Genomic DNA, 112,489 nt, shown 5'->3' with positions numbered 1-112,489 from the left:
GCGGGAGTCGGTGATGCGCCGCAGCGCCCTGGCGCCGTCGGCCTCGGTGACCAGCAGCGTGTCGTAGCCCAGGTCGCGGGCGGTGTCGGTGACGCCCAGGATGTACTGCATCATCGCGGGCGCGAACTCGTCTTCGTGGAACTGGGCGAGCAGACCGAGGACCTTGGTCTGGGCTGTGGCCAGCGCGCGAGCGCCTGCGTTCGGCGTGTACGCGAGCGCCTCGGCGGCCGCCAGCACGCGGCGGCGGACCTCCTCCGAGATGGGCCGCTTGCCCGACAACGCGTACGACGCAGTGCTGCGGCTCACCCCGGCCTCCCGGGCCACGTCTCCGATCGTCGCCACTCTCACCTCCTGTAGTTGAACCGGTTCGACAGCTGCGTTGCCAACGCCCTCATGTCGTTGAACGGATGCCGCCTTTTCCTGGGAGTGAGCAGGATTGATCCGACGCGGAGCCGGACAGTCTCAACCTGCGGTCGCCGGAATCAGCGAACCGGTTCAACGATGTGGCTCGACTTTTGCTCCGGCAGGCAGCAGGCGTCAAGAGCGAGGGCGGCCTGCGATACAGAATCGTGACATGCCGGAAACACAAAAGACCGCCCCATTGACGCGCGGGGCGCGGCTACGTAACCTACGCGAAACCCTCAGTTGCATTGCCGACCGTCCTCCCTGAGATTTGTTAACGCTCACACCTCCCAGGGACATCGTGATGACATTCACCAAGGCCATGCGAGCCGGGCTGCTCCCGGCCGCCCTCACCATGGCGTTAACCACGGGCCTCGCGAATGCGGCGACCGCGGATCCGCCCGCCCCCGCGCTCGTCTACGCGTTCGACACCGACGACCTCTCCACCGGCACGATCAGCGACTCCTCCGGCAACGGCCTGGACGGGACGCTGGTCAACGGCTCCACCGCGTCGCTGGTCGACGGCGCGGGAGGCGGCCACGCGCTGAACCTGCCGGGCGGCGCGCCGACCTCCGACGGCGCCTACGTGCGGCTGCCGCTGGCCGCGATCAAGGACAAGACCGACCTGACGGTGTCGGCCCGGGTGAAGTGGGACGGCACCGCCTCCGCCTGGCAGTGGATCTACGCGCTGGGCAAGGACACCAACCGCTACCTGTTCAGCACGCCGTACAACGGCGACGGCCGTCTGCGCACGGCGGTCACCACCTCGTCCGGCGGCGGCGAGGCCCAGGTCACGGGCTATGCCCCGCTGCCGGCCAACGTCTGGAAGACGCTGACGGTCACCCTCGACACCGCCGCGAAGCGCGTCACCACCTACCTCGACGGGGCCGCCGTCGCCTCCGCCTCCACCACCGTGACCGCCGCGCAGCTGATCGACGCGGCCACGACGTCCGCCGGTTTCATCGGGCGCTCGTTCTATCAGGATCCGCTCTTCGACGGCGCGATCGACGATTTCCGCATCTACGGCGCCGCCCTGTCGGCGGAGCAGGTGGCCGCTGTAGCCGGAGGCACGAGCCCCACGCCGACGGGCCTGGCCCAGGACGCCTTCGCCGTGCGGACGACCATCGGCACCGCGCCGTCCCTGCCGGCCGCGGTCCGCGCCACCTTCACCGACGGCTACGACCGCGACCTGCCCATCGCCTGGTCGCCCGTGGACCCCAAGGACTACGCCGCCGCCGGCACCTTCACCGTGAACGGCACGGCCGCCGGCCGCCCCGTCACCGCCACCGTCACGGTGATCCGCGAGGGACAGCTCGTCATCGACCTCGCCAAGGACACCGGCCCCTTCCACGGCGGCGCGTCCGGCACGCTCTACGGCCTGTACGGGCCAGGAGTCCCGACGAACAACCTGATCGAGGGCATGCGCCTGCGAACGGTGTCGACCAAGGCCCAGGACGGCCCGCAGCATCCGGGCGCCGACGCGTTGGAAGTGGTCAAGCCGCTGGCCGACAGCACCGACGGCGACGTGTACATCTACATGACCGACATCCACCGCGGCTTCCCGTACCAGTGGCCGGGGAGCACCCCGGAGGAGAAGCTCGACCTGTTCAAGCAGAAGATCGCCAAGCAGGTGGACCAGGTTCTCCAGCTTGAACCGAAATATCGCGACAACATCGTCTTCGTGCCGTTCAACGAGCCCGAGGGCAACATGTTCGGCACCGGAGAGTGGAGCTACAACCGGATCAGCTGGCTCAGCGACCCGCGCGACTACTTCAAGGCGTGGGACGACGTCTATGCGCTCATCAAGGGCAAGCTGCCGGACGCGCGGATCGCCGGGCCCAACACCAGCGTGCTGTACGCCCAGGTGAAGGGCTACCTCCAGCACGTCGTCCAGGCGGGCACCGTCCCCGACGTGATGACCTGGCACGAGCTCAGCCACCCGGAGCAGGTCAGGGAGAGCGTCAAGCGCTACCGCCAGATGGAGGCCGAGGTCTTCGCGGGCACGAAGTACGCCGGGAAGCAGCTGCCCGTCAACGTCAACGAGTACGCCTTCAACTACCACACCTCGGTGCCCGGCCAGATGATCCAGTGGGTGTCGGCCATCGAGGAGTCGAAGGTCGACGCCGACATCGCGTACTGGAACATCGACGGCAACCTGTCCGACTCGGCCGTGCAGGCCAACCGGGGCAACGGCCAGTGGTGGCTGTTCAACGCCTACGGCAGCATGAGCGGGCACACCGTGCAGGTCACGCCGCCGTACCCGGGGCAGAACTACACCCTGCAGGGCGTCGCGACGCTCGACCCCGGCAAGAAGCAGGCACGCGCGATCTTCGGCGGCGCCGACAGCGCCGGGCACATCCGCTTCGAGAACGTCCCGGCGGGCGTGTTCGGCCGCGAGGTGCACGCCTGGGTGCGGGAGATCCCGTGGACTGGCCAGATCGGCGACTCCGCGCAGCCGGAGATCGTCGCCGAGCGCGACGTCGCGGTCAAGGACGGCACCGTGGTCCTCGACTTCGGCAGCGGCGACCTGCCGAGGCTGAAGGAGTCGTCGGCGTACGAGATCGTCCTCACCCCCGCCGGCGCGGGCACCCTGACGGCGCCCGCGCCCAAGCTGTGGGAGCGGTCGTACGAGGCGGAGGACGCTAAGTACACCGGCGGCGGCTACAGCCGCAACGGCCCCGAGGGCTCACCGGCGGACGTGTCGAAGTTCTACACCTCCGGCCGCTACGACGTGGGCGGGCTGCGTACCGGCTCGGACGGCGTGCTCGACTTCACCGTCGAGGTCCCGCAGGCCGGCCGGTACGACCTGGGCGTGTTCGCCAACTCGCTCAACACCTTCGACCGGGTGCGCGAGCAGGGGCCGACGAACGTCTTCGTCCGCGTCGACGGTGGCGCGGAGCAGGAGCTGTACCTGCCGCTGGGCTACAAGTGGGTGGTGTGGGACCACGCGGACACCACCGTGGAGCTCCCGGCGGGCAAGCACGTCATCTCCCTGGCCGCACGCAGCCTCGACGGCACGAAGGCCACCAAGGGCGACGCGATCGTCGACCGGATCCGGCTCTCGCTCCCGAACCCGGGGGCGGCCACCTCGATCTACGAGGCCGAGCTGGCCGACCTGCACGGGACCCGCCCGTCGTACGAGGACCGGCACGAGCGCGGCATCTCGGGCTCGGGGGTCGTCCCGGTCGGTCGCGGCCAGTCGGCCACCTTCTGGGTCTACTCCGCCCAGGACGCCGCGGCCTCTCTCGGCCTGAAGCTGCTCGGCTCCGGCAAGGCGTCGGTGACCGTCAACGGCGTGCCGGTGACGGACGCCAGGCGTGGCTCCTCGGCCGCGACGGTGTCACTGTCCGGCGGCATCAACAAGGTCACGGTCACCGGCAGGTCCGGGACGCCGCTCGTCGACCGCCTCGAGGTGCGGCAGGCCGCCGGCGCGCTCCCTGCCACCGTCTACGAGGCGGAGTCCGCCCGCCTTGCCGGCACGGCGAAGGCGTCGCAGCTCTCCCTGGCCGGCGGCAAGGCCGCGGTCACCGGGATCGGCGGCGCGCCGGGCAACGCCAACACGCTCACCTTCACGGTGCGGGCGGCGGCCTCCGGCACGTACGCCATGCGCGTCCGCTACTCCAACCCGGAGCAGTCGGCCGCCACGCACTACAACCCGGACCCGCTCGCCAGGCACGCCGACATCTCGGTGAACGGCGCCGCCGCGCAGCGCGTCATGTTCCCCCACACGTTCCACGAGAACAACTTCTGGGAGCTGACGGTCCCGGTGAGGCTGAAGAAGGGCGAGAACACGGTGGAGTTCTCCGCCGCGGAACTGCCCGACTTCGACGGCACCACCTACGCGTCGGAGACCTTCCCTGGAGTGCTCCTCCGCTCGCAGTACGCCCCCGTGATCGACAAGATCACGGTCGCTCCGTACAGCGACTGATCCATGTGAAACCGCCCGTGCCCCGGACCCCCGGGGCACGGGCGCCCGGCTCACCGTCCCCCTGCGGGTATTCCTGGACTACCGTCACCCGGGACCCCTCCCCGGACCGGTCGGATAGTCCTGTGGCACCGGCACTCACCCGACGCCGGCTCCTCTATCGATCGGAGGGACGCGACCATGCGCCGGCTCCCCGCGATTACTCTTCCCGTGCTCGCCCTGTGCGCCCTGGCGGGTTGCGGCTCACCAGAGGCCGGCCCGCGAGCGGCCTCGCCCAGCAGCACGACCTCCCCGTCGAGCGCTCCTGCCACGAGCACACCGCCGCCGCCCACACCCACACCGACTGCGAGCCCGTCCCGCACGCCCACCTCCAGGGTCAAGGACTGCTTCGACGGGGACTGCCTGTTGAAGCTGTCCAGACCGGTCACGATCCGGCTCGACGCCAAGAAGTTCTATTACCCGAAGTTCGAGGTCGTGGCCGTCAAGGCGAACACGATCACGTACTGGGTGGAGTATCCGCACGGGGGCGGCGCGCAGCAGGTGCTTGGCAAGGGCGCGAGTTCCAGCTTCGGGTTCCGCTCGCGTACTCCGGTGGAGGTGAGCCTGGTGTCGATCGAGAAGGGAAAGGCGCTGCTCTCCATCTCACCGGGCAAGCGCAAGTGAAGCGAGGGGTCCCGGACAGATCGCGGCGTACGTCAAGCGCCGAGCAGGCGCGACCGTATCTCGGTGGTGCGCCTGCTCAGCGAGGCGTGGAGGTCATGCAGCCACTTCGGATGCCCGCCGGCGGCTTCCATGTCGAGCACCGAGCGCAGCATGATGAGGTCGCTCGCGGCGCGGGCCAGGTCGAACAGCGGCAGCAGCGCCAGGTCCTCCTCATGCAGCGGACGAATCGACCTGTAGCCGCCGACGAAGGAGTCGAACAGCGGCGTGCCCGCTCTTCCCTCCAACTCGTCGACGGCCTTGGCGACATCGGCCGCGAACCACGAGCGGCCGGACTCGTCGAAGTCGAAGGCGGTGACCATTCCGCCCTTCCAAGCCAGGTTGTCCAGCTCGAAGTCGTTGTGCGTCAGCCCGAACCGTGAGGCGTCCGTGGCCAGCGCGTCGAGCCGGTCGGCCACCGCCAGGATCGCGGCGACCAACTCCGAGTCGCCGGCGAACACCGCCGTCGCGCGGCGCAAATCAGGCACGGCCGAGGGCGGATCCGCGATCTCGCCCGAACGCAGATGCAGCCCGGCCAGGGCCGCCCCCCACACCGTGGCCTGCGCCGCGGTCAGTGTCGAAACCTCGATCCGCCCTCCGGGCGCGCCTTCCACCAGCATCACGTGATACACCCCCAGTTCGGTGGCGACGCTCTCGACCACCCGGCCGCCCTGCGACGGCACCGGCACGGCGACGCCCGCGCCCGCACGGCCCAGCCCGGCCACGAGCCCCGCCCTGCGCTCCACAGCCGGGAGGTCTCGATGCCAGCCTGGAACGGCACGCAGGAATCGGGCACCGTGCGGGAACGCGGTGTCTCTGACCACGAACACATGGGTGGCGCTCGAACGAAGAAAGTGAGAACGGCTCGGCCCGATTCCCCACGGGGCAGCGAGGGCGTCGGCGACGGGGCTGTGCCACGCCTCGTCAAGGGTCTTGCTCATGGCGTGGATCTCGCTCAGCGGCAGCATCACGGCCATTCTGCACCGCGCTGGCCGCAACAGGCACAACATTTTCCGCCGCTCCAGCAGCTCGCCGGCCACTTCACGGCTCCCACGGCGAGCGGGGGATTCGGGGAAGATCGATATACGCTTTCGAAATGGACGCCGACCCCAGGATCGACCATACGAAGCCGCATTCCGCCCGGGTCTGGAACTACCTGCTCGGCGGAGAAGACAACTACGCCGTGGACCGCGAAGCCGGGGACAACCTGCTGCGCATGTTCCCCGATTTCGCGCAGGTGGCAAGGCTGCAGCGGGAGTTCCTCAAGCGAGCGGTGACCTACCTCGTCACCGAGGCGGGCATCAGGCAGTTCCTCGATATCGGCGCGGGCTTGCCCACCGCCGACAACACCCACGAGGTGGCTCAGCGCATCGCCCCCGAGTCCCGCGTCGTCTACGTCGACAACGACCCGCTGGTGCTCGTGCACGCCCGCGCCCTGCTCGCCGGCAGCCCGGAGGGCATGACCGACTACGTCGACGCCGACGTGCGCGACCCCGGCACCATCATCGCGGGAGCGGCCAAGACGCTGGACTTCGCGGAGCCGATCGGCCTGATGATGCTCAGCATCGCCGGCCAGGTGCCCGATCCCGGCCTCGCCGCCGACCTCGTCCGCCGGTATGTCGCGGCGTTGCCGCCCGGCAGCCACCTGGCCCTGTCCGACGGCGTCAACGTCAACCCCCGTCTGGTGGAGGCGGTGAGCGTCTACAACGAGCGGGCCGCCTTCCCCTACACGCTGCGCAGCCCCGAGCAGCTGGCCGGCTACTTCGAAGGCCTCGAGCTCGTGGAGCCGGGCGTGGTCTCCACGCCGCTCTGGCGGCCTCCGCCAGGGTCACAGCAGCAGCCGTTGATCAACGCGGTCTGCGGCGTAGGGCGCAAACGGTAATCGTCGGACCTGAAGGCGCTGTCAACACGTCTGAGGCCAGCAGGTGAAGGGGTTCGAGAGAGTGGGCTGCGTCCACGTCGGACCGAATTGGGGGGTGGTGGTCTTGGTCTCGGCAGTCGGTTCCGGGGTGGGCCCGGCGCTCGGTTCGGGTGTCGAGCCCACCCTGTCCTCGTTACCCACTGACGTGCTCGCGGGGTTCTTGGTGCGAGTCCGCTTGGCTGCGGGGATCGACGTCTTGCGGCGGGGCGTCTGCTTGGGTGCCGAGGGGATCGTCCGCTGTTCGGCGATTTCGGTCTGTGACGGCAGCGTGCTCTGGGACCGCAGCGTGGGCTGGGCCGTGGTGGACGGCACCGGCGGCTGAGACGTCGAGCCCATCTCGGGGGGTGATCCCACTGGGTGGCCACCCGTGTTGATCAGCAGGCCGCCCGCGACGAGCAGCGCCGCGGCAGCAGCGCCGCCTGCGAGCGAAAGGATCACCGTACGGCGCCGCCCGCGCGCCGGCGGCGAGGGCAGCGCGGCCAGTGAGGCCATCGATGTCAGCCGGACGACCAGGTCGTCGGCGCTCGGCCGCTTGGCCGGATCCTTGGACAGGCTGGCGGTGACGAGTCCGAGCAACGTTCCGCTCAGCCCGGAGATGTCCGGCTCCTGGTTGAGGACACGGTTGATCACCGCCGCGGTGGAGTCCGCGCCGAACGCGGACCGGCCCGAGGCGGCGTACACCATGGTCCCGCCCCACGCGAAGACGTCGGCCGCCTCCGTCACCGGCACCCCGGCGAGTTGCTCCGGCGCGAGGTAGGAGGGCGTTCCCATCACCGATCCGCGCGAGGTGGTGCCCGGCGCGTCCAGAGCGCGGGCGACGCCGAAGTCGATCACGACGGGGCCCTCCGGCCCCATCAGGATGTTGCCGGGCTTGAAGTCCCCGTGCCGGATCCCGGCGCGGTGGATGGCTGCCAGCGCCGTGGCGGTGCTGATCGCCAGCCGGTCGAGCGCGGCGCCGCGCCGCGGCCCCTCGTTGGTGACGAGGTCGTGCAGCGAGGGCCCGGGCACGTACTCGCTGACGATGTAAGGCCGTTGGCCCGCGATGTCGGCGTGGAGCACGGGTGCGGTGGAGAACCTGGCCACGCGCTGGGCGATCTGCACCTCGCGCAGAAACCTCTTCCTCGCGTCAGGGTCGGTCAGCAGGCCGCGATGGAGGAGCTTGACCGCGACCTGCTCGCCGGTCGCCGCCAGCCCGAGGTAGACGATGCCCTGGCCGCCCTCTCCGACGCGAGCGATGATGTCGTACGAGCCCAACCGCCGCGGATCGTCCTCCACCAACGGCTGATTCACCCTAGACCCCCAATGCGGCAACAGACCGGTCCAGAACGCTATCAGCGTGACAGTTGGGATGTCTTGCACTCGCGATCAAGAAGAGAGGCAAGATCGATCGACCGCACCGCAACGGTCCGGGAATGCCCGACGGGGGCCACGCGTTGAGGCGGGCATCAGTTGAATATTCAACGAACAGGAGGGGTCATGCCCGCCATCACCGCCGACACCCTTACGCTGCCGCGCGTCGCCGTACCCGACCCTGCCTCCGTCGCACGGCGGCCCGTGAGGTCGGTGACGACCGCGCCCAGTGGGTTCGAGGGCGAGGGATTCCCGGTACGGCGCGCGTTCGCAGGCGTGCCGCAGTCCGCGCTGGACCCGTTCATCCACATGGATCAGATGGGCGAGGTCGAGTACGCGCCCGGCGAGCCCAAGGGCACGCCCTGGCACCCGCACCGCGGCTTCGAGACCGTCACCTACATCATCGACGGCATCTTCGAGCACCAGGACTCCAACGGCGGCGGTGGCACGATCACGAACGGCGACACCCAGTGGATGACCGCGGGATCGGGCCTGCTGCACATCGAGAAGCCTCCGGAGCACCTGGTGGTCTCGGGCGGCCTGTTCCACGGCGTCCAGCTGTGGGTCAACCTGCCCCGCGCCCACAAGTTCCACCTGCCCCGCTACCAGGACATCCGCGGTCGCCAGGCTGAGCTGCTCGCCTCGGCCGACGGCGGCGCGCTGCTGCGGGTGATCGCCGGTGAGCTGGACGGGCACGCCGGTCCGGGCGTCACGTTCACCCCGATCACGATGGTGCACGCGACGGTGAGCCCCGGCGCGCGGCTGGAGGTGCCGTGGAACCCCGGCTTCAACGCCCTCGCCTACGTGCTGGCAGGACAGGGCTTCGCCGGGGACGAGCGCAAGCCGGTACGCAAGGGACAGCTGGTCGTCTTCGGCCAGGGCGGGGCGCTCACCGTCGCCGCCGACCAGGCTCAGCCGCAGGCCGAGCCGAACCTGGAGGTGCTGCTGCTCGGCGGGCAGCCGATCCGCGAGCCGGTCGTGCACTACGGCCCCTTCGTGATGAACACCCGCGCCGAGATCCTCAAGGCGATGGAGGACTACCAGGCCGGCCGCCTGGGCGTCATCCCCGCCGAACGCCTTCCGCACACCGGAGAGGAGTGAACATGCAGTTCGAGAAGCTGGCCGAGGAGTACAAGCGCGGGCGCCGGTTCTTCGACTCGCAGGACTACATCGGGGCCGCCCGCATCCTGGCCCAGGTGGTGGCCGCGGCGCCGGACAACCTGGCGGCCCGGCTGCTGCTGGCCCGCGCCTACTACCACTCGGCCCAGCTCCGCCGGGCCGAGGCCGAGCTCCGGCTGGTCCTGGAGCGCGACCCGGCGGAGGGGTACGCCTGCCTGCTGCTCGGCCGTACGCTCCAGCGCCAGAACAGGCCGAAGGACGCCGAGCCGTACCTGCGCCTCCATGCCGCGATGACCGGCGAATGACGCGCTGAACGCGGTGGCCGCTCACCCCGGGAGGTGTCCGAGAAGGACGGCTTCCGGCCGGCGGCCTCCGCCGAGCACGCCCGGGACGGGTCCCCTGCGGCCGGGGCTAGTTTGACTCGAGCTCGGGTGCTCCTTGTGGGCCTCGGAGTCTGGACGTCACGGCTTGGCAGAAAGATTCCTGATGACACAGCAACCGGAAATTTCCGCAGATCGGCTCCATGGGGCAGAGATTCGCGAAATGCCGCCCTGCGCTCCCCTCACGCCCAGGGACCCTCGGCGGTTGGGGGATCTGGAGCTCCTCGGCAGGCTGGGCGAGGGCGGGCAAGGCGTCGTCTATCTGGCCGGAACCCCCGCAGGCGCGCACGTGGCCGTCAAGTGGCTGCAGCAGGATCAGTCGGACGACGCGGTCAGCGTCGGGCGCTTCCTGCGTGAGGCGGAAGTCGCCCGGAGTGTGGCGCCGTTCTGCACCGCGGCCGTTCTCGGCACGGGTGTCGAGGACGGCCGGCCGTACATCGTGAGCGAGTTCGTCAAGGGCACGTCCCTGCAGCAGATCGTGCAGGAGGAAGGCCCGCGCACCGGTCCTTCGCTGGATCGGCTGGCGATCGGCACCGCCACCGCGCTGGCCGCGATCCACCAGGCCGGGATCGTGCACCGGGATTTCAAGCCGGCCAACGTCATCGTCGGCGCGGAGGGGCCGCGCGTGATCGACTTCGGGATCGCCCGCGCGCTCGACGCCACTTCGACGTTCAGCGACACGCCGGTGGGCACGCCCGCGTACATGTCTCCCGAGCAGATCATGGGGCACACGGTCGGACCGGCGACCGACATGTTCTCCTGGGCCGGCACGATGGTCTTCGCGTCCAGCGGGCGGGCGCCGTTCAGCAACGACGCCCTGCAAGCGGTGATCAGCCGGGTGCTCAACGCCCCGCCCGATCTCGGCCGGCTCGACGGGCCGCTGCGCGAGGTGGTGCTGAGGTGCCTCTCCAAGGACCCGGCCCGGCGGCCGTCGGCCGAGCAGGTGATCAAGCGGCTGCTGGGGTACCCGGTGCCCGACTCCAGCCTCCTCGTCTGGGGCGCCAAGGAGGCCTCGCCGACCCGCCGGCCTGGCGTGATGGGGATGAAGGGCAAGAGGCCGATCGTCATCGGCCTTGCGGCCGCGGCTCTCCTGGCGCTCGTGCCGGCCGGGGCCGCGGTGACCGCCGCGCTGCGGAACACCCCGCCCGGGACCGGAGCCACGACCGCGGCACCGAAGGAGACGGTCCCGGCGCCGGCCACTCCCTCGAAGACGACGCTCCCCGGGGGAGCGATCACCCTTTATGAGCATCCGTCCGACCCGATCACGCTGACGGCGTACGAGATCTACAACAAGAACCTCGATGACGACGTCGATTACGCCAGGCAATCGCTGCACGGCGCGTTCGAGAGGTATCCCGCCAACTGGGAGTCGCTGGTCTCCCCCGACGGCCGCTACCTCGCGGGCAGGCCCCAGTACTACACCTCGGACGACCACGACTCCGTTCTCATCACCGACAGAGAGGCCGGCTCGAGTTTCCGGGTCAAGACCGTACGCAAACCGCTGATCAGCCCCATCCGCGCCTGGTCCAGGGACGGCTCAAAGGTCCTGCTCAACATCGAGCGGAAGATGAAGAACAACAACGGCGACGACTGGCTCACCCTGGGCTTCGCCATCATCGACGTGGCCCAGGCCAAGGTCAGCGTGGTCAACGTGGCCGACACGTCGATCCAGGCCGACTCCTTCGGCTGGGACGCCAACGGGGCAGGTGTCGTCATCACCTATGGCGATGACCAGGGGCTGCGCTTCTTCGACACCTCCGGCAAGCACACGCGCGACGTGCCGGATACCGGGGTGTTGGCGGCCGGGACCCACCGCGTCTTCTCGCCCTCGGGCAAGATGTTCGTGACCGACTGCCCCGGCGACACCCACGGCGACCACTGCCTCTGGGACACCGGCACCGGCAAGCAGGTCCGCAAGTTCTTCTCCGACTGCGACAAGGTGCTCGGCTGGTACGACGAGTCGCACCTCTATTGCTGGGAGCTGGACAACAACGCCTCACACAGCGAGGTTCAGGTCGTGGCGTTCGACGGCAAGCTGGTGCGCAAGCTGCTGGAGGTCCCGGAGGAACTCGACTTCACCCCATACTTCACGGCCAACCCCTCCAAAGGCTCCTGAACAAGACCGTTACCCACCGCCGAACGCGGTGGGCAAGGTGGCCGGCTGCGCGAAGTCGCGGGCGACGTTCAGCAGGCGCGGCCCCATAGGCTGCTCGCGCATGTGACCTCGTCCGGTGGCCAGGGCTGATCGCGTGTCCGGGCGCGTTCCAGCTGTCGCTCGTACAACTGCCGGGAGCGGCGCAGGAAGCCCGCCACCAACTCCAGATCCGCGGTGGTGTGGTCGCGCATGAGACTTTCCGGCCGCAGGAGTAGCCCCTTACAGGGGCGGTCGTCATGCCGAGCATCGTCTCGGAAACGTCCCGCAACCCCGGTGCCGACACACCGGTCGGGTACCCGGGTATCCACCCGCGGCCAAGACCACCAGTCCCAGCTCGACGCCCTCGCCGGAGCGCACTGCCGCGAGGTGGTGGTGGAGACGGCGAGCACCCCCGGCGAGCAGCCGAAGCTGCGCGCCGCCCTGGACCGGCTGCAGCCCGGCGACACGTTGGTGATCTACAAACCGGATCGGGTGGCCCGATCGATGAAGGAGCTGCTGGTCTTCGTCGAGGACGAGCTGCACGCCCGCGGCATCGTGCTGGCGGAAACTGCCGGCCGTCGCAGCACCATCCCCGCGCCGGCGCCGTGCGGGGACCTGGAATCGGGACGGAACCCGTCGCCTCCCGCCCGGCGGTCGACAGTGACCACCCCGTTGACGAGCACGACGTCGACACCGCTGGGCGCGGCGGGCGTGTCGAACGTCGCGTTCTCCCCGACGGTCGCCTCGTCGAACACCACGACGTCGCCGCGCATGCCTACGCGCAAGGTTCCGCGGTCCGCCAGACCCATCAGCGAGGCGGGGACCGAGGTCATCTTCCGGAGCGCGGTCTCGAGCGGCAGCGCGCGCTTGACCCGTACGTACTCGCCCAGCACCTTCGGGAAGGCGCCGTAGCTGCGTGGATGGCACGGGGCCAGCCAGGGCTGGTTGAACCCGTCGGTGCAGATCGCAATGTACGGAAGTGAGAGGTAGCGGCGGACCGCGTCGTCGCTCGTGCTCAGGTCGGACCCCATGACGGCGTCGTCCCGCTCGTCGGGCAGCATCTCCAGGATCAGGGCCGCCACCGTCTCGGGCGTCGGGGCGACACCGCGGGCGGCGAGGATCCGCGCCAGCGACATTCCCTGCCATCGCCGTCCCTCGCCGTCGGTCCAGTCGAACACCACCACCAGGTCGCCGTCTCCCCCGTGGTAGCGGACGATCCGGTCGACGATCCCGGCCTCGATCCGCCGACGGTGGTCTTCGTCGCGCAGGTAGCTGTCCATCAGGGTGGCTTTCCCCGCTGCCAGGTGCTCGCCGGGGATGAAGATGGACGGGTTCCAGCCGAAGAAGGGGTATGGGTACTGGTCTCCTGCCACGTCGATGCCGTCGGCCCGTGCCGCCTCGACGGCGCTGATCACCGCCTCGGTCTTCCACCAGTTGCAGGCGCCGTCGGACTTGAGGTGGGAGAGCTGGACACGGGCACCCGAGTCGCGGCCGATCCGGATCGCCTCCTCGACCGCGGCGAGCAGGTGGTCGCCCTCGCTGCGCATGTGGCTGGCGTAGAAACCGCCGTGCTCCGCCACAACCTCGGCGCAGGCGATCAGTTCGTCTGTGCGGGCGGAAAGCCCGGGAATGTATTCGAGCCCGGTCGACATGCCGAACGCGCCGTCCGCCATCGCCTTGCCGATCATGGCTTTCATGGCCTGGAGCTGCCCGTCGGAGAGCACCTCCTGATCGGCCGGAATCCCGCAGGAGGCGCGTGCGAATCCGTGGCCTATGAGCGTGCCGAAATTTACCGCCGGCGCCCGGAGATCCAGCCGGGAAAGGAGTTCTCCGGGCTCCATCCGTGACATTCCGCAGTTGCCGGCCAGAACCGTCGTTATTCCTTGCATGAGGTAGTTCTTGAAAAGCAGGTAATCCGGGTCGTCGAACAGGTCGAGATCGGTGTGCGTGTGAATGTCGACGAATCCCGGGCAGGCGATCCGCCCGCCCGCGTCGATGACGTCTGTGGTCGGGCCGATGTGCGGGGCGATGCGGTTCCGGCTGCCGACATAGCTGATCCGGCCGTCGTTGATCGCCAGCGCCTCGGCATGCGGTCGCGCGGGGTCCATGGTGATCACGCGGGCGTCGAGGACGACCGTGTCTGCCGGCCCGGTGCCTCCGGGCGCGCCTGTGCGGCTCATGTGCTTGTTCCTTTCTGGGGGTCCTGCCGCCCCGGTCGCTCCCATAAAGCGTCCGGGGCGAGGCGTGCGACGGGGATGCCGAGTTGCTCGGCCGTGAACCGGGCCAGGACGCGGCGCGCCGCCCGGGTGGACATGTCGCTGTAGCCGAGGGTGGCGCGCAGGGCCAGGCTTTCGGAGATGGCGACGTAACGTTCGCACACCTCTGGGAGCGGGGCCACCGGAGCGAACGTCCCGTCGGCGACGCCTGCCCCGAACACCTCCAGCACGGCGTCCGACCAGCGTCTCGACATGCGGACGCACTCGTCGAGGAAGGCGGGGTGGCGCCTGACCCGGCCCCACACCTCGAGCCACAGCAGGTACTCCTCATAGGTCCCCTGGTCGCTGGGGATGCTGAGGTCCATGAGGCGGCGCAGGCGGTCGACGGTGCTTACCTTCTCGTCCCGCAGGAGGTGCAGGGTCGCGTGCAACTGGTCGCCCGCCCAGCGGAAGGCCGCCAGCAGCGCCTCGTCCTTGCTTCTGAAGTAATAGTGGATGCTGGCGTTCGAGACCCCCGCCTCACGGGCGATGTCCGCGATGCGCGTCGCCTCGATGCCGCGCTTGGCCATGATCCGGCAGGCCGCGACGCGGATCCGATCCTCCGGACTGCCTGGGTCGGGGGTCCGTGCCGGCAGGTGGTGGCCCTGGTCCTTCCAGAGCCGGGCGAGCCGGCGCAGCAGCTCCGCGTCATCGCCCCCGGCCCGTACGACCTCCTCGACGCGGCGCGTCATCCGCCAGGCGCGCCGGTAGTCGATGCCGAGTGCCCCGGCCAGCCGGTTCGGCCGGGCCCTGCCCGGCGAGTCCAGCACGATCACGACGGCGTCCAGCCAGGCCGCCAGCTGGATCGGCGAGCCCGCGAACGGTGTGGCCGACGCCGGGTAGACATGTGCGCCGCAGCGGTCGCACGCGTAGGCGCGCCGCCGCGAGATCCGGTGGAAGGAGCGGTGCGTGGCGCACCGGCGGCAGAACGACGCCCCGCCGTCGGGGCCGTGGACGATCGTCCAGAGCACCGCCAGCGCGGCCTCCTCCCGGCCGGCGTCCGGAGCCAGTCGATCCATACTTGCCTCTACGGGTATTTCCACTTCTCCGGCTCTCCATAAACGCAAGGTCAGCCATACCTTGACAAGCCATCTTGGCAAATGCGATTGTTTCCCGCATCAAAAATATACCTTTAGAAACATCGGAGAAATAAATGCCCGGGGCGTTTCGTGGTCCTCACAACGACGAGGGCAGGTCCGGATGAGCGGGAGCTCCCCCGCTACGCGATTCATCACCAGCCTGACGTGGGACATGCTGCCTGGTGAGGTCATCGAGCGCGCCGTCATGTGCTTGACGGACACGCTCGCGGCCATGCTCGCCGGACGGGCGACCCGAGCCGCCCGCGTCGCCGCCGACCTCGCGCACGATTGGTGGCCGGGCGGCACGGCGACGTCGATCGTCGGCGGCGACCGGCTCGCCACCGGCGGCGCCGCCTTCGCCAACGCGGTCGCCGCGAACGCCGTGGACATCGACGACTGCGGCATCTACACCTGGGGTCATCCCGGCGCCCAGGTCGTCCCCACCGCGCTCGCCCTGGCCGAGGAGCGGCGGCTCAGCGGACGCGAACTGATCCTCGCCATCGTGGTCGGCTACGAGATCGCCTTCCGGGCCGGCCGCTGCCTCAACCACGAGCAGAGCACGATCCACTCGGCGGAACGCACCTACCGGGCCTGCGGGTCGTGGGGCTCGGTGGCCTGCGCCGCGATCGCCTGTCATGCCCTCGGACTCAACGAGGCCACCACCCGCCACGCGCTGGGTATCGCCGAGTACGACTCGCCCGACCTGCCGATGATGCGCGCCATTGACACGCCGGGCATGGTCAAGCACGGCGTCGGGTTCGGCGCGCTCACCGGTCTGCTGTCGGCCGATCTCGCGCGGCGCGGGTTCACCGGGATCGTGCCCGGCCTCGACTTCGACGAGTTCCGCCCGTTCGTCGACGACTTGGGCCGCGACTACTACCTGCCTCGCGGCATCACCTGGAAACGGTTCTCCAGCTGCGCCTGGACCCACCCGGCGCTGCTCGCGATCGAGGAGTTGCGCTCACGGCACCCGCTGGACCCCGGCGCCATCGACCGCATCGTCGTCGAGACCTACCCCGACGCGGCGCGGCTGGGCACCCGGATCCCTCTGACGACCGAGGAAGCGCAGTTCAACCTGGCCTGGCCGGTCGCGGCGATGCTGGTGGACGGCCGGGTCGGACCCGAGCAGGTGGCGGACTCACGCCTGGGATCGCCCGAGATCGCCGCGCTGTGCCGGCGGATCGACGTGGTGGTGTCGGAGGAGATGACCCACCGCTACTACCTCTCCGAGGTGAACGACCCGGAGGGCAGCGACTCCTCGTCGGTCACCATCACGCTGACCGACGGCACCGTCCTGTCGTCGGGCCGGCTCGACCATGTCCTCTACCCTGAGCCCGGCTGGACCTGGGACGAGATGCGGGACAAGTTCGCATGGCTGGCCACCGGCCATGTGGAGCCCGCCTCGATCCCCCGTCTCCTGGACGCGCTGGCGAACGTGGCATCCGCAGACGACAGCTCCGTGCTCATACGCGATCTGGCGTCGTCCCTGATACCGGTGCCTATCGAACAAGGAGCAGTTTCATGAAAGTGGCACCGACGCGTACGTTCCTGATGACCGCTGTGACGACAGCGGCCGGGTTGATCCTCTCGCTCGGCGCGTGCGGCCTGTCCGCGAGCCCGCCCGCCCCCGCCGCACAGACCGCCGACAAGGGGAACGGCACCTCCGCCACCGCGGCATCCGTGGCGGCCGACACCGCCCTGCACGACCTGCTGCCGCAACGGATCAAGTCGGCCGGCGTGATCCGGACGGCCACCAACATCCCCTACCCGCCGTGGGAGATGTACGAGACGGCCGGAGGGCAGCAGCCGACCGGTATCGACTACGACCTGTCCCAGGCGCTGGCGGCCAAGCTCGGCGTGCGGGCCTCGTTCGACCACATGGCCTTCGACGGCATGATCCCCGCGATCCTCGCCGGCAAGGCCGACATCGTCATGGCGGGCCTTTTCGACACCCCCAAGCGGCGCGCGTCGCTGAACTTCGTCGACTACGCCAAGGACGGCTACTCCATGCTCGTCGCCAAGGGCAACCCCGGCAACCTGAAGGACGTCGCCGACCTGTCCGGCAAGACTGTAGCGGTACAGAGCTCCACCTCGGAGGAGGCCTCGCTCGACAAGCTGAGCGCACGCTTGAAGTCCGAGGGCAAACCCGGCGTCACGCTCCTACGGTTCCCAGGCGACAGCGAGGCCTTCCTCGCCATCAGGAGCGGGAAGGCGGTCGCACGGGTGCAGGCCACCTCCGCCGCCGCGTACGCGGTCAAGACATTCGACAACGGGAACGCGTTCGAGCTGGTCCAGGCCCCGTCGCTGACCGCGCAGTTCGGCGGCGGCATCGAGGGCATCGGCGTGGCGAAGTCCGACGCCGAGCTGCAGACCGCGCTGCAGAAGGCGCTGCAGGCCTTGATGGACGACGGGACGTATCGAAAGATCCTCGCCAAGTACGGCGCGGAGAGCATCGCCCTGACCAAGGCTGAAATCAACCAGGGCACCGAGTAGCCATGAGTCCCTTGGCGCCCGCCGACACCACACCCTCCCCCACCCCTACGCGGCCGCCCCGCCTCGCCGTGGTACCGATCCGCCGGTACGGCCGCTGGGCCGCGGCGGCACTCATCGCGTACCTGCTGTTCGCGCTGGGCTGGTCGTTGTGGCACAACCCCAATCTCGACGTCGCAACGATCGGGCAGTACCTGTTCGCGCCCTCCATCCTGCGCGGGCTCGTCGTCACGGTCGAACTGACCGTCATCGCGATGATCGTCGGTCTCGTCGGCGGCGTGCTGCTCGCGCTGATGCGGCTGTCGGACAACCCCGTGCTGTCCGGGGTCGCCTGGGGCTACATCTGGTTCTTCCGCGGCACGCCTCTGCTGGTCCAGATCATCTTCTGGGGATTCCTCGGGGCGCTTTACCCGAACCTCTTCCTCGGGATCCCGCTGACCGGCGTCGTCTTCGGGTCCGTGCCCACCAGCTCGGTCATCGGAGCGGCCACGGCCGCGATCATGGCGCTGGCCACCAACGAGGCGGCCTACTGCGCCGAGCTCGTGCGCGCGGCGATCATCTCGGTCGACGCGGGGCAGCGTGAGGCGGCCATGTCGCTCGGCATGTCCGCGACGAGCAGGATGCGGTTCGTCATCCTGCCGCAGGCCATGCGGGTGCTGATCCCGATGCTCGGCAACGAGGCCATCTCCATGCTCAAGATGACCTCGCTGGTGTCGGTCATCTCCGGGCTGGACCTGATGACCAGCATCCAGCAGATCTACCAGCAGAACTTCAAGGTCATGCCGCTGCTGGTCGTCGCGTCGCTGTGGTATCTGCTACTGACGTCGGTGCTGACCATCGGCCAGCACTTCATCGAACGGTACTTCGGTCGCGGATTCGCCGGCAGGCACACCGCCGCGGCGGAACGGCGGATCCGCCGGCGCGCGGCCGGCCGGGCCAGGGCCAAGCCGGTCTCGACGCCCGGCGACGACGTGTGGGAGCCCACCCGGTCGGACGACGAGCCGATGGTACGGGCCGAGCAGGTGTGGAAGTGGTTCGGCGGCGTCGACGTCCTGCAGGGCGTGGACCTCACCGTCCACCCACGGCAGACGCTCGTCCTGCTGGGCCCCTCAGGCAGCGGCAAGTCCACTCTGCTCCGCTGCGTCAACGCGCTGGAGCGGGTCGACGCGGGCGTGCTGGAGGTGGACAGCGAGCTGGTCGGACTGCGCGAGGACGGCGGTCGGCTCCACGAGATGACCGCGGCACAACTCTGCCGGCAGCGCCTGCGCATCGGCATGGTGTTCCAGCGGTTCAACCTGTTCCCGCACATGACCGCCATCGAGAACGTGATGCTCGGACCGCGGCGGGTGCTCGGCGTTCACCGCGAGCAGGCCGAGGCGGAGGCCGAGCGGCTGCTGACGCGCGTCGGCCTGCGGGACAAGCTCGACTCCTACCCGGCGCAACTCTCGGGCGGCCAGCAACAGCGGGTGGCGATCGCGCGGGCCCTGGCGATGAAGCCGCACCTGATGTTGTTCGACGAGCCGACCTCGGCCCTCGACCCCGAACTGGTGGGCGAGGTGCTCGACGTCATGAAGGACCTCGCCCGGCGAGGCATGACCATGATCGTGGCCACCCACGAGATCGGGTTCGCCAAGGAGGTCGCCGACACCGTCGCCATGCTCGACGGCGGCGTCATCATCGAGTCGGGCCCTCCCGCCGACTGCCTGGTGAACCCCAAGGAGGAGCGCACCAAGGCGTTCCTGTCCAAGGTCCTCGCATGATCCCGCCGCCCGTTCACAACACATTTCCAGGAGGTCGCAAGCAGTGCCCGAAATCATCGTCGTCGGCGCCGGCGTCATGGGGTCATCCATCGCCTTCCACCTCGCCGAACAGGGCGCGCGATCCGTCACCGTCGTGGACGCGCGACGTGCCGGCGAGGGCATGAGCGGCCGCTCGTCGGCACTCGTCCGGATGCACTACACGTTCGAGCCAGAAGTACGGCTGGCGCTCGACAGCCTCGCCTACTTCCGTAACTGGCCCGAACGGGTCGGCCGCCCACCGGTCTTCCGCGAATGCGGGTTCGTCCGCATCGTGCCGGCAGAAGAGTCCGACCTCCTGCGCAAGAACGTCGAGATGCAGCAGGCGTGCGGCGCAGAGGCCGAGGTCATCACTGCCGACGACCTGCTGGGCATCGAACCGGGGTGGCGTGCCGACGACGTGGTCGCCGCAGCGTACGAGCCCCGCGCCGGCTACGGCGACGGTGCCGTCGTGGCCGGCGACTTCCTGTCCCGGGCCAGGGAGATGAGCGTCGCCTACCACCCCAACACCCGCGTGCGCTCTCTCATCGAGGACGGGGGCCGGGTCCGCGGTGTGGCCACCGACGAGGGCAAGGTCGTGGGGGACCTCGTCATCCTCGCCACCGGCGTGTGGACTCGGCCGCTGCTCGGCACAGTCGGCGTGGATCTGCCCATCGAAGCCGAGTACCACGAGGTCGCCGTCCTGCGCGACGCGCCCGACGGCCCGGCCGCCCATACCGCGTGCATCGACTCGGGTACCCGCACCTACTTCCGCCCGGAGTCCGGCGGCGGCCTGCTGCTCGGCGACTTCGTCGGCCCACGCGACGGGATCGACCCCGACCACTTCCCCCAGTCCCCCCGCGAGCCGAACGTGGTCGACATGGTCGAGCGCGCCGCGCGCCGGGTTCCGGCGCTCGCCGAGGCCGGCATCGCCCGCGGGGTGACCGGCATCTACGACATGTCACCAGACGCGCGACCGATGCTGGGCCCGGTGGCCGGGATGGAAGGTCTGCTCGTGGCGGCGGGCTTCTCCGGGATGGGATTCAAGATCTGCCCGGCGGTCGGCCGCGCCCTCGCCGAGATGGCGCTGCGCGAACCGCAGACCCTGGACATCTCGGCCTTCACTCCGGACCGCTTCGCCGAAGGGAAGTCGATCATTCCCCCGTACGGATACACCGACGACTGACAGTGCCACCCGAGCACCCGAACACTGCTCCTCGGCCCAGCTCGGACGGTAACATTCGATCATCACCCAGGGGCCCGCAGTGCCGCGGGGTGCTTCACGGGAGTGGTGGTGACGCCAAAGGCAGGTTTGGTGCCCGACGCCGGCGCGCCTTGGGTGCCGATTAATCATCCGGCCAGGTCAGGCGGCATGCGACAATCCTTCAGCACACCACCGAGTCGATCCTGTCGGCACTCCAGGACAACCTGGGCGCCCTCGACGTCACCCTTCCTGCGGACGCTGTCGCTCGGTTGGATGCGGCGGTGGAGTTCGACCCGGGCTACCCGACCGACATCAACACCGGATCGCGCGTCTGGTTGTTCGGCGACGGGGAGAAAGGCTGGAAGGCAGGGATCGGCTCGCGATCTAGGAGGGCGCTGCTCTCCGCTCAAGACCTATGGGAGTTCAGCAGAGCGGAAGCCTCAGCCCAGGCGTCACGGCCGACGGCGGTGAACTGGCACAGCAGCGCGTTCTTGGAGCCGCTGCCCACCAGATGAACCACCTCGACCGGGTGGCCGGACAGCTCGGCGGCCCGGCGCAGCGCGGCCCGATGGGCCGGCGCCAGGCTCTCCAACACGCAGCGAACGACGGCGGCGCGATCGGCGGGCGGCTCCTGGCCGGTGCGGCGGAGCCTGCACCAGCGGAGTGCGAGGCTCTCGCCTTGCTGGAGCACGTACTCGGTGCCCGCGTGATCGCACCACGTTGGAGGCCTCCGCGAACGAGACTCTGAGCGATTCTCGCAAGAGGGTGTCTTTCATCCTCCAGCGGCGTACGCGACCTGGGCGGAGGGCTCCGTGAGCTGCGCGACCTCAACGCCGCCGCCCATGAGGAGTAATCGTGGGCAGGGTTGTGGCGGCCGGCTGCTCCGTAGTCGCTCTTGTTCATGCCGATCTGCCTGCTTCCAAGGATGCTGGGCGGGACGGGTTCGGCGCGGGGCGGTAGAAGACTGCGGCCAGGGCTGCGCCGAGGAAGGCGACGCCTGCGGCGGTGGTGAAGGCTGTGGCGCCGTTGTCGCCGGGGCCGGTCAGGGCTCCGGCGATCGCGGTGCCCAGACCGTATCCGGTCCACATGAAGGTGTTGAGCCAGGCGAAGACCTCGGTGCGGTAGTGGGGAGGGGCATGCTCGGCGAGTAGGGCGGATTGCAGCAGTCCGGCGGAGGAGGCTGAGCCGAAGGCGGTCGCGGAGGCGACGGTGGCGATGCGCAGGCAGCCGAAGGAGAAGGTGCCGAACGCGGCGATGATCAGCAGGACGAGCGTGGGCCGGTGGGTGAGTGGTCCGGCCAGCCGGGCCATTCGTGAGGCTTGGGAGTTGCCATCCTTTGAGTGCTCGGGCGGTGGCGCGTCCCGTACCGCCCTGGAAGCGATCGGCAGCACCGTAACCAGCAGCACGGACGCACCTGCCCCGGTCACGACGCTCTGCGCCGGCATCACCAGCATCAGTGCCGACACCAGCACGGGCCCGGCGATGAACATCAGTTCGTTGATGGCGCCGTCGATCGCGTACGCGCTGGGCAGCGACGCAGCCGGAACCAGACGCGGCCAGGCGCCCCTGCGGTTTCCCACGATTCTGTAGTCGAATCGTCTGACCGTGAGACATACGTGAGTCACATGGTGGAGCGGCCTTTGCGCACCGTACGCGTGGTCTTGCGTGCCGCGTTCAGTTCGGGCTCAGTGAGGCGAGCGTGGAGGCCGCCGAGCCTGTCCAGGACGAGCCCCTGGCCCATCCACACCCGGTGAGGGGTGGATGGGCCAGAGAGCTGTCAGGCGCAGGTGTACCCGCTCGGCAGCGAGGTGTTCCCGTCGGGACGGCTGACCTGGAAGCCGAAGGTGGTGCTGGCGCCCGGGCCGAGGTTGCCGTTGTGGCCCGCGTTCCTGGCCGTTACGGTCTGCCCGCTCACGGTCAGCTGGGTGTTCCAGGAGCCGATGATGGTGTGCCCGGCCGGCAGGGTGAAGGTCACCGTCCAGCCGCTGATCGCCGAGTTGCCCGCCGTCACCCGGACCGGTTCGATGACGTACCCGTTCTGCCACTGAGTCTGCGTGGTCGGGGTCACGGTGCAGGAGCCGCCGGTGTTGCCGCCAGTGGTGGTGAAGGTCGCCGGCGCGGAGTTGGCCGACAGGTTGCCCGCGCCGTCACGCGCCTGCACGTACACCTGGTACTGGGTGCTGGCGGTCAGCCCGGTCAACGTGATCGAGTTGGTGGTCGACTGACCCAGCAGCGTGTCGGCCGTGCCCTGCTCGCGGTACACGTCGTAGCCGGCCAAGCCGCTGCCGCCCGCGTCCGTGGACGCGGTCCACGTCAACGTCGCGCCGGAGGAGGTCACGTTGGACGCGGCCGGGACGCCCGGCGTGCTCGGCGGCGTGGTGTCGGTGCCGCCGCCCGTCTGGGTGGTGAAGGTGACCAGCTGGGAGTTGCCGGACAGGTTGTTCGCGCCGTCACGCGCCTGCACGTACACCTGGTACTGGGTGTTGGCGGTCAGCCCGGTCAACGTGATCGAGTTGGTGGTCGACTGACCCAGCAATGTGTCGGTGGCGCCCTGCTCGCGGTAGACGTTGTAACCCGCCAGGCCCGAACCACCGGTGTCGGTCGACGCGGCCCAGGTCAGGGTCGCGCCCGACGCGGTCACGTTGGACGCCGTCGGGGTGCCCGGCGTGCTCGGCGGGGTGGTGTCGGGGTTCGGGTTCGCGCTGTTGAGGGCGTTGAGGACCGAAGTGTAGGCAGGCTTCTTGTTACCGTTGCCGTCGAACAGGAGTGGAGTGTCGCCGGAGCGCCAGGAGTCGCTGTCCCGGACGCCCCAGGTGGTGATCCCGTTGCAGCGGGCGACGGCCAGACAATCGTTGGTCACGTTGGCGTAGGTCGTGGCCGAGGCCCCCTGGATGTCCAGCTCGGTGATCTGGACGTCCACGCCGAGGGCGGCGAAACTCGAAATCGTGGTGCGGAAGTTGCTGTTGTAGGGGCTGCCGCTGTTGAAGTGGGCCTGGAGACCGACACAGTCGATCGGCACACCGCGGGCCTTGAAGTCCTTGACCATGTTGTAGACGCCCTGCGTCTTGTCCCAGGTCCAGTTGTCGATGTTGTAGTCGTTGTAGCAGAGCTTGGCGGCCGGGTCGGCGGCCCGGGCGGTCTTGAAGGCCACCTCGATCCAGTCGTTGCCGGTGCGCTGGAGGTTGGAGTCGCGCCGGCCGCCGCCGCTGTCGGCGTAGGCCTCGTTGACCACGTCCCAGGCGTAGATCTTGCCCTTGTAGTGGGCCATGACGCCGTTGATGTGGTCGATCATCGCCTGGCGCAGGGTGCTGCCGGACAGGGACTGCATCCAGCCGGGCTGCTGGGAGTGCCAGGCCAGGGTGTGGCCGCGGACCCGCTTGCCGTTCTGGACGGCCCAGTTGTAGATGCGGTCGGCGTTGGTGAAGGTGAACTGACCCCGGTTCGGCTCGGTGGCGTCGATCTTCATCTCGTTCTCGGCCGTCACCATGTTGAACTCGCGGTTGGCGATCGTGGTGTATGCCGAGTCGCCGAGCTTGCCCGCGGCGATGGCGGTGCCGAAGTACCGCCCGCTCTGCGCGGCCGCCGCGCCGAGCGTGGTCTCCGCGGCATCGGCGGGATGCGACAACGCCAAGGGGGCGATCGTGCCGGCTAAGCCGAGAACCCCGACCGCCACAACCCGGCGGAAGCCGGTGAAGGATCGTCGGATTTCAGGCGCGGGTAGGGCGTTTGTGGGCATGCCTGAGCCTCCATTGCTGAATTACGAACCGAACGCGGAGACACACCCCGCCAGATCGGCGCCGCACCCCTCATGAGACGCAGACCACCAGGGCGTCAGAGGCAGCGAGTCCTGCCATGTCCATCGGCCTGGCGGGGCAGTCACCTCGAGGATCCAGTGTGGAAACACTCCCGAAATATGTCAATGATGCTCGAAAAGTTTCGGCAGTCCCTGGATTTGTCTACGCACTTCACACGCCACTTCCAGCGGAAATGGAGCCTTGAAACTTTCGACCCTCGCCGACCGGCTTCGAGCCCACCCCGACGTGGGAGTGATCTGCCGAGACCGGGCCGGCAGTGCTTCATGAGGTGAGCCAGATCCACTTGTCACCGGCATGAATCAACCTGCGGGGTGAGTCTCCGCAGGTTGGTGTGGGATGCCTCCAGTGCCGCCAGGCGGCCGTGGTCTCCGCGGAGCGGTTTCCCGTTCATCGCGGCGACCTCACTCGGCTTGTCCATCCCGATCCGCTCGAGCAGCAGCCCGCCCAGGCGCCATGATCGGTCGCCGGCCTACTGCCGCAAGCCCCTCAGTCTGAGTGAGAGCCCGCCGGTCGGCGAGGCTCGCGACGACCAGCTCGCCCTCATGGGGATCGCCTGCTTACAGATCTCCGAGGTCGAGCAGCGCGTCGAGCAGTTCCTCGGGTGTCTCGAGTTGGGGCAGGTGGCCGGTACGAGGCAGCAGGGTGAACGTCGCCCCCGGGATCGCGGCGGCGTAGGCCTTGCCGTACTCCGGATCCACGATGCGGTCGCTCTCTCCCCACAGCACCCGGACCGGGAGGTCGAGGCGGCCGAGCCGCTCGGCCAGCGTCGGGTCGGTCATGGCTGGGCCGGTGTAGCCGATCAGCGCAAGGACGTCAGGGCTGGGTCCGGGGTCGGCGGTGCTCGGCGGGGCGGGCAGCCTGGTCGGGTCGTGGAAGGAGTACGTCCGGATCTGGGCGGGCGACATGCCGTTGAGGTCGGTCATCGGGTGGCCGGGGACCTCGATGCCGATCCCGTCGATGATGACGGCGCCGCTGACGCGGGGGCTGTCTTGCAGAGCGATCTCGGCGGCCAGCCAGCCGCCGAAGGAGTTGCCGACGACCGTCACGTCGCTGAGGCCGTATCTCTCCAGCATCGCGACGTAGGCGCGGGCCAGGTCGGTGACGCCGGTCAGCTCGGCGGCCTTGGGGGTGCCGTCGAAGCCGGGGTGGGTGGGCAGCAGCACCCTGCTGCGGGTGCGCTCGGCGAGCAGGTCGGCGAAGACGGTCATGGTCGCCAGGCCGGCCCCACCGTGCAGCAACAGGTACGGCCGGGTGCGGTCACGGTCTTGGACGGTGATCTCAATCGTGCCGAGCTCGTGGGTGTCGGTGCGGGTGGGCCGGAGGACGCCGGCCGGAGTGGAGGTGCTCATCGGTCCGTCCTTTCAGAGGTATATAAGGAACCTTATATCAGGCTCCTTATATAAGGAAGCTGGATTGGTCCGCTAGAATCGTCGGCATGAAGTACCGCCCGGCGGACGTCGCCCTGGCCGTCAAAAGGCTCCAGCACCGCCACCACCGCGCGCTGAGCCGGGCCCTCGCACCGCTCGGGCTCTCACTCGTGCAGTGGGACACCCTGCGCCACCTGCACCGCAAGCCCGATGCTTCACTCCATGACCTCGCAGTGCTGACCTTCCAGACCGACCAGTCCTTCGGCTCGCTCGCCGTACGGATGGCCGATCGCGGCCTGATCGAGCGCGTGCCCGGCCCGGGTCGCGCGGTGCGGCACCGGCTCACCGAGGAGGGAGAACGACTGCGGATGGCGGGCCAGGAGGCCGCGGACACCGTCATCGCGACCTCGTTCCAGAGCCTCACGGCCGGACAGCTCGACCAGCTGGGCGGTCTGCTCGACACCGTCCTGGGTCCCGACCCGACGGTTTAGGGCGACAGCACCGCGTGGGACATCCGGCCAGGCCATTGGCGATCTTGGCGTACTCGCACGAGCACCGGCCACTGCCCGAGCGGTACGGCTTCGACGTGACCCAGAGAACGGCTTTTCCGTCCTGTGCAGGCTTCGCGAGCTAAAGCTGGTCACCAGTGTGCTCGCGCACCTGGTCACTGCTCGTCCTCGGGGCTCCATTTCGGGTCCAGGGGCGTCGAACCCCCGCTCATTGGAGTTTCACCGGCCCTTCGCTGGTCCGGCTGATCCGACCGACGAGCATCGGGGCGATTGCCCGACCAGGCCTGCGTGACGAGCCACCAGTTCGCTTGACCACCCCAGATGACATCGGCACAGCCCGCCGTTGGAGGGCTGTGCCGATGCGCGAAGGAGGTGAATACCCTCGCGAAGTCCTCAAGACGGCCTCGAACATCAGCCAGGTCCGCCGGAGCCACGCGAAGACCGTCTCATCCCGGACCCAACGAAGTACTACTAGTCGGTGAGGAAGAGTTCGATGACCGGTACGGCGACGTCGGGGCGTTGAACCGGCAGGTCGAGGGTCAGGGTGTCCGCGGCCAGGGCGCCCATGGTCGTGTTCCCGGCCTTCTGGGTGGGGTCGATGACGCGCGTACGGATCTCCGACGCGTCGTGCAGGAACTGGGCGTACTTCACGCGCCCCGCCAGCCCCGGCAGGTGCAGGTGGCGGAACGGCCAGCTGAACACGTGCAGATAGAGCCGATCACCGCGCTGGGTGTAGCGGCAGTCGGGAGGCGCGGTGAAACCGCTGGGGCCGCAGCCGTAGATGGAGCGGGAGTTCAGCCCCATCCAGGCGCCGATGTCAGCGAGGCTCTGGCGGGCGCGCGGGTCGATCTGGCCGCGTCCGTCCGGGCCCACGTTGAGCAGCAGGTTGCCGCCCTTGGCGACGCTGTCGATCAGCATGCGTACGAGCAGGTCAGGGGACTTGTAGTCGAGGTTGTCCCGGTCGTATCCCCAGCTGCCGTTGAGGGTCTGGCAGGCCTCCCACGGCACCTCGCGGCCGTCGACGGTCATCGGGCCGGCGGGCTGGTACTGCTCGGGGGTGACGAAGTCGCCGGGGATGTCGAGCCGGTCGTTGACGATGATCCCTGGCTGGAGCTCACGCACCATCTCCAGCAACTCGGGTGAGCGCCAGTCGTCGGCGCCCTTGCCGCCCCACTCGCCCGGCCTGTTCTTGTAGGAGAAGTCGAAGAACAGGTAGTCGATCCGGCCGTACTCGGTGAGCAGTTCGCGTACCTGGGCGTGCAGGTAGTCGGCGTACTTGGAGACGTCGCGGCCCGCGGTGGCGGCCTTGAACGCCTCGTCCTCGCGCTGCGGATGGCGGGAGTCGACGGGGAACTCGGGGTGGTGCCAGTCGATCAGCGAGTGGTAGAAGCCGACCTTCAGCCCTTCCGCGCGTACGGCCTCCACGAACGGCGCGATCAGGTCCCTGCCCCAGGGGGTGCGGGTCGCCTTGTAGTCGGTGTGCGCCGAGTCCCACAGGCAGAAGCCTTCGTGGTGCTTGGTGGTGAGGACGATGTAGCGCATGCCGGCGTCCTTGGCCAGCCGCGCCCACTGCGCCGGGTCGTACAGGTCGGGGTCGAAGTGGTCGAAGTAGCGCTGGTAGTCCTCATCGGTCAGCTGCTCGCGGTTCTTCACCCACTCGTGGCGGGCGGCCAGAGCGTACAGGCCCCAGTGCACGAACATGCCGAACCGGGACTCGGAGAACCAGGCGTGGTCCACAATATTCCTTTCATGAGATTTCATCGGCCGCCGAAACCGCTGGTCGCGATCCCGCGTACGAGATGTTTCTGCAGAATGATGAGCAGCGCCGCGGTGGGCGCCATGGAGATCACAGAGGCGGCCATGACGAGGTTCCACTGGGTGCCCTGCTGGCCGAAGAAGAGCTGCAGGCCCAGGGGGACGGTGGCCTTCTCGTCCACCGAGTTGATGATGATCAGCGGCCACATGAAGCTGTTCCAGAAGTTGATGAACGTGAAGACCGCCAGCACCGCGAGCGCGGGCCTGATCAGCGGCAGCATGATGCTGGTGAAGACCCGCACCGCTCCCGCGCCGTCGATGCGCGCGCTCTCGGACATCTCTTCGGGGATGGTCAGGAAGAACTGCCGCAGCATGAACGTCCCGAAGGCGGTGAACGCCCAAGGGAAGATCAGCGCCTGGAAGGAGTCCACCCAGCCGAACCAGCGCATCAGCATGAACATCGGCACGACCAGCACTTCCTGGGGGATCATCAGCGTGGCCAGGAAGACCAGGAAGACGCCGTCGCGACCGCGCCAGCGCAGCCGCGAGAAGGCGTACGCCGACATGCTCGATGCCACCAGCACCACGAGGGTGCCGCAGATGGCGACGGCGAGCCCGTTGAGGACGAACCGCCCGAACGGGAGGTACTCGAACGCCTCGCTGTAGTTCTGCCACCGGAACAGCGAGCCGAGCAGGCTCGGCGGTGACCCGAACACCTCGTCGGCGGGCTTGAGCGACGTGGCCAGCATGTACACCAGCGGCGACACGAACGCGGCGGCCACCAGGTAGAGCGCGACGTGCGAGACGACCAGCCTGAGGCGGCGGACAGCGTGATCAGACATCGTAGTTCACCCATCTGCGCTGGCCGGCGAACTGCACCGCGGTCACGCCCAGGACCAGCACGAACAGGATCCAGGCCCCGGCGGACGCGAGTCCGTACTGGTAGATCGAGAACCCCTTGTCGAAGACGAACATCATGAGGGTCTGGGTGTCGATGCCGGGCCCGCCGCCGGTCATCAGGAACGGCTGGGTGAAGACCTGGAACGACGTGATGAGCGTCATGGTCGTGGCGAAGAACAACGCCGGGGAGATCATCGGTAGCATGACGCGGAAGAACTGCCGCCACGGTCCCGCCCCGTCGATCTGCGCCGCCTCCAGGAGGTTGCGCGGGATGGCGTCCAGCGCGGCCGAGAAGACCAGCATGTTGTACCCGAACCCCTGCCACACGCTCATCGCGACGACGGCGAACATGGCCCAGCCCTGCTCGCCGAGGAAGTTCGGCGCGTGCACGCCGGTGGCGGCGTACAGCGAGCCGTCGATGAGCCCGTTCGGCTGGTAGATCATCCGCCAGACGATCGCGTTGGCCACCATCGGCGTGACCACGGGCAGGAAGAACACCACCCGCAGCGCCTTGCGGCCCTTGATGCGCGGTGAGATCCACACCGCCAGCCCCACCGACACGATGAGGTTGAGCGGCAGGTAGAGCACCACGAACAGCAGTGTGTTGAACAGCGCCCGCAGGAACACGGGATCGGTGAACAGCGTCGCGAAGTTCTCCAGCCCGTTGAAGGTCCGCTCGCCCACCGCGGGCCACTGGAAGAACGCCATCACCAGCGACAACACGATCGGGAAGAGGGTGAACAGCGTCAACCCGAACAGGCTGGGCGCGGCGAACAGGGCCGCGGCCCGCCCATCACGGCGCAGGCGCGGGGGTTTGGCATCGTCGTGCACGTCGCTCCCTATGCTGGTGCCTGCTGCTGCACCTGGCTGAGTACGTCCGCCGCCGTGGCCTGCCCGTTGAAGGCCTGGATGCCGTACTGGGCCAGCAGCTTTTCCACCGGGTCCCAGTTGCTGGTCGCCCGGAACGGCTTCGCGGAGGCGTTGGCGGCGTCGATGACGGGCTTGGCGCCCTCGAAGGCGTTCTCGTACCACTTGTTCTGGACGGACTTGCGCGCCGGATAGGCGCGCCCGACCGAGCCGAGCTGCCCGAGCATGTCAGCGCTGGTCATCGTGCTGATCGCCTTGAACGCCTCGTCGGGGTACGGGCAGGACTGGGAGATGCCGAAGCCGGACCCGGCCGAGTAGCTCTTGGTCCCGTTCGGACCGGCGGGGATGGTGGCCAGGCCCACATCGAACTTGGCCTGCGACTTGAGCTCCAGAACGGACCAGGGGCCGTTCACCGACATCGCCACGCTGCCGCTGAGGAACTGGGTCTCGGCCCAGTTGTTGTTCACGCCGGGCACCTTGGGTGCGACCCCCTGCTTGGCGGCCAGGTCCGCGTACCACTGGAAGCCGCTCGTCATCGGCTCGGTGGTGAGGGTGAGCTTGCCGGACGCGTCCATCGGCTCCGCGCCCGTCTTGGACATGATCATCGAGAACATTCCCAGCGCCGAGGGGTAGGCCACGAAGCCGTACTTGCCGCCGGTGGTCAGCTTCTTGGCCGCCGATTCGAAGTCCGCCACGCTCCAGCCGACCTTCGGCGCGGGCACGCCGGCCGCTTTGAACATGTCCTTGTTGTAGGTGATGATCAGCGACCCGAGATCGTACGGCAGCGCGTACTGTTTGCCGCCCGAGGCCAGCCCGGCCATGATCGAGGGGTCGAAGTCGGCGGTGTCGAGGTTGTTCTTCTTGATCAGGTCGTCCAGGGGACGCATGCCGCTGACGTAGCCGCCCGTGCGCAGGCTCTGCATGGAGACGATGCACGCCGCGCTGCCGCCGGCCAGGCGGGTGCCGAGTTTGGTGAAGTAGTCGTTGAACGGCGAGGTCTCGAGTGTGATCTTGATGTTCGGGTACTTCTGGGTGACCTGGTCGGCCACTTTCTGCCAAGCATTTCGGTCCTCCGTTCCGGACGCCCACATCGACCAGGTGAGCGTCACCGCGCCATTGCTTGCCTTGTTGCCTCCTGATGATTCCTGGCCGTCGCCCCCGCAACCGGCCGTCAGTCCCCCCGCGATGACCACTGCTGTCGCGACCGCCAATGATCGCCGACCGCCATGCATCTGCCTGCCCATCGCAGCTCCACTCAATAAGCTCGGGGCCGAGTTAATTCTTTTGAAACTAGGCCGTCGCAATCCGTAATGTCAATGAGATCGTGATGGGAAATATCCGATGACTGCTCGCCGAACAGCCGGCCGTGGCGATCTGACTTGCGTCGAGATCCTGGCGCTTCTCGGCACTGTGGGCGCCCTGGACCGGCGTCAGATCGCGGCCCGGCTCAAGCTCGGCGACGCGACCGTACACGAACACACGCGACGCCTATTGACCTGCGGATATCTACGGACCCTCGCCCCGCAGGCGGGGGCGGTCGGCCGGCCGCGCATCCCGCTGCAGGTCGTGCCGGAGGCCGCCGCGACCATCGGTGTACGGGTGGCGACCGACCACCTCGTCACCGTCGTCGCAGGGCTGGATGGCCGGATGATTACATCCGATGTATCGCCCTTCGACTGTAACGCAGACCCGCTTCCGCAGCTACTCAGGGTCATCAGCCGGCGGCTGGCCGACCCCGCCGTGGGCCCTAGGCTCAAGGCGGTGGGCGTGGCCGTGCCGGCTTCCGTCGATGCGGGCTATATCCGGTTCTGTCCCCGTTTTGGGTGGAGCAACCTTCCCCTCGGTGAACGGCTGGGTGCCGAGTTCCCGATCCCGGTGCTCGTCGACAACGACCTCACGGCCAGTACCACCGCCGAACTCCTGTACCGGACGGGACGTGAGCACGACGACTTCCTGGTGCTCGGCATCGGCGACGGAGTGGGGGTCGGGGCGGTTCTGCGGCGGCGGGTGCACCGCGGCCCGAGTGGGCTGTCCGGCGAGTTCGGCCACACGCCGGTCGCCGCCACCGGCCCGCGCTGCGCCTGTGGCGCCCGGGGCTGTCTGGAGACGTTCACCAGCGACGACGGGATCCTGCGCGCCGCCCGTCGCGAGGGCCTCGCCGAGGCGTCCACCACCATCGAGGAGCTCCGCTCACGGTGGGTCTCCGGCGAGCGGTCGCTGGCCCGGGTACTCGCCGGGGTCGGCGCCATACTCGGGCGGGCCGTCGCCGGCGTCGTCAACCTGCTCGGCACGCCCACCATCGCGGTCATCGGCGAGAACCACGTTCTCTGGCCGGGTCTGGAGCCCGGGTTCTCCGTCGTGATGCGGGCCAGCCAGGTCACCGCTGCCTACCACGTCCAAGTGATCGTCCGTCCTTGGAGCGACGCCCAGCATGCGCTCGGCGCCGCCGGTCTGGCGCTCGCCGCTCCGGAAACGCTCTTTGCCGGACCACCCGGTACGTCAGGTGGCTGACCAGGCCGGCGCCGACGGGGCCGTCGTGCGTGCCCACCTCCACGACCCGCCTCTCGCCGAGAACGACGACCAGGTCAGCCATCCAGACGGCGGAGTCACCGTGCTCGTCTCCCGCCGGCGTTGCGCCGGCCCGTCTTCCGTGGCGGCCTTGCCCGCCACTGGGCGCAGTGCGGCGGTGACCCTTACGGCCGGGGCACGAATCCGCTGCTGAGGGCGTCGAACAGGCGCTCCAGGCGGGCGCGGTGGTCGTCGCCGCGGCGATGACCAACCCCGGGATCGATGGCGCCGGCGTTCCGGCTGTTCGACGAGGACGGCCTGCGCCTGCGCGCGCTGACCCTCATTTCGACCATCGGCCTTGGGCAGCCGGCCCTTTTCGTCTCATGCACTGGCGGCACGCGCGGATATTGTCGCCGGCACTCGCTGAGTGCCACCCCTTCCCCAGTCGCGAACCTGGTGCCGGTCGACGCACGCCATGTTTGCGCAAACAACAAGACAGATGCCGTACGCCCTCCCCACCAGGGGTTTCGGGACCAGGGAGACGGGTTCCACCCTCCGACGATCCCGATGTACCCTGTCGGCGATGAAGGGAGGACACCCCAGGTGGCCCGACTACCGGGAACGAGCGCGTCCGGCGGCCCGTCCATGGCCGACGTCGCCAAGCTCGCGGGTGTCTCCGGCCAGACCGTGTCGCGGGTGGTCAACGGCAACGACCGGGTCACCGCCGCCACCCGGCTCAAGGTCGAGACGGCCATGCGGCAGCTCGGTTACCGCGCCAACATCGCGGCCCGGGCGCTGGCCACCGGCCGGTTCGGCACGATCGGCGTGGTCATGTTCAACCTCAGCACGATCGGCAACGTCCGCATCCTCGAGGCCGTGACGGCGGGCGCGCAGGCCAGGGGCTACTCGGTGAGCGTGGCGATGGTGGACGCCCCCACCGAGAAGAACGTGCAGGCGGCCGTACGCGGGCTCACCGACCGGGCGGTGGACGGGGTGATCGTGATCGAGGCGCGCGTGCTCGACACCCCCCACCTGCGGCTGCCCGAGGAGGCGCCGCTCGTGGTGGCCGACAGCAGGGCCGCGCACCGGCACCCGACGTTCGGCATGGACGAGGCGGCCGGCGCCCGCGCCGCCGTCGAGCATCTCCTGCGCCTCGGGCACGCCACGGTCCATCACGTCGCGGGGCCCGCCGGCTCCAACGCCGCCCAGCGGCGGCGGGCCGCCTGGCAGCGGCTGCTCAAGCGGGAGGGCCGGCCCGTCCCGCCGGCCGAGGCCGGCGACTGGTCGCCCCAGTCCGGCTACGACGCCGCGCACCGGCTGCTGGCCCGCGACTCGGGCTCCGTGACCGCGGTCTTCGCCGCCAACGACCAGATGGCGGCGGGCGTCCTGCGCGCCGCTGCCGAGCTGGGCCTACAGGTGCCGGAGGAGCTGAGCGTGGTCGGATTCGACGACCTGGACCTGGCACCGTTCCTCACCCCGCCGCTGACCACGGTCCGGCAGGACCTCGCCGCGGTGGGCCGCCACTGTCTCAACCACCTGATCGCGCAGATCGAGGCTCGGGGGGCCGAGGTGACTCGGCCCGCGGTCCGGTTCGTCCGTCCCGAACTGGTGGTGCGGTCCTCCACCGCCTCCCCGCGCCGCTGACCTCACAGCCAATGATCGGTCATTGACAGCTCACTCAAGTTAGCGCAAACATGAGTGGTGCCTGACCGGCCGCACTTCGACACACCGTCCCCCACCTTGAGGGAGCAGGCTTCATGCTGCGCAGACTGCCGACTCTCGCCTTCGCCGCGATGGTCGCCATCTCCGCCGTCACCTCCCCCGCCACCGCCTCCGCCCCCGTCGGCCGAGCGGCGACAATCGCTGCCGACGACGACGCGTACGGCGCGCTGGGAGCCAACTTCAACCAGAATCTCGACGCCCTGGACTACCGGGAGCTGCGCGAGGCCCGCACCCGATGGGTCCGCGGCTTCTTCCCCATGCCCGCCACCGACCAGGGCGACCCCGCCAAGCACCTGGCCATCCGCACCATCAACGAGGCGGCCGGGCGCGGCTACCACACCGTCCTGAGCCTGAAGTTCCCCTACAACGAGGCGTCCTTCCCCTCCCCCGGCAGCGCGAAGATGGCCGCTGAGCTGGCCCGCCTGGACAAGGTGCTGCCCACAGTGATGGGCAAGGTGGACATCCTCACGATCGGCAACGAGCCCTTCATCGAGAGCCTGCCCGCCGAACGCGACCAGCAGCTCAACACGTTCTACGAGACAGTCGCCCGGCACGTGATCGACTACCGGCGCGAACGGTGCGGCGCCGGCTGCCGCACCGCTCTCTACATGGGCGCGCTGAACAGACTCGACCTGCCCGACCGCCACACGCCCGCCGCCGAGCGCTGGATGACCTTCGTGCGCGACACGCCGGAGATCGAGGGCGTCGACATCCACCCCCACGTCCCCGCGCCGGAGAGCGCCAAGCTCTTCCTGGACTACATCCTGCCGCGGCTGCGGGCCGACCAGACGTTCCTGGTCACCGAGTTCTCCCTCGTCCATTACTGGAAGAAGCACCTGGAGGACCCGGTCTCGGCCACGTACGCCGAGAAGTACGGCTTCGCCTCCGGCACCCTGGTGTGGCAGGTCATCAAGGCCGCCATCGACGAGCCGTTCAGCGAGCGTCAATGGAACGACTTCCTGAGCAGCAGCCCGTGGTTCACCAGCCAGTCCGGGTTCCTGCGGGACCAGATGCGGCTGTACCGGGGCACGGGACGGCTGGCGGTGGCGACGTACGGGTTCAAGCAGGACGACGCGATGGTCAGCAACTTCGGGCCCGCGAAGGATCCGTGGCTGCTCAACAGTGTGTACGCCCCGTACACGATCAAGCAGCGCCCGTCCGGGTTGTCGGCGCCGTCGTACTGGCTGAAGGAGTTCCGCGCACTGCAGATCCCCACTCGCTGAGGACCCGGTCGCGGGCGGAGACCGCGCCGGCCAGGAACGCGGCCCGGCCGGCGCGTCGCGCTTCCTCGGCCTCTCCGCGCCCGCCGGAGCCGGTCGGCGCGAACGTCGCCTCGGCCGGCTCGAACAGCCCAGCAGGTCTCCGGGCGGCCGTCGCCGCGCACTGACTTTGTGGCGCGGTTTCGGCCGCCGACGCCGCGGACCGTGAGGGAGCCAGGGCTCGGGTGGCGGAGTGTGCCGCGGCCCTTTCTACGACTTGACGTCCAGCCAGACGAGGCGGTGGTCGGAGCTGGGGAAGGGAAAGACACCGGTGAGACGCGACACCGGGTCGCTGGACACCGGCCAGAAGACACCGCCGCCCGCCGGCCTCAGCCGCTTGGACGGGAGCACGTAGTCGGCGCGGAGGTTGCCGGGCGCGGTGTCCGCGAAGTCGGCCGTGTCGTACTTCGGGTCGCCTGTGTGGGTGGCGTTCACGCCGCCCTGCAGCGCGGAGGCCTCCGCCGCGCCCGCGCTCGACGGCGCGAAGCCGCTGTCGATCTTCGGGTGGTCGAGGAGCTGGTGGATGGCGCCCTGGTAGCTGTCGCCGTCGTTGGGGTCGGCGTTCTGGTCGCCGGCGATGACGAACGGCTCACCCTGTGGGAGGCCGCCGCGGCGGCCGCGGTCGTCGTAGATGTAGCCGCCGCGCCCCGGGTGCGTGTAGTCGGCCCAGAGCCGGATCTCGTCGTGGTTGCGGCGGCCGTTGCGGTCCTCCGCGCCGTCGAACGTGGGCGGCGTGGGGTGGCTGACCAGGAAGTGCACCGTACGGTGCCCGATGCGCACGGGCAGGTCCCAGTGGCTCTTGGAGGAGAGGCGGAACACCTGGAGCTCCTCCGGCGAGTACCAGTCGGCGGGCGTCGGCGTGGCCGGGTCGTCGGGCAGGGCCGCGTCGGGCATGTCTTTCCACAGGAATTTCTGGAAGGTGCGGACGCCGCGCATGTCGATCGGGTACTTCGAGTAGACCACCATGCCGTACTGGCCGGGGAAGGCGCCGAAGCCGTACGCGTCGTCGCCGTAACCGGGCGCGCCCGGCGTCGTCACGACGGCACCGTTGTTGTTCAGGTCGAACCCGGAGGCGATGCCGGTGTTGCTGGGGGCGGTGAACCGATACTTGTACGTGATCGGTTGCGCCCCACCCTGTGCCACCGACAGGTAGTTGTCCTGGAAGAGGCGGGCTGCGGTGCCGTTCGCGTCGTAGTCGAACTCGTTGATGAGCAGCACGTCGGGGCGTGCCCGCTGGATGATCTCGGCGATGACCTTCGCTTGCGCGTTGTCCGGCGTGGACAGTTCGGCGACGAGCTGGCCTTCTGCGTTGCGGTTGAGTGAGGCATTGAAGGTGGCGAACCGGGTGGTTCGGCTCGCGGCCTCGGCCGTGCCCGACCCCAAGGGCAGAAGTGCCGCCGCGGCGGCGACGGCCAGGATTCGACGGAAGATCGTCATGTTTCACCTCGCTTTGGCCCGGATCATGGCATCTCCCGTGATTGCGCGCCAGAGACGCGAGGACCCCGACGGCGATGGCCGCCCAGTGTTCCCTGAGCGGCCACCGTCCGGTCATTCGCAGCTGGGCGGCCTTCAGGAGTACGGCCAGGTGAATGACCCCGCCAGGAAGCATTGAGCTGCGAGCCGGCTGCGGCGAATGATCCGCCGCTCTGGTCAGGTATGTAGCCAACGACAATGATTATCATTACTATGCCTTTGTTTAGCTAGCCATGACCCATCTCGGAAGGGTGGCGTATGTCCACTTCCACGGTTCCATCGGCGCAGGAGCCGCCTTCGGTGCTGGCTGCGGCCCGAGCTACCCTGATCGGCTGCGCCGTCCTGACCGGTGTCAGCGCGCTTGCCGGGATGGCGCCGCTGGTCGCCGTGGTGGAGATCGCCCGCCGGCTGCTGCGTGGGGACACGGATGTGTGGCCGGTCATCGTCGTGGCGCTCGTGGCGCTGGTCGTGAAGCAGTTCGGCACCTTCGGCGCGGGGTTGTTGACGCATCTGGCCGATATCCGGGTGTCGTTCGGCATCCGCCGGGAGCTCCTCGGCAAGCTGCGCAGGCTCCCGCTCGGCTGGTTCACGGACCGCAATTCCGGCACCGTGAAGAAGATCGTCGAGGACGACGTGGCAGCGCTCCATCAACTCATCGCCCACTCCGTGGTGGAGGTCACGGCGGCCGCGGTCCCGCCGGTGGCGGCGGTCGTGTACCTCTTCGCCGTCGACTGGCGGATGGCGTTGATCAGCCTGCTGCCGCTGGTCGTCGGTCTGATCGTGTACCAGCGTGCGATGGCCGGTTCAGGCACGAAGTATCCGGTGTTCATGGAGTGGCTGACCCGGTTGAGCGGTGCCGCGGTCGAGTTCGTCAACGGCATCGGGGTCGTCAAGGCGTTCGGGACGCCAGGAGTTGCCAGCCGCCGTTTCCAGGAGGTGTCGCGCAGCTTCGCCCGCTTCTTCCTGGATTGGGCCAGGTCGACGAGCGTCGCCGGCGTCATCGCGGAGATCCTCGTATCGCCGCCGAGCGTGCTCGTCATCCTGGCGAGCGCAGGCGGCGTCCTCACCGCCGCGGGCCAGTTGCCGCTGGCGAGTTTCATCGCGTTTCTGGTGTTCGGGACCGTCACCACCACGGGTCTCATGACGCTCATGATGTCGGTGCATCCGCTGGTCACGTCGCTGAGCGTGGCTCGCGGCATCCGCGCGCTGCTCTCCACTGCGGAGCTGCCTGTTCCGGCGCACCCGGTCGTGCCCGACGCGGACGCGGCCGGCCCGGTGGTCCGGATGCGCGGAGTGCGGTTCGCTTACGGCGACACGGTCGCGCTGGACGGAGTCGATCTCGAACTCGAGCGCGGCACGATCACCGCGCTGGTCGGCCCGTCCGGGTCCGGCAAGTCCACCCTGGCCAAGCTGCTGCCCCGCTTCGACGACCCGCAGCAGGGCTCGGTGGAGCTGTACGGCGTCGATCTGCGGACCATCGACCCTGCCGAGCTGTACCGGCATGTGGCCTTCGTCTTCCAGGACTCCGCGCTGCTGCGCATGAGCATCCGGGACAACATCCGCCTCGCGCGCCCGGATGCCGACGACGCGGACGTGCGCGCGGCGGCCGCCAAGGCGCAGATCCTGGACCGGCTCGAGGAGCTACCCCGCGGTCTGGATTCCGTGGCCGGCGAGGACGCGGAGTTGTCCGGAGGCGAGCGGCAGCGCGTGTGCATCGCCCGGGCGATCCTCGCCGACCGGCCCGTGCTCGTGCTCGACGAGGCCACGGCGAGCGCCGACCCGGAGAACGAGGCGCGCATCCAGGACGCGCTCAGCGAGGTTGCGCGCGATCGCACCGTGCTGGTCATCGCACACCGGTTGAGCACCATCCGCAACGCGGACCGGATCGTCGTGCTCGACGCGGGACGCGTGGTCGAACAGGGACGGCATGAGGAACTGCTGGCCCGCCAGGGGCTGTACGCGCGGTTGTGGGAGCACGATCAGCACGCGCGCACCGACGCCGTGAACAGGGTGGAGGCCCGCTGATGATCGCCATGATCCGATACCTCTTCGAGGCGCTCGACGAGCGCGGCCGCCGGCATCTGCGCACCATGCTCGCCGCCCAGACCGGGCAGGGCGTGCTGCAGGGACTGGGGTTCCTGTTCGTGGCCCCGCTCGTCGCGACCCTCACCAGCCCGCCGGTCGGCTGGGGCCGTCTGTGGCTCTGGCTGGGGGCGATCGTCGCCGTGGTCGCCGCCCATCACGTGCTGCTGGCCTGGAGCACGTCGCTGGGCTACCTCGTCGGGACGGACGTGCTGACAAGCTTTCACGAGCGGATCGGCAACCACCTCGCGACGCTGCCGATCGGCTGGTTCCGCGGTGACCGGACCGGGCCGATCGGGCGGATGCTCGGCAAGGGCACGATGGACGTCGCCAACATCCCCGCGCACCTGCTGCGCCACGTTGTCGTCGGGCTGACCGCTCCGGCCACCATGATCGTCGGCAGCTTCGTGCTCGACTGGCGGATCGGCCTCGCTTTCGCGGCCGGAGCGGCGCTGTGCGCGCTGGCTCTGCGGCTGCTCATGGCGATCGTGCGCCGCAACGACGACGACTACGAGCACGACATCGGGGCCACCGCGTCCCGCATCGTCGAGTACGCCCGCCAGCAGCCGACACTGCGTGCCTACGGCGTGCTCGACCGGCCGGAGCTCGGCACCCTCGAAGAGTCCCTGGTCCGCCAGCAAGGATCCCAGTCGCGGCTCACTATCCGCGGCGCATGGGGGCTCATCGCATTCTTCGGCACCCTGCAGCTGGTCGTCACCGCCGTCATCGCGCTCACCGTCGCCCTCACCCTGGATGGCACCGTCGCACTCGCGGTCATGATCGGCGTGCTGATCGTCACCCTGCGCATGCTCGAGCCGATCTCGCAGCTCGGCGAGCTCGCCGGCCACGTGCAGATCAACGCCGATGCCATCGGCCGGGTACGCGAGCTGCTCGCGGTGCCGCCACTGCCCGAACCGGCCCAGCCCGCCGAACCGGCAGGCGCCGACATCGAGCTGGCCGGGGTCCGCTTCGGCTACGACGAAGGCACCACCGTCATCGACGGCATCGACGCGAAGATCCCCTCCGGCAGCTTCACCGCCGTCGTGGGCCCGTCCGGCTCGGGCAAGAGCACCCTGCTCAAGCTCATCGGCCGCTTCTTCGACGTCGACGACGGCTCGGTCCGCATCGGCGACCGGGACGTGCGCGAGCTCGGCAGCGCAGGCGTCTCACGGCTCACGGCCCAGGTGTTCCAGGACGTCTACCTGTTCGAGGGCACGATCGCCGACAACCTGCGCATGGCCGCCCCGGAGGCGAGCGACGCCGACCTCGACCGGGTGGCCCGCATCGCCCGGCTCGACGAGGTCGTCGAACGCCTCCCGCACGGCTGGGACACGCGCGTCGGCGAGGCCGGCTCCACCGTGTCCGGCGGGGAGAAGCAGCGGGTCTCGATCGCCCGCGCCCTGCTCAAGGACGCCCCCGTCGTCCTGCTCGACGAGGCCACCGCCGCCCTCGACCCGGCCAACGAGGCCGCCGTCGCCGACGCCATCAGGGAGCTCGCCCGCGACCGCACCGTCATCGTCGTCGCCCATCGCCTGTCCACCGTCGTCGCCGCCGACCGCATCCTCGTCCTCGAACGCGGACGGATCACCGAGCACGGCGACCACGACACCCTGCTCGCCGCCGGCGGCACCTACGCGGGCTTCTGGAACGAGCGCGTCCGCGCCCGCGGCTGGCAACTCCGCTGAAAGGAAGCCCCATGACCACGACCACACCGGCCGAGCACCGCTTCGACGTGCGCATGAGCCCGAAGGACCTCATCAACATCGGCATCTTCGGCGCCCTCTACCTCGTCGTCCTCTACGCCATCAACATGCTCGGCTTCGCCGGCCCGATCGCCGTGCTCATCTCGCTTCCCGCGAGCATCGTGGCGTGCGGGATCCCGTTCATGCTGTTCCTCACCCGCGTGCGCCACGCGGGCATGGTCACGATCTTCGCGCTCATCACCGCCGGGATCCTCATGCTCACCGGCCATCCCCCGATCAGCTTCGCGATCACCGTCGTGTGCGCGCTCATCGCGGAAGCCATCATCTGGGCGGGCCGCTACCGCTCCCGCCGCCTGAGCGTGCTCGCCTACGCCGCCTACTCCGCCTGGTACGTCGGCCCGATGATGCCGATCTTCTACGCGCCCGACGACTACTTCTCCAGCCCCTCGATGCAGGCGATGGGAGCCGACTACACCAGCCAGATGCAGGCGCTGCTCTCCCCGACGGTACTGATCGCGTTCGACCTCTCCACGGTCGTCTTCGGCCTCCTCGGCGGGCTCCTCGGCCTGCGGCTGCTGCGCAAGCACTTCGAGAAGGCCGGACTCGCGTGACCTCAACCCCGCTCACCCTCCCGGAGCGCGCCGGCACCGTCCGTGCCCGCCGGGCGCTCCGGCTGGATCCCCGTACCAAAGCCCTGCTCGTGCTCGTCACCAGCCTGGTCGTCATGGCGCCCGGCGGAGCACCGTTCATCCCCGGCGCCCTCGTCCTCGGCACGCTGCTGGCACTTGGCGAAGGCGCATGGGCCCGCGCACTCGCCCTGCCGCTCACCGCCACCGCCATCGCGGCCGTCGCTTACCTGCTGCCCCTGGCCATGCCCCATCCTGTGATCGGCATCGCCGCCACCCTTGCCGCGTTTGTGCTGCGCTTCGCCGCCGTCGGCGGCGTCGCCCTGCACCTGATCCGCACCACCACACCTACCGAGCTCACCGCCGCGCTCCGCGCCGCCCATATTCCCCGCGCCATCACCGTCTCCGCCGCCGTGATGCTCCGCTTCCTCCCCACGATCGTCACCGAAGCCCGCGCCGTCCACGACGCCATGCGGCTGCGCGGCATCGGCGGATGGAGCGGCATGCTCCGCCACCCTGCGCTGAGCATCGAGCACTTCACCGTTCCCCTCATCGCCTCGAGCCTGCGCGTCGCCGAGGACCTCTCCGCCTCGGCCCTGCTCCGTGGGCTCGGCTCCACCGCAAGACCCACCGCCATGCACCCACCGCGCCTCAGCGCCACTGATCTCGCCGCCGTGCTGGTCGCGGCGGCACTGGCCACGGCCACGGTGCTGTGGTGATCGACATCAAAGGCGTGCGCTGGACCTACGCCGGCGCGGACGCCCCCACTCTCGACGACCTCACGCTGCACGTACGGCGCGGCGAGACGGTCGTGCTGTGCGGCCCCAGCGGATCCGGCAAGAGCACCGCACTCAGGCTCATGAACGGCCTCATCCCCCACTTCCACGACGGCGACTTCGAAGGCACCGTCCACCTCGACGGGCAAGCCGTCACCGACCTGCCCCTCGACCAGCTCGGCCGCCGCACCGGCACCGTGCTGCAACATCCCCGCCGCCAGTTCTTCACCGACAGCACCGAGACCGAACTCGCCTTCGCCATGGAGAACTTCGGCGAACCCCCCGGGCGGATCCGCCAACGAGTCACCTCCACCATCGACGACCACGGACTGAGTGGCTTCGCCGGCCTCCGGCTGCGGGACCTGTCGGGCGGCCAGCAACAACAGGTCGCCTGCGCCGCCGCGGCCACCCATCACCCGCCCCTGCTGCTGTTCGACGAGCCCACCTCCAACCTCTCCGCCGCCGCGATCGAACACTTCACCGCCACGCTCACGCGGCTGCGCGCCGACGGAGCCACCATCGTCATCGCCGAGCACCGGCTGCACTTCCTGCGCGGCGTCGCCGACCGGGTCATCGCCATGCGCAACGGCCGCATCCACGCCCAATGGTCAGGCGAGCAGTTCGCTGCTCTGGACGACGACACTCTCCGCGCCGAAGGACTGCGCGGCCTCACACCGCCTCCACGTCCCAAGGCCGTCCAAGCCCACGCGCACGGGCCGAGCGTCGACCATGACACCACTCCCGCCACGACGCCCGAGACCGGCTTGATCCTGCGCGGCATCCGCTGCGCCTTCCACGGCCGCCGCGTACTCGACATCGAGGAGGCGCACCTTCCGGCCGGGGCCGTCACTGCGATCACCGGCCCGAACGGCGCGGGCAAGACCACCCTCGCCCGCATCCTCACCGGCCTGCAACGGCACGAAGGCGAGATACTCCTCGACGGACGCCGGCTCACCCGCACGCAGCGACAGCGCGCCAGCGCGATCGTCATGCAAGACGTACAACGACAACTGTTCACCGACAGCGTCGAGGCCGAACTCCAGCTCGGCGCACCCCGGGACACCGAGCACGAGCTCCGCTCGCACGCGCTCCTGCGAGACCTCGACCTCGAACCCCACAGAACTCGCCACCCGCTCTCCCTGTCCGGAGGACAGCAACAACGACTCGTCGTCGCCGCGGCCCGCCTCAGCGCCCGCCGGATCGTGGTGTTCGACGAGCCCAGCTCCGGCGTCGACCGCCGCCACCTCCACTCCATCACCCAGGTCATGCGCGACCTCGCCGCCGAGGGCGCCATCGTCATTCTCATCACCCACGACGACGAACTCCTCGCCCACACCGCCGACCAGGAGCTCCGGCTACGTCCCATCACCTCGTGAGTACCGTTGCTGGCAGCCTGCGGATCTTCATCGTCTCCCTCAGCCTCCGGCACCCCCGCCGCCGCGACGGCCTCCGCGCCGGTCACCGTGGTGGCCTCGACCAACGTGTACGGCGACATCGCCCAGCAGATCGGCGGCGACAAGGTCCAGGTGATCGCCATCACGTCCATGGTCGGCGGCACCCTGCTCGCCCTGGGCAGCAGCATTCCGATCAGCCCCTGCGTCACCACCATCTCCTTCACCATCTACCTGGCCTGCCGCGCCATCGGCGCCCAGCGCACGCGCACAGGCTGGAGAACCAGGTCGACCGCAGCGGCACCCGCCTGACAGACGGTGACGGGCAGCACAAGCGGTGGCGGTCGATCGCGAACTGCGCCGGCCTTGCGCACCGCGCCACACGAAACGGGTCCGAACCCTCACGGACGGAGAATCCCTATGACATCTACCGGCATCGGCAGCGTCTTCGACAGCGCCGCCACCGAATACGCCGAGGTCTCACCGTTGCTGTGGGACCGCATTGGAGAGGCGACGGTCACGGCCGCCCAGATCCAGCCGGGCGAACGCGTGCTGGACGTCTGCTGCGGCGCGGGCGCCTCGGCCATCCCGGCCGCGCAGGCGACCGGGCCGCAGGGGCAGGTGGACGCCATCGACCTCGCCGCAGAACTGCTCGCCCAAGGCCGGCGCCGCGCGGCACTCGAAGGGCTGGACAACGCGCGCTTCATCCAAGCCGACGCCACCACCTGGGAACCTCACGAGGGTCACCTTTATGACGTGGTGCAATGCGTCCACGGCGTGTTCCTGCTGCCCGACATGGACGCGTCGGCCTCCCGCCTGGCCGGGCTGCTCCGGTCAGGCGGACGGCTGGTCATCACCACCTGGGCCGAAGGAGCGATAGAGGACCTCGGCCGGCTTTTCACCGAAGCGGTCGAGCGCGTACGAGACGTGCAGATAGGCCCGCCCCCCAGCAAGCAGGCGGTGTCGCGGATCGACACCGAGCAGAAACTGGTCGCGTGGCTGACCGCCCGCGGACTGACGCAAGTCACCGTGACCCGCGCACCCCTGCGCATCCCGCTGGACCCCATGCTCTCCTGGCGGATCGCTCTCGGCAGCGGCTTCCGCGGCATGCTCACCGGCCTGGACGAATTCACCGTCGAACGGGTGCGCACCACCTTCCAGCACCTCCGCAGCGAGCGCAAAATGGACGAACTGGACGCCACCTCACTCGTAGGAACGGGAATTTCCGAATGAGAAGTAGCGATCCCAGGGAACTGCCCGCTCGTGCACGACGGTTCTCGTCCACGCTCTGGAAGTCTCTGCAGGATTGCAGAAGCCGTCGGCGGGCTGATCGAGGAGACCCCTAACTGGGCGAATGGGAGCCGCGACGTGGATCCGTGGCTGCTCGACCCCCGTTTCTCCTGAGGTTCATGGTGAAGGCGGCGAGGAAGATCAGGCCGCAGAGCAAGGCGACGGTGGCGGCGGTCGCGAGCCGGTAGTGCAGAGACAGGGCAAGTCCGGCAGCTCCGGCCGCAGCGCCGAGCAGGGCGGCCAGCACCATGGCCGGCAGGAGGCGGCGAGTCCACAACAGCGCGGCTCCGGCGGGCCCGGCGAGCAGGGCGAGTGGCAGCATCGAGCCGACCGCCGGCACGGCGGCCACGACCACCACGCCGAGCAGTACCAGCGGCACGGCGTCGAGCCGGCGCGACGGATAGCCGAGCGCCTGGACGCCGATGGGGTCGAAGGCGGACAGCCGCAGCTCTTTGGCCAGCAATGTGAGCGTGGCGATCACCAGCAAGCCGACGGCGGCGAACACCGCGATGTCGGAGGTGGTGACGGTCAGTGGCGAGCCGACCAGCGCGGCGGCGAGGTCCACCCGGAAGCCGTCAGAGGCGGAGGCCAGGACGGCTGCGGTGGCCAGAGCGCCACTGACGATCACTCCGGTGACCGCGGCTTTTCCGGTTGGGGCGACGGTGGTCCGGCGCAGGGTGATGGCTCCGCCGGCCGCGGCCACCGCGGTGGCGGCTCCCAGCCGGATGTCCACGGCGGCCAGGCCGGCCGCGACGGCGCCAGGGAGCATCACGTGCGAGAGCATGTCGGCGGTATAGGCCAGGCGCCGTAGTACCACGTGCACACCGAGCGCGCCGCAGATCGCGCCGACCATGGTCAGCTCGACCAGGCCTCGCCAGGCGAAGGCGCTCATGGCGCCGCCACGCACGTGGCGCACACGCCGTAGATCTCTTCGGCCATGAAGCCTCCCATGTCGTCGTTCTCGCGCCGCTCCACCACCAGGCCGCAGATCCGGCAGACGAGATGGTGGTGCCGTGCCGGACCACACAACCGATAGGTGGTCTCATCCGCTTGGGAGAAGGCGTGCACCAGGTCGGCCTCTACGAGCGCAGATATCGCCCGGTACACCGTGGTGAGGCCGATGGGTTCTCCTCGCGCCAGCAGGTCGGCGTGCACCTCCTGGACGGTGACCGGCTGTGTGTGGCGAGCCAGCGTGTCCAGCACACGTGCCCGTTGCCTGGTCACCCTGATTCCCGCCCCGCCCAGCACTGCGCTCCACTGCGATTCCTTCATCACATCCATCACCACTCGCTTGACAACGGTTTTCATTTTCTACATGGTTGAGGCCGCAAGCACCAGTCCTGTTCGAGGAGAAAAGTGTTCAAGCGACTGCGCCGGGGCGCCGCGATCCTGGCGCTCCTGGTTTCCGCGGCGTGCGGCGGCACAGCCATACCAGCCACGAAGGCACAGACCACGATCAGCGTCGTGGCGACGACCACCCAGGTGGCGGACCTGGCGCGGCAGGTGGGAGGCGACGCCGTACGGGTCACCCAGCTCCTGCGCCCCAACGTGGACCCGCACGACTTCGACCCCTCCCCCGCCGACCTGCAGGCCCTGGCCACCGCTCAGGTCGTGGTCAAGAACGGCGTGGGCTTCGAGCCGTGGCTGGACGAGGCCATCGCCTCGGCCGGCTACACCGGCCCGGTCGTCGACACCAGCCAAGGCGTCACGCTGCACGAGGGCCACGACGAGGAGGAAGGTCATGAGCACGGCGAGCACGACCCGCACATCTGGCACGACCCGGCCAACGCCAAGATCATGGTGGCCGACATCGAGAAGGCACTCAACCAGGCCGACCCGGCGCACGCGGCTGCGTACGCCCAGCGCCAGAAGGCATATGACGCCGAACTCGACCGGCTGGACGGCTGGATCAAGCAGCGCATCGCCACCATCCCCGAGGCCGACCGTAAGATCGTCACCAACCACGACGCCTTCGGCTACTACCTCGACCGCTACGGGCTGACCTACGTCGGCGCGATCATCCCGAGCTTCGACACCTCCGCCGAGGTCACCGGCAAGGACCTGGCCGACCTGGTCGCCGCCGTGAAGAAGGCCGGCGTGAAGGCGATCTTCTCCGAGTCCACCCTGCCCCCCAAGACCGCCCAGGCGCTCGCCACCGAAGCCGGAACGCAGGTCGTGGGAGGTGAGAACTCCCTGTACGGAGACTCGCTCGGCCCCGCGGGAACGGGCGCCGACTCCTACCTCGGCATGATGCGCCACAACACCGACGTGATCGTCGGAGCCCTCGGTGGCTGAGGCCGCGGTCACCTGCGAGAGGGTGACGGCGTCCTACGGCCACCGGACCGTGCTCACGAATGTGACGCTCACCGTGCCGCACGGCGGCGCCCTGGCTCTCATCGGCCCCAACGGCGCCGGAAAGTCCACGCTCATCAAGGCCGTACTCGGACTGGTCGAGAGCGGCGGCGTGATGCGCGTGCTCGGCCGCGAGCCGGCGCGGGCGCGCCGCGAGGTGGCCTATGTACCCCAGGCCGACACCCTGGACGCCTCCTTCCCGGTCACCGCGGGCGAGGTCGTGCTCATGGGCCGCTACCGCTCGATCGGCTGGCTCCGGCGCCCCCGTCGTCATGACCAGGAGCTCGCCGCATCGGCCCTGGACAGGGTCGGTCTGGCCGCCAGGTCGAAGGACCGGTTCGGCACGCTGTCGATGGGCCAGCGGCAGCGCGTCCTGCTCGCCCGGGCGATCGCCGCCGAGCCGCGGCTGCTGCTGTTGGATGAGTCGTTCAACGGCGTGGACTCCGCCAGCCAGGAGTCGATCCTGGAGACCCTGGCCGGCTTTCGCTCTGTCGGCGCGACGGTCATGCTCGCCACCCACGATCTCGCTCTCGCCCGGCGGGCCTGTGACCTGGTCTGCCTGCTCAACGGGACCGTGCGTGCCTTCGGCCCCCCGGATCAGGTGCTGGAACCCGACCATTTCTTCCAGGCGATGACGCCATGACCCTCCTGGACGCTCCGTTCATGGCGCGCGCGCTGGTCGTGCTCCTCGTGCTGGCCCTGCTGGCCGGTCCGGTCGGTGTCCTCGTCATGCTGCGCGGTGTGGCGTTCGCCGCCGACACCACGGCGCATGCGGTGTTCCCTGGTGTGGCGGCGGGGTTCGTGCTGGCCGGGGAGCCGGGGGTTCTGCCCGGGGCCCTGGCGGCGGCCGTGCTCACCGCGATCGTCTTCACCGCGGTGTCGGCGCGGGTCCGGGCGGATACCGGTCTGGCTGTGCTGCTGACCACGATGTTCTCGCTCGGCGTAGTGCTGATCTCCCAGCGCCGGTCCTACACCGCCGACCTGACCGCGTTCCTGTTCGGCCGGGTCCTGTTCACCAGCACCACGCAGCTGGCGGAGACCGCGGTGCTCGCCGCGATCGTGCTGGCCGCTCTCGCCGTCTGCTGGCGGCCGCTGGTGCTCATCGCCTTCGACCCGGTGACGGCCCGCGCGCAGGGCTACCGGTCAGGGCTGCTGGATCTGCTGTTCAACGTGCTGGTCGCGCTGGTCGTCGTCGTCGGAGCGAGAGCGGTCGGCACTCTGCTGGTGCTCGCGCTGCTCATCGTGCCTGCCGCCACCGCCCGGCTGCTGAGCGACCGCCTGCCCGTGATCGTCCCGTTCGCCTGCGTCCTGGCGGCCATCGCCGCCTGGACGGGGCTCGAGGTCAGCTATCGGGCCTCCATCATGTACGGCTGGCGCCTGGCATCCGGCGCCACGGTCGTGCTGACCCTCGTCGTCTTCTTCCTGCTGGCGCAGGCCGCACGTCGCCTCCGAAGGCGCTGAAGCCATGGACCAGCCCGCTATGTCCCAGCACCGTCCTCGTGGCCGCGCGTCAGCCGTACCTCATCCAAGAAAGGACTACAACCATGTCTGACAACCGTGTGCCGGTGACCGTGCTCACCGGATTCCTCGGCTCGGGCAAGACCACGTTGCTCAACCGGATCCTCACCGAGGAGCACGGCAAGCGCATCGCCGTGATCGAGAACGAGTTCGGCGAGGTCGGCGTGGACGACGCCCTCGTGCTCGACTCCGAGGAAGAGATCTTCGAGATGAACAACGGGTGCATCTGCTGCACCGTACGCGGCGATCTGATCCGCATCCTCGGCGCGCTCATGAAACAGCGCGACCGCTTCGACCGCATCGTCGTGGAGACCACCGGCCTCGCCGACCCCGCCCCGGTCGCCCAGACATTCTTCGTCGACGACGAGATCAAGCGCGGCCTGCGGCTGGACGCCATCGTCACCCTCGTCGACGCCGCCCACGTCCGCCGGCACCTGGACGAGGCCAAACCCGACGGCGTGGAGAACGAGGCGATCGAGCAGGTCGCCTTCGCCGACCGCATCGTGCTCAACAAGACCGACCTGGTCAGCGAGCACGACCTCTGCGCGGTCAGGGACCGGCTGCGACAGATCAACGCCCTCGCCGAGATCATCCCCTCCCACCAGGCCAAGATCGACCTCGACAAGATCCTCGACGTCGGCGCCTTCGACCTCGACCGGGTGCTGGAGACGGACCCTGCCTTCCTGACCGACACCGACCACCAGCACGACCAGAGCGTCACCTCCGTCGGCATCGAGATCCCCGGAGAGGTCGTCGTCGACAAGCTCAACGTCTGGCTCGGCGACCTGCTGTCGACCAAAGGCACCGACATCTTCCGCTCCAAGGGAATCCTCGCCGTCGACGGAGAGGACCGCCAGTACGTGTTCCAGGGTGTGCACATGCTCTTCGACGGTGCCCCCGGAAAGGTCTGGGACGGCGAGCGGATCAACCGGCTGGTCTTCATCGGCCGCGACCTGGACCGCGACGAGCTGGAACGCGGCTTCGCCGCCTGCCTGACGGGAGCCGCCGCATGAGCACGGCGCTTCATACCGCTGCCGCCTGGCGCACCAGTGTGGACGACGCCCCGGTAGCACTGAACACGGTTGGCGGCCTGATCGCGATCGGCGGCGCCGACGGAACTGCGTGGCTGCTGGAAGCGGCCACCGGGCAGCCGCGGGGTACGTACCTGCTGCCAGGCGGGATGCTGGACGTCGCGCTGTCCCCCGATGCCTCCCACCTAGCGGTGACCGGGCCCCTCGGCTATGGCGTCTGGCAGGTCGAGAGCAAGCAGGCGCTCCTGCACAAGAGCGGCCGATGGTCCGCCCGTGTCCGCTGGGCCACCCAGGACCGGGTAGCCGTCGCCGACGGGCGCACCGCCGTCGTGCTCGACGCCTCCGGGCAGGAGCTGTGGCGTACGGTCGCCGCCCCCAGCACCGTCACCGACCTGGCCTGGCTGCGCGACGGCAGGCGCCTGGCGGTCACCGCCTACAACGGTGTCTATTGCCACGAGCGTCACCAGGCGGCCCCCGTCACCACCTACCCTTACGGCGGATCACACCTGGCCATCGCGGTCACCCCGAACGGACGCTGGATCTGCACCGGCAACCAGGACTCCAGCATCCACATCTGGCGCGCTCGCGACGGCGCCGAACTCACCATGTCGGGCTATCCGCAGAAGGTCTCCCACCTCGCCTTCGATTCCACCGGGCGCTGGCTCGCCGCCGACGGCGCTCCTGAGGTCACGGTCTGGGACTTCTCCGGCAAGGGCCCCGCGGGCACCACTCCGAGGATGCTGCCCGGCCACGACGGCGTCGCCGCCCTCGCCTGGCGGCCCGGCGGATCCGGCGTCCTCGCCACCGGGGGCAGGGAAGGCAACCTCTTCTTGTGGCGTCCGGCGACAGGACGCCCGAGCCGCGCCATGTCTCCGTTGCGGACGTGGGCCCCCGGTTCCGAGATCAGCGCACTGGCCTGGACGGATCCGCGGCACATCGTCGTCGCTACCCGTGACGGTCAGATCTCCTGCCTCCCGGTGGATATCGCATGAAACTTCTGCGTGTTTCACGCCAGATCACCCACCAACGCATGCTCCTGATCACGTGATAATCCGTCGCAAACAAGGTCTTTTACGCCCTGTCGAAAAGATCATTAAAAGAGGAGCCATAGACAGTCGCTGACGCACACTTGTCCGATCACGTGAGAAGACGGAACGGGCTGGAGTTCCATCGCGAAATGTGCCGGATTGTCGGCCTGATTCTGGCAAGTCGGTACGTTATCGGCTGGATCACTGCTGATTACACTCCCATTCGGACTGATCCGCCTTGATCGGGCGGCGGTCCAGCTCGTCACCCACCGGGGAGGGTCAGTGATCTCTCCGGTGTGCCGGAAATCGGGGTGACATGACGCCTCCCGGGCGGGCCACGCAGCCCCTCGACGAGGAGGTCCTCCGTGTTATCCCGTTCCTGCTTATCCCGTGTACGACGGCTGGCGTCGATGGCCGTCGGGCTCAGTGTCGTGATCGTCATGAGCCCGGTCGCAGCACAGGCCACGCCGACGCCGCCGCCCGGGAAATGGCGGTCCATTCCCCTGACCGGCGCCGAGCTGGTCGAGGGCGCCAAGTCCCCGACAGGCAAGCTCGCCAAGAGCGATCAGGCGCTCCTGCGCAACACGTCACCGGCGCCGGTCAACGTCGTGGTCAAGCTGGACTACGACTCGCTCGCCGCCTACCGGGGCGGGCTGCCCGGGCTGCCGGCCACCAGCCCCGCCACCACCGGCAGGGCCCTCGACACCAGGAGCACCGAGGCCAGGAAGTACGGCGAGCACATCCAGGAGGTCGAGAACGCCTTCCTCGGCGAGCTGGCCAAGAAGGTCCCCGGCGCGGTGGTCGGCCAGCGGATCAGGACCGTGTACGGCGGCATCGCGCTCAGGATCGCCGGCAACAAGGCGGCCGAGGTGCTGAAGCTGCCCGGCGCGGTCGCCGTGCAGGAGGACAAGCCGCAGCAGCTGCTGACCGACTCCAGCCCCGCTTTCATCGGTGCCGACACCATCTACAACCAGCTCGGCGGCAGCGACTCCGCGGGCAAGGGCGTGATAGTTGGCGTCCTGGACTCCGGCGCCTGGCCCGAGCACCCGTCCTTCGCCGCCAAGCCCGGCCTGCCCGCCCCGGGGCCGACCAAGGACGGCACGCCGCGGGTGTGCGACTTCGGCGACAACCCGCTCACCCCGGCCAACGACCCGTTCACCTGCAACAACAAGCTGATCGGCGGCCAGCCGTTCCTGGAGACGTACAATGCGGTCTTCGGCGGCGAGGTCTACCCCGACAGCGCCCGTGACTCCAACGGGCACGGCACCCACACCGCCAGCACCTCCGCGGGCGGCGCGGTGGCCGACGCCAACCCGATGGGCATCAGCCGCGGCCCGATCCACGGCATCGCGCCCGCCGCCGAGGTCTCGGTCTACAAGGTGTGCGGCGCGGAGGGCTGCTTCCCGTCCGACTCGGCGCAAGCCGTCGCCCGGGCCATCCTGGACGGCGTACGCGTCATCAACTTCTCGATCTCGGGCGGCACGGACCCGTACAGCGACCCGGTCGAGCTGGCCTTCCTGGACGCGTACGCGGCGGGTGTGCTGGTCTCGGCGTCGGCGGGCAACTCCGGTCCCGACGCGAACACCACCGACCACCGCAGCCCGTGGGTGACCACGGTGGCCGCCTCCACCCAGACCAGGACGTTCCAGTCCACGATCACTCTGTCCGGCGGCGGTGCCACGGCGACGATCAAGGGGGCCTCCGTCACCGGGGGTCTCGCCTCGCCGCTGCCGGTCGTGCTGGCGTCGGCGCCGCCGTACTCACGCCCGCTGTGTGACGCCCCGGCGCCGGCCGGCCTCTTCACCGGGAAGATCGTCGCCTGCGAGCGCGGCCCCAACCGGGTGCTGAAGAGCTTCAACGTCATGCAGGGCGGCGCGGCCGGGATGATCCTCTACAACGCCTTCCCGTTCGACGTCTTCACCGACGCCCACTGGGTCCCGTCCGTGCACATCGAAAAGCCCGAGACCGACACGCTGATGGCCTTCCTGGCCGCCCACCCGGGAGCGACGGCGTCGTTCACCCAGAGCGTCAAGGCCAGCTGGCAGGGCGACGTGATGACGTACTTCTCCTCGCGCGGGCCCGGCGGGGACTTCCTCAAGCCGGACGTAACCGCGCCCGGCCTGCACATCCTGGCGGGCATGACCCCGACCCCCGAGTCGCCGCTCGAAGGGCCGCCCGGCAACCTCTACCAGGTCATCCAGGGCACCTCGATGTCGGCGCCGCACGTGACGGGCGCGGCCGCGCTGGTGTTCGCCCTGCACCCGACCTGGACGCCGGGACAGGTGAAGTCGGCGCTGGAGACCACGGCCAAGACCGCCGTCACCAAGCCGGACCGGACCACGCCGGCGGACCCGTTCGACATGGGCGGCGGGCGCATCGACCTGACCAAGGCCGGTGACCCCGGGCTGACCCTGGACGAGAGCGCCGCCAACTTCATCGCCTCGGCCGCCGACCCGCTTGACCGGATCGACCTCAACCTGCCCTCGGTGAACGCGCCGACCATGCCGGGCATCATCACCGCCAAGCGCACGGTCACCAACACCACGAGCAAGTCGCTCACCTTCTCCGCCTCGGCCACGACCGTCAGCGGGGCGGACATCACCGTGCTGCCGCCGCGGATCACCGTCGCGCCGGGCAAGAGCGCCAAGCTGAGCGTGATCATCACCGCGCCGGAGCTGCCCGACGGGCAGTACTTCGGCCAGGTGAACCTCAAGCAGGTCGGCGGCTCGCGCGCGCTGCACCTGCCGGTCGCGTTCTTCCGCCAGGAAGGCACGGTGCCGGTCGACCAGACCTGCGCGCCGTCTGCCATCGCGAGGAACACCGGCGAGTCCACCTGCACGGTCACCGTGCAGAACAACACGCTCCAGAACGCGGAGGTGACCGCGCTCACCACGCTCGACGCCCGCCTGCGCCTCAACAGCGTCACGGGGGCCACCAAGGTGGGCAGCCAGATCGCGACCACCAAGGCGACCCTGGCCGCCACGCAGCCCGCCCGCCCGACGATCGCACCCGGTGCGGGACCAGCCGGCTACCTCCCTCTGGACGCCTTCGGCGTCACCCCGATCCCGATCGGTGACGAGCAGGCGCTGAACCTCACCGTGCCCGCCTTCACCTTCGCGGGCCAGACCTACACCAGGCTCGGGGTGACCTCCAACGGCTACAGCGTCGCGGGCGGCACCGCGGGCGGCGACGACATCGTCTTCCTGCCGCAGTCGTTGCCCGATCCGGCGCGGCCGAACAACGTGCTCGCCTCCTACTGGACCGACCTCGACGGCACCGGCGCCCCGGGCATCCTCGCCACGGTCCTGACGGACGGGGTCAACCGCTGGGTGGTGGTGGAGTGGCAGGTGAACATCTTCGGCACCACCGACACCAAGGTGTTCCAGCAGTGGATCGGGGTCAACGGCGCCGAGGACATCAGCTACGCCTACGACCCGGCCCACCTGCCAGGCGCCCCGCCCGCCGCCGCGGGCCTGACCGTGGGCGCCGAGAACGCGGAGGGCACGGCAGGTGACCAGATCACCGGGCCACCCACCGAAGACCTGGTCATCAAGAGCACACCGGCGGTTCCCGGCGGCACCCTGACCTACTCGATGAAGGTCAAGGGGGTCAGTACGGGGGTCGGCAAGGTGACGACGGCCACCTCGACACCGCAGGTGAGGGGGATAACGGTCGAAGTGGACAAGATCACTGTCCAGTGAACCCACCGGCGGCCGCGGGCGGTATGCGCCCGCGGCCGCCGCACCGCTCACCTCTTCCACGGCCAATCCACGCCAAAGGTCAAGTGGAGACAAATCCGGAGAAAATCGTTACCCTCCCATCGCCAGCCAATGATCACGGGAGTGTCTATGAACATTCGCGGGAAGGCGTCGGCCGCTGCGGCTGCCGGTGCACTGGTCACCATCACTACCCTCACCGCGGGCGGAATACCCGCGTCTGCCCAGGACAGAGCGGCGGCTGAAGCAGTTGGGGACCCGGTCACGCACGAGGAGAACCCGCGGGTTCCCGAGGGCGCCGCGTGGACGGAGGCGTACTTCCCGTCCTCGGACGGCAGTGGTGTCGAGCTGCACGCCGACGTGCTCCGCCCGGCACACCTGCCGGCCGAGGCGAAGACGCCCGTGATCCTCTCGGTGGGCCCCTACTTCGCGCACGCGGGTCAGACGGGTCCCGAGGGGTGGGACAGGGTCGGACCGTCGGCGCGTTTCCAGGACTTCATCGACGGCGCCGACCTGATGGCGCGCGGCTACACCTTCGTGATGGTCGACCTGCGCGGCTTCGGCGGCAGCACCGGGTGCCTGGACTGGGTCGGCCCGGGCGAGCAGGCCGACGTCCGGGCAGCCATCGAATGGGCGGCCGGCCAGCCCTGGTCGACCGGCAAGGTCGGCATGTACGGCAAGTCGTACGACGCCGTCACCGGGTTGGTGGGCAACAACCTCAAGCGGGAAAGCCTGAAGGCGGTCGTCGCGCAAGAGCCAGTCTGGGACATGTACAACTACTTGTTCAGCAACAAGGTTCCGCGCCCCAACGTCACGGGCACGCCGGAGGCGTACAACTCGATCGCGACGATCCCTTCGATGGCTGACGACAGCGACCGGTACAAGGCGAACGCGGCATACGAGGAGAGTCATCCGCAGTGCCTGAGCGACAACCTCACCAACAACAACAACCCCGACCCGCACTCGGCGTACTGGAGAGCCCGCAATCTGGCCGCTCAAGCGGCGGGCACCAGGACGCCGTTATTCGTGACCCAGGGGTTCATCGAGCCCAACACCAAGCCTGAGGACATGGAGGAGTACCTCGACAACCATCGGAGTAGGGAACGCGGTTGGCTCGGCCAGTGGGAGCACGTGCGGGGCAACGACACCGACGCCAACGGCCGGCTGTTGCAGGGGCGTGCCGGCTGGTTCGACGAGGTGATGCGCTTCTATGACCAGTACCTTCGCGGTATCGCCCCGTCGGTGACCGACCCGGCGTACGCCGTCGAGGACAGCCTCGGCCGCTGGCGTGCCCAGCCGACCTGGCCTGTGATCGCGACGTCGTACGACGCACGGCTCTCCTCCGGCCAGTACGTCGACGACGGAGGCGGCTCGACGGCGACCGCCCAGGCGGATGGTGGCCGCTGGGACATGGAGCACGCGCCGCGGATCGAGCCGCTGTCCGGCGCCGAGAAGAACATGGCCAAGCGCGGCGACGCCGCCGCCGGCAGCTTCTGGACCTGGTCCACGCCCGCGCCCCAGACCCTTCGGATCACCGCTACGCCGAGGATCAGGCTCAACGCGAGTACGAGCGGGAACGTGATGGTCCGCCTGTGGGACGTCGCTCCGGACGGCACGGCCACGATGTTCGACGAGAACGTCGCCCTGCTGGAGCGCCGAGGACCGATCTCGTTCGACCTGAAGTCGACCGACTGGACCTTCGAGCGGGGGCACCGGCTGGGGGTCCAGATCGGGACCATCGACTCCGGCCGCTGGCGGGACGTGCCCTCGGGCAACACGATCAAGGTCTCCGACGCGCGGCTGGCCCTGGACGTGCAGGCACCGAGGTTCGACGTGCCGACGCAGGGTGACCGCTCACCGTACTTGGACCAGTACCTCGCGGCCAACACCACCACGCTCGGCAACATCGGTCCCGGCACCTTCCCGCTGAGGGTCTCACGGGGCTGACCAAGCGTCTGCCCGGTACCCCCACGCGGGTGCCGGGCACCCGGCCGACCCGGCGACGGCCCCGAAAGTGACAGACCCCGCAGCATGGTCTTCGCGGAAACCTGCTGCTCCACAATGCAGTCCAGCGGCATGCGAGTACTCACAAAACACCGGCGCGCCGGTGGGGTTGGCGGTGACGCCGAGCAGGTGGGCGCGGCGGCTACCGTGTTCCAGCATGATCAGGGCGTACAGGCGTGTGAGGTTGACCCTGTCCACATACAGGAAGTCGACGGCGACGATGTGCTCGGCCTGAGCGGCGCGAGCAGGAGAGCGCGCGGCCGGACCTGGAGCACGCGGCGCGGCTGGAACCCGGGGACGAGGACATCCGGGCCCTGCTTTCGACAATTCGAGGGGGATCCGTGCAGGAGTACCGCCACTTGCGCGACCGACATGGGGTGACCTGGGGTGAGGAACTGATCCCCTACGTCGGAGAGGTGGCCACGAGCGCCTACCTCATGAACGGCCACGACTACTGGGCCGCCTGCTTCCGCCAGCTCGGTGGGGCGCGCCGCGACATGGACGCGCGGATGGGCGAGCTCGACCTGGACCGCGTGGTGCGGGACGCGCTGGGCGGCGACGTCCCGGACAACCTGGCGGCCTTGCGGCTCACTCCCGAGGGCGTCCGGCTGGAGGCCCGGATGCTGGCCGTACTGGACGACACGCCGCTTCGGACCACGCTGCTGCTGGACTCCGGCACAGCGGAGGAGGTCACCGTGATCGTGGACGGCGTCGCGCACGTCGTTCCACCGGGAGGTGCTGAACTGGTGGCGATCACCAGCGCCAGCACGGTGATCGCCGGGGAGCGGATCGACCTCTCCGGCCTCGCCAGGAGAGCATCCGCGGCCCGGGTGCGGCTGCGGGCCGGGTTCCCGTGCAGGTGGACCGTCACCGGCGAGGGCGGGCAGGGCTGGTATCCGCAGGGCGCCGTTCGTGCGGTGGATGCCCACCTGCGACCGTATTTCCACGGGGACGACCTGGTGGTGGACGTCCCCGCCGAGCCGCTCACTGTGTCCGTGACGCGCGGCATGGAGTACGGCTCGGCCACGGTGGAGGTGGCCCCGTCGCCGGGAGAGGAGCTGACCGTCGAGCTGACCCCCGAACGCATCCACGACGCGGCCGCCCGCGGCTGGTACGGCGGCGACCTGCACGTCCACCTCAACTGGATGGGCGACGACCCGGCGACCCCCGAGCGTGCCGCCGCCGCGCAGATCGGCGAGGACCTGCACGTGCTCAACCTGGTCGCGGGCAACGTGGCGGGCGAGCGCGTCTATGACCGGGAGCTGCTGGAGGAGTGGGTCGGGCGGGACCTGCCGTGGTCCGACGAGAGGCACGTCGCCCGGTTCGGCGTGGAGTACCGCAATGACCTGCTCGGCCACGTCAGCGCCTTCGGCCTCGCCGACGTGCCCGCCCGTTTCCACAGCGGCTTCGGCGACAGTCCGGACGCGCACCCCAACAGCGCGCCGCTGGCGGAGCTGCGCGGCCTGGGCGCGATCACCGGCTACGGTCACCCGTTCCACACCGATCTGAGCGAGACCGACCCTCCGGAGCGGGCCGTGGCCGCCGGTCGCAACTGCTCGGCCAGGGAGATCGTGGTGGACGCGGCGCTCGGCCTGATCGACAGCCTGGACGTGCTCAATCACTCCTCCATCCAGGCGACCGCCGTGGTCTACCGCCGGCTCGTCGGGGCCGGCAACCGGCTCGCGGTGACCGCCGGCACCGACGCGGTCCTCTCCATCTCACGGCGCGGCACCGCCTCCAGCCCGCCCGGCTGGGAGCGGGTGTACGCCCGGGTCGACGGGCCGCTGACCGCGCAGTCCTTCGCCGAGGCCGTACGACGGGGACGCACGTTCGCCACCACGGGACCCTGGCTCGAACTCGACGTCGGCGGCCACCAGCCGGGCGACACGGTCCAGGCGGCCGAAGGCGACACGATCGTGATCGCCGCGCGGACCATCGGCCCCGAGGTGGAGTGGCTCCAGCTCAGGACCGCCGACGGCGTCCTCGCGGAAGGCGGCCCCGGCCTGCTCACCGCCGAGATCGTCGTACGCGAGCCGACGTACGTGGTGGCCGTGGCGGGAGGCGGGCCGCATCCCCGGTCCCTGCATCCTGCGGGGGTCTACGCGCACACCAGCCCGGTGTACATCGCAGATCACATCGCCCGGCGGGCCGATGTCGAGTGGTGCCTTCGCTGGCTGGAGCTCCTGGAGCCGCTGCTGGAATCGGACGGCAAGTTCAGCACGGCCGCGCAGCGCGCGGCGCACCGCGATCTGCACGAACGAGCCCGCGCGGTGTACGAGGCCAGGCTCCATGCTGCGCGCCGCCTACCTCGCGGAGGCGCCTGAAGCGGGCCGGCGCTACCTCGAACGGCCGGGGGCCCGAGGTCGGGCGCCCTGCGCGGCCTGCTCATGCCGTACCGGCAGTGTCCTCTTCGGCGCTCAGCCCGAACGGGTCCAGAAGCCTTACGGATGACGACCAGGCCGGAATCCGTGGGCCTCGACCATGGCCACCGCCTCGGCGAAGCCGTGCACGAGCGCGGCCGGGCTGCGGGCATCGATCCCGGAGTTACCGCGTGCCCGGCCACCGACGCCGCGCTCGGCCGTCCGGCCACCGCCTCCTCGGCCGAGCGGGCCATCCAGGCCTCACCCGACGGCTCGACGTGGAGCACGCTGAAGACCGTCACCGGTGCCACCGGTGGCGGGCAGGCAAGGACGGGCACGGCCTCTCCGTGACGATCGGCCGCAACGGCGCCGCCAAGCTGTACGTGGTCTCCACTTCGACGATCTTCGGGGCGGTGACGCCGTACAGCGGACCCGACGACCGCTGGGAGTCCGTACCCGCGGGCCGCCGCAGGCTCCCCTCCTGGCGGGGGTGGCTGCCCACGGCTCGACGCCGGTCCCGGTCAGCCGAGGTGCGGCTTCGAGCGCCTCGGCGGTTCAGACGCGCACCACCGCGGTGTGGGCGTGCCCGCGGCTGCCACCGACTTCCACCTTGACCGCGCTCTTGGCCCTGCGCACGCTGCGGTCGCTTTCCTTGACCGATTTCACCGGCCAGGGCAGCGTGATCTTCACCTCGTCGGCGGTCCTGGACGGGTCGGAGACCGCGAGCCGTACCTGCTTGTGGTCGCGGCGGATCAGCAGCGTGCATGGGCCGTCGGCGGCGAGCGGTCCATCCGCGGTCTCGACGGTCCCCGCGCGCCAGAAGACGGCGGCGAGCACGTTGTCGCGGGAAATGGCCTGCGCCGCTCCGGAGTTGGCGAGGATCTCGATCCGCCGGCCGTAGGCCGCGGTCTGCGCGATGGAGGCGTCGGGCAGGACGGCATAGGCGTAGCGTGCCTTGCGCGGATCGACGCCGTGGTCGATGAGGATCGTCGTGTAGTGCCTGGTGACGGGGGTCTTGTCGCCTCCGGTGGTGGCACCCTTGTCGATGTCCCGCCAGCGGCCGGTGCGCTTCTTGCGGATCACCTTCGCGTCGACGCCGTCGAGCAGCGCGTAGCCGGCCACACCGGACAGGTGGACCCAGCCGTCTCCCCGGGTCAGCGGCGGATGCCTGTCGTGGGTGTTGCGGTTCTCCACGATGGTCTCGATGCGGCGGCCGTCGGAGGCGGCGATGCCGGTGCCGAGGGCGATCACCGCGTCATCGAGGAGGAACCACGCCTTCTTGGCCCGCAGCGAGGAGCCGTCGGCGATCAGCTTCATGGCCGCCACGCCGTATTCGCCGTCGAGTGCCACGCCGCCCGCCCACGGGGTGGGCGGCAGGCGACGCTTGCCGTGCGGGAGATCGGCGCGTCTGCGGGTGTCGACCGTCGTGCCCGGCAGCCGGTACGGGTCGATCGTGGGCCACAGGTCATCGTTCCAGTGGGTGAGGTCGCCGGTGTAGAGGTAGGTCATGCCGTCGCCGGTGTACCAGCCGTGCTGGTTCTCCCGGTTCATGGCCTCGGCCGCGCCGATGCGCTCGGAGCTCATCGCGATCGCGTAGGCCCAGGTGGGACGGCGGTGCACGACCCGGTCCATGTCGGGGAAGACGTACGTGCCCGTCGTGCGCGGGCCGACCGGCACCGACGGGTCCTCCAGCAGGGCCTTGGCCCGTGCGATGCTCGCCAGCGGCGCGAGCGTGTCGTAGGGGATGGCCTGGTTGCGGGTGAGCCAGCCCTTCACCAGCGGTCGCCAGCGCCGGGCATAGCGCTCGGGCGCCGCCTCCAGCAAGGTGAGGATGGCCTCGACCGCCTTCTGCCCCGAGTGGTAGTCGCGGTGGCCCTGCACCGAGATCTGCCGGCCGCGTACGCAGTCCATCATCAGCCCGTCGAAGATGAACGGCGCAAACGAGCGGTCCACGATGTCGTAGGCGTTCCCGATTCCGGCGATCTCCCACGGTGACGTCGCGAGCATGGCGATCAGCTTGGCCACGCTCTCCAGGTAGTCCACGCCGTAGCTGCCGGTGTAGGGGTACACGTCGTGCTGGATGAACGACCCGTCACGGTAGAAGCCGTCGCCTGGGCCCGCGGTCGGCCGCAGCAGGTCGGAGACCGCGTCGCTGGCCCGCTTGATGAGGCGTGCGTCGTGGGTGAGCAATCCGCGCATCGCCACCGCCATGGCCTTGCCCGCCCGGTTGGCGCCGGTCTCGACGACGCCGGGGTGGCTGACGCGGCGCTCGGGGTCGGGGCACCAGCGGCGTAACGGGCGCAGCCAGCGCTCGAGGCGGTCCTTGGGCAGGCCGTCGTACAGCAGGGCGCAGGTGTCGGTCAGCGAGCGGGGGACGCCGATCTCCCACCAGAACCAGTTGCTGCCCCGCGGGTCGAACCCCTCGTGGTAGGCGTGCTCGTACAGGAAGTCCAGCGCACTGACCGCGGTCTCGGCGACCTGCCTGTCCCCGTGCATGGCGGTGCCCGGCGTGGCCCAGCCCAGCGCCAGTGTGCGCATGCGGTTGTAGGCGCGGTTGAAGTTGCCCGTCCGGGGGTCCTCGAGCGGCAGGTCAGGCCACAGGCTCGGGCGGTCGGGGGTGGGCTTCAGCTTGCGCAGCACCGCATTGGCCGAGCCCTCGATCGCCTGCGTCTTGTCGGTGTAGGCGGAGTTGTACGACCCGCCGGCCAGCAGGCTCACCCACCGCTCACGCGCGGCGTCGAACGCGGCGGCGCCGACCGCCTCGGCCGGTCTGTCCCACAGGGCGAGGCCGGCCACGGCCGCGGCGCCCAGCAGGGCGGACCGGCGACTGAGGGGGTGGGTCATGGAGGCCTTTCCGACAATCGGGCAAATACCAGATGAAAAGATCATATGCCGACAAGCGGGTGGATCATTTCGACTCTGCGACGGTGAGGTGCTTGCCGGTAGTCGTCTAGCTCACTGGGTGTGACGGCGCGGAGGTGAGGGTGTCCCAGGCGGCCATCGCGCAGGTGATGACCGTTTCCAGCTCGGCGCGGGTGGCGCCGTCGCGGGCTTGTACGGATAGGCCTTGCACCACGGTGGTGTAGTAGCGGGCGAGGGCGTCGAGGCCGGCGGGCGGCTCGGTGAGGTCGCCGTCGGTGACGCCGCGGGCGAGCCGGTCCTTGACGGTGGTGAGCATGTCGCGCCGCAGGTCGGCCAGGAACTCCCGGACCGCGTGGTTTTCCACGGCACCGATGGGCGCGGCGAGGATGAGCATGCAGTAGTGCGGGGTGTCCGGGCGGGTGATCTCATCGGCGGTGGCGCGCAGCATGGCGTGGATCGCGGCGCGTGTGGTCGGTTGTTCGCGCAGCGCGCGTCTGGGCGGCTCGCCTGAGGTCGTGCCGTAGAGCGCCATGACCTTGCGGAACAGGTCCTCCTTGCTGCCGAAGCAGGCGTAGATGCTGGCCGAGGCGATTCCCATGGCCTGGGCCAGGTCGTTGAGCGAGGTGCCCTCGTAGCCCCGTTCCCAGAACAGGTCCAGCGCCTGGCGCAGGGCGGCGTCCGGGTCGAATGTGCGCGGCCTGCCGCGAGTGGTCATCGGGATGCTTCTCCGTACTTGTTTGTCGTTCGATCAAGTTTACCTTGACCTACCTTGGACGGCCGTGCCACGATTTGTTGGTCGTTCGATAAATAAAGAGGGAGCCGACGCCGTGAGCATTCCTGCAACCATGCGTGCCCTGCAGCAGACATCACTGAACGGCCCGCAGGACCTGCGCCTGATCACCGACGCGCCGGTGCCGAGCCCAGGCCCCGGCGAGGTCCTGATCCGTGTCACCGCCGCCGGTGTCAACTTCGTCGACATCTCACAGGCCCGCGGCACGTTCGCAGGCGGCCCGCAGCCGCCGTATCTGGCGGGCATCGAGGGCGCCGGTGAAGTCACCGCCGTCGGTGACGGGGTGACCGATCCGGAGCCCGGCGCCCACGTCATCGGCGTCGGCGTCAGAGGCGGCGCCTTCGCCGAGTACATGGTGCTGCCCGCGGCGGCAGCGGTCCCCGTGCCGGCGGGCTGGGCCGACGAGCAGGCGCTGGGCCTGGTCGTGAACTGGCCGACCGCGCTGGCGGCGCTCAAGCCACTGGGCGGCATCGCCGCAGGGCAGACCGTACTGATCCACGCCGCTGCGGGCGGGACCGGCCAGGCCGCGGTGAAGATGGCCAAACACTACGGTGCGACGGTGATCGCCACGGCATCGCCAGGCAAGCACGAGGTGGTACGGGCTCTGGGCGCCGACCACGTCATCGACTCCCGCGGCACCGACATCGCCGCCGACGTCCTGCGGCTGACCGACGGTGCGGGCGTCGACCTGGTACTGGAGTCGGTCGGCGGCGCCACCCTGGATGCCAGCCTGGCCGCGACCAAGCGGGTCACCGGCCGGGTCGTCGTCTACGGCCTGGCAGGCGGCGAAACCGCGATCACCAACTGGGAACTGGTCTACAAGCACCAGGTCCACGTCATCGGCCTGAACATCGGCACCCTGATCCAGGCCGCGCCGCAAATCTTCGGCGAGGTCATGGGCGAGTTGTTCGGGCTCCTCGCGGCCGGGGTGCTCGGCCCCGGCCGGCCCACCGTGCATGAGCTGGCCGAGGGACCGAAAGCACTCGCGGAACTGGAAGCGCGGACCACCGTGGGCAAACTGGCGCTACTGCCCTGAACTCGGGATCAGACGGTTTCCCGACAGGCTGCCGACCGGCCCCAGAGAACAGGACGACAGGGGAGTCCCTGCTCCGGCAGCGGCACGTCCTCACCGAGGCCGGGCTGCTGGTCCGATACGACCGCGCCCGCGTCCTGCTCGACACCTGAGCCGGGCTCGACCTGCGCCAGTTGCGCCACGGCGCCGCCACCATCTCGGAGAGGCCGAAGTCCCGCTGGAGCTCATCATGGGCAGGACCCGGCACAAGAACCCCCGCACCGCCATGCGCCACGTCAAACCTGGCGCCGAAGCCATCGCCAAAGTCACCGAGGTCTGGCACCTCGCCGCCGCACTCACCGCAGTTGGCCCGGAGCTCCGTCCGCTACGGCAAGCCGCCACCTAGCTGATCGGGACGGTGAGGCGGCGTCTGGTGGGTGGTAGCTCCCTGCGCTCGCCGAGGAGGGTCATGAGCTGGTCCATGGCCACCTCGCCGAGCTTCTCGCCGTCCACGTCGATCGAGGGGACGTCGCTCAGGCCGAGGCTCTCGACGATCATGCGCTCCGAGCTGACCACGACATCGCGGATTCCGCGGCTGAGCAGGGCGAACATGAGGCCGAGGCCGATCGAGGTCGCGTAGGGGACTACGGCGGTGGCGCGGGCGTCCACCACGGCCTCTGCCGTCTCCACTCCGGCGGCGAACGTCGAGGGGTAGGGGCCGAGCATGGTCAGCGTCGCGCCGCTCGACTCGGCCGCGGCGCGGATGGCTGCCTGGCGCTGGCGATCCTGCCAGGAACCCGCCGGGCCGCCGATGTAGACGATGCGCTCGTGGCCCTTCTCGGCGAACCAGCCGACGAGCGCGCCGAAGGCGGTCGCCGTGTCGGCGACTGCCGAGGTCATGCCCTCGATCTCGCGGTCGATCAGCACGGTCGGCTTGTACGACGCGGCGGCGCGGACGATCTCGTCCGAACCTCGGGGCGCGGTGAGCAGGAAGCCGTCGACCTGGTGCGCGAGTTGCTCGACCGCGGCGAGCTGGGCTGCGTGCTCCAGAGAGTGCACCGCTATGGTCAGCTGCATGCCCGAGCCGGCCGCGCGCGCCTGGGCACCGCCGATGATCGGGGTGAAGAAGGTGTTGTCGAGCGTGGGCACCACGACAGCGACCACCCCGGTCCTCCCGCGGGCCAGCTGAGTGGCTGCCCGGTTGGGGACGAATCCGAGCCGCTCAGCGGCTGCGCGGACGCGGGCCACCGTTTCCGGGGCGGCCAGGTCAGGCCGGCCCAGGGCGCGGGAGGCCGTCGCCTTGGAAACCCCGGCCAGCGCGGCGACGTCCGCGAGTGTCGGCACTGATCCTCCTTGAGTCGTTTACACGGAATTCACACGGGGGTTTGTGCGCGAGGCCGCTCATAATCTATGGTCAGGCTCGTGGAACCGGTTCCGCAACCGGTTCCAAGCAAGCGTACGCCACGGAGAAAGGACGCCGACATCTCCCCCAAATCGGCCCTTCTACTGGTGCCTGGTCTCGTCCTTCTCGTCGCGGGTTTCCTCATCCCCTCCGCCGCGATGCTCTTCGCGCCGCCGGACGTGCCGACCAGCGATATCTTCGCGCGCTTGGGCGAAATGCTCACGGACCCCTACGACCTGGAGGTGATCGGGCGCACGGTCGGGCTGGCCCTGGCTGTCACGATCATCTGCGTCGTCCTCGGCTTTCCCATCGCCTACTGGCTCGCCCGCTCGCCGTCACGCTGGAGCGGGGTCTTCCTGGCAGTAGCGATCTTCCCATTGATGCTGAGCAACGTGGTGCGGACGTTCGGCTGGCTGGTGATTCTCGGCTCCAAGGGGGCGCTCGGCCGGCTACTGGTCCAGCTCGGCATCGTCGACGTGGCGCCGCAGCTGCTCTACACCAAGCTGGCGATCGTCCTCGGCCTCACCCAGCTGTTCCTGCCGCTGGCGATCATCTCCTGCTACTCGGCCGTCGCCCAGGTCGACCCTGGCCTGGACGACGCCTCGCGCGGGCTCGGCGGGAGCAGGATCCGTACGATGTGGAGCGTCGTCATCCCGCTGACCATGCCGGGCATCGTGGTGGCCGCCACCCTGGTCTTCGCGGGGTCCGTCACCGCCTACACCACGCCCTATCTGCTCGGCGGGTCCAGCCAGCGGATGCTCTCCACACAGCTCTTCAACTACGCGAGCACCACGGTCGACTGGGCCTCCGCCTCCGCGACGGCGCTCATCATGACGGTCCTGGTCTTCCTGGTCTCCGGGCTGTCCTCGCTGATCGGGCGGAAGGGGGCCACCTCATGAAGCGGCCGATCACAGCGGCGCTCGCGGTCATCGGCTACGTCATCATGATCGTGCCGATCATCTTCGTGGTCGCCACCGCTTTCACGGCGGGAAGCACCCTGAGGTTCCCGCCCGACGGGATCTCGCTGCGCTGGTTCGACGAGGCGCTCGGCTACGAGCCGTTCATCGAGGCCGCGATCTCCAGCCTGGAGCTCGCCGTACTCGCCACAGCGCTCGCGCTGCTGATCGGCGTGCCTGCGACGCTCGCCGTCCACCGTGGAAAGCTCCCTGGTAAGAGCCTGGTCGAGGGGTTGTTCCTGTCGCCGCTCATCGTCCCTGAGCTGGTCGTCGGCCTCGCGCTGTTCCAGCAGCTGATGATCGGCATGGACCTGGACAACTTCAGCACCCTGCTGGTCGGGCACACGGCGCTGATGCTGCCTTACGCGGTGCGCGTGACCGGCGCCTCGCTCGCGCTGGCCGACCCCGTGCTGGAGGAGGCCGCCCGGGGTCTCGGCGCCTCGCCGCTGCGCGCGTTCTTCAACGTGACGTTGCCCGTCCTGCGTCCGGGGATCTTCTCCGCCGGGCTGCTCAGCGTGGTCACGTCGTTCAACAACGTGCCGCTGTCGCTGCTGCTGCAGGGACGCGACTTCCGGACGCTGCCGGTGACGATGCTCGACTACGTGCAGCAGTCCTATGACCCGATGGTCGCCGCCGCTTCCACCCTCATCCTGGCCGCCACCGTGGTCATCGCGGTGATCGCCGAGCGCACGGTCGGATTCGCCAAGATCTTCGGAGGGATCAATCAATGACCGCCGCCGCCGAGTTGATCGGAGTCACCCAGAAGTTCGGCTCCTTCACCGCCGTCGATGAGATCGACCTCACCGTGCCGTCAGGAAAGCTCACGACGCTGCTGGGCCCGAGCGGCTGCGGCAAGACCACCACGCTCAGGATGATCGCGGGCTACTCGGCACCGACGTCGGGGACGATCCGCATCGACGGGGTCGACAGCACGCGCACGCCGCCGGAGAAGCGGGATCTGGGGATGGTCTTCCAGTCGTACGCGCTGTTCCCGCACATGACGGTGGCCGACAACGTCGGTTACGGGCTCAAGCTGCGCAAGGTGCCATCCGCGGAAAGACGGTCGCGGGTCATGGAGACGCTCGAGCTCGTCGGGCTCGCGCACCTGGCCGACCGCAAGCCGAAGAAGCTCTCCGGCGGGCAGCAGCAGCGGGTGGCACTGGCCAGGGCGATCGCGATCAGGCCCAAGCTCCTGCTGCTGGACGAGCCGCTGTCCAACCTCGACGCCCGCCTGCGCGTCCAGATGCGGGCCGAGATCAGGCGCATCCAGGCGGAGACCAAGCTGACCGTCATCCTCGTCACCCATGACCAGGACGAGGCGCTGGAGATGTCCGACGAGATGGTCATCATGAACCAGGGCAGGATCGTGCAGCAGGGCGCTCCTCAGCAGGTCTTCCCCCGTCCGGCCGACCGCTTCGTCGCCGAGTTCCTCGGCTACGAGAACTTCCTCACCGCGGCCGACGGCACCCCTCTGACCATCCGGCCCGAGCACCTGCGCATCGTCGAGAAAGGTCACGGCCTCGACGCGACGGTGGCCGACGTGGCCTTCCGCGGCGTCGACCTGCTGGTCTCGCTCGACGTGGTCGACCCGTCGGGCGCGACCGTCAGGCTGCTCGCCGACGTACGCAGTGGCGCGACCCTGACACCCGGATCGAGCGTCGCGGTGATCGCGCCAGACGACCAGCTGGTCCCACTCCCCCGCTGAAAGCCCTCTGAAAGAAGGAACGACCCCATGCCCACGCGCCGTGCCGTACTGGCCGCTGCTCTGACAGTGCTCGCCGCAGCCGGATGTTCCGGCTCCGGCTCCGGTGAGAAGCAGGCCGATCAGAACACCATCGTCGTCAGCACCTTCCCCTTCGGGGTGAAGGAGTTCGAGCAGGCGGTCGTCGCCCCGTTCACCAAGCAGACGGGAATCAAGGTCGAGCTGGACACCGGCTCCAACGCCGACCGGTTGTCGAAGCTGAAGCTCGCCAAGGGTGAGCCGGAGGCGGACGTGGTGCTGATCTCCGACTACTTCGCCGCACTCGGGCAGAAGGACGGCCTCTTCCAGAAGGTCGACGTGCCCAACATCAAGGAGCTCGCGCCGTTCGCGACCGAGGGCGCCTACGAGGGGCCGGCCTACACGCACCAGCTCAACGGGATCATCTACAACACCGGCAAGCTCAGTCAGAAGCAGGCCGCCGACTGGGCGCTGTTCGCGAACGCGGCGAACAAGGGAAAGGTCGCACTTCCTGATATTTCGGTGACCGCCGGACAACTCATGATCTCGGGGGTGGGTGAGTCGTACGGCAAGGGCCCCTACGACATCGACACCTCGTTGAAGACCCTGGCCGGCTGGGCGCCGAACATCCTGCAGTTCTACACCTCCTCGACCGAGGTCACGAACCTGCTGACCCAGGGCGAGATCGTCGCTGCCGACGCGCTGAGCGGCTTCGCCACCAAGCTTGTCACCTCGGGCGAGCCGATCGCCTGGACGGCTCCCGCCAAGGGCCGGTACATGGCCACCAACCGGGCGATGATCCCCAAGGGCGCGCGCAACCAGCAGGGAGCGGCGAAGTTCATCGACTACATGCTGTCGGCCGAGGCGCAGAGCGCCATGGCGAAGGCCGTCGGTGACCTGCCCACGAACCCGAAGGCCGAGATCCCGGCCGACATCGCCAAGGTGACGGGCGAGGCGGCGAAGGACCCCGTGGCCGCCGGGTTCAAGACCCTCGACCCCGCCCAACTCGTCGACACCCGCGCCACCTGGGTCGACCGCTTCACCCGCGAGGTGGCCGGCAAGTGAACCTTGACCTGATGCCGAAGGTCGATCTGCACTGCCACCTCATCGGCACCGTGCGCGCCTCGACCTTCGCCGACCTGGCCAGGCGGGAGGGGCTCGACCTGCCCGACACGCCCGAGCGGATCTACGCGGATGTGAACTCGCTTCCGCCGGACCCGGCACTGTACCTGAACACCCGGATCCCGGTTCCGCAGGGCAGGAGCGCGGACGAGCCCGCGGTCTCCTACTCGCTGTTCCAGGTGTCCTCGTGGGTTCTCCAGGTCCTGCGCGACGCTGACGATCTCACCAGGATCACCTATGAGGCGTTCGAGGACGCCCACCGGACCAGCGCGACCAGGCATCTCGAAGTCTCCTTCGACGCGCTGACCGAACATCAGGAGAAGCTCGGCTACGCCACGGTGATCGAGGCGTACGCCGAGGGCATCAGGATGGCAGAACGCGACTTCGGCATGTCGGGCAGGCTCATCGCGGCCATCGACCGGAGCAAGTCGGGCGAGGAGGCGCTCTCCTGGGTGCGCACGGTTGTGGACAACCCGCACGACTACGTGGCAGGGATCGGGCTGGACAACCTGGAGACCGCCGGGCCGCCCGAGCGGTTCGAGGCCGCCTTCCGGCTCGCCGGTGAGGCCGGGCTCCGCCGTACTGCTCACTCCTCCGAGCACGCGCCCGTCGCCGCCAACACGGTCACCTGCCTCGACCTGCTCGGATGCGACCGGATCGACCACGGCTACTTCGTACTCGAGGACGACGAGGTCGTCGCCAGGGTCAGGGACGAGCAGATCCCCTTCACTGTCATCTCGACCACCTCGCGTCGCTCGTGGCGGCCGTGGCGGCGGGCGTCGATCGCGGCGATGCTCGAGGCCGGGCTCAACGTCATTCCCGCTTCCGACGACCCTGGGATGTTCCCGACGTCGCTGGCGAACGAGTATCGGATCCTCTCCGATCAGCTCGCCGTACGGGATGAGCGGTTGCGTGCGATGGCGCTGGCCGGGGTGGAGGCGTGCTGGCTGCCGGAGCCTGAGAAGGACGCGCTGCGCAAGCGCTTTGAGAGCGAACTCGCGAGCGTGGAGTGATCGGCATGCTGCGTCAGGCATAGATACAAGCTTGCATCTATGCTGGTAGCCTCGTCGTATGGTCGATCCTGCGAAGCGCCCGTCCGCTGCCCAGACCGCGTACACGGTGACCAAGGAACTGATCCTGTCCGGTGAGCTGCCGGGCGGAAGCCTCCTCAGTGAGGGTGAGATCGCGGAACGGGTACGCGTGAGCAGGACCCCCGTCCGGGAGGCGTTCCTGCGCCTGGAGTCGGAGGAGCTGCTGGTGCTTCACCCCAAGCGCGGCGCGGTGGTGGTGCCGGTGCCGCCGGGAGAGGCGGCGGACGTGCTGGAGCTGCGGCTGGCACTCGAGCGGTCCGCGGCCGAACGCATCGCACGCACCGGCCTACCGGACGAACACCACCAGAAGATGCGGGACCTGCTGGGGCGTCAGCGCGCCCTCGCCGAGGTGGCGGACATCGACGGATTCGCCGACGCGGACGAGTCGTTTCACCGGTGCATCGTCGAAGCGTCCGGAAACCGGCTGGCCAGCCGGTTCTACGCCACTCTGGGTGACCGGCAGCGGCGGATGAGCATCTCCGCGCTGCGCCCGCGGCCGGACCGGCTGTCTCTGCTGGCCGACGAGCATGAGACCCTGCTGGATCTTCTCCGCGGCGGCGCCAGCTCCGCCTTCGCCTCGGCCCTGCTCGGTCATCTCACAGCGACGCACGGCTCGCCGTACACGGCCGCCCGCGACGACGGCTGAAGCCTCGACGGTCCAGCACGGCATCGACCGTACCCAGCACCCGATATGCGAAGGTCTGCCCCTCTCCATGCTCGAAACCCAGCAGGCTGTCCCACCGCCTGCCAGCGCGCCCCGGCCAGACTCCTGGCGGACCGTCGCCGCGGCGATGTTCGTCTGCGGGTGGGGCGGCAACCAGTTCACGCCGCTCCTGCTGATGTATCGCCAGCTGGGCGGCTACTCCGCGCTCAGCGTCGACGCCTTCCTCGGTGCGTACGTCGTCGGGCTCGTGCCGGGGCTCCTCCTGGCCGGGCCCGTCTCGGACCGGCGCGGGCGACGCCCGGTACTCGTGGCCGGCACCGTCGCCTCGGCCGTCGCGAGTCTGGTGCTCTGCTTCGGCGGCCAGAGCGCCTGGCCCATCTACGCGGGCCGGCTGATCACCGGCATCGCGGTCGGCATCGCCATGTCGGTCGGCAGCAGCTGGGTGAAGGAGCTTGCGACCGAGGACGACAGCGGACTCCCGGCACGCCGCGCCTCACTGTGCCAGACAGCGGGATTCGGCCTCGGCGCAGGTGTCGCGGGCGTGGCGGCCCAGTGGGGACCGTGGCCCATGGTGACCCCGTACGGCGTCCACCTTCTCCTCACCCTGGCGATACCCGTGCTGCTCCTGCGGGTGCCGGAGACACGGCCGCCGCTCCCGCACACGGCAGGGCTCCGGGAACTCCTCACGACACTGGTGAACGACCTGCGCGTCCCCGCCCCCGCCCGCAAGCGGTTCCGGCTGGTGGTCCTGCCGATGGCGCCATGGGTGTTCGGCTCGGCCGGATTGGCGTACGCGGTCATGCCCCAGCTCGTCGGCTCCCATGTGGGGCACTGGGGCCTCGTGTACGCAACCGGGCTGACCGTGCTGACCCTGGGCATGGGCGCGGCCGTGCAACCCGTCGCCAAGAAACTGCACAGTGGAACGGGAACCCGCGCCGGACGGGCTCCCGTCGCGGCGATGACGGTGATGCTCCTCGGCGCGGCGCTGTGCGCGGCGAACGCGGTGCTGCTGTCGCCGTGGCTCGCAGCCGCCGCCGCGGCCGTTCTGGGGGCCGGCTACGGCATCGCGGTGGTTTCCGGGCTGCTGGAAATACAGCGCATGGCCGGCGCGGACGACCTGGCCGGCCTGACAGGCGTCTATTACACCTTCGCCTATGCGGGCTTCCTGCTCCCCACCGTGCTGGCCACCTTGTCGAGGTGGCTCTCCTACCCGGTCATGCTGACGGCGGTGGCCGCCGCCGCCCTGGTCTGCCTGGGCCTCGTCGTGACCGGCGCCCGCGTCACGGCGACGGCGGCCTCGGCAACGAAATGAGGCTCGAGCGGTCGCTCAACGCATCCGCCCAGGTCACAGCAGAACACATCCACCGACATTTCATGCTAAAGGTCGATATATTTGCCCGGCTGGCCGCATACTGGTGTCGATGAGGCCTACTCAAGCCGCGGCCCGGCGACGCCTGCCCACCAGCCCCTTCAACGTTCCCGACGTCCCTCCTCCCCCTGTCGAGCAATTCGTGGCGGGAGACCAGGTCAGCCATGACAAATACGGCCTCGGCCGGGTCATCGCCGTCGAGCAGAACATCGCCGTCATCGTCGATTTCGGCGCGGAGACGTACCGCATTGCCGCGCCGTACCCCAAGCTCATGAAGCTGTGACGACGCACCCTCGATCCGGGGCGCCCGTGCGGCCCGTCTGTACCGAGCAGGACCGTGGAGCGTGGCAACGCGATCATTCACCGCGCTGGCACGGGTTGGCGCACGCGGTGAAGCGCAGGGCAAGGCGTATGGTGGATTGACCTGAGACTTTCCGCATGTCGGCACTCGCGTCGGCATCGCCTCGGGCGTAGCCGGCTCTCGGGCCGGAGACAGGCGGCACGCCAGATGCCGAACCATCATCAGTTCATCGCGACCCTGGTTCTCCAGCCGGCCCGGGTGTTCCTGGAGCCGACCCTGACCAGGGACGGAACGCTCGACGGCGCCTGGTGGCCCTACTCCACCGACCTCAACCGCGAATTGCCCGCCCTCGTCAGCAACCTGCAGGATCGGCTCGGCCCCATCCTGCGGGTCCGCCTGGATGTGACCGCATGGGACGACGTCCCGGCGCACCTCCTCATCGACGGCCGTTTCCTGCGGGTCAGCGGCTTCTGCGCGACGCCGAACACGATCCGCGTGATCCGGGGCAGCCAGGACGGATTCATGCTTCTGGTCATCCCGCCGGACACCTCCGTGCCCGTCGCCACAGCCGCGATGACCACCGCCGCCCGCACGGGCAACACGCTGACGGCGAGCGAGATCCTCCTCCGATGCCACTCACCTGCGCGTGGACCGGACGAGGGCATGAGGATGCGTCGCTACCGCGGTTGCGACCGAGAGGCCGTGCTCGCGCTGGCCGACGCCGACCGCCTGCCCGGCCAAGCGGCATGCTCACCCGGCACGCTCGACCAGGCCATAGCTGGAACCTCTCCGCACGATCCCGCCCCATGGGCAGAGCTCCAACAGCCCACGACCGATGTTCTGGTAGACCCGGACGGCCACGTCGCCGGTGCGGTGTCGTACGCCGTACATCGACACCACAACGCCGGCCAGATCCTTTGGCTGCACGCACGAGAGGTCCCGGACGTCGTCGAAACACTCGTTTCCCACGCGCTGCGCGCCCTCGGCGACAGGGATGTCATCGACGCCTTCACCACCGCGCCGGGTCTGGGGCTGGGAGCCCTGCCGACCGGCCGCCGACCCGTCACGAGCAAGGCGCTGGAGCGCGCCGGGTTCTCCGGACGCGACTCCTGGCGATACCTGCGCCGTACGGCACCACGCGAGATCGACGCCACCACGTACCCGTCGGTCGAGGTGGTCACCAGCACCGCGCCACCGGGATGGTGGCTCAAGGCCCACGGCAACGACTGCTCCGCCGAACTCGTCATCGAAGAGCCGGCGAACGGCCATGGCGTCCTGTGGTGGTTCGGTGCCGACACCCGGCACACGGACGCGATGCTGGAACGCGCGCTGCTACGAGAGGCCGACACCATCCTGCGCGAGCACGAAGCCTCGGAGACCGTCCTCTACGCCGCCGGCGACCCGGAGCCGGACCGGGCTCTCTTCGAGGCGGCGGGCTACACCGAGCTCGACCACCTTGTCACCTACACCCGGCGAGCCACCCTGACCGGCTGACCAGCCACATAGAGTGTCTGTGACGACCGAAGGATTCATCATCAGCGAGCACTCCACGTGATCGAGAGCAAAGCCCGTCCGGTGCGCCGTCGTGTCATCGAGGCAGCAACCTTCGGCACTCGCAACCAACCCCAAGCCGAGATCACCCGGTGGACCTGTCCCCATGGACAGCATGTCAGCCAGGGCTGCGTGACGTGCTACCGATCCGCGGCCGACGCAGATCCGGTCTTGCCGCTGTGGGAGGTCGCGGTGTGGTTCATCTCGCCCCGGCCGATCCCGATCAAAGTCCTGCACGACATACATCGGCACGGCCGCAACTTCGCGCTCGGCCAGCCCTCGACTCCCCTGGTCTTCCTCCTGACCGGTCAAGCCAGAGCCGCCCAGGGGGTGGAGGCGGTGGCGGGCCTGGTCGGGTTCCTTCTGCAAAGCCTGCACGCCGTCGATGACTTCACCGTGACGGAGGTTCGCGCCGTCCACTTCTGACGCGCGCTTTCCTGAGCCAACTTCACCTGCTAGTCCCTGCTGTCGGGGCGGCGCGGAAGGCCTGACCGCAGCGCCGCCCCTCGAGCCCTCGGAGCACCATCAGACATGTGGCGGGTCGGTCGTCGTAAAGGCTCAGGCCAGGTCGGCCGGCTCAGCACGACGAGGAGTCCACCGCCGTCCCCTCGGCGCAGGCCGCGGCGACCAGTGTCGTACGCAGGGCCGTCAGGCTGGGCGGCGTGGTGTTCGCCGGCTCAGTGCCGCCCGCGGGAACCGAGGTCGCCGTAGCCGAAGGCTTGCTCGTCGGCGTGTAGCAGGGGTCGATGAGGTCGTCGCAGGTCGGCGAGGGAGCCGGCTCCGCGTCGCCGTCCTCGGCGACGTACGCGTACCCGAGGAGCTGCGCCGCGCGCTGGCCGTCCATGAGTGGTGCGATCACCGGGCTGCCCGCCGACTCCTCGAAGAACAGGCCTTCGCCGATCGGCGTGTAGACGGACTGGGCATAGGCCAGCTGGGCGGCGTCGGTGACAGGGCGGCCGAGGAGCTGCTGCCGTTCCGCCAGGTTGTGGACGAACATCAGGCCGGTGCCCGCCGTGCCGATGGACTCCTTGAGTTCGGCGAGTGTGGTGGTGGCCGGCTGCTCGACCTGGACCCGGATCTTGCCGTCGGCGTACCCCTGACCCAGCCGCCCGGCCAGCACCTTGTCAACGCGCACGACCAAGCCGGCGTAACGCATGGCCGCGTCCGGGCTGTCGTAGGCCACGACGGCCGAGCCACCCGCCGAGTCGTCGGAGGCGAAGGCGATGCCCGGTTCGATGTCCACGACTGTGCCCTGGACGAGCGCTCCGGCGGCCTTGAAGGCGCCGGAGTCGGACGCTCCGGGGACGATGTCGGCCACCGAGTCGAACAGGTACTCCCCGTCGGACATGCTGGTGCCGTAACTCAGCCGCGCCCAGAAGGAAGGCTCCGGGCTGTTGAGGAACGTGCCTGCGAGGGCGCCGGTGGCGACGGCGGCGACGAGGGTGAGGATCACAGCGAAGCGGTTCTTCATGGTTACCACGCCCCGTTGACGTGCGAGCGGTCGTGGCTGCTGTACGTCGGGGTGGTGGACGTGCCCTGCTTCATACAGGACGTCAGATTGGTGTGCCCGAGGCCGATGGCATGCCCGATCTCGTGGCAGGCCGTCTTCTTGCGGACGGTCGAGCTGGTCATGTCGGCCAGGTCGAAGCGGAGTTCGGCACGGTCGCACAGATACTCACCGCCGATCTGGGCGAGCACTCTGACGCACTTGGTCGTAGCGGTGATGTTGACGCCCGTACTCGAGCCGTCCCAGTCCTTGCCCCAGTAGTCGGTGTAGTAGGCGTCGTACATCACCAGGTCGGTGTGCGTGCCCGCGGTGCTGTCGTAACCGCCTATTCGCAGGTCGGTCTGGTAGTCAAGGTTGGCCATGCCGTAGTCGGCCGCGGTGATCATGTTGCTGGTGAGGGTGGAGCCGTTCCAGTAGACGTCGCGGTTGTCCGTCTTGGGGCAGCACCAGGTGGGGTGGTAGGCGTAGAAACCGAACGTGTTGGCAACCACGGGGGTGGCGGCCGTGACCCCGGCGGAGAGCGATGCCACGATGGCGAACGCCAGAGCGAGTGCTGACTTGCGCATGGCTGATCAATGTAGGTACGGGGCCGGGTCACCAAAAGATCGAAAGGATGAAGCCACTCGCAACACGGGGTGTACAACGGCTGACCAGCCTGTGCGGTGGCCGAGCACGATGTGGAGACCGCCGCGGCAGTTGCCGGTGATGTTCGACCGACCCCGGGGCACACGTCCACCTACATGGCGTGTGGCGAGTGTCCGACACGTGCCGTAGGTCCCTGCACACGTCGTACCTCCTGCACGCGGAGCGGTCCGGAGCGATCATCGACGACGTGTCTCTAGACGACATCCGGCAGCCCATCGAGCCGGAGCCGTCCGGAGTCTTGGCAGCGGTGCGCCGCGCGGTCGCGGAGATCACGCGCCTACTGGCCGCTTGCGGGATGCTGCTGCACGTCCGCGTGGACGCGCAGGAGGGCAGCGTGCGCGTTGAGTACGACGCGCCGATGTTCCAGCACTACGACCAGCAGGCCCGCTACGCGCGCATGCACGCCACCGGCAAGGCGCAGGAAAACGCAACCTACGTGGTTGCTGCACTCGCGTCACTGCGCAGCATGACCACGTTCGCGCGCACCAATGCGCTACGCGAGATCGGACAGGTCACGCGCAGCGCCGAAGCCGCGCGCGTTCGCGTCGAGACGCGCGCGACGCGCCGACCGAGCGCGTAGCGCGCAACGATCAGCGAGAGTCCGCGTGGCAGCCAGCCGCGCGGAGTTTTCGCGCGTTCGGACACCTTTTCAAAGTTGGAAAACGTCCCTCTTCGCCTTGGTTTCTCCGGAAAGGATTTGATCTTGTACTGTTGTGGGTCGTCTCGGAGGGGGCGGGTTGTGGCTGGTCAGGTGTGTGTGGGTCCGTGCAACAGCGGGGCTCGTGGTGCGTGGGCCGCGTTCTTGAGTGCGCGTGATGCGCATGCGGATGCGGTGGATCGGTGGGTTTCGCGAGGGTGCGGTGGGGGAGCCGCCTGCGGAGCCGGTGGAGCCGGAGGTTCGTTGGCGGCCGGGGGATCCGTTGGTGTGTGGTCGGTGTCGGGCGACGACGAGGCGGGCGTTGTTGGAGGTGGATGCGCTGGCGGCTGTGGTGAGTGCGCGGGGGGATGGGTTGAGGCCTGCGTCGCGCTGGTCGCGCGTGTCGGGGTCGCGGCCGAAGCCTGCGGTGTCTCCGGATGCGGAGGTTGTCGACGAGCTGGTGGGGGAGCTGCTGGAGTTCGAGGATCTTGCGCGGGAGGAGCTTGGGTGCGCGGCGCGGGTGCGGGGGGCGAGGTCGGGGTTGGCTCGGTCGCGGTCTGTGGCGTGGCTGGTGGAGCAGCTCGCGGGGGTGCTGGCGGTGGAGGGGCTGTCGGTGGTGAGTGTGCTCAGGCCGGGGCCGGCTGGTGAGCCGATTGGGCTGGTGGAGTGGTCGCTCGGTTGGGAGGAGCGGCTGCGGATGGTGGTGGAGGACGAGCCGCGGGGCGCGTCGCCGGCGCGGTGCCGGTGTGGTGAGCGGTCGCTGCGGTGGGAAGCGCGGGCGGGGTTTTTCGTGTGCTCGGCGTGCGGGGCGCACGTCAGCGAGGTGGAGGAGCGGGGCCTGGTCGCTAAGGAAGCTGGGTAGTCGCCCCGTCATTTACATGGAGCTACAGCAGGTTGTCGCCTGGCGCCGGGCGGACGGCACGGGCTCGCTGTTCGGCTGTTAGCTCCGCCGTCCGTGTCGGGTCGGAGATCCTAAGGGCGGCGGTCTCCTGCGTCAGGAAGCGAATGTACAGCCGTGCCAGCTTCCGACGCCGCCACCGCCGCCAAAGGCCACGACGGTTTAGGCTCTCCTCCGCGTGTATGCCTGCCTGCCAGATTTCGTGCACGAGCTTTCGGCTCTCCGCCATCTCCGGCATGTACCGGAAGGCACGCCCTGGGAGAAGGGAAGAAATGCGGGAACCAAACCTCATCTCCTCGGTGAAGCGCAAGAGGAACTGCCGGTCAGCGCGCGTAAGAATTCTGCTGCGTTCCAGCCGAACGTACGCCAGGTCAATGCAATCGTCGTAGTTCTGGGGTTCGGCTCGCGGGGGCGGAGTGTCTCTGTTCTCAGCTTGTTGGCGAGATTGTTGGCGAAGCGCCTGCCAGGCGACGACGGAGGAGATGACGGCAGCGGCTGCGGAGGCGAGGGCGCTGATGCCTGCTGCATCTAGGCCGGTGCTGATGTGCGCGAGCTGGATTCCGGCGGTTGCGAGGAGCACCAGGACTGCTAGTGCCAGAAGTGTCGTTGTCCATGACCAGTGGGGTTTGCGCATAAGTGTCCTCGTTCGCAGGCAACGAACCACGTCACTATCACGATAGCTGTCTGTCCTCGTGGGCGTCCGACCCTTGGTTGTGCGGTGGAGGAGTGGGGCCTGGTCGTCGAAGAGGCGGGCGCGTAGGTGTCAGTGGTTCCGCTGGCGCTTATTGCTGCTACGCTTTCGCTCGGCGATTGTGCGAGGGCGCATTGACCTGGGCTGGGTCGCGCCGGAAGGGCCGCTTCTGTCGGGGGACGAGAGGCGGCCCTTTCTCGTTGCTGCGGGCCGGCTGTCAGGTGACACGCGATCTGGCCGCGCGCCAACCGAAGTGGCCAGAGAGCTGGCCAGTGACAGGGGAAGTGGCCAAAGTGGTGCTCAGTGTCAGCCGAAGTGGCATTGTGGAACGGCGGGCGGCCGGACCGCGAATATCTGACATGGGAACGGAAGCGTTCTACGGCACGGCTGCACAGATCATGCCAGCTCTGCTGATCGCGCTGATCGTAGAGATCGGATTCACCCTGCAAAAGCTTCGGGAAATTTCCAAACAGGCCGAGATCGACAACGATGCCTCACTGGTGGCAGCAGTCGGCACCCGCCTCAATGCGTGGTTTGGCCTCTCGGCGGTTCTTGTCGCGGCTTTCGTCGTCGGTGAGGTGACGGCGGTCCTTGCTGTCGGCTTCCATTGGTTCAACGGCTGGACCTTCGGTCTTGCCGGAGTCAGCACGTTGATCATGATCGTGGGGGTTGGGGTCATCCCCCTTGCTCGCCTTGCGTTCATCAGCATGGAATAGCTGGCTCATTGGGGCTGCCGGCTCAGACATGGCCGTCGCAGGTACCGGAAAATGGCCACGTCAAATGACACGACCACCTCAAGGTCGGTGACAGGCGACCTGACCACCGGGAGGTTAGGCCATGATCAATGGCCAGATTGGATGTCACCTGACACCGGCCGCGCGGAACGTTGGGCGGTTGGGGCGCGATGACGTGGTATGGGGACGGAAGCGTTCTACACCACCGCCGCGCAGGTCCTGCCGACGATCCTGATCGCTTTGACAGTGGAGCTGGGCTTTTTCATTCAGTCCGAGCAAGCCTACGTAAGCCGGTTAAGGGAGGCTGAGGGAAGTGCTCCGGACTGGCGCGGAGACCCCGGGTTGACCTCGCTGTTTCGGGCCACCCTTGGTCTTGGCGCCACATTCCTGGTTGGTGAAGCGGCGGCGCTGCTCGCGATTGCTTTCCGCTGGTTCAACGGGTGGACTTTCTTCTTGATCGCGTTCAGCCTACTCATCATGATGGTTGGGGCCATCGTTGTTCCCATCTTGCGCCATGCGAACGCGTCTCAGCGTTAGTAGTTCCGCTCCTGTTGCGCCAGGTCGGCGGGTGTGTAAAACTTTGCGCCGACGGGTGTGGTGTGCCCCGTCGCAGCGTGTAGGCGTTTGACCTGCGGAAACGCTGTCGATGCTCTGAGATCGTTTCTAACAAGATCGCTAGCGAGCCTATCCCCTTCCTATGCGAACCCTTCCGTTCGCCTGCCTGCGTTGACTACAGCAGGTCTTTCTCGCGCGCTCGCGTGTCCGGAACGCGCCCAACACGCACACCTTCGCCCCTTTGCCCGAATCAGAGGAGGACGGCGTGCGCCCAGCCACGGCCAAGCAAGCAGCAGCCCACCTCGACCGCGAACCCGGCACCATCCGCCAATGGGCGTTCCGCTACTCCGCCCGCGTCCTCGGCCGGGCCGGCCGCGAGGTCGTCTACGACTTCGCCGACCTGGCCACGATCGAGGGCTGCATCTGGCGCGGCGACCCCGTACCTCCCACAGCGGAAGACCGCGACGAGCTCCGCAACCAGCTCGCCCGCGCCGCGTAACCCGCCTCGACCACGAAAGGCCCCTCATGCGACTCCAACCCAACGTCCGCATCACCGGCGCCGAGCGCGCCCAGCTCGCGCAGCTCGTCCACGAGCGCTACCAGGCGGGCGAACCGATCCGCACGCTCGCCACCTCGCTCGGCCGCTCGTACGGGTTCGTCCACCGCCTCCTCGAGGAGGCCGGCGCCGAGCTGCGACACCGCGGCGGCGACAACCGCCCCAAGCAGACGACGACGGACACGCGCACCTCGACCGAGGCGACTGCGTGACCCCCGCCGAGCTGGCCGCAGCGAAGGCCGGAGATCTCCTCGACGACGCCGCCCAGCACCTCGACGACACCGTACACGTCCAGTCGTGCGTGATGGTCGCCGACGCGTGGATGCGGCTGCACATGGTCCTCGCGACCGGCGCGGCCATGCACTGGGGCGACATGTTCCCCAGCAGGGACGGGCGCTGATGCCGCAGTTCCGCAAGCGCCCCGTCGTCGTCGAGGCGCACCAGTGGTGGAAGAACGGCGACCACCCGCTCGACGGGCCAGCCGACCGTGAGGGCAAGGGTGGTGCGGTACTTTCGCCGCCCAGACGTGCCCGGCGACTGGCTGTGCGGCTACTGCCGCCGCCTCATGCACGACCACGGCTGGATCGACACCCTCTAGGGCGGGCACATCGTCTGCCCTGGCGACTGGATCATCACCGGCGTCGCCGGCGAGCGCTACCCGTGCAAGCCGGACATGTTCGCCGCCACCTACGAACCGGTGGATCAGGCGGACGAGGCGTCCCGGTCGTAGCGGATGCTCCTCCCCGTGATCACAGGCCCTCGTTTGCCTCGACGACGGCGCTTGCCGCGCGCTCGATCAGGTCGGTCGTATCGCGAGGCTCCGTTAGTTGGCTTCTAGAACGAAGAACATGAAGCACAGGAACCTCGTGCTGGTGATCTCGCGGAGCTCCTCGGGGAACAGTTCGCGGGCTTCCGGCACAAACGGCGGTTCGCTGATGACGCTGATGCGAAAGCCAGCCGCGGTGAAGGCCTCGGTCATCGCGTGCAGCGGCCGGTCCCAGAAGCTCATCTGGGCGGTCTGCCCGCCCATGGTCCATTCTTGGGTCCGGGTGCGGGTCTCGAAGTACGTGGACTTTTCCCCGGCCTTGCGCATCATGAGGGTGCTCATGAATGGATGATCGACCGAGACGAGGAGTCGGCCGCCAGACCTCAGCACGCGTCGCAGCTCGGCCAGTGTCGGTCCCCAGTCTTTCAGGTAGTGCAGCACCAGGGACGCGATGACGTCGTCGAACGCGTCGTCGGGGAAGGGTAGCGGGCTGGCCAGGTCGGCGACCCGCAGGTCCGCGTCGGCACCCAGCCGCAGTCGGGCCTGCTCCAGCATCCCGGCGCTCGCGTCGATGCCGGTGACGATGGCGCCTCGATCGCGCAGCTCGGCGAACAGGGGGCCCGAGCCGCAACCGGCGTCGAGGATGTGCCGGCCGGTCACATCCCCGGCGAGTTCCAGCATCGCGGGACGCTCGTAGTACGCGTTCAGGAGACTGGTCTCGTTCTCGGCCGTGTATCCTTCGGCGATCCTGTCGTAGTCATTGAATCGCGACGGATGGGCGGTCTTGACATGGTTCTCGGGCGTAGTCGTCATGCGGGCCATTTTGGCCCACCCGCCACGGGTTGCGCAGGCATACGGCCCCTATGGCGATCTTGCGTCAGGTCTACTGAGAAAACTGTCGAATGCGTCAGATTAACTGAGACTGTGTCGGCTCAGTTGAGACGGGACATTCCGTCTGTACTTTCTGGGGCTAGATCCAAGATCTTTAATGGCTGGTCATAATCGCGGTTATGACTATAGATCATCTGCTAAACGTCGGAGATTCAATCCCTCCCAAGAAAGATCGCAATCGTGGACGACGCCCCCGCCGACGAAGCGCGCTACCCCATCGCCATGACACTGAGGCAGTGGGGCATCATCGACAGTGCGATGGACAACGAGATCAACGTCGAAGTTGTGGAAGGTGATCCCCGGAGGATCGTCGAGCTAGCAGACAGTATCCGGGAAGCGGGATGGGACCAGATCGCGCACTGGACACCAGGCGTTCCTGGCTCGGGGGCATGGCCGCCGCCCGATGAGATCGTGGAACCCCGGCTTACCGCGCAGCAGTGGGCGCTCGTCCCCATAGTGCTGCGCCGGTGGGCAGACGCCGCCGAACGGACCGGTCGGCATGACGCCGCAGCTGCGTCGCGAGACCTTCAAGCCCTCCTCGACGCGCGGTTGAACGACCTGGCCGGCTCGCAGTCGCAGACGTGACCGCTGAGATCGTCCGCGAGCCGAGCGAGGCCGGTGGGATCGTCTTCCCGCCGAGCCTGCTCGGCTTCGCCCGTGACCTCACGATGGCGTGGCTGCTGTCGTACGATTCGCCGAACACGCGCGATGCCTACCGTCGCGAGATCGAGCGGTGGTTCGCGTTCTGCGCCGAGACCGGCCTCGACCCGATGCAGGCGCGCAAGCGGCACGGCGATGTCTACAAGCGGTGGCTTGAGCTCCAGGCCGGGGCGCCGATCCCCGCGCAGACGATGGCGCGGCGGATCTCGGCGGTGTCGTCGTGGTACGACTACCTGGCCTACGAGGACGCTATCGAGGTCAACCACCTGAAGGGCACTCGGCGGCCGAAGGTGCCGCGTAACCACTCCGAGACGACCGCGCTGGCCCGCGACGACGCGCACCGCCTGGTGGTTGCGGCCGACAAGGATCACGGGCCGGCTCGGCTGCGCACCGCGGCGTTCATCCGGGTGCTGGTGCACACCGGGATCCGGGTGGAGGAGGCGATCGCGGCCGAGCTGGGCGCGCTCGGGTACGCGCGGGGAGTGCGGACGCTGCGGATCGTCGGTAAGGGCGACAAGCCGAAGATCAGGCGCCTTCCGGTGGAGACCGCGTATGCGCTGGACCGCTACCTGGAGGACCGGGCGCGCCGCGCCGGCGTCGAGGTGGCCGATCTGTCGGGGCGGATCTTCGTCACGGACACGGGCGGCCGCTTCTACCGGTCGTCGGCGTCGGAGCTGGTCGAGCGGATCGGTCGCCAGGCCGGGATCGAGGCGAAGGTGACCCCGCACGTGCTGCGGCACACGTGGGCGTCGATCGCCAAGGACCTGGGCGCGAACCCGACCGATATCAAGGAGGCCCTCGGCCACGAGGACCTGAACACGACAATGCTGTACCTACACACGGCGAACCAACTGGAAAGGGATCCTTCCCAATTGGTGGCGTCGGTACTGGAGTAAAGGGAGTCTTGCCAAACTGACGTCGGTGGGGAAAGACGGGATGGGTACATACCCACATGTGGCAGAGAATCCTCCTCCCAGCTGGGATCCCACCCCCTTGGCTGTTGCTGAATTCACCGCCCTGCGCGCCGAGATCGTGCAGTTAACTGGTCTGCAGTCGCAGATGATTACACTGACGGTTGTAGCCTTCGGCGCCGTACTGCCGGTGGGTCTTCAAGCGCGCAACGCCGCTATCGTCCTGGTTTACCCCCTACTGGCGCTGGTCTTGGGCATCGTATGGCTGTACAAGGCCCACCTGATCACCCGCATCGCGGCCTACCTCCGCAGCGGAGTGGAAGACCGCGTGGGACGGCACAACCTCGGTTGGGAACACTTCGTCCAGCAAAACCCGCTCCCGCGGGGACGATTTGCCTACTGGGGGCTCCGCTCGATATTCCCGACGACCTCTATCCTGGCGATCGGAGCCAGCATCGCTGTGGCAACTCCCTCAATCGCGCTTTTCGTCATGTATGGCCTGGCCTGCATTGTGACTATCACCAGCGTGATGGTCTTCATAGTGTGGAGGGAACCCGCTCCAGAGCTGAACCCGGGTCGGCCCCGCGGCCGCAAGGCCGGAGGCGCGTTCAGCCCGCCGGCCAGCGCACGCGCAGCCGTCATGGCCGAGCATTCTGAACCACCAAGATCGGAGCCGAAGGTGGAATCCCGACAACTCAAGCTGAACACCGACACGAGCACCGACAACTCCACACGGACACCGACAGCTTCACAACCGACAGCTAGGCTGATCAGTCCGGAACGCGAGAGATAGACGCGCTGTAGTTAATGCTGAGCGTCTATTTCGCGTGTCCGCACGCTAGGGGATAGGTCAGCGATACGACGTCTCAGTGACGCGCTGGGCATGTTTGCGCAGGTCAGGGCCTCACGGACGCCATGATCATTAGACGCGTTCTGGCGTGTTTCCGCAGGTCACGCACTGCAACACGCGCATTGGGGCGTCTACCAGGAACCGGCGGCTGGGTCAGGCCCACCAGCCTCCGACGACCTCGACTCCCTCACTCTCGAGGGCGTTGTGCCACGCCGGGTCACGCAGGAGCCGCGCCTCCCAGGTCCGTACGATGCCGTCCGGTCCCGTGACCGCGTCCTCGCGGGACGGGTGCAGGAACAACTCGCTCGTGCCCTCGGGGAGGGCGGCGAGCCGGCGGAGGTAATCGTCCCGCAGTTGCTCATAAGTACCGAGTTCGTGTGCCGGGCGCCGGTTGGTCGCGATCGTCTGCGGGATGGACACGCCTAGCGCGTCGGCGAGGGCGACGGCGCGCTCGTGCGCTGCCGCGAGCTGCGGCGGGAGCGGCCCGCCGAAGTACGGCTCCGGGTCACGGGGCAGCCGGAAGGCAAGGCCGTGGCGCGCACACCACTCCAGCGCCTCGGCCAGCCACGATCTGCCGTGCAGGCCGTACAGGGTGCCGGCATGGGAGTCGGCCGCCGCGGGCGTGGGGCCCCGGCCGCGCATCCAGTGCAGCTGTGCGTCCGCCTCCCGGATGACATCCTGGGCCTCACCGCGGGCTCCGAGAGCGAACGGATCGTCGCTGAGTGACCCGTCCGGATCGACGAGGCTCGCCGCGCCGTTGAGGGGCCGCCAGCGCGGGAGCCCGCGCTCGCTCGTGAGCGTCACGTGCAGCCGCGGCACGACGCCGAGCTCCCAGACCTGGTTCGCGGCTTGCTCCGCGGCAGGCGAGACGCAGATGAGCGTCGTCGCGGTGACATGTCCCTCGGCGAGCAGTGCGACGATGACCTCGGTCGTCCCGGGTTCCCGGCCGAGATCGTCGGCTGTGATCACGACGCGGCGGGTCATCGGGGGCGCTCCGCGGCGGACTCGTCCACGGGACCGGTGGGCGGCGGCTCAGCCGCCTCACGCGGCGTCTCGATCGGGACCGAGATGAGCCGCGCCGCGACCGCGCCGATCGTCGTCAGCACGAACGGGTACACGCACAAGTACACCCGGAACGCGAGCCCGGGGTCGGTGCCGGAGTCGTCGCCCGAGTTGTAGCCGAAGAACACGCCCAGCGATGTGAGCGCGAGTCCGGTCACGATCCCGTTGAGCCGGGCGAAGAAGCCGAACGCGGACAGGAAGAGCCCTTCGCGGTGCTCCCCGTTGCGCGCGGCGTCGGCGTCCAGCACACGCGCGACGATGAGGTCGTTCGTCGCGAGCATTCCCGACCACCCGGCCCCGACGAGCACCCCCGCGGCGATCGCGGTGACGAGGTCGGTGGCGAAGAACAAGGCCGCGAAGCTGGCCGCGAGGAGCGCGAAGGCGAGCCGCCAGGTCCACAGGGCGCCGCGGCGTGCGACGACGCGCGTCCACACCACGAGGCCGCCCGCCGAGACGAGGATGACGATGCCCTGAAGGTAGAGGGCGTTCCCGACCGGGAGCCCGAGCGAGTAGCGGACGTACAGTTGGATGCCCGAGAGTACGAGCGCCATGGCTATCCCGTAACAGGCGCCGGTGAGCCCGACTGTCCAGAACATCCGGTTGCGCACGATCGACCACACGCTGGGCAACAGCAGCGGCCGCTCGCGCGTGGAGTAGCGGGGACTCTCGCGCGCGCCGAGCGCCATGTACACGATCACGACGAGCGCGACCGCGCCATAGATGATCGCTGTGATCTGGAAGCCCCGGGTGGATTCCTCGGTGCCGAACACCTCCGTCGTGAGCAACGGGGTGACCGCGAGCGAGATCACGAGCGCTACGAGCTGGAAGCCCTGGCGCAGACCGTTGGCCACGGCGCGATCGCGCTCCTGCGGGTACAGCTCGGGGAGCAGCGCGCCGTAGTTGGCGTTGAGCATCGAGTCGAAAGCCTCGCACAGGATCGCGAACACCGCGAACCAGAGCACGAGGCCGATGCCCTGCAGAGAGGTCGGCGCGGAGAAGAATGCGATCATGCAGGCCGCGAGCATCGGCGCGCCGACGAGCAGCCACGGCCGGCGCCGGCCGAACCGGCTCCGGGTGCGGTCGGAGAGGTGGCCGAGCAGCGGGTTGTCGAGCGCGTCGATGACCGCGTAGATCACCATGACCACGCCGTAAGCGCGAACGTCGAGCCCGAGAATGTCGACGTAGAAGAGGATCATCGACCCCTTGATCATGTTGATCGGGATGGAAGTGCCGAACATCCCGATGGCGTAGCGCCACGCGGGAGTCCGCCCCGGGGCCGTACCGGGCTGGGACACGCGATCACCTTCCTTGCTGATGCCGAATCACCATCGCCGGGCGGGTCCCCTGCGGCCAGAACGGCGGCGTCGTCGTGGACGAAAGCCCTTTCACGACGTGGCTGCTCATTCGCGTTCGATCTGCCATGAAGCTCGGGGACTCCTCGCCGCCAGCCTGGCCCTGCGCGCTACAACGCGCATAAGAAGATGTAGACAAATGGCAGATAATGTCAATGGTCAAGAACGCATGGTTGCTCGGTGGTTGCTCGCGTGTGCGCGCTACGGCACGGCATGGATGGACACAGGCCGACATGCCCTGACCGCCGAGGGCGACATCGTCGCCCTGTCGTTCTCCTGCGAGCGCGCCAAGGTCTTCAGCGACGACATCGCCGCCACGGAAGCGATTCTGCTGGACTCCCTCCGCGAGACCGCCGACTTGTCGGGATGGCCCGACGAACTGCTGCCACCGGACTCCTGGCCTGAGGGGCAGGCGGGCAGCCGGTTCGGTGAGGCGCTGAGCGAGTGGTGCCGCCGCTGCCCGCGCCGGGTCGTGCTGTTCCCAGAAACCCCCGCCGCAGGTGGCCAACCCGATCTACCGGGAAGTCATCCTGCGCGTGCTGGGCGACCTGACCGAACAGAACATCCACGCCGACCCGCACAGCTTCGTGCTCCCCGACGGCCGGTTCGACCTCCCACGCCTGCTGCAGGAGTTCGTCGTCTTCTGGCGCGAACACGGCGAAGTCCTCATCCAGCAGGAGGGCTACCACGAAGCCGCCTGCCAGATCATCCTCATGGCCTTCCTGCACCGCCTCGTCAACGGCGGCGGCTACCTCGACCGCGAATACGCCGCCGGCACCAAACGCCTCGACGTGCTCGTTCGCTGGCCCTACAGCGGCCCCGAAGGCGAGCGGCTGATGCAACGCGAGGCCATGGAACTGAAGGTATGGCGACCCGGCGCCGACGACCCGAAGCCCGAGGGCCTGGCCCAGCTCGACCGCTACCTCGACCGCCTCACCCTCACCACCGGCGTCCTGGTCATCTTCGACCGCCGCCCCGAAGCCCCGCCCTGGAAGGAACGCGGCGACTTCCAACAGGCGACCACCCCGTCCGGCCGCGAAGTCACCGTCCTACGCGTGTGACCGGTGTCCGAGCTTCGATCGCACTTATTCCGCCGCTCTGAGTTCCGGCGCGCGGGATGGCCGAGCTCAGCGCCCGGCTGCGCCGGGAACAGGAGAACCGGGCCCGGCGGGCCGTCACCGAGGAACGGGTGCGCATCGCCCGCGAGCTGCACGACGTGGTCGCCCACCACATGTCGGTCATCGTGATCCAGGCCGTGCTGGCCCCGGTACGTCTTCGGCTCCGACCCCACCACCGCCCGCGGCGCGCTGGCCACGATCGCCGACACCGGCAGCGAGGTCATGGGCGAGATGAGACGGCTGCTGGCGGTCTTACGCGTGGACGCCGACGACGACCCTGACGCCGACAACTATGCCCCCGCGCCCGGCCTGCAACGGCTCGGAGCGCTGGCCGAACGGGTACGCGCCGCGGGGGTGCCGGTGGAGGTGTCGATCACTGGCTCGGTGCGCCCGCTGCCATCCGGCATCGACGTGTGTGCTTATCGGGTTGTGCAGGAATCCCTTACCAACGTGCTGAAAACGCGGCCCCGGCCACGGCGCGCATCTGCGTGCACTACGGAGCCGAACTGGAACTGCGCATCAACGACGACGGAGCCGGAGCATCCGTCGCCCCCGGAGGTGACGGCCACGGCTTGATCGGCATGCGGGAACGCGTCAAGCTCTACAAGGGAACGATCAAGGCCGGACCCCGGCCCTCGGGCGGGTTCGAGGTCGTGGTCACCCTGCCTCTGTCGTCCCCGGGCCAAGACGATCGGCCCGCCGAGTCGCACGGTGAGCCGAACACATGATCAACGTACTCGTCGTCGATGACCAGATCCTCATCCGCGCCGGCCTGGCCGCGCTGATCCGGGCCGCGCCCGGCCTCGACGTCGTCGGGGACGCGGCGACCGGTGAGGAGGCCGTGGCCCTCGCGACGGCCACCCGGCCCGAGGTGATCCTCATGGACATCAGGATGCCCGGCATGGAACGGCGTCACGGCTACCGAGCACATCCTGGCGGCCAACCCCGTCCAGCCGCCGCGGACGCTCATCCTGACCACGTTCGACCTCGACGAATACGTCTACCACGCGCTGCGAGCCGGCGCGTCGGGCTTCCTGCTCAAGGACACGCCGCCGGAGCGGCTCATCGCCGCCGTCCACACCGTGGCCTCCGGCGACATGTTGTTCGCGCCGAGCGTCACCCGGCGGCTGGTCGAGGCGTACACGCGGCACGCCGGCCCGAGCACCGCCACCCGACCCCCCGGTGCTGGACCTCCTCACCTCGCGTGAGGCGGAGGTGCTCAAGCTGGTGGGGCATGCGCTGTCCAACACCGAGATCGCCGCCCGGCTATGCGTCAGCGAGGCCACGGTCAAGACTCACCTCAACCGGGCCATGGCGAAGCTGAACCTGAGCAGCCGCGCGCAGGCGGTGGCCATGGCGTACGAGTCCGGCCTGGTCACCCCGGGTCGAAAGATCGCCACGCCCGCATGACGTCTGAACTGCCAACTCTCCTCACGAAGCAGGACGACGGTGCCGCCGTCGGGCCGGATGCCCATGATGGTGGCCTCCGGGCCGCCTACCATGAAGGCGACGTGGACCCGGGCCTGGTTCGCCCCCGGCGCGTCACCCGAGCAGAGGCGTTCGGTCATGCCGGCGCCCCAAGCCTCGACGGACAACGTGGGCGTGGACAGCCACAGGATCCACCGCTCCACGACGCCGGGATTCACCCCATCGGCCGCGAACCACCCGGGAACTTCGCATCCCGGTCACGGATCAGGTACCGCGCCCGGCAACCCGCATCCTCCAGATCCATCACAAGATTCTTGGCTGCCTGAATGACCCAGCTCGCGTTCGGGTGCGCGGTGGTGCCGAGCACGCGGATGCGCCTGGTGGTGTGCTCGATGACGGCCGGGATGTATTGGCGCCGGCCGTTGCGGGCAGCGAGGTCAGGACCGCGCCGACCTGCGGCTCCACGCGGATCTGTAGTCGCGTCATCTGATCGTGAGTCATGGTGGGCCACATATGAGTCACGTCGTCTTCCGGGTCTTTCCGATCTTCCGATTGGTCACCCGAACCGCCTTCAGCACCAGCCGCGCGATCGCCCGGGCGCTGTCGTGACACAGCTGCGGCAGCACCGAGACGTAGGTGTCGGCGGTCAGCACGATGCTGGCATGCCCCAGCGCGCCCTGCGCCAGGGTGGCAGAAGAGCGGAAGCATTCTCCGCAGCTTGAGGACCGGGGCTCGAGCCGACTTGCGCTGGTCGGGACGACGACACAGCCCGGGTCGGTCAGGATCTCGCCGCCTTCCGCCGCGCCGGTGAGCAGGGGACGGGGCTCCGTCACGGTAGAGTTTGGCGGACTTTCTTTAAGGTGGACGGCACGTGTGAGTAAGGCCAATGAGTTGATCGGCGCGGCGATGGAGGCGCTTGCCCGCGAGGATCAGGCGGCCTTCGACTCCGCCGCCGCCTTCCTGGCCGACCGGGACGACGCCGATCGCGTGCTGGTGGAGGTTGTGACCCGTGCGATCTCGGGGTTGTGGCGGAACGGCTGGCAGCCCGCCGACGTGGTGAGGATCGTGGCCAGGCGGCTGACCGACTGGCACGGGCGGGCGGCGGCCGACCTCATCGTCTGGGAGATGCGGGCCTATGAGCCGGCCACGGTGGATGAGCGCTGGCGCGACCAGCTCGCCGGCCTGGAGACTTCGGTGTGGTGGAAGGGCGGCTACCTGGCGGCGCGGCAGGCGCGCGACGGGGCCGGCCGCCTGGTGACCGTCTCCGGTGTGCTGGAACTGCTGGGGTTGCTGACCGGGCTGCCCCGGCTGGAGTCGTTGAGCCCGCCGCCCGGGGCCGCTCGCCGTACGGTCCAGGCACGCTCGCACGCGGTCAGCGAGAAGACGCTCGCGCGGGTGCGGGCGCTGCTTGCCAAGGCGGAGTCGACGATGTACGAGGCGGAGGCGGAGACGTTCACGTCGGCGGCGCAGAGCTTGATGGCGAAGTACAGCATCGACGCGGCGATGCTGGGCGCGCAACCAGGCGGAGGTGAGGCCCCGGCGGGCATCCGGGTCGGCATCGACGCGCCGTACGAGCAGCCCAAGGCCGTGCTGCTCGTTCTCATCGCCGAGGCCAACAGGTGCCGGGTGATCTGGTCGAAGGAGCTGGGGTTCGCCACCGTGCTGGGGTTCTGGGCGGACCTGTCCTGGGTGGAGATGCTGTTCACCTCGCTGCTGGTGCAGGCGCAGACCGCGCTGGTGAACTCGGGCACCAGAAAGCACGGCACCGGCCGATCGAGGAATAAGACGTTCCGCCAGTCGTTCCTGTCGGCGTTCGCCTCCAGGATCGGGGAGCGGCTCGCCGAAGCCACGGCGGCCGCGGTCTCGCAGGAGACCGCCAGCCGGGGCACCGACCTGGTGCCGGTGCTGGCGGCCCGCGAACAGGAGGTGGAGCAGGCGGTCGAGCGCATGTTCCCGAACCTGGTCTCGCATGCGGTCCGCACGTCCTGGGACCGGGAGGGCTGGGCGGCAGGCCGTACCGCCGCCGATCAGGCCAGCCTCGGGGCGCGAGACCAATAGCGCTCCAGGTGCCGAATATCCATCCGCGCAGGCACGGCATGATGGCCGATCGTGTTACTGCGCTTGGCCTACCTGACGACCGCCTTCTCGTTTCTGGGGCTACCGCGGATCAATCGCGACAAGGAGATCGAGATCTTGGTGTTGCGGCACCAACTGATGGTGCCGCATCGGCAGATGACCAAGCCCGTGTTCACGCGAGCTGATCGTTTTCTCCTCGCCGATACCAATGGATCGATCCCGAGACAGCCGCGCGGCACACTGTTGTACGCAGCGGCAGCCACCCGACAGCTCCGGCGGAGGATTTCGTGCCCGAGAGCATGCCACAAGCCGGCACCCATCCGCGCTGACTGCTGCCAGCGTCACCATTGCAGGTGAGATTGGTGGCGGCGAAGCGCGCTTCGATCCGACCGCGTTTGTACGTGCATGCCTCGAACTGATAGCCAGCCCTAGATCGCTGATGTGAAATTTTGGTGATCGGCCGCGGGCGTGACGAAGGGCGTCCATTGTCGGTGTGTGAAGACTGACTTAGACGCCCTTCTGACCGCACTCTATGTGTGAGGGGCCACGGAGATTCCGGACAGCCGCCTTATGGGCGTAGCCTATGCGGCTGTTTGGGTTGTAAGGGACTCGTTGAGTACTTCCAGGGGTGGCCGGTAACCGAGCGCCGAGTGCAGGCGCCGGTGGTTGTAGAACCCTTCGATGTAGCGGATGACCTGCCGTTTCGCCTTGGCTCGGGTGGTGAAGACGAAGCGGTGCAGCCACTCGTTCTTGAGCGCGGAGAAGAACGACTCGGCCATCGCGTTGTCGTAGCACACCCCGGTGCGGCCGACTGAGCGGCGGATGTCCAGGCCGGTCAGGAAGCGGCCGAACTCATCACTGGTGTAGTTCGAGCCGCGGTCGGTGTGGAACACGGCGCCGGGCTGAAGCAGGCCGGTGCCGGCGGCCATCCGGATCGCGTCCTTGACCAGCTCGGTGCGGTAATGGTCGGCCATCGCCCAGCCCAGCACCGCCTTGCTGTGACAGTCGATCACCGTGGCCAGGTAGCAGAAGCCCTCCCAGGTGCGGACATAGGTGATGTCGCCGACCAGCTTGATGCCCGGCCGCTCGGCGGTGAAGTCGCGGCCGACCAGGTCGGGGATGCCACGGTAGTCGCCCTGGACGGTGGTGGCCGGCCGGAACGCCCTCACCTGGGCCGGGATGAGGCCCTGCTCGCGCATCAGGGCGCGGACCAGTTCGGGTGAGCAGTGCTCGCCGCGGCGGGTCAGGGCGGCGTGGACGCGCCGGTAGCCGTAGGTCTCGTGGGAGCCGGCGAAGATCTCGGCGACCAAAGCGGTCAGCAGCGCCCGGCGTTGCGCGGTGGCCGAGGCCGGCCGCTCGCGCCACTCGTAGTAGCCCGAGCGGGACACGCCCAGCCAGGCACACATCTTCACGATGGAGTGGCAGGCCTTCTCCGCGTCGATGAGCTCGTACTTGGCGAGCGTCATCGAGTCTCGGACGCGAAGAAGGCGGCTGCTTTTTTCAAGAAGATCAACTTCTCGCGCAGTTCGGCGTTCTCCCGCTCCAGCTCCCGGATCCGCGCCCGCTCCGGCCCGGAAACCGGCGGCCGCTCCTCCTGCGCGCTCACGACCCGATGCCGGTTCACCCAGCTGCCCAGAGTACTGGCGTTGATGTCGAACTCCCGCGCCACCGACGCGACCGTCCGCTCGCCCTCCAGCACCATGCGGACAGCTTCTTCCTTGAACTCAGGCGAGAACTGCCTACGACGCCTCGTCACGTACCTACCTCTTCCAGACTTCTGTCAGCTTATGTAGCCGACTGTCCGGAATCTGCTGGGCACCTCAGTGCATCTGGACGATCACGTGATGCCTTCGCGGGGACGGCCTCGCGGACGGGGCCGGCCGCCGGTGCTGACCCCGGCCGAGGCGGTGGTCGTGGCAGTGGCGCAGGTGCTGCTGCGGTGTGATGACGAACGCCGCTGGATGCGGATGGCGGCCAGCCGGATCGGGCACCTGTTCCCCAGGCTGCCGTCCCAGTCGCAGTACAACCGGCAACTGCGTGATCTGGGGCCGGCCATGTCGGCGGCGGCGTTGTGGCTGGCCCGCCAGGTCCCGACCTGGCACGAGCCTTTGCGGCTGATGGACGGCACCCCGATCCGCTGCGGCGCCTCGCGAGTGACGGTCAACAGATCACACCTGGGTGAGATCGCCGGATACGGCATGGACAAGTCCCACCACGCCTTCTACTGGGGCGCCAAGCTGATGCTGATCACTACCGCTGATGGCGCGGTGACCGGCTTCAGCCTGGCCCACCCCAAAGAGCTCGATGAACGCAAGCAGGCCCTGCACCTGCTGCACGTCCACCAGATAGCCGACGGGCCATGCCCGATCGTGTGCGACAAGGGATTCGCCGGAGCCGGCATCGAGAAGGCCGCCGCCGATCTGGGTCATCTCCTGATCCGGCCGACCCGCGAAGACGAGCCTGCACGCGCCCTGCCCTTTCCCGGCTGGCTGCGCCAGCGCATCGAGGCGATCATCTGGACACTGAAGAACCAGCTCGGCCTCGAACGCCACAACGCCCGCCACCCCGACGGCCTCTGGGCCCGTATCAGCCAGCGCATCCTCGCCCTCAACGCCGCAATCTGGCACAACTGGAACACCGACGCACCCGTGAAACGGTCCCTGACCGCCTACGACCACTAACCCAAATTCACATCAGCGATCTAGACCGAATGGCAGCACGAGCTGCTGCGACCCGAACCCTCGCAAAAAATTCGCTTCCGCACCGAAAGGATCCACGTCGATCACGTGGATCCCTTCCGTGTGCCCGCGGTCATGTCAGTGCTGACCTGCCGGCGAACCGAATCGTCCCACGATGGAACAAGCGAAGTCCTCCCGGCAGATGCCGGGAGAACTTTTCTTCCATGACGGGCCGTCACTCATATCGAGCCTGACATCGTTGATCAACTCTTCCCACCGCTCAGAGACGTTTCCTTGGCCAAAGGCTGCAGGAGGCGGTCCTGCCTACACCCGCCACTGGTCAGAGCTGCGTTCGTCGCTCGAGGCGGGCTCGTCAGCGTCCGGCCGCGAACGGTGGGAGGGCACGGGAGATGGCGCGGGCGCTGGTGCGTACGAGGTGGGCGAGTGCCTGGGTCGAGGCGGTGCCGTGGTGGACGACCAGGGATACTGCGGCGACGACCTCGCCGTCGAGGTCGTGGATGGGGGCGGCGACGGACAAGGCGTCCATGGTGACCTGGCGGTCGCTGACGGCGTAGCCGCGGGCGCGGGTGTCGGCCAGGGCCGCGCGGATCTGGTGGGCGGTGGCGAGCGTGCGCTCGGTGTACCGCCCGACGGGGCGGGCCAGGACCTGTTCCTGCACGTCGGCGGGGGCGTACGCGAGCAGGACCAGGCCGACGCCGGTGGCCGTGAGCGCGAAGCGGCCGCCGACCCTGGTGAGCACCGGCACCGCGCCGCTGCCCGCGATCCGTTCGACGAACACAACCTCGGTGCCCTCCCGCACGGCCAACTGCACGTTCTCGCGGGTCACCTGCGACAGGTCTTCCAGGTACGGCAGTGCCGCCTCACGCAGGCCCAGCCCGCGCGGGGCGAGCGAGCCGATCTCCCACAGGCGCAGGCCGATGTGGTAGCAGCCGACCGGGTCCCGTTCCAGTGCGCCCCATGCCACGAGCTCCGCCACCAGCCGGTGCACGGTGGAGACCGGCAGCCCGGAGTGCCGGGACAGGTCGCTGAGCGTCAGCGACCGCCGATCGGGGGTGAACGCGCCGAGGATCTGCAGGGCGCGCGCCACGACCGGCCCGGTCTTCACGGCGGCTGACGGCATCGGCGCCTCCACGGTCAGAGCTCCATAGTCAGAGATCGAGGACCAGCTTGGGGCAGGCGGCGCGGGAGACGCAGACGAACATCACGTCGTTCGCCGCCTGCTCTTCGGGGGTGAGGAGCGAGTCGCGGTGGTCCACGACGCCGGCGAGGACCGGGGTCTCGCAGGTCCCGCAGGTGCCCTCCCGACACGAGCTCAGGACGGGTACGCCCGCCTCCTCCACGACCTTCAGGATCGACCGGTCCGGCGGCACCATCAAGGTGAGACCGGAGGCGGTCAGCTCGACTTCGAACGCACCGGTCACCGGGTCGCCCGTGTCCTTGGGGGTGAAGCGTTCCACGTGCAGCGGCCGGTTCGCGCAACGCGCCTCGACAGCCTCCAGGAGCGGGGCGGGGCCGCAGCAGTAGACGAGGGTGTCCATGGGCTCCTCCGCCAGGAGGGTGTCGAGGTCGAGCAGGCCGTGCTCGTCCTGCGGCCACAGGAGCACGCGGTCGCCGTGGGCGGCACGCAGGTCGTCGCCGAACGCCATCGACGCCGCCGTGCGGCCGCCGTAGGCCAGCCGCCATGGGGCGCCTTCGACGGCGCTGATCATCGGAAGGATGGGGGTGATCCCGATCCCACCGGCGATGAACAGGTAGCGGGTAGCGGAGTGGAGCGGGAAGTTGTTGCGGGGACCGCGGGTCAGGATCGTCGCGCCCGGGCGAAGCTCGTCGTGCACGTAGGCCGAGCCGCCCCGGCCGTCGGGCTCGCGCAGCACGGCGATCCGCCACGTCGTCCGGTCGGCCGGGTCGCCGCACAGCGAGTATTGGCGGACGAGGTCGCCGCCACCGAGCACCAGGTCGACGTGTGCGCCGGGCGTCCAGACGGGCAGCTCTTCGCCGGCCGGATCACGCAGTTCGATCGCGACGACCCCCTCGGCCACCTGCTCACGCACGTGCACGACGACCTTGCGCTCGGCCGCGCCGTCGCCAGTGCTCCGGACGCCCGCGACCGCGCCACGCACGCTCCCGACTGCGGTCATCGGATCACCCCCGCGCCGAAAGGTGCTGCTGTGCCGTGCGCCACCTGCGCCGGGCCGAGGACGACCGCAGACGGGCCCAGGGGCCGGTTCGGGGAGTGGCCGACCGGGTGGGCGAGGAGCCATTCCCACACCTCGATCGGCCCCTCGGCAATGTGGGTGGCGCCGCAGTGGCACGTGCCCTGCAGCACGTCGCTACCCGGCAGCCACACCACCCGGAACACCTCACGCCCGGTGAGCATGCGGGTCGACTCCATGCCCGTCACACCCGGCTGCCGACGCTCTGCTGAGCGAGCCTGGCCAGCATGCGCCGCGCCGCCAGCCCACCGGTGTCGATGTTGATCGACAACTCCTGGTAACCCTCCGGCTCGGACGCGATCACCTGCTCCAGCACGTCCAGCGCGGCCACGTCCTGCAGCACCACGGTCCTGTTGTTCTCGGCGAGGAAGTCCGACACGCCCTGGTCGTCCAGGGCGAAGTCCCGCGCCACGGCCCAGAAGTCGTGCGTGCTGTGCTCGGTCTCGGGCGTGATCGCGTACACCACCTCGACATGGAAGGCGTCCGGGTCGGCGCCGTCGGCGTTCGGCAGCACCCCGGGCGGCGCGATCCGCGAGTGCAGCTTGTACAGGCACGGCGGGGTGTACTCGATGTCCTGCCAGCGCATGATCCGCCCGGTCAGTCCGGTGGACTTGGCGTAGAACGGCGGGCACTCGGCGTCGTCCATGTGGCGGCTGACGTAGACGATCCCGGCCTCCTCGTCGACCTCGGTGGTGATCGGGGTGGCGGCGACCTCGGGGGTGCCGATGTAGCCGCCGTGCAGGTACGTCTCGTGCGACAGGTCGAGCAGGTTGTCCACCAGCAGCCCGAACCGGGCCTTGAGCGGCTCCATCCCGGACACGGTGGTGTAGCCGGGCGAGACCAGCCAGGGCGCCCGCGGGATGTGGGTGGCGTCGCTCTTGGCCGGGTCGCCGATCCAGACCCAGACGAACGAGTCCTGCTCGACGACCGGGTAGCTCTTCAGCCGGGCGGTCCGCGGCACCCGGGTCTGGCCGGGGACGGCCACGCAGCCGCCGTCGGCGCCGTAGGTGAAGCCGTGGTATCCGCACACCACCTGGTCGTCGACCAGCCGGCTGGGCGGCTCGGACAGCGGGAACCGGCGGTGCACGCAGCGGTCCGACATTGCGGTGACGGTCCCAGCGCGGGTCCGCCAGAACAGGATGGACTCACCGCAAATGGTGCGGCTGAACAGCTCGTGGCCGATCTCGCGGCCGTACGCGGCGACGTACCACTGATCGCGGGGGATGCTTGGCATGGGCGACTCCTTCACCAGTGGAACGATGGTGACCTGGGTCACCGGGACCGCGGAACGGCGCTTTCCGGATGCCGGAAAACGAATGTCCCTGGAACCGCAGGATCGGCCGGCACCGGGATCAGCGACTCCGTCTCGCTGTCGCCCGGGGGTCAGGCCCGTCACCGTGCGGTCCGGCAGTATGAAGTTGACGTCCGCGGGGATCGATGAGCTGAAGGGGGCGCCGACCAGCACCGCGGTGCCTGGGCGGAGAGCACGCCGACGGCGGCGCCCGCGACTCCCACGTTGCCCGTCGTCTCGACCACGCCGCCGCCCCCGTGCTCGCCGGTGATCTCCCTGATCGCCTCGGCGGGATCGCCTGAGGTGATGTCGACCGTGTAGCTGTCCCCAAGCTCGCGGGCCGGCTCCAGCCCGGAAGGGCACCCGGTCGTGCGCGCCGGCGGGCAGCTTGACGAGGCTGCGCTCGTCGACCAGGGCGTGCCTGGCGAAGGAGGACTGGCCGAAGAAGTGCCCGCCGAGTGCCGCGCCGGCCCTGGTGATGGTGGGTGGGCCGGCCGCGCGGGCGCGCATGCTCTCGCGGCTCACCCCCAGGCAGCGCCGCGACACGAGATCTACCTCAACCGCTGCCGGACGGCCCTGTCGGGCCTGCCGCCGCACTGACGCCCGGCAGGTCCCGGAGCTTGAGCTTCTGGATCTTGCCGGAGCCGGTCTTCGGCAGGTCGTCGACGAACGTCACGTACCGGGGGATCTTGTACTTGGCCAGCCGGGTGAGCAGGAACTCGCGCAGTTCCTCCCCCGTGACGGCGTGCCCGGGACGGGTCACCACGAACGCGCGGCCGGTCTCCCCCCACGTCTCGTCCGCGACGCCGACCACCGCCGCCTCGGCGACCGCGGGATGTTCGAAGAGGACGGCCTCCACCTCCGCCGGATAGACGTTCTCGCCGCCGGAGATGTACATGTCCTTGACCCGGTCCACGATGTACAGGTGCCCCTCGTCGTCGCGGTAGGCGACGTCGCCGGAGCGGAACCAGCCGCCCTCGGCGAAGGCCGCGGCGGTGGCCCCGGCGTCGTTCCAGTAGCCGGGGGCGACGTTCGGGCCCTGGATGAGGACCTCGCCGGGCTCGCCCGGCGAGGCGTCGCCGAGGTCGGCCCGCACGACCCGCACGTCGGCGAAGAAGACGGGCACGCCCGCCGAGCCGACCTTGCGCGTGCTCTGACTGGCCTCCAGGAACGTCGCACCCGGTGAGGTCTCGGTCATCCCGTATCCCTGGCAGAACACCAGCCCCCGCTCCTGGTACGCGCGGATCAGCGCGGGCGGGATGGCCGCGCCCCCGGACATCAGCGTCCGCAGCGAGGACAGGTCCGCCCCGGCCCAGCGCGGGGATGCGGCGAACGCGGCGAACATCGTGGTGACTCCGAACATCCACGTGACGCCGTACTTCTCGATCAGGTCGTAACAGGGATCCACGTCCCACGACGGCATGATCACCGATCGGCCGCCCTTGGCGAAGGTCGGCAGCAACGTCTGGTTCAACGCCGCCACGTGGAACAGCGGGGCGCTGACCAGCGTCGTCTCGTCGCTCGCCACGTCCACCCCGATGAGCATGTTGTAGGTGTTCCAGATCAGGTTGGCGTGGCTGAGCGTGGCGCCCTTGGGCCGCCCCGTGGTGCCGGATGTGTACAGGATGAGCGCGATGTCGTCCTGCGCCACCGGCACGTCGATCGGGGCGGGATCTCCCGCCGCCAGCCAGCTCTCGTAGGCGTCGAGCGGGATGATCGCATCCGGGCCCGGCGTGCCGGTCAGCGCCGCCACCACGTTCGCGCACTGCGCCGCGTGGATCAGGACCTTCACGCCGCTGTGTCCCAGCATGTAGTCGATCTCGGGCGCCGCGAGCCGGAAGTTCAGCGGGACGAAGATCGCGCCGAGCACGTGCGTGGCGAACATGGTCTCGGCGAACGCGGTGTGGTTCGGCCCGAGATAGGCGACCCGGTCCCCGGCCCGCACGCCGCTGTCCCGCAGCCGCGCCGCCACCCGCGTCACCCGCTTGTGGACCTCGGCATACGTCAGGGAGCGGTCCTCGAAGACGAAGGCCGTGCGGTCCGGCGACATCATGGCGCGCCGCGCCGGCCAGCCGCCGATCCCGGAGTTCTGCATGAGCGTGCCTCTCCTGTCAGGACGTGGTGGTCTCGGACACAGCCGGCTCCGCGAGATCACCGTGACTGGTCTCCTTGAGCGCGAGCGTGCAGACCACTGCCAGCAGGCATGTGCCGGCGATGACGGCCGAGACGACCAGGGTCCCGCCGCCGCCGTTGGAGGCCTGGATCTGGGCGAACACCACGGGAGCCAGCCCGGCGCCGAGCCCGGCCAGCTGGTAGCCGAGCGACGCCCCGGTGTATCGGGTGCGGGTGCTGAACAGCTCGGTGTAGAGCGCGGCCAGCGGACCGTACATCATCGGGTGCACGACGGCCTGGCCGAGGACCAGCGCGGCGGTGAGCAGCCCGGCGCTGCCCGTGTTCACCAGCGGGAACAGGGCGAACGCGAACACCGCCATGATCAGCGCGCCGGTCACGACGACCGGCCGCCGCCCGATCCGGTCGGACAGCGCCGACCAGCCGAGGATGCCGAGCACGGCAAGAGCCGACGACAGCGTCAGCCCGTTCAGCACGGTCTGCCGCTCGAAACCGGCCCCCACGCCGTACGCGATGAGGAACGTGGTGAGCGTGCCCTGCGCCACGAACGCCGCCAGCCCCACGCCGACCCCGAGGAGCAGCGTCCTAGGCTGGTCGCGCAGCACGTCCAGCAGCGGGGCCCTGGAGGCGCGCTCCTTGACGGCGGCGCTGAACACCGGGGTCTCCTCCACCCGCGTCCGGACGAACAGGCCGATGGCCAGCAGCATGATGCTGATCAGGAACGGCACCCGCCAGCCCCATGCCAGGAAGGCCTCGTTGCCGACGAGAGCGGCGGTGCCGCTCAGCGCGCCCGTGGACAACACCATGCCGAACGGCGCGCCGGCGTTGGTGAAGCTGGCCCACAGGCCGCGGCGGGCGGTGGCGTGTTCGGCGGACATCAGCACCGCGCCGCCCCACTCGCCGCCGACCGCGACCCCCTGCACGACCCTCAGCAGGACGAGTGCGACCGGGGCGAGCACCCCGGCCTGCGCGTACGTGGGCAGCAGCCCGATGAGGAAGCTGGCCACGCCCATCAGCAGCATGGTCAGCACCAGCATGCGCTTGCGACCCAGCCGGTCGCCGAAGTGGCCGAACACGACGCCGCCGATCGGCCTGGACAGGTAGCCGGTGGCGAACGTGCCCAGGCTGGCCACCGTGGCGACCAGCGGGTCGAGGTTGGAGAAGAAGACCTTGTTGAACACGACGGCCGACGCCGTGGCGTACAGGAGGAAGTCGTAGTACTCGATGACGCTGCCGAGGAAGCTCGAGGCTACCGCGCGGCGCAGCTGGACGGGATTGGACATGAGTCGGGGGGCTCCTCACATCTCGGAAGGGGGTTCAGGCGTAGTGCCGGTAGACGGCACGGGCGACGCACGCGGGCTTGGCCGCGCCGTCGATCTCCACAGTGAAGTCGAGCGACATCTGGACGCCGTCGCCGGGGACGTCCTCGACCTCGGCGACCTTGGCGGCCAGGCGGATCTTGCCGCCGACCTTGACCGGGCTGGGGAAGCGCACCCTGTCCAGGCCGTAGTTGATGCTCATCTTCATGCCCTGGATGTCGAGCAGCTCGGTGAAAAGCGGGATGAGCAGGGCGAGGGTCAGGTAGCCGTGCGCGATCGTGCCGGCGAACGGGCCGTCCTTCGCCTTCTCCGGGTCGACGTGGATCCACTGGTGGTCGTCGGTGGCCTCGGCGAAGAGGTTCACCCGGTCCTGGGCGATCTCCAGCCAGCCGGTGTGGCCGAGGTCCTGCCCGGCCAGCGCCTTGAGCTCGGTCAGACCGTTCGCGACGGTGGTCATGACTGTGTCTCCTTGGGGGTGAGGCCGAGCAGGCGCGCGGCGTTGTCTTTGAGGATCTTGGGGCGGACCTCGGACTTGATGTCGAGCTTGGCGAAGTCCGCCAGCCACCGGTCCGGGGTGATCACCGGGTAGTCGGAGCCGAACAGCACCTTGTCCTTGAGCAGGGTGTTGGCGTAGCGGACGAGCTGGGGCGGGAAGTACTTCGGCGACCAGCCGGACAGGTCGATGTACACCGACGGCTTGTGCGTGGCGACGGCCAGGGCCTCGTCCTGCCAGGGGAACGACGGGTGCGCCAGGATGATCCTCAGGTGCGGGAAGTCCACGGCCACGTCGTCGACCAGCATCGGGTTGGAGTACTTCAGCCGGATGCCCGCCCCGCCCGGCACGCCCGCGCCGATGCCGGTCTGGCCGGTGTGGAACAGGGCCACCGCGCCGAGCTCCTCGATCACCTCGTAGAGGGGATAGGCCATCGGGTCGTCGGGGGCGAAGCCCTGGATGCTGGGGTGGAACTTGAAGCCGCGCACGCCGTACTCGGTGACCAGCCGGCGGGCCTCGCGCGCACCCGCCCGGCCCTTCCACGGGTCGACACTGGCGAACGGGATGAGCACGTCGAGGTGCTCGGCGCAGCTCTCGGCGATCTCCTCGTTGGAGATGCGGGGATGGCCGGTGGTGTGCTCGGCGTCCACGGTGAACACCACCGCGGCCATCTGCCGCTCCCGGTAGTAGGCGGCCATCTGCGCGATGGTCGGCCGCTCGTGCGCGCCGAAGTAGGCCGCCGACGCGCCGAACAGCTCCGGGCTGAGCGAGCCGTGCCCGTCCTTGGAGACCTCCACGTGGGTGTGCACGTCGATCGCGACCAGCTCGTCGATGTTCATGACGTGGGGGCCTTCGGCGCGGGGATGCCGTACGTCTCCGGCTCGACGCCGACGCCGGTGTCCCAGGAGGCGGCGATGGCGTCGGCGGACCAGCCGCCGTCGGCATACGCGACAGCCTGCTCCTTCGGGTGCGACCAGAGGGCCAGCTTGTCGCCGCCGATGCCGATGGCCTGCCCGGTGACGCCCGCGGAGGCGTCGGAGGCCAGGTAGACGATGAGCCCGGCCACGTCCTCGACCGTGCCGAGGCCCTCGTCCCTGCGCAGCCAGTCCGGCAGCGGGCCGCCGGTGCGCTCGGCCTCTTCGAGGATCGGGGCGAAGGCCGGGATCGTCTTGGTCATCTCGGTGGCCGCGACCGGGACGACGGCGTTGACCGTGATGTTCGCCCTGGCCAGCTCCATGGCCCAGGTGCGGGCCATGGCGACGATGCCGGCCTTGGCGGCGGCGTAGTTGGTCTGGCCGAAGTTGCCGCGCTGGCCTGCCGGCGAGGAGATCAGGATCAGCCGGCCGCCCTCGCCCTGCTCGCGCATGCGGACCGCGGCCGCGCGGGCACAGGTGAACGTGCCCCGCAGGTGCACCTCGACGACCGCGTCGAAGTCCTCGTCGGACATCTTCCACAGGACCCGGTCCCGCAGGATGCCGGCGTTGGTCACCATGACGTCGAGCCGGCCGAACTCCTTGGCCGCCGCCTCCACCAGCCGCTGCGCGACGTGCGCCGAGCCGACCGCGCCTGCCTCGGCCACGGCCTTGCCGCCCGCGGCGACGACGGCCTCGGCCACCTCAGCAGCCGCCGCGGCGTCCACGTCGTTGACGACGACCGCCGCTCCGGCGGCGCCGAGCGCCTCCGCGTAGGCCCGGCCGAGACCGCGACCGGCCCCGGTGACCACCGCCACCTTGCCCGACAAATCCATCTATTCCACCCCAAACGATCCAGGAGTCCGATAACGTTGCCGCCCTCAACGTTGGGCATAATTTCAACCTAAGTCAATACTTTGCCCTACATCCCTGCCCGGTCTACGCTCATGCCTGTGAAGCACGAGGACGAGCAGGACCAGCTGCCTTCGGCGCGCCCCCAGTCGCTGATGTTCAGCTTTCTCGGCATCTATGTGCTGGGGCGCGACACCGCGGTCTACTCGGGCAGCGTCATCGACGTCTTCGCCCGCCTCGGCGTCTCGGAGGAGGCGGTGCGCTCGACGCTCACCCGCATGGTCAAGCGCAACCTGCTGGCCCGGCACCGCCAGGGCAAGAAGGTCTATTTCGGGCTCACCCGGCACGCCACGGAGGTGCTCGACGACGGGCGCCGGCACGTCTGGGAGAGGGGCGCGGTCAACCGCGACTGGGACGGCACCTGGACGCTGGTCGGCTTCTCATTGCCGGGCAGCGAGCGCAGCACCCGCCACGACCTGCGCTCCCAGCTCATCTGGGCCGGGTTCGGGCTGCTGCAGGGCGGGCTGTGGATCGCTCCCGGAGCCAAGGACGTCGAGTCGATGCTGGCCCCGCTGGGCCTGGGCGACAACGTCACCGTGCTCCAGGCCCGGGCGTTCAAGCCGACAGAGTCGGCCGACCTGGTGCGCAAGGCGTTCGACACCGACCAGATCGCCGAACGCTACCGGGCCTTCCTCGACCGCTGGGACACGGCGCACCCGCTGCCGTCGGCCACGGACGACTTGGCCAGGCAGCTGTTTCTGCACACCGACTGGCTGCAGCTGGTCCGCCAGGACCCCCGTCTGCCCGCCGAACACCTGCCCGCCGACTGGCCGGGGATCCGCGCCGAGACCGTGTTCCACACCCTGGCCCACCGCTACGAGCCCAGCGCCGCGACGCTCGCCACGTCCGTGCTCGATGAGCTTCCCCTGCGCCCGTAACGCATACTGGGCGCGCGGGCCGGCGTTCGCGCGGGCACAGGTGAACGTGCCCCGCAGGTGCACCTCGACGACCGCGTCGAAGTGGTCCGCGAGGCTGACCATGGTGCCTGACGACCTGGCCCGCTACCAGCTGGCGGTTGCCCAGCGGCAGCGGGAGCGGCTTGGGAATGCATGAGGCGGAAAGGCACCGCCCCACCTGGTATTCCGCGGGAGGGCGACGCGCTCCTTCTGACTTGAGTAGGGGGTGACTCATGCCGGGGCGCGCACGTCGCGCCTAGCGTCAGCGCAGGAGGTGGCGATGCGGTACGGGCTGGTGGCCAAGATGCTGGCCGCGATCATGATCGCGTCGGCGGTTCTGCCGGCGTCGGCGAGGGCGGTCCCCGAAGCGGTGCCGGCCCAGGCCCCCACAAACGACCCGACCGATGACCCCACGACGCCGGCCCCAGGATGCCCGCCCGTGCTGAACGTCCAGGAGGCCACAGGCGGCGGCCTTGGGCGGGACGGCAACCCGCCCAACGTCATGGGCATGACCCGCCAGGAGGCGGAGCAGGCCATGCGCCTCGGCGGGTTCGTGCCGGTCGCCGAGCCGTCCACCGCCGCGGCCGACTGGACGGTGGACGACCAGACCCCGACCAGCGAGGAGATCGCGGACTGCGGTACCACCGTGACCATCTCGCTCGTCGAGCCGCTCGCGGAGGTCCCCAACGTGGTCGACGATCCGCTGGAGACGGCGGAGCAGGCCATACGTGACGCGGGGCTCGTGCCGGTGGTGGCCGAAGGGTCCGCCGCCGAGCCGCGGGTCGTCGCCGACCAGGACCCGGACGCCACCACGAAGGTGGCGCGAGGCAGCACGGTGACGCTCACCCTGCGCGTTCCCCAGTCGCCCAGCGGAGTGACGGTCCCGGACCTGCGGGGCCTCACCAGGAGCGCGGCGCGCAACCGCCTCGACGGCACCGGCCTCGTGCTCGTGGTCGGCGGCGGGGAGTCGGGCACGGTGAGCGAGCAGGATCCCGTGCCCGGCAGCGTCGTCGATCGCGGTAGCTCGATCACCGTCACCCTGTCGGGCGCCGTCGGGCCGACCGATCCGGTCACCCCCACCATTGACGACACCCCCAGCGAGAGCAGCGAGCCGCCGCTGGAGCCCGACACCATCGACCCGGACGAGACCGGATCGTCGAGCGGTGTCCTGCCCCTCCTGCTGGTGCTCGCGATCGTGGCGGTGTCCGCGCTGACCTGGGCGATACGCCGCGCCCGCCGGCCGCGCCAGGCCGCGGCGCCGTCCGTCGTCTGCGTGCCGTGCGCGGATCCCGCCCCGACCGTGGAGATCCGCGACCTCCCGTCCCTCGGGATCGACATCGTCTGCCATCACGACCAGGGCCGCCAGGAGATCAGGGAGATCGTACGGTGACCGTTTCCTTCGCCACCAACCCGAGCACCGCCGACCTGCTGGTCTTCGCCGACCCCAGCAGCGCGGTCGAGGAGCTGTCGCGAGCCCTCGACGCGCGCCGGATGCTCGACGAGATCGGCCAGAACGCCCGGCTGCCGCCGGGCGAACTGCTCGACAAGGCGGCGCGCGCGGGCGGCGAGCTGCTGCAGGGCATCGATCTCGGATCGGTCCTGCTCGGCGGCTGGCAGAAGTACCGCAGCCTGCGCGACGCCGCGCGCAAGACGCTGAGCGACAGCTCCGACATCGGCCAGATGGTGCCCCTGGCCGAACATGAGATCGTCTCCCGCCACGAGCCCTGGGTCGAGGTGCGGATCAACGGCCGGCCGGCGGGCAAGATCACGTTTTGCATCGAGCTGATCTTCCACGTCACGATGTTGCAGGCGTTCGTGCGCCGGGGCCGGCTCATGCGGCTGGCGGGGGGCGACTGCACGGTGGCCGTCTCCTGCAAGGTGCAGGGGTTCGAGGTGGCCAAGCCGGAGCTCATGCGGATCGGGTTGCCGATCAATCGCGATCTCGGAGAGGGCATCCCGCTGCTACGCGAAGCGCGGGCCGCGAGCTGAGCCGGCGGGCGCGCTCGCGTCAGGCCGCGCTGGAGCAGGCCATGAGCCACGTGCGGACCCCTGTGCTGGAGGCGCGCCGCGACGGGATGCCGGTACGCCGAACCGCCGAGCTGTCAGTGGTCTCCCCCGACACCGTCAACGAGTGGGTGCAGGCCGCCCGCGCGGAAGCCCTCGCCCAGCTCCGCCGCAACCTGGACCAGGCGCCGACCCCGCCCGCCGAGGGATGTATCTGGGGTTCCGTTTCGCCGAACGGTGGGCCGGTCCTGATGACCAGCGCCGCAAGCTCCACCTGTTCAGCGACCGGCCTACCGACCGGGGACGCATCCTGACCGCCTGTGAGTGCCGAAAATTGTGTCACAGGGTTTGATCTGGGATTTTGCTGTCCTCGATGGCTCGGCTCCGGCAGGATCGCAGGACGTCGGGCAGGCAGTGTGTCTGTCCCATGGCGGCGGCGTCTTGTGCGCGGTGACGGCAAGTTACCGGAGCCCAAGAAGGTCAGGGCGGGGGCCGTTCCGTCACCGTTGATCGACGTGTTCTCGCTCGGCGGCCGCGGCGTAGGCGGTGTCGAGGCGCTCGAGCGGGCCTGGACCGTCGTGCGGCTTCGGCGGGGCGCCGAGGTGGCGGACGCGAAGCTCGTCCATGAGCTCCTCGATGAACGCCGGACCTTCATCGCGCATGAGCTGCTGCCGGCTCCGGAGCTCGTCGCTGCCCGGGCGCCAGTCGAGGCCCCAGTTGCCGAGGGCGTAGATGATCGGAAGAGTCTGGATACCGGCTTCAGTGAGGCTGTAGCGAGCGCGCTGCCCCCGTGCGGCGGTGCCGCGGGTGAGGATCCCTGCGTCGACGAGCCGCACAAGGCGGTCGGCGAGGATGTTCGAAGCGATGCCCTCGATGGACCCGGTGAGCAGCGCCCGAAAGTAGCGGCGGTCGCCGAAGATGACGTCGCGCAGCACGAGCAACGACCAGCGATCTCCGAGCACCTCGACGGCGGCGTTGATCGGACATCCGGACCGTGGTTCCACGATTCCTCCTTGACAGGTATTTCGTCCTACTTATAGTAGTTGCAGAATGCAATCACTCTTGGGAAGAGGAGCTGATGGGCCGCTTCGTCTATTCGATGCAGGTGTCCCTCGACCTGCGGATCGAGCAAGTTCCTGGGGACAACGGCGCTGGCGAGTGGCTGCGCATCGACGAGGAGCTGCACCGCGAGGCTAATGCGCAGACGCGGGCGCTCGCGCTCATGGTCCAGGGCCGGGTCTACTACGAGGTCATGGAGGAGTACTGGCCACGGGCGCGCGAGGACGCGTCGCTGCCGGACTACATGCGTGAGTACGGCGAGATCTGGACAGCCAAGCCCAAGGTGCTCGTCTCCCGCACCCGCCGCGGCGCCGATCACAACACCCGGATCATCGGCGGAGACGACGCGATCGAGCAACTCGCCGCCCTGCGGGCCGGGACCGACGGCAGCATCAGTGTGGGCGGCGCGGCGCTCGCCACACAGCTGCTCCGGGCGGGGCTGCTCGACGAGCTGCTGCTCTTCACCCATCCCGCGATCCTCGGCTTCGGCAGGCCGCTGTTCGACGACTACGACGTGCCGATCGAGCTCGACCTGCTCGAGCAGCGATCGTTCAAGCAGGGCGTCACGATGCATCGCTACGCCATCCGGGATGCGAAGGAGGCGAGCTCGTGCTGAGGCAGGTCGCGGAGGGTGTGCTGGTCCACGAGAGCGAGTTCGTGCAGAGCAACGCCGTTGTCGTGCAGGGCCGGGCCGGTGTGTTGCTCATCGACCCCGGGGTGACCGGCTCCGAGATCGACTGCCTCGCGAACGACCTTCGCGAGTTGGGTCAGCCCGTTGTGGCAGGGTTTTCTACGCATCCGGATTGGGATCACCTGCTCTGGGACGCCCAGCTCGGCGAGGCGCCCCGTTACGGCACGGCGCGCTGCGCGGCCACCGTCCGAGATCAGCTGTCGGACGCAGGTGCGAAGGCCCGCATCGCCGCCCACCTGCTCGAGACGGAAATCGCCGGGCAGGTACCGCTGGACTTACTCGGCCTCATTACCGGTCTGCCCGCCGAAACTACGCAGATTCCTTGGGATGGCCCTCAAGTCCGGATCATCGAGCATCAAGCGCATGCCCCGGGCCACGCGGCGCTGTTGATCCAGGAACGCGGAGTCCTCGTCGCCGGCGACATGCTTTCCGATGTCCTGATTCCTATGCTCGACCTGAACGACACCGCCGACCCGATCGAGGACTACCTCACTGCGCTGCGGCTGCTCGAGGGCGTGGCGGGCGACGTCGATGTCGTTGTCCCGGGCCACGGGTCCGTCGGCGGAGCTGACCAGGTGCACGCACGGATCGGCCAAGATCGGGCGTACGTGCACGCCTTGCGTGACGGCCAGGATCCCAGCGACCCGCGGGTCGGCCCATCGGCCAAGCCCGGCTGGGAGTGGGTCAGCGATGTGCACAACGGGCAAGCCCAGCGCCTCGCCCAAAGAAGCGAGCGCGACGGGGCTGCGGGTGCCGATTAATCATCCGGCCAGGCGAAGGCCGCAGTGAACTTGGCGTCTCGGTCACGGACCGCATCCTGCAGGTCCATGACGAGGTTACGGCCGAGCTGTGTGACCCACTGCCCGACATGGAGGATCCGCACCCGGCGGGTGGCGTGCCGGCGCCGCAGCAGATCACGATGCCGGCGCAGGATCGTGTCAGGGCGAATCAGCAGCCTGAGGTGCCGCGGTCTGTCCTTCGGCAGACGATGCAACAGTGCCGCGAGGAGGAAGCGATCATCCCGAGTGAACGCAGGCTTCTTCACCTGACGTTGCAGCCCGGTCAGCTGATGCCGGAGCACCAAGATCTCGATGTCCTTATCGCGATCGCCGATGGACACCAGCCGCAGGAGCGAGAGGACGGCCGTCACCGTGAGACAGACCAAGCGCAGCAACACGACCGATCATCATGGCCCTATCTGGTGCGGCACTCGAGGCATCCACCGGCGGGAGCGAATCATCCACCAAGACCTTGACCCGCAGGCCGGTCGGCGACGTCTTGGCCGCCCTGTACGTCAGCCGACGCGGACGCGTCCTCCCCCCTTTCGGCAAAGGGGGGAGGACGCGTTGGTGGGTTATGGGTATTCGGCGAGATTTGCGACGTTTGTGGAGGAGTTGCTTGGGCCTCCCGTGGAATTGATGACGTGGGCGATGGTTCCGGTGCCGCCCAGGGAGACCGTCACCATGTGGTGGAAGCGGACCCCCGGCGTGTTCGGTACCTCGAAGGCCCGGTCGGCCACCACCGCGGGGTTGGCGCTGAAGTAGCAGTAGCTGCCCAGCCCCCAGGCCTCATGCGAGGTGACCGAACCGGCGACCTTGTAGGCGGCCCAGCCACGGGTGGAGCCGTTCATCCAGGACGCCTGGTTGGGCGGATCGTAGGGCATCTCGTTCTGGAAGAAGTAGGTCCGCCCGCCGTTGCCGTTCCAGATGACCTGGTACTGGTGGAAGTGCTCGACGAACAGCCCGTAGAACGTCACGTTGTCGCCGTTGACGACGAGCCCGTTGACGGTCGTGTTGGTGTTCCACCCGACGCCGCTGCCGTGGTCGGCCCGCCAGATCCAGGTGTGATCACCGATCACGTCGTCGCTGTTGATCACCAGGCTCTGTGACGCCTTGCCCACCCCGGCGCCGCCGACGCGGAAGAAGACGTCGTGCAGTGAAGTGGGGTTGGCCGCGTGTGAGGCCGCCGAGCCCGCCGGGCCGACCTGCATGAGCGTCGCCGAGTTCGCGGTCCCGGCGTCGATCAGCAGCCCGGCGATCTTGACGCCGTCCACGTCGGCGACGGTCATCGCCGTGATGCCGTTGTCGGGTACGAACGCCGCCAACCCGAGACCGAGCACCACGGTGTCGGCCCTGGTGACCCTGATCGTGTCGTTCAGATGGTAGACGCCCGGCGTGACCAGCAGGTTCTTGCCCGCGGCGAGTGCCGCGTTGATGTCACCAGCGGTGTTGCCCGGCTTGACGACGAAGAACTGACTGATCGGCAGTGACGTGCCCGCACCCGGCCACGACACCCCGGCGGAGTTCGACTTCAGCGCGGGCACGAACACCTGGTAGGCCCCCGCCGCGTCGATGTAGAGGAACGGCTTCTCCCGTACCACCGGCGCCTGCCCCACCGTCGTGTACGGCGGGCTGGGGAAGGTGTTGCCCGGCGCGCCGGACACCCCGACGAAGACCATGTTCCAGTTCGATCCGCTCCAGGACCCGAAGGCCGAGTTGCGGGAGATCCACTGTTGTTGCGACCCGGACCTGACCTGACCGTCGATCCGCGAGTCGGAGATCCACCCGCCGCTCGACCAGCCGCCGTCGTCCAACTGCAGGTTTCCGCGCACATGCATGCGCCGGTACGGCGCCGCCTGCGAGACCGCCCACCGATCCGTGCCGCCCGCCGGGGTGACCGAGAGGTTCTCGGCGGAGCGCCAGAAGTTCTGCGTGGCGTTGCCGCCGAACCAGTCGGCCTCGGCGTGCACGGCCCCGTTGATCGTCACCGCGTCGGGCGTCTGTCCCAGGCCAAGGACCTGGGTGTAGAAGCCGACGTTGACGTCCACGTCGTAGGTGCCCGGCTTGAACAGCAGCGCGTACCGGTTGGACCCGAACTGGTTGGACTGCTGCTGGCTGAACACCGAGTTGAGCTGCGACTGGATCGTGGACGCGGGCATCGACGGGTCGAAGATGCGCACGTTCGGCCCCAGGTCGGGATTGGGGCCACCACCGCCGCCGCCCGACAGGGTGAACGACTGCGCCGCTGTGCCGTTGCAGGTGTACTGCTGCAGTTGCACGCTATCGGCCGTGGAGGCGCCCGGCACGTCGAGGCACTTGCCGCTGTTCCTGTTGACCAGGTGGTACGTGCCTCCGGATTCCTCCACCGGCAGCCACTGCTGGTTGTTGCCGCCGCCGTAGGCCCACAGCTGGACCTGCGCGCTGTCGGCGGTCGAGACTCCGGTCACGTCCCAGGCCTGCGCGGCGTTGAGCGAGCTGTTGACCCGGTAGTAGCCGCCGCTGGTGGCCTGGAACTGCCAGAGCTGCGCGCCGCTGCCGTTGCACGCGTACTGCTGGACGGCGGTGCCGTTGGCGGTGGCGGCGGCGCGGGCGTCGACGCACTTGCCGCTGTGCTTGGCGACCACGGTGGTCAGGCCGGTGGGGACGGCTGCCTGCGCGACCGGCATGAGGATGAACCCGGCCGCGATCAGCACGAGGACGACCAGGGCACGCATCAGAACCCCGCCGTCAGCCGGGTGAAGTCCCAGGCGTTCTGGGAGACGCCGCTGCAGGTTTCGGACAGGCCTCCGGAACAGGGGCGGTCGCGGTTGACCGACCAGAAGGCGAGCCTGGTCAGGCCATGGGAGTTGGCGTAGTCGCGGATCTGGGTCCAGGTGGCGACCGAGGTGACCTCCGACTGGTCGGACAGGCCGTTCATGCCGGAGATGCCCATGTGCGCGTACGCCGTGGCGTCCGACCAGCCGAACGCCGACTTCAGGGCGTTCTTCAGCCCTTCGGCCGCGTTGACCGTGCTCTGGTACATGTTGGACCCGCCGCCGAAGTCGAACGGCATGATCGTGTAGTTGTCGATCGGGACGCCGAGTTCCTTCGACCGGTTGATCAGCCGGGTGCCCGCGCCGGCCGGGCCGCTGGTGGAGGTGCCGAAGGTGACGACCACCTTGACGTTCGGGTTGTTCGCCTTGACGATCTTGAGGCCGTTGAGTATGCGGTCCTGGACGGTGTAGTTCTCGTACTCGTCGGTGTTCTCGATGTCGAAGTCGACGGCCGCGGGTCCCACGGCGTTGATGACCTGCTGCACGGCGCCCGCGTACGCCTCAGGCGTACCGCAGTTGGGGCCGAGCTTGCTGCCCGACCAGCCGCCGAAGGAGACCTGGACGCTGCCGCCCTTGGACTTGATCGTGTTGATCGCCTGCTGGTCGGCACCGCCGGTCAGCGCACGCGAGCCGTCCCAGCGGGGCGTGCAGCCGCCGCCGGACAGGATGAAGGCCATCGTGAAGGACTTGACGCCGGTCGCGTCCATGACCGTGCCCGGGTTGGGCGGGCTCCCCCACCCCATGTAGAGGTACGGGGCGCCGGGCAGCTTGCCGGGATTGGGGGTGCCGTCGCCGGAGGGCAACGTCCACTTCTGGTTGGCGCCGGTGCCGCAGCTCCAGATCTGCAGGGGCGTGCCGTCGGCCGAGCTGACGTTGGTGGCGTCCAGGCACTTGCCGAGCGCTCGCAGGGTGCCGTCGGAGGCGGCCGTCCACTGCTGGGCGGCGGTGCCGTTGCAGTCGTAGATCTGCACCTTGGTGCCGTTGGCACTGCTCGCACCCGCCACGTCCAGGCACTTGCCGAGTGCGCGGATCGTGCCGTCGGATTGCGTGGTCCACGACTGGGCGGTGGTGCCGTTGCAGGTCCAGAGCTGGACCTGGGTGCCGTTGGCGCTGTTGGCGCCGGCGACGTCGACGCACTTGCCGCCGTAGCCGGTGATCTGGCCGGTGGCGGCCGAGGCCGGGGAAGCGAGGCCCGCCACGGCTAATGCCGTCACGGAGGCAAGGATGATTCCTCGTCTTTGCATGGGGTGGTCACTTTCTGTGGGGGGTGTACGCCGGTGGCCGGCCGCCGGCGTGGGTGAGCACCATGGCTAAGAG

107 protein-coding genes and 3 pseudogenes (1 of these 110 cut by a window edge) are annotated in these 112,489 nt (G+C 69.0%); 68 read left to right on the top strand and 42 right to left on the bottom strand.

Translation table 11 applies throughout. From position 1 onward, the window contains the following. Positions 1–342, bottom strand: the 5' end (the start) of a protein-coding gene (locus ACQPWU_RS24260; RefSeq protein WP_360689716.1) for a LacI family DNA-binding transcriptional regulator. The gene continues 696 nt to the left of window position 1, outside the view; the window shows 342 of its 1,038 coding nt (coding positions 1–342); the start codon lies at positions 340–342; the stop codon falls past the left edge of the window. A 364-nt stretch (positions 343–706) separates the two neighbouring features. On the opposite strand from ACQPWU_RS24260, the gene ACQPWU_RS24255 reads away from it, so the two are divergent. Next, complete coding sequence (locus ACQPWU_RS24255) at positions 707–4,330, top strand: LamG-like jellyroll fold domain-containing protein (protein ID WP_433443866.1); 3,624 nt, start codon at positions 707–709, stop codon at positions 4,328–4,330. 177 nt (positions 4,331–4,507) lie between these two features. Beyond that, positions 4,508–4,990, top strand: coding sequence for a hypothetical protein (locus ACQPWU_RS24250; protein ID WP_433443864.1), 483 nt, complete (start codon positions 4,508–4,510; stop codon positions 4,988–4,990). A 32-nt stretch (positions 4,991–5,022) separates the two neighbouring features. Here ACQPWU_RS24250 and ACQPWU_RS24245 read toward each other — a convergent pair whose 3' ends face one another. After that, positions 5,023–5,994 carry a phosphotransferase enzyme family protein gene (locus ACQPWU_RS24245; protein WP_433443861.1) on the bottom strand — a complete coding sequence of 324 codons (972 nt, stop codon included), beginning with the start codon at positions 5,992–5,994 and terminating at the stop codon, positions 5,023–5,025. Between the two features lie 128 nt (positions 5,995–6,122). Here ACQPWU_RS24245 and ACQPWU_RS24240 point away from each other — a divergent pair, with 128 nt between their 5' ends. Beyond that, on the top strand, positions 6,123–6,908 hold the full coding sequence (locus tag ACQPWU_RS24240) for an SAM-dependent methyltransferase (protein ID WP_433443858.1): 786 nt from the start codon (positions 6,123–6,125) through the stop codon (positions 6,906–6,908). 21 nt (positions 6,909–6,929) lie between these two features. Here ACQPWU_RS24240 and ACQPWU_RS24235 read toward each other — a convergent pair whose 3' ends face one another. After that, the gene (locus ACQPWU_RS24235; RefSeq protein ID WP_433443856.1) at positions 6,930–8,237 is read right to left on the bottom strand and encodes a serine/threonine protein kinase; all 1,308 of its coding nucleotides are present in this window, start codon (positions 8,235–8,237) and stop codon (positions 6,930–6,932) included. Between the two features lie 186 nt (positions 8,238–8,423). Here ACQPWU_RS24235 and ACQPWU_RS24230 point away from each other — a divergent pair, with 186 nt between their 5' ends. The 4 genes and pseudogenes from ACQPWU_RS24230 to ACQPWU_RS24215 all read left to right on the top strand — a co-directional run. Continuing rightward, positions 8,424–9,398, top strand: coding sequence for a pirin family protein (locus ACQPWU_RS24230; RefSeq protein WP_433443853.1), 975 nt, complete (start codon positions 8,424–8,426; stop codon positions 9,396–9,398). A 2-nt stretch (positions 9,399–9,400) separates the two neighbouring features. After that, positions 9,401–9,721 carry a tetratricopeptide repeat protein gene (locus ACQPWU_RS24225; protein WP_433443850.1) on the top strand — a complete coding sequence of 107 codons (321 nt, stop codon included), beginning with the start codon at positions 9,401–9,403 and terminating at the stop codon, positions 9,719–9,721. Positions 9,722–9,902: 181 nt separating this feature from the next. Then, positions 9,903–11,912, top strand: a complete 2,010-nt coding sequence (locus ACQPWU_RS24220; RefSeq protein WP_433443847.1) for a protein kinase domain-containing protein — start codon at positions 9,903–9,905, stop codon at positions 11,910–11,912. Between the two features lie 228 nt (positions 11,913–12,140). Next, a pseudogene (locus ACQPWU_RS24215) lies at positions 12,141–12,437 on the top strand (recombinase family protein); the annotation flags it as partial. On the opposite strand, the gene ACQPWU_RS24210 reads toward ACQPWU_RS24215, so the two are convergent. Further along, entirely contained in the window at positions 12,407–14,038 is a 1,632-nt protein-coding gene (locus ACQPWU_RS24210) for an N-acyl-D-amino-acid deacylase family protein (protein ID WP_433445279.1), read from the bottom strand. The pseudogene ACQPWU_RS24215 and the gene ACQPWU_RS24210 overlap by 31 nt on opposite strands. Before the next feature lie 68 nt (positions 14,039–14,106). Beyond that, the gene (locus tag ACQPWU_RS24205; protein ID WP_433443845.1) at positions 14,107–15,204 is read right to left on the bottom strand and encodes a TetR family transcriptional regulator; all 1,098 of its coding nucleotides are present in this window, start codon (positions 15,202–15,204) and stop codon (positions 14,107–14,109) included. Between the two features lie 181 nt (positions 15,205–15,385). Between ACQPWU_RS24205 and ACQPWU_RS24200 the strand changes: the two genes are divergently transcribed. From ACQPWU_RS24200 to ACQPWU_RS24180, 5 genes and pseudogenes are all read left to right on the top strand, one after another. Further along, positions 15,386–16,789: an MmgE/PrpD family protein gene (locus ACQPWU_RS24200; protein WP_433443843.1), complete on the top strand. Its 1,404-nt coding sequence runs from the start codon at positions 15,386–15,388 to the stop codon at positions 16,787–16,789. Then, complete coding sequence (locus ACQPWU_RS24195) at positions 16,786–17,757, top strand: ABC transporter substrate-binding protein (protein WP_433443841.1); 972 nt, start codon at positions 16,786–16,788, stop codon at positions 17,755–17,757. The genes ACQPWU_RS24200 and ACQPWU_RS24195 overlap by 4 nt, the downstream gene beginning before the upstream one ends. Positions 17,758–17,759: 2 nt before the next feature. Beyond that, a pseudogene (locus ACQPWU_RS24190) lies at positions 17,760–18,602 on the top strand (amino acid ABC transporter permease); the annotation flags it as partial. A 156-nt stretch (positions 18,603–18,758) separates the two neighbouring features. Then, positions 18,759–19,514 (top strand): amino acid ABC transporter ATP-binding protein, encoded by a 756-nt coding sequence (locus tag ACQPWU_RS24185; RefSeq protein ID WP_433445277.1) that lies wholly within the window; start codon positions 18,759–18,761, stop codon positions 19,512–19,514. A 43-nt stretch (positions 19,515–19,557) separates the two neighbouring features. Further along, on the top strand, positions 19,558–20,715 hold the full coding sequence (locus ACQPWU_RS24180) for an NAD(P)/FAD-dependent oxidoreductase (protein WP_433443839.1): 1,158 nt from the start codon (positions 19,558–19,560) through the stop codon (positions 20,713–20,715). A 424-nt stretch (positions 20,716–21,139) separates the two neighbouring features. Here the strand turns inward: ACQPWU_RS24180 and ACQPWU_RS24175 are convergent, their stop codons facing one another. The 4 genes from ACQPWU_RS24175 to ACQPWU_RS24160 form a co-directional block, all read right to left on the bottom strand. After that, positions 21,140–21,424: an FGGY-family carbohydrate kinase gene (locus tag ACQPWU_RS24175; RefSeq protein WP_433443837.1), complete on the bottom strand. Its 285-nt coding sequence runs from the start codon at positions 21,422–21,424 to the stop codon at positions 21,140–21,142. A 208-nt stretch (positions 21,425–21,632) separates the two neighbouring features. Then, positions 21,633–22,313: a hypothetical protein gene (locus tag ACQPWU_RS24170; protein ID WP_433443835.1), complete on the bottom strand. Its 681-nt coding sequence runs from the start codon at positions 22,311–22,313 to the stop codon at positions 21,633–21,635. Between the two features lie 197 nt (positions 22,314–22,510). Next, on the bottom strand, positions 22,511–24,469 hold the full coding sequence (locus tag ACQPWU_RS24165) for an endo-1,4-beta-xylanase (RefSeq protein ID WP_433443833.1): 1,959 nt from the start codon (positions 24,467–24,469) through the stop codon (positions 22,511–22,513). Between the two features lie 636 nt (positions 24,470–25,105). Further along, entirely contained in the window at positions 25,106–25,897 is a 792-nt protein-coding gene (locus tag ACQPWU_RS24160) for an alpha/beta fold hydrolase (protein WP_433443830.1), read from the bottom strand. A gap of 86 nt (positions 25,898–25,983) precedes the next feature. Here ACQPWU_RS24160 and ACQPWU_RS24155 point away from each other — a divergent pair, with 86 nt between their 5' ends. After that, complete coding sequence (locus tag ACQPWU_RS24155) at positions 25,984–26,406, top strand: MarR family winged helix-turn-helix transcriptional regulator (RefSeq protein WP_433443827.1); 423 nt, start codon at positions 25,984–25,986, stop codon at positions 26,404–26,406. 489 nt (positions 26,407–26,895) lie between these two features. On the opposite strand, the gene ACQPWU_RS24150 is transcribed toward ACQPWU_RS24155, so the two are convergent. From ACQPWU_RS24150 to ACQPWU_RS24135, 4 genes are read right to left on the bottom strand one after another with little or no spacing between them, the layout of a single operon-like run. Next, entirely contained in the window at positions 26,896–28,161 is a 1,266-nt protein-coding gene (locus ACQPWU_RS24150; RefSeq protein WP_433443825.1) for an alpha-L-fucosidase, read from the bottom strand. Between the two features lie 20 nt (positions 28,162–28,181). Continuing rightward, positions 28,182–29,021 (bottom strand): carbohydrate ABC transporter permease, encoded by an 840-nt coding sequence (locus tag ACQPWU_RS24145; RefSeq protein ID WP_433443822.1) that lies wholly within the window; start codon positions 29,019–29,021, stop codon positions 28,182–28,184. Further along, positions 29,014–29,910, bottom strand: a complete 897-nt coding sequence (locus ACQPWU_RS24140) for a carbohydrate ABC transporter permease (protein WP_433443819.1) — start codon at positions 29,908–29,910, stop codon at positions 29,014–29,016. Before ACQPWU_RS24140 ends, ACQPWU_RS24145 begins: the two co-directional genes overlap by 8 nt. Positions 29,911–29,918: 8 nt before the next feature. Then, complete coding sequence (locus tag ACQPWU_RS24135) at positions 29,919–31,055, bottom strand: ABC transporter substrate-binding protein (RefSeq protein ID WP_433443816.1); 1,137 nt, start codon at positions 31,053–31,055, stop codon at positions 29,919–29,921. A 232-nt stretch (positions 31,056–31,287) separates the two neighbouring features. On the opposite strand from ACQPWU_RS24135, the gene ACQPWU_RS24130 reads away from it, so the two are divergent. After that, positions 31,288–32,457, top strand: a complete 1,170-nt coding sequence (locus tag ACQPWU_RS24130) for an ROK family protein (protein WP_433443814.1) — start codon at positions 31,288–31,290, stop codon at positions 32,455–32,457. A 182-nt stretch (positions 32,458–32,639) separates the two neighbouring features. On the opposite strand, the gene ACQPWU_RS24125 is transcribed toward ACQPWU_RS24130, so the two are convergent. Then, positions 32,640–32,798, bottom strand: a complete 159-nt coding sequence (locus ACQPWU_RS24125) for a hypothetical protein (protein ID WP_433443812.1) — start codon at positions 32,796–32,798, stop codon at positions 32,640–32,642. 259 nt (positions 32,799–33,057) lie between these two features. Here ACQPWU_RS24125 and ACQPWU_RS24120 point away from each other — a divergent pair, with 259 nt between their 5' ends. Then, positions 33,058–34,098: a LacI family DNA-binding transcriptional regulator gene (locus ACQPWU_RS24120; protein WP_433443810.1), complete on the top strand. Its 1,041-nt coding sequence runs from the start codon at positions 33,058–33,060 to the stop codon at positions 34,096–34,098. A gap of 113 nt (positions 34,099–34,211) precedes the next feature. Continuing rightward, on the top strand, positions 34,212–35,399 hold the full coding sequence (locus ACQPWU_RS24115; protein WP_433443808.1) for a hypothetical protein: 1,188 nt from the start codon (positions 34,212–34,214) through the stop codon (positions 35,397–35,399). Positions 35,400–35,645: 246 nt separating this feature from the next. Here the strand turns inward: ACQPWU_RS24115 and ACQPWU_RS24110 are convergent, their stop codons facing one another. Further along, entirely contained in the window at positions 35,646–36,872 is a 1,227-nt protein-coding gene (locus ACQPWU_RS24110; protein WP_433443806.1) for an endonuclease/exonuclease/phosphatase family protein, read from the bottom strand. A 294-nt stretch (positions 36,873–37,166) separates the two neighbouring features. On the opposite strand from ACQPWU_RS24110, the gene ACQPWU_RS24105 reads away from it, so the two are divergent. The 7 genes from ACQPWU_RS24105 (at position 37,167) to ACQPWU_RS24075 (ending at position 44,719) form a co-directional block, all read left to right on the top strand. Continuing rightward, positions 37,167–38,933: an ABC transporter ATP-binding protein gene (locus tag ACQPWU_RS24105; RefSeq protein WP_433443803.1), complete on the top strand. Its 1,767-nt coding sequence runs from the start codon at positions 37,167–37,169 to the stop codon at positions 38,931–38,933. Beyond that, a complete protein-coding gene (locus tag ACQPWU_RS24100; protein WP_433443801.1) occupies positions 38,933–40,675 on the top strand; it encodes an ABC transporter ATP-binding protein in 1,743 nt (580 codons plus the stop codon). Before ACQPWU_RS24105 ends, ACQPWU_RS24100 begins: the two co-directional genes overlap by 1 nt. Before the next feature lie 11 nt (positions 40,676–40,686). Beyond that, positions 40,687–41,304 carry an MptD family putative ECF transporter S component gene (locus tag ACQPWU_RS24095; RefSeq protein WP_433443799.1) on the top strand — a complete coding sequence of 206 codons (618 nt, stop codon included), beginning with the start codon at positions 40,687–40,689 and terminating at the stop codon, positions 41,302–41,304. Next, the gene (locus ACQPWU_RS24090; protein ID WP_433443797.1) at positions 41,301–42,038 is read left to right on the top strand and encodes an energy-coupling factor transporter transmembrane component T family protein; all 738 of its coding nucleotides are present in this window, start codon (positions 41,301–41,303) and stop codon (positions 42,036–42,038) included. The genes ACQPWU_RS24095 and ACQPWU_RS24090 overlap by 4 nt, the downstream gene beginning before the upstream one ends. Next, complete coding sequence (locus ACQPWU_RS24085; protein ID WP_433443794.1) at positions 42,035–43,471, top strand: ABC transporter ATP-binding protein; 1,437 nt, start codon at positions 42,035–42,037, stop codon at positions 43,469–43,471. Before ACQPWU_RS24090 ends, ACQPWU_RS24085 begins: the two co-directional genes overlap by 4 nt. A 6-nt stretch (positions 43,472–43,477) precedes the next feature. Continuing rightward, positions 43,478–43,798, top strand: a complete 321-nt coding sequence (locus ACQPWU_RS24080) for a hypothetical protein (RefSeq protein WP_433443792.1) — start codon at positions 43,478–43,480, stop codon at positions 43,796–43,798. A gap of 108 nt (positions 43,799–43,906) precedes the next feature. Next, positions 43,907–44,719 carry a class I SAM-dependent methyltransferase gene (locus tag ACQPWU_RS24075; protein WP_433443790.1) on the top strand — a complete coding sequence of 271 codons (813 nt, stop codon included), beginning with the start codon at positions 43,907–43,909 and terminating at the stop codon, positions 44,717–44,719. A gap of 109 nt (positions 44,720–44,828) precedes the next feature. Here ACQPWU_RS24075 and ACQPWU_RS24070 read toward each other — a convergent pair whose 3' ends face one another. Both ACQPWU_RS24070 and ACQPWU_RS24065 read right to left on the bottom strand, forming a co-directional pair. After that, positions 44,829–45,668 carry a metal ABC transporter permease gene (locus ACQPWU_RS24070; RefSeq protein WP_433443787.1) on the bottom strand — a complete coding sequence of 280 codons (840 nt, stop codon included), beginning with the start codon at positions 45,666–45,668 and terminating at the stop codon, positions 44,829–44,831. Beyond that, positions 45,665–46,084: a Fur family transcriptional regulator gene (locus tag ACQPWU_RS24065; RefSeq protein ID WP_433443784.1), complete on the bottom strand. Its 420-nt coding sequence runs from the start codon at positions 46,082–46,084 to the stop codon at positions 45,665–45,667. The genes ACQPWU_RS24070 and ACQPWU_RS24065 overlap by 4 nt, the downstream gene beginning before the upstream one ends. Before the next feature lie 48 nt (positions 46,085–46,132). On the opposite strand from ACQPWU_RS24065, the gene ACQPWU_RS24060 reads away from it, so the two are divergent. The 9 genes from ACQPWU_RS24060 (at position 46,133) to ACQPWU_RS24020 (ending at position 59,136) form a co-directional block, all read left to right on the top strand. Next, a complete protein-coding gene (locus ACQPWU_RS24060) occupies positions 46,133–47,071 on the top strand; it encodes a metal ABC transporter substrate-binding protein (RefSeq protein ID WP_433443781.1) in 939 nt (312 codons plus the stop codon). Beyond that, on the top strand, positions 47,064–47,771 hold the full coding sequence (locus tag ACQPWU_RS24055; protein WP_433443780.1) for a metal ABC transporter ATP-binding protein: 708 nt from the start codon (positions 47,064–47,066) through the stop codon (positions 47,769–47,771). Before ACQPWU_RS24060 ends, ACQPWU_RS24055 begins: the two co-directional genes overlap by 8 nt. Beyond that, positions 47,768–48,589 (top strand): metal ABC transporter permease, encoded by an 822-nt coding sequence (locus ACQPWU_RS24050; RefSeq protein ID WP_433443778.1) that lies wholly within the window; start codon positions 47,768–47,770, stop codon positions 48,587–48,589. The genes ACQPWU_RS24055 and ACQPWU_RS24050 overlap by 4 nt, the downstream gene beginning before the upstream one ends. 83 nt (positions 48,590–48,672) lie before the next feature. After that, positions 48,673–49,659 (top strand): CobW family GTP-binding protein, encoded by a 987-nt coding sequence (locus ACQPWU_RS24045; RefSeq protein ID WP_433443776.1) that lies wholly within the window; start codon positions 48,673–48,675, stop codon positions 49,657–49,659. Beyond that, positions 49,656–50,669, top strand: coding sequence for a WD40 repeat domain-containing protein (locus tag ACQPWU_RS24040; protein WP_433443774.1), 1,014 nt, complete (start codon positions 49,656–49,658; stop codon positions 50,667–50,669). Before ACQPWU_RS24045 ends, ACQPWU_RS24040 begins: the two co-directional genes overlap by 4 nt. A 476-nt stretch (positions 50,670–51,145) precedes the next feature. Further along, positions 51,146–54,406, top strand: a complete 3,261-nt coding sequence (locus ACQPWU_RS24035; RefSeq protein ID WP_433443772.1) for a S8 family serine peptidase — start codon at positions 51,146–51,148, stop codon at positions 54,404–54,406. A gap of 147 nt (positions 54,407–54,553) precedes the next feature. Next, complete coding sequence (locus ACQPWU_RS24030; RefSeq protein ID WP_433443770.1) at positions 54,554–56,368, top strand: CocE/NonD family hydrolase; 1,815 nt, start codon at positions 54,554–54,556, stop codon at positions 56,366–56,368. 416 nt (positions 56,369–56,784) lie between these two features. Then, entirely contained in the window at positions 56,785–58,749 is a 1,965-nt protein-coding gene (locus tag ACQPWU_RS24025; protein ID WP_433443768.1) for a CehA/McbA family metallohydrolase, read from the top strand. 123 nt (positions 58,750–58,872) lie between these two features. Further along, entirely contained in the window at positions 58,873–59,136 is a 264-nt protein-coding gene (locus ACQPWU_RS24020; protein ID WP_433443766.1) for a hypothetical protein, read from the top strand. Positions 59,137–59,340: 204 nt separating this feature from the next. On the opposite strand, the gene ACQPWU_RS24015 is transcribed toward ACQPWU_RS24020, so the two are convergent. Together ACQPWU_RS24015 and ACQPWU_RS24010 are read right to left on the bottom strand one after the other, a co-directional pair. Further along, entirely contained in the window at positions 59,341–61,629 is a 2,289-nt protein-coding gene (locus ACQPWU_RS24015; protein WP_433443764.1) for a polysaccharide lyase 8 family protein, read from the bottom strand. Between the two features lie 106 nt (positions 61,630–61,735). After that, positions 61,736–62,362 carry a TetR/AcrR family transcriptional regulator gene (locus tag ACQPWU_RS24010; protein ID WP_433443762.1) on the bottom strand — a complete coding sequence of 209 codons (627 nt, stop codon included), beginning with the start codon at positions 62,360–62,362 and terminating at the stop codon, positions 61,736–61,738. A 112-nt stretch (positions 62,363–62,474) separates the two neighbouring features. Here ACQPWU_RS24010 and ACQPWU_RS24005 point away from each other — a divergent pair, with 112 nt between their 5' ends. Further along, positions 62,475–63,473, top strand: a complete 999-nt coding sequence (locus ACQPWU_RS24005; protein WP_433443760.1) for an NADPH:quinone oxidoreductase family protein — start codon at positions 62,475–62,477, stop codon at positions 63,471–63,473. Between the two features lie 226 nt (positions 63,474–63,699). After that, positions 63,700–63,855 carry a hypothetical protein gene (locus ACQPWU_RS24000; RefSeq protein ID WP_433443757.1) on the top strand — a complete coding sequence of 52 codons (156 nt, stop codon included), beginning with the start codon at positions 63,700–63,702 and terminating at the stop codon, positions 63,853–63,855. Here ACQPWU_RS24000 and ACQPWU_RS23995 read toward each other — a convergent pair. Beyond that, positions 63,852–64,793, bottom strand: coding sequence for a LacI family DNA-binding transcriptional regulator (locus tag ACQPWU_RS23995; RefSeq protein ID WP_433443755.1), 942 nt, complete (start codon positions 64,791–64,793; stop codon positions 63,852–63,854). The genes ACQPWU_RS24000 and ACQPWU_RS23995 overlap by 4 nt on opposite strands. 165 nt (positions 64,794–64,958) lie before the next feature. Here ACQPWU_RS23995 and ACQPWU_RS23990 point away from each other — a divergent pair, with 165 nt between their 5' ends. From ACQPWU_RS23990 to ACQPWU_RS23945, 10 genes are all read left to right on the top strand, one after another. After that, entirely contained in the window at positions 64,959–65,750 is a 792-nt protein-coding gene (locus ACQPWU_RS23990) for an ABC transporter permease (RefSeq protein ID WP_433443754.1), read from the top strand. After that, positions 65,747–66,538, top strand: a complete 792-nt coding sequence (locus tag ACQPWU_RS23985) for an ABC transporter permease (RefSeq protein WP_433443751.1) — start codon at positions 65,747–65,749, stop codon at positions 66,536–66,538. Before ACQPWU_RS23990 ends, ACQPWU_RS23985 begins: the two co-directional genes overlap by 4 nt. Beyond that, positions 66,535–67,512 (top strand): ABC transporter ATP-binding protein, encoded by a 978-nt coding sequence (locus ACQPWU_RS23980; protein ID WP_433443749.1) that lies wholly within the window; start codon positions 66,535–66,537, stop codon positions 67,510–67,512. Before ACQPWU_RS23985 ends, ACQPWU_RS23980 begins: the two co-directional genes overlap by 4 nt. Before the next feature lie 27 nt (positions 67,513–67,539). After that, positions 67,540–68,592, top strand: a complete 1,053-nt coding sequence (locus ACQPWU_RS23975; protein WP_433443747.1) for an ABC transporter substrate-binding protein — start codon at positions 67,540–67,542, stop codon at positions 68,590–68,592. Then, the gene (locus ACQPWU_RS23970; RefSeq protein ID WP_433443744.1) at positions 68,589–69,662 is read left to right on the top strand and encodes an adenosine deaminase family protein; all 1,074 of its coding nucleotides are present in this window, start codon (positions 68,589–68,591) and stop codon (positions 69,660–69,662) included. The genes ACQPWU_RS23975 and ACQPWU_RS23970 overlap by 4 nt, the downstream gene beginning before the upstream one ends. A gap of 58 nt (positions 69,663–69,720) precedes the next feature. After that, entirely contained in the window at positions 69,721–70,386 is a 666-nt protein-coding gene (locus tag ACQPWU_RS23965) for a GntR family transcriptional regulator (protein ID WP_433443741.1), read from the top strand. 67 nt (positions 70,387–70,453) lie between these two features. Further along, positions 70,454–71,716: an MFS transporter gene (locus ACQPWU_RS23960; RefSeq protein ID WP_433443738.1), complete on the top strand. Its 1,263-nt coding sequence runs from the start codon at positions 70,454–70,456 to the stop codon at positions 71,714–71,716. 109 nt (positions 71,717–71,825) lie between these two features. Next, on the top strand, positions 71,826–72,056 hold the full coding sequence (locus tag ACQPWU_RS23955) for a hypothetical protein (protein WP_433443735.1): 231 nt from the start codon (positions 71,826–71,828) through the stop codon (positions 72,054–72,056). 225 nt (positions 72,057–72,281) lie between these two features. Continuing rightward, entirely contained in the window at positions 72,282–73,568 is a 1,287-nt protein-coding gene (locus ACQPWU_RS23950; protein ID WP_433443732.1) for a DUF5994 family protein, read from the top strand. A 189-nt stretch (positions 73,569–73,757) separates the two neighbouring features. After that, complete coding sequence (locus ACQPWU_RS23945; protein ID WP_433443730.1) at positions 73,758–74,051, top strand: hypothetical protein; 294 nt, start codon at positions 73,758–73,760, stop codon at positions 74,049–74,051. Between the two features lie 151 nt (positions 74,052–74,202). Here ACQPWU_RS23945 and ACQPWU_RS23940 read toward each other — a convergent pair whose 3' ends face one another. Both ACQPWU_RS23940 and ACQPWU_RS23935 read right to left on the bottom strand, forming a co-directional pair. Then, complete coding sequence (locus tag ACQPWU_RS23940) at positions 74,203–75,096, bottom strand: hypothetical protein (RefSeq protein ID WP_433443728.1); 894 nt, start codon at positions 75,094–75,096, stop codon at positions 74,203–74,205. Between the two features lie 2 nt (positions 75,097–75,098). Beyond that, positions 75,099–75,698: a hypothetical protein gene (locus ACQPWU_RS23935; protein ID WP_433443725.1), complete on the bottom strand. Its 600-nt coding sequence runs from the start codon at positions 75,696–75,698 to the stop codon at positions 75,099–75,101. 266 nt (positions 75,699–75,964) lie between these two features. Here ACQPWU_RS23935 and ACQPWU_RS23930 point away from each other — a divergent pair, with 266 nt between their 5' ends. From ACQPWU_RS23930 to ACQPWU_RS23900, 7 genes are all read left to right on the top strand, one after another. After that, the gene (locus tag ACQPWU_RS23930) at positions 75,965–76,357 is read left to right on the top strand and encodes a hypothetical protein (RefSeq protein WP_433443723.1); all 393 of its coding nucleotides are present in this window, start codon (positions 75,965–75,967) and stop codon (positions 76,355–76,357) included. Positions 76,358–76,973: 616 nt separating this feature from the next. Beyond that, positions 76,974–77,276: a hypothetical protein gene (locus ACQPWU_RS23925; RefSeq protein WP_433443721.1), complete on the top strand. Its 303-nt coding sequence runs from the start codon at positions 76,974–76,976 to the stop codon at positions 77,274–77,276. A 999-nt stretch (positions 77,277–78,275) separates the two neighbouring features. Further along, positions 78,276–78,719, top strand: a complete 444-nt coding sequence (locus ACQPWU_RS23920; RefSeq protein WP_433443718.1) for a hypothetical protein — start codon at positions 78,276–78,278, stop codon at positions 78,717–78,719. A 198-nt stretch (positions 78,720–78,917) separates the two neighbouring features. Continuing rightward, complete coding sequence (locus ACQPWU_RS23915) at positions 78,918–79,274, top strand: hypothetical protein (protein WP_433443716.1); 357 nt, start codon at positions 78,918–78,920, stop codon at positions 79,272–79,274. Between the two features lie 283 nt (positions 79,275–79,557). After that, positions 79,558–79,791, top strand: coding sequence for a hypothetical protein (locus tag ACQPWU_RS23910; protein WP_433443714.1), 234 nt, complete (start codon positions 79,558–79,560; stop codon positions 79,789–79,791). A gap of 26 nt (positions 79,792–79,817) precedes the next feature. Beyond that, positions 79,818–80,060, top strand: coding sequence for a helix-turn-helix domain-containing protein (locus ACQPWU_RS23905; protein WP_433443712.1), 243 nt, complete (start codon positions 79,818–79,820; stop codon positions 80,058–80,060). Further along, positions 80,057–80,248, top strand: a complete 192-nt coding sequence (locus ACQPWU_RS23900) for a hypothetical protein (RefSeq protein WP_433443710.1) — start codon at positions 80,057–80,059, stop codon at positions 80,246–80,248. Before ACQPWU_RS23905 ends, ACQPWU_RS23900 begins: the two co-directional genes overlap by 4 nt. Before the next feature lie 423 nt (positions 80,249–80,671). Here ACQPWU_RS23900 and ACQPWU_RS23895 read toward each other — a convergent pair whose 3' ends face one another. Then, entirely contained in the window at positions 80,672–81,436 is a 765-nt protein-coding gene (locus tag ACQPWU_RS23895) for a class I SAM-dependent methyltransferase (RefSeq protein WP_433443709.1), read from the bottom strand. 249 nt (positions 81,437–81,685) lie between these two features. On the opposite strand from ACQPWU_RS23895, the gene ACQPWU_RS23890 reads away from it, so the two are divergent. The 3 genes from ACQPWU_RS23890 to ACQPWU_RS23880 all read left to right on the top strand — a co-directional run bounded on the left by ACQPWU_RS23890 (position 81,686) and on the right by ACQPWU_RS23880 (position 83,869). Continuing rightward, positions 81,686–82,090, top strand: coding sequence for a hypothetical protein (locus ACQPWU_RS23890; protein ID WP_433443708.1), 405 nt, complete (start codon positions 81,686–81,688; stop codon positions 82,088–82,090). Beyond that, positions 82,087–83,061: a tyrosine-type recombinase/integrase gene (locus tag ACQPWU_RS23885; RefSeq protein ID WP_433443706.1), complete on the top strand. Its 975-nt coding sequence runs from the start codon at positions 82,087–82,089 to the stop codon at positions 83,059–83,061. Before ACQPWU_RS23890 ends, ACQPWU_RS23885 begins: the two co-directional genes overlap by 4 nt. 97 nt (positions 83,062–83,158) lie before the next feature. Next, positions 83,159–83,869 carry a hypothetical protein gene (locus ACQPWU_RS23880; RefSeq protein ID WP_433443705.1) on the top strand — a complete coding sequence of 237 codons (711 nt, stop codon included), beginning with the start codon at positions 83,159–83,161 and terminating at the stop codon, positions 83,867–83,869. 210 nt (positions 83,870–84,079) lie between these two features. Here ACQPWU_RS23880 and ACQPWU_RS23875 read toward each other — a convergent pair whose 3' ends face one another. Beyond that, complete coding sequence (locus tag ACQPWU_RS23875) at positions 84,080–84,910, bottom strand: carbohydrate deacetylase (RefSeq protein ID WP_433443704.1); 831 nt, start codon at positions 84,908–84,910, stop codon at positions 84,080–84,082. After that, complete coding sequence (locus tag ACQPWU_RS23870) at positions 84,907–86,283, bottom strand: MFS transporter (protein WP_433443702.1); 1,377 nt, start codon at positions 86,281–86,283, stop codon at positions 84,907–84,909. Before ACQPWU_RS23870 ends, ACQPWU_RS23875 begins: the two co-directional genes overlap by 4 nt. A gap of 557 nt (positions 86,284–86,840) precedes the next feature. Between ACQPWU_RS23870 and ACQPWU_RS23865 the strand changes: the two genes are divergently transcribed. The 5 genes and pseudogenes from ACQPWU_RS23865 to ACQPWU_RS23845 form a co-directional block, all read left to right on the top strand. Next, positions 86,841–87,401 carry a hypothetical protein gene (locus tag ACQPWU_RS23865; RefSeq protein WP_433443701.1) on the top strand — a complete coding sequence of 187 codons (561 nt, stop codon included), beginning with the start codon at positions 86,841–86,843 and terminating at the stop codon, positions 87,399–87,401. 56 nt (positions 87,402–87,457) lie between these two features. Next, positions 87,458–87,739, top strand: coding sequence for a histidine kinase (locus ACQPWU_RS23860; RefSeq protein WP_433443699.1), 282 nt, complete (start codon positions 87,458–87,460; stop codon positions 87,737–87,739). Then, the gene (locus ACQPWU_RS23855) at positions 87,681–88,034 is read left to right on the top strand and encodes a hypothetical protein (RefSeq protein WP_433445615.1); all 354 of its coding nucleotides are present in this window, start codon (positions 87,681–87,683) and stop codon (positions 88,032–88,034) included. Before ACQPWU_RS23860 ends, ACQPWU_RS23855 begins: the two co-directional genes overlap by 59 nt. Next, the gene (locus tag ACQPWU_RS23850; RefSeq protein WP_433443696.1) at positions 87,947–88,186 is read left to right on the top strand and encodes a sensor histidine kinase; all 240 of its coding nucleotides are present in this window, start codon (positions 87,947–87,949) and stop codon (positions 88,184–88,186) included. The genes ACQPWU_RS23855 and ACQPWU_RS23850 overlap by 88 nt, the downstream gene beginning before the upstream one ends. Beyond that, positions 88,183–88,305: pseudogene (locus tag ACQPWU_RS23845) on the top strand (DNA-binding response regulator); the annotation flags it as partial. The gene ACQPWU_RS23850 and the pseudogene ACQPWU_RS23845, both read left to right, overlap by 4 nt. Before the next feature lie 153 nt (positions 88,306–88,458). On the opposite strand, the gene ACQPWU_RS23840 reads toward ACQPWU_RS23845, so the two are convergent. After that, on the bottom strand, positions 88,459–88,629 hold the full coding sequence (locus tag ACQPWU_RS23840; RefSeq protein WP_433445614.1) for a hypothetical protein: 171 nt from the start codon (positions 88,627–88,629) through the stop codon (positions 88,459–88,461). 11 nt (positions 88,630–88,640) lie between these two features. Here ACQPWU_RS23840 and ACQPWU_RS23835 point away from each other — a divergent pair, with 11 nt between their 5' ends. Next, entirely contained in the window at positions 88,641–88,868 is a 228-nt protein-coding gene (locus tag ACQPWU_RS23835) for a response regulator transcription factor (protein ID WP_433443694.1), read from the top strand. A gap of 232 nt (positions 88,869–89,100) precedes the next feature. Here the strand turns inward: ACQPWU_RS23835 and ACQPWU_RS23830 are convergent, their stop codons facing one another. After that, the gene (locus tag ACQPWU_RS23830) at positions 89,101–89,253 is read right to left on the bottom strand and encodes a hypothetical protein (protein ID WP_433443692.1); all 153 of its coding nucleotides are present in this window, start codon (positions 89,251–89,253) and stop codon (positions 89,101–89,103) included. A 151-nt stretch (positions 89,254–89,404) separates the two neighbouring features. After that, complete coding sequence (locus ACQPWU_RS23825; RefSeq protein WP_433443690.1) at positions 89,405–89,719, bottom strand: hypothetical protein; 315 nt, start codon at positions 89,717–89,719, stop codon at positions 89,405–89,407. Between the two features lie 40 nt (positions 89,720–89,759). Here ACQPWU_RS23825 and ACQPWU_RS23820 point away from each other — a divergent pair, with 40 nt between their 5' ends. After that, positions 89,760–90,944 carry a DUF2786 domain-containing protein gene (locus ACQPWU_RS23820; protein WP_433443688.1) on the top strand — a complete coding sequence of 395 codons (1,185 nt, stop codon included), beginning with the start codon at positions 89,760–89,762 and terminating at the stop codon, positions 90,942–90,944. A 599-nt stretch (positions 90,945–91,543) separates the two neighbouring features. Here the strand turns inward: ACQPWU_RS23820 and ACQPWU_RS23815 are convergent. Next, a protein-coding gene (locus ACQPWU_RS23815; RefSeq protein WP_433443686.1) for an IS3 family transposase occupies positions 91,544–92,718 on the bottom strand; the annotation gives its coding sequence in 2 pieces (ribosomal slippage) (positions 91,544–92,455 and positions 92,458–92,718; 1,173 coding nt in all). Between the two features lie 88 nt (positions 92,719–92,806). Here ACQPWU_RS23815 and ACQPWU_RS23810 point away from each other — a divergent pair. After that, complete coding sequence (locus ACQPWU_RS23810) at positions 92,807–93,643, top strand: transposase (protein WP_433443684.1); 837 nt, start codon at positions 92,807–92,809, stop codon at positions 93,641–93,643. Between the two features lie 370 nt (positions 93,644–94,013). Here ACQPWU_RS23810 and ACQPWU_RS23805 read toward each other — a convergent pair whose 3' ends face one another. From ACQPWU_RS23805 to ACQPWU_RS23765, 9 genes are all read right to left on the bottom strand, one after another. After that, positions 94,014–94,781 (bottom strand): IclR family transcriptional regulator, encoded by a 768-nt coding sequence (locus ACQPWU_RS23805; protein WP_433443682.1) that lies wholly within the window; start codon positions 94,779–94,781, stop codon positions 94,014–94,016. Positions 94,782–94,809: 28 nt separating this feature from the next. Continuing rightward, positions 94,810–95,799: a PDR/VanB family oxidoreductase gene (locus ACQPWU_RS23800; RefSeq protein ID WP_433443680.1), complete on the bottom strand. Its 990-nt coding sequence runs from the start codon at positions 95,797–95,799 to the stop codon at positions 94,810–94,812. Continuing rightward, positions 95,796–96,053: a hypothetical protein gene (locus ACQPWU_RS23795; RefSeq protein ID WP_433443678.1), complete on the bottom strand. Its 258-nt coding sequence runs from the start codon at positions 96,051–96,053 to the stop codon at positions 95,796–95,798. The genes ACQPWU_RS23800 and ACQPWU_RS23795 overlap by 4 nt, the downstream gene beginning before the upstream one ends. 5 nt (positions 96,054–96,058) lie before the next feature. Then, on the bottom strand, positions 96,059–97,108 hold the full coding sequence (locus ACQPWU_RS23790; protein WP_433443676.1) for a Rieske 2Fe-2S domain-containing protein: 1,050 nt from the start codon (positions 97,106–97,108) through the stop codon (positions 96,059–96,061). Positions 97,109–97,721: 613 nt separating this feature from the next. Further along, complete coding sequence (locus tag ACQPWU_RS23785; RefSeq protein WP_433443674.1) at positions 97,722–99,260, bottom strand: acyl-CoA synthetase; 1,539 nt, start codon at positions 99,258–99,260, stop codon at positions 97,722–97,724. Positions 99,261–99,276: 16 nt separating this feature from the next. Then, positions 99,277–100,578 (bottom strand): MFS transporter, encoded by a 1,302-nt coding sequence (locus tag ACQPWU_RS23780; protein ID WP_433443672.1) that lies wholly within the window; start codon positions 100,576–100,578, stop codon positions 99,277–99,279. 34 nt (positions 100,579–100,612) lie between these two features. After that, complete coding sequence (locus tag ACQPWU_RS23775; RefSeq protein WP_433443670.1) at positions 100,613–101,071, bottom strand: MaoC family dehydratase; 459 nt, start codon at positions 101,069–101,071, stop codon at positions 100,613–100,615. Beyond that, entirely contained in the window at positions 101,068–101,946 is an 879-nt protein-coding gene (locus ACQPWU_RS23770) for an amidohydrolase family protein (protein ID WP_433443667.1), read from the bottom strand. The genes ACQPWU_RS23775 and ACQPWU_RS23770 overlap by 4 nt, the downstream gene beginning before the upstream one ends. Beyond that, positions 101,943–102,854, bottom strand: a complete 912-nt coding sequence (locus ACQPWU_RS23765) for an SDR family oxidoreductase (RefSeq protein WP_433443665.1) — start codon at positions 102,852–102,854, stop codon at positions 101,943–101,945. Before ACQPWU_RS23765 ends, ACQPWU_RS23770 begins: the two co-directional genes overlap by 4 nt. A 117-nt stretch (positions 102,855–102,971) precedes the next feature. On the opposite strand from ACQPWU_RS23765, the gene ACQPWU_RS23760 reads away from it, so the two are divergent. The 4 genes from ACQPWU_RS23760 (at position 102,972) to ACQPWU_RS23745 (ending at position 106,144) form a co-directional block, all read left to right on the top strand. Continuing rightward, positions 102,972–103,808, top strand: coding sequence for a PaaX family transcriptional regulator (locus ACQPWU_RS23760; RefSeq protein WP_433443662.1), 837 nt, complete (start codon positions 102,972–102,974; stop codon positions 103,806–103,808). Between the two features lie 298 nt (positions 103,809–104,106). Further along, positions 104,107–105,216: a PASTA domain-containing protein gene (locus ACQPWU_RS23755; RefSeq protein ID WP_433443660.1), complete on the top strand. Its 1,110-nt coding sequence runs from the start codon at positions 104,107–104,109 to the stop codon at positions 105,214–105,216. Then, positions 105,213–105,815 carry a hypothetical protein gene (locus ACQPWU_RS23750; RefSeq protein ID WP_433443657.1) on the top strand — a complete coding sequence of 201 codons (603 nt, stop codon included), beginning with the start codon at positions 105,213–105,215 and terminating at the stop codon, positions 105,813–105,815. The genes ACQPWU_RS23755 and ACQPWU_RS23750 overlap by 4 nt, the downstream gene beginning before the upstream one ends. Positions 105,816–105,856: 41 nt before the next feature. Then, a complete protein-coding gene (locus tag ACQPWU_RS23745) occupies positions 105,857–106,144 on the top strand; it encodes a hypothetical protein (protein ID WP_433443654.1) in 288 nt (95 codons plus the stop codon). A gap of 186 nt (positions 106,145–106,330) precedes the next feature. Here ACQPWU_RS23745 and ACQPWU_RS23740 read toward each other — a convergent pair whose 3' ends face one another. Next, positions 106,331–106,834, bottom strand: a complete 504-nt coding sequence (locus ACQPWU_RS23740) for a winged helix-turn-helix transcriptional regulator (RefSeq protein WP_433443651.1) — start codon at positions 106,832–106,834, stop codon at positions 106,331–106,333. Positions 106,835–106,908: 74 nt separating this feature from the next. On the opposite strand from ACQPWU_RS23740, the gene ACQPWU_RS23735 reads away from it, so the two are divergent. Both ACQPWU_RS23735 and ACQPWU_RS23730 read left to right on the top strand, forming a co-directional pair. After that, positions 106,909–107,505, top strand: coding sequence for a dihydrofolate reductase family protein (locus tag ACQPWU_RS23735; RefSeq protein ID WP_433443648.1), 597 nt, complete (start codon positions 106,909–106,911; stop codon positions 107,503–107,505). Beyond that, positions 107,499–108,341, top strand: a complete 843-nt coding sequence (locus ACQPWU_RS23730) for an MBL fold metallo-hydrolase (RefSeq protein WP_433443645.1) — start codon at positions 107,499–107,501, stop codon at positions 108,339–108,341. The genes ACQPWU_RS23735 and ACQPWU_RS23730 overlap by 7 nt, the downstream gene beginning before the upstream one ends. Here ACQPWU_RS23730 and ACQPWU_RS23725 read toward each other — a convergent pair. The 3 genes from ACQPWU_RS23725 to ACQPWU_RS23715 form a co-directional block, all read right to left on the bottom strand. Then, complete coding sequence (locus ACQPWU_RS23725; RefSeq protein WP_433443642.1) at positions 108,338–108,757, bottom strand: hypothetical protein; 420 nt, start codon at positions 108,755–108,757, stop codon at positions 108,338–108,340. The genes ACQPWU_RS23730 and ACQPWU_RS23725 overlap by 4 nt on opposite strands. A gap of 177 nt (positions 108,758–108,934) precedes the next feature. After that, positions 108,935–111,073 (bottom strand): RICIN domain-containing protein, encoded by a 2,139-nt coding sequence (locus ACQPWU_RS23720; protein ID WP_433443640.1) that lies wholly within the window; start codon positions 111,071–111,073, stop codon positions 108,935–108,937. Then, entirely contained in the window at positions 111,073–112,386 is a 1,314-nt protein-coding gene (locus ACQPWU_RS23715) for a ricin-type beta-trefoil lectin domain protein (protein WP_433443637.1), read from the bottom strand. Before ACQPWU_RS23715 ends, ACQPWU_RS23720 begins: the two co-directional genes overlap by 1 nt. Between the last annotated feature and the right edge of the window lie 103 nt (positions 112,387–112,489).

This window comes from Nonomuraea sp. CA-141351, from assembly GCF_050944675.1.
Taxonomy (GTDB): Bacteria; Actinomycetota; Actinomycetes; order Streptosporangiales; family Streptosporangiaceae; genus Nonomuraea.
Note: the sequence above shows the minus strand (reverse complement) of the source record. Positions and strands in the feature narration are given on the sequence as shown.

Excerpts from the sequence above, each read along its gene's own strand:
- ACQPWU_RS24255 (WP_433443866.1), top strand. The coding sequence starts at position 707 with ATGACATTCACCAAGGCCATGCGAGCCGGGCTGCTCCCGGCCGCCCTC.
- ACQPWU_RS24250 (WP_433443864.1), top strand. The coding sequence starts at position 4,508 with ATGCGCCGGCTCCCCGCGATTACTCTTCCCGTGCTCGCCCTGTGCGCC.
- ACQPWU_RS24245 (WP_433443861.1), bottom strand. The coding sequence starts at position 5,994 with ATGCTGCCGCTGAGCGAGATCCACGCCATGAGCAAGACCCTTGACGAG.
- ACQPWU_RS24240 (WP_433443858.1), top strand. The coding sequence starts at position 6,123 with ATGGACGCCGACCCCAGGATCGACCATACGAAGCCGCATTCCGCCCGG.
- ACQPWU_RS24230 (WP_433443853.1), top strand. The coding sequence starts at position 8,424 with ATGCCCGCCATCACCGCCGACACCCTTACGCTGCCGCGCGTCGCCGTA.
- ACQPWU_RS24225 (WP_433443850.1), top strand. The coding sequence starts at position 9,401 with ATGCAGTTCGAGAAGCTGGCCGAGGAGTACAAGCGCGGGCGCCGGTTC.
- ACQPWU_RS24220 (WP_433443847.1), top strand. The coding sequence starts at position 9,903 with ATGACACAGCAACCGGAAATTTCCGCAGATCGGCTCCATGGGGCAGAG.
- ACQPWU_RS24210 (WP_433445279.1), bottom strand. The coding sequence starts at position 14,038 with ATGGACCCCGCGCGACCGCATGCCGAGGCGCTGGCGATCAACGACGGC.
- ACQPWU_RS24205 (WP_433443845.1), bottom strand. The coding sequence starts at position 15,204 with ATGGATCGACTGGCTCCGGACGCCGGCCGGGAGGAGGCCGCGCTGGCG.
- ACQPWU_RS24200 (WP_433443843.1), top strand. The coding sequence starts at position 15,386 with ATGAGCGGGAGCTCCCCCGCTACGCGATTCATCACCAGCCTGACGTGG.
- ACQPWU_RS24195 (WP_433443841.1), top strand. The coding sequence starts at position 16,786 with ATGAAAGTGGCACCGACGCGTACGTTCCTGATGACCGCTGTGACGACA.
- ACQPWU_RS24185 (WP_433445277.1), top strand. The coding sequence starts at position 18,759 with ATGGTACGGGCCGAGCAGGTGTGGAAGTGGTTCGGCGGCGTCGACGTC.
- ACQPWU_RS24165 (WP_433443833.1), bottom strand. The coding sequence starts at position 24,469 with ATGCCCACAAACGCCCTACCCGCGCCTGAAATCCGACGATCCTTCACC.
- ACQPWU_RS24160 (WP_433443830.1), bottom strand. The coding sequence starts at position 25,897 with ATGAGCACCTCCACTCCGGCCGGCGTCCTCCGGCCCACCCGCACCGAC.
- ACQPWU_RS24155 (WP_433443827.1), top strand. The coding sequence starts at position 25,984 with ATGAAGTACCGCCCGGCGGACGTCGCCCTGGCCGTCAAAAGGCTCCAG.
- ACQPWU_RS24145 (WP_433443822.1), bottom strand. The coding sequence starts at position 29,021 with ATGTCTGATCACGCTGTCCGCCGCCTCAGGCTGGTCGTCTCGCACGTC.
- ACQPWU_RS24130 (WP_433443814.1), top strand. The coding sequence starts at position 31,288 with ATGACTGCTCGCCGAACAGCCGGCCGTGGCGATCTGACTTGCGTCGAG.
- ACQPWU_RS24125 (WP_433443812.1), bottom strand. The coding sequence starts at position 32,798 with ATGAGGGTCAGCGCGCGCAGGCGCAGGCCGTCCTCGTCGAACAGCCGG.
- ACQPWU_RS24115 (WP_433443808.1), top strand. The coding sequence starts at position 34,212 with ATGCTGCGCAGACTGCCGACTCTCGCCTTCGCCGCGATGGTCGCCATC.
- ACQPWU_RS24110 (WP_433443806.1), bottom strand. The coding sequence starts at position 36,872 with ATGACGATCTTCCGTCGAATCCTGGCCGTCGCCGCCGCGGCGGCACTT.
- ACQPWU_RS24105 (WP_433443803.1), top strand. The coding sequence starts at position 37,167 with ATGTCCACTTCCACGGTTCCATCGGCGCAGGAGCCGCCTTCGGTGCTG.
- ACQPWU_RS24100 (WP_433443801.1), top strand. The coding sequence starts at position 38,933 with ATGATCGCCATGATCCGATACCTCTTCGAGGCGCTCGACGAGCGCGGC.
- ACQPWU_RS24095 (WP_433443799.1), top strand. The coding sequence starts at position 40,687 with ATGACCACGACCACACCGGCCGAGCACCGCTTCGACGTGCGCATGAGC.
- ACQPWU_RS24075 (WP_433443790.1), top strand. The coding sequence starts at position 43,907 with ATGACATCTACCGGCATCGGCAGCGTCTTCGACAGCGCCGCCACCGAA.
- ACQPWU_RS24070 (WP_433443787.1), bottom strand. The coding sequence starts at position 45,668 with ATGAGCGCCTTCGCCTGGCGAGGCCTGGTCGAGCTGACCATGGTCGGC.
- ACQPWU_RS24065 (WP_433443784.1), bottom strand. The coding sequence starts at position 46,084 with ATGAAAACCGTTGTCAAGCGAGTGGTGATGGATGTGATGAAGGAATCG.
- ACQPWU_RS24050 (WP_433443778.1), top strand. The coding sequence starts at position 47,768 with ATGACCCTCCTGGACGCTCCGTTCATGGCGCGCGCGCTGGTCGTGCTC.
- ACQPWU_RS24045 (WP_433443776.1), top strand. The coding sequence starts at position 48,673 with ATGTCTGACAACCGTGTGCCGGTGACCGTGCTCACCGGATTCCTCGGC.
- ACQPWU_RS24040 (WP_433443774.1), top strand. The coding sequence starts at position 49,656 with ATGAGCACGGCGCTTCATACCGCTGCCGCCTGGCGCACCAGTGTGGAC.
- ACQPWU_RS24035 (WP_433443772.1), top strand. The coding sequence starts at position 51,146 with ATGAGCCCGGTCGCAGCACAGGCCACGCCGACGCCGCCGCCCGGGAAA.
- ACQPWU_RS24030 (WP_433443770.1), top strand. The coding sequence starts at position 54,554 with ATGAACATTCGCGGGAAGGCGTCGGCCGCTGCGGCTGCCGGTGCACTG.
- ACQPWU_RS24020 (WP_433443766.1), top strand. The coding sequence starts at position 58,873 with ATGACGACCAGGCCGGAATCCGTGGGCCTCGACCATGGCCACCGCCTC.
- ACQPWU_RS24015 (WP_433443764.1), bottom strand. The coding sequence starts at position 61,629 with ATGACCCACCCCCTCAGTCGCCGGTCCGCCCTGCTGGGCGCCGCGGCC.
- ACQPWU_RS24010 (WP_433443762.1), bottom strand. The coding sequence starts at position 62,362 with ATGACCACTCGCGGCAGGCCGCGCACATTCGACCCGGACGCCGCCCTG.
- ACQPWU_RS24000 (WP_433443757.1), top strand. The coding sequence starts at position 63,700 with ATGGGCAGGACCCGGCACAAGAACCCCCGCACCGCCATGCGCCACGTC.
- ACQPWU_RS23985 (WP_433443751.1), top strand. The coding sequence starts at position 65,747 with ATGAAGCGGCCGATCACAGCGGCGCTCGCGGTCATCGGCTACGTCATC.
- ACQPWU_RS23980 (WP_433443749.1), top strand. The coding sequence starts at position 66,535 with ATGACCGCCGCCGCCGAGTTGATCGGAGTCACCCAGAAGTTCGGCTCC.
- ACQPWU_RS23975 (WP_433443747.1), top strand. The coding sequence starts at position 67,540 with ATGCCCACGCGCCGTGCCGTACTGGCCGCTGCTCTGACAGTGCTCGCC.
- ACQPWU_RS23965 (WP_433443741.1), top strand. The coding sequence starts at position 69,721 with ATGGTCGATCCTGCGAAGCGCCCGTCCGCTGCCCAGACCGCGTACACG.
- ACQPWU_RS23960 (WP_433443738.1), top strand. The coding sequence starts at position 70,454 with ATGCTCGAAACCCAGCAGGCTGTCCCACCGCCTGCCAGCGCGCCCCGG.
- ACQPWU_RS23955 (WP_433443735.1), top strand. The coding sequence starts at position 71,826 with ATGAGGCCTACTCAAGCCGCGGCCCGGCGACGCCTGCCCACCAGCCCC.
- ACQPWU_RS23950 (WP_433443732.1), top strand. The coding sequence starts at position 72,282 with ATGCCGAACCATCATCAGTTCATCGCGACCCTGGTTCTCCAGCCGGCC.
- ACQPWU_RS23940 (WP_433443728.1), bottom strand. The coding sequence starts at position 75,096 with ATGAAGAACCGCTTCGCTGTGATCCTCACCCTCGTCGCCGCCGTCGCC.
- ACQPWU_RS23935 (WP_433443725.1), bottom strand. The coding sequence starts at position 75,698 with ATGCGCAAGTCAGCACTCGCTCTGGCGTTCGCCATCGTGGCATCGCTC.
- ACQPWU_RS23915 (WP_433443716.1), top strand. The coding sequence starts at position 78,918 with ATGGGGACGGAAGCGTTCTACACCACCGCCGCGCAGGTCCTGCCGACG.
- ACQPWU_RS23905 (WP_433443712.1), top strand. The coding sequence starts at position 79,818 with ATGCGACTCCAACCCAACGTCCGCATCACCGGCGCCGAGCGCGCCCAG.
- ACQPWU_RS23895 (WP_433443709.1), bottom strand. The coding sequence starts at position 81,436 with ATGGCCCGCATGACGACTACGCCCGAGAACCATGTCAAGACCGCCCAT.
- ACQPWU_RS23875 (WP_433443704.1), bottom strand. The coding sequence starts at position 84,910 with ATGACCCGCCGCGTCGTGATCACAGCCGACGATCTCGGCCGGGAACCC.
- ACQPWU_RS23860 (WP_433443699.1), top strand. The coding sequence starts at position 87,458 with ATGGCCGAGCTCAGCGCCCGGCTGCGCCGGGAACAGGAGAACCGGGCC.
- ACQPWU_RS23855 (WP_433445615.1), top strand. The coding sequence starts at position 87,681 with ATGGGCGAGATGAGACGGCTGCTGGCGGTCTTACGCGTGGACGCCGAC.
- ACQPWU_RS23810 (WP_433443684.1), top strand. The coding sequence starts at position 92,807 with ATGCCTTCGCGGGGACGGCCTCGCGGACGGGGCCGGCCGCCGGTGCTG.
- ACQPWU_RS23805 (WP_433443682.1), bottom strand. The coding sequence starts at position 94,781 with ATGCCGTCAGCCGCCGTGAAGACCGGGCCGGTCGTGGCGCGCGCCCTG.
- ACQPWU_RS23800 (WP_433443680.1), bottom strand. The coding sequence starts at position 95,799 with ATGACCGCAGTCGGGAGCGTGCGTGGCGCGGTCGCGGGCGTCCGGAGC.
- ACQPWU_RS23795 (WP_433443678.1), bottom strand. The coding sequence starts at position 96,053 with ATGGAGTCGACCCGCATGCTCACCGGGCGTGAGGTGTTCCGGGTGGTG.
- ACQPWU_RS23790 (WP_433443676.1), bottom strand. The coding sequence starts at position 97,108 with ATGCCAAGCATCCCCCGCGATCAGTGGTACGTCGCCGCGTACGGCCGC.
- ACQPWU_RS23785 (WP_433443674.1), bottom strand. The coding sequence starts at position 99,260 with ATGCAGAACTCCGGGATCGGCGGCTGGCCGGCGCGGCGCGCCATGATG.
- ACQPWU_RS23780 (WP_433443672.1), bottom strand. The coding sequence starts at position 100,578 with ATGTCCAATCCCGTCCAGCTGCGCCGCGCGGTAGCCTCGAGCTTCCTC.
- ACQPWU_RS23775 (WP_433443670.1), bottom strand. The coding sequence starts at position 101,071 with ATGACCACCGTCGCGAACGGTCTGACCGAGCTCAAGGCGCTGGCCGGG.
- ACQPWU_RS23770 (WP_433443667.1), bottom strand. The coding sequence starts at position 101,946 with ATGAACATCGACGAGCTGGTCGCGATCGACGTGCACACCCACGTGGAG.
- ACQPWU_RS23765 (WP_433443665.1), bottom strand. The coding sequence starts at position 102,854 with ATGGATTTGTCGGGCAAGGTGGCGGTGGTCACCGGGGCCGGTCGCGGT.
- ACQPWU_RS23755 (WP_433443660.1), top strand. The coding sequence starts at position 104,107 with ATGCGGTACGGGCTGGTGGCCAAGATGCTGGCCGCGATCATGATCGCG.
- ACQPWU_RS23745 (WP_433443654.1), top strand. The coding sequence starts at position 105,857 with ATGAGCCACGTGCGGACCCCTGTGCTGGAGGCGCGCCGCGACGGGATG.
- ACQPWU_RS23735 (WP_433443648.1), top strand. The coding sequence starts at position 106,909 with ATGGGCCGCTTCGTCTATTCGATGCAGGTGTCCCTCGACCTGCGGATC.
- ACQPWU_RS23720 (WP_433443640.1), bottom strand. The coding sequence starts at position 111,073 with ATGCGTGCCCTGGTCGTCCTCGTGCTGATCGCGGCCGGGTTCATCCTC.